We start from the raw sequence: 115343 nt of genomic DNA, 5'->3' as shown, positions 1-115343 counted from the left end.
CCCATCGGGAAGGTAAATGTCCCCATGTCGTAAACGCTCTGACGACGGAACAGGCGCCATACGCCGTCTCGTTTTTCGGCCAGGTCGTAGAAGCGGTTGTGGCATTCGCAGCCAATATTCAGCTTCACGTTCTCCGCGATGATGATGGCGTTAGTTTCGAGGATCGCTTTACTGCCGGTGGCATTGAAGGTCACTGCGGGCGTAGCGATAAGATGTTTGGTGCGTAAATCCGATGCTCCCATGCGCATGGAGCCCTCGACAAAATCGCTTCCCAGCCCTTCGAACCAGGTGATCTCAATGGTGCCATCAGGGTGGAACAGGTCGCGTAACTGGTCCCATTCGCCCAGATCCCGGTGCATCCAGCCATTCATCAGATCGTTGAGTTGTTGACGGTCGTTGTGTTGATCATTCATCGCTTTTACTCCTGTGAGTTGACGGGATGCAGTGTGGCGCGAAAAAACGATAAAATGAAATAGAGAGATATGACTAATCAATCAGTTTTAATTATCGATGGGGTAGGGCATGGAGTTACGTCATCTGCGGTATTTTTTGGCCGTCGCCGAAGAGGGCCACTTTGGCCGGGCTGCGGCGCGGCTCAACATCGTTCAGCCCGCCCTGAGCATGCAGATCAAGGCGCTGGAGGAGGAGCTGGGCGGGGCGCTCTTTATCCGCACCAGTCGCCGGGTGGAGCTGACGGAAGCCGGAATATTATTACAAGACGAAGCCCGGCGGACGCTGGAGCAGGCCGAGCACACCCGCTTAAGCGTGGAGCGCGCCCTACGCGGAGAGACGGGCCGGGTCCGGGTGGGCTTTGCCGGGAACGCCATTTTTAGCGGCAAGCTGATCGCCGACCTGCGCCGGTTTCACCAACGCTTTCCCGATGCTGAGCTGCTGATCCACGAAGCCGGCCCGCAGGAGCAGGTCGAGGCCATTCTTGCCGGGCAACTGGACATCGGTTACACCCCCGCGCACAGCAATATTGCAGCCCCGGACATTGCGGTCAGACGTATTGGTGACTGGGAAATACGCGTCGCGCTGCCTGACGATCATCCCCTCGCGCAGCATGCGGCCTTAACGGTCGACATGCTGGCCGGACAACCTCTGGTGCTCTATGAGGCGCACGACGTGCATGAGCATCTGTTTATCATGCTCACGCAAAAGCTGGGGGATAAATGTCATATCGCCTACCGCTCGGGCAGCACCCTGAGCACGCTGGCGATGGCGGCAACCGGGCTGGCTCTGGCCCTGGTGCCGGCACCCCTGCAGCAGGTGGCTATTCCGGGCCTGGTGTATCGCCCGCTGAATGAACCTGACTTAACCGCCAATCTGGTGTTAATCAGCCGACGCCAGCCGACCAGTGAAACGGTAAAAGCCTTCCTTACGCTGGCGACCGGCCAGGATGTCAGAACGGGCTGACATGGCGAAAGACGATCGGCTCCCCGCTGACGGGATGGGCAAAATGCAGCTCGCTGGCGTGCAGCATCAGCCGCGGCGTCCGTTCGGTGCCGGGCGGCAGGAGCCCGCCATACAGATCGCAGCCCAGGATCGGGTGGCCCAGCTGCTGGCAGTGAATGCGCAGCTGGTGGGTGCGCCCGGTCTCCGGGGTAAGCGCAACCCGCGTCACCGGCACCGTCCCTTCGTGATAAAAACGTTCCACCACCCGATAGCGGGAGCGGGCAGGTTTGCCGTTGATAGCGCAAATCGACATCAGCGGAAACAGCGCCGGATCTTTCGCAATGGGCGCATCTATCACCCCTTCGTCATCGGCCAGATGGCCGCAGAGCAGGGCGGTGTAGATTTTGGTCACGCTGCGCTGGCTGAACTGCTGGCACAGGGCGGCATTGATTGCCTTGTTACGGGCAATTACCATCAGCCCGGAGGTGCCGAAATCAAGGCGATGCACCAGAGTGCAGCCGGGGAAAGTCTGCACCAGCCGGAAGTGCACGGAATCGAGATTTTGCGGATTCTTCCCCGACAGGCTCAGTAGCCCGCTGGGTTTATTGATCAGCACCAGATGATCGTCCTGCCACAGCGTTTCTATCGGGTCGTGGCACGGCGGGGCAATAAAGGTATCGATAATTGCAGACATCAGGCTGACCGGAGGAAAAAAGAGAGGGTGATCATAACCAATTTGCGACGGGCTGGCGAATCGGGCTGTGGGCCTGATAACGTTACGCATCCGGATCATCAAGTTTTCACGCTGCGCTTCTCCGCGTCTTTAGTTATTCACTCCGTTTTTTTCATTTAGCCTGAATATCGATTTTATTCGCTCAACGCGGCTTCCTGATTGCCGATAAAGTCCCTAATTAATTTTTTGGTACTTAAGGAGTCAACGTGAAAAATTTAAAAATTAGCACCGGGCTAATGCTCGTGCTGGGCTTATTTACCCTGATGCTGGTGCTTTCCAGCGGGCTGGGGCTTTATTTCCTTAAGAGCAGCAATAGCTCGATAGAAAAGATGAATTACAATGCCAGTGAACAACGGGCTTTAAATGCCACCCGCGACAGCCTGTTAAATGCCCGCATCTTGATTGATGCAACTTTTCAGGCAAGACTGCATGATGAGCAGGTGGATATGCCCTCTAAGATAAATCAAATCAATGAATTACTTAAAGAGGCCGATCGGCAGTACAACCTGTTTGTTGAGATCCCCGGTTTGACGACGTCGCAGCCAGAGCTAGGCGAGATAATGAAACGTAGCTACGATCAGATAGTAGCGACAATTAAATTAAATGTAGACACATTAAATACATCGCCTTCTTCGCAGGAGGTAAAAACTTTCCTTGATAATAATCGCGACACCATTAATCAATCGCGTCAGCAGTGGGACAACCAATATAAATCCTACATTGGTAAAACCCAGGCGGAGTTTGATCGCGTTATCCTGTTCAGTAAGCACGCCTACTCATTATCATTAGTGTTGATGATGGCGATGTGCGCAATTGCGATGGTGATGTTCTTTATTATCAGGATCTGGATGCGTAACACGCTGGTGCGTCCGCTTCAGGAGGTTGCGCACCATTTTGATAATATCGGCAACGGCAATCTGACCGGCGATATTCAGGTCTCCAGCAGCAATGAGATCGGCCAACTGTGCGCCGCGCTGCAGACCATGCAGGCAGGGTTGAACGAAACCGTCAGATCGATTCGTAACGGCGTCCAGAGCATTACCATCGGAACCCACGAGATCGCCTCCGGCAATGGCGATCTCTCGCGACGGACGGAAGAGCAGGCGGCGGCAGTCGTTGAGACGGCGGCCAGCATGGAGCAGATCACCGCCACCGTGAAAATGAACACCGATAATGCGCTTAATGCCTCGCAGATGGCGCAGAATACGGCGGTGATCGCTGACGCAGGCGAAAAACAGATGCAGGACGTGACGAAAAAAATGGACGCCATCAGCCAGAGCGCGCAGAAGATGGTCGACATTATCAGCGTCATCGATGGCATCGCCTTCCAGACCAATATTCTGGCGCTTAACGCCGCGGTAGAGGCCGCGCGCGCCGGACAAACAGGCCGTGGTTTTGCGGTAGTGGCGGGTGAAGTGCGTAATCTGGCGAGACGTTGTGCGGACTCGGCAAAAGAGATTTCGGCGCTGATTAACGAATCCACGCTCTTTATTCAGGAAGGTGCCGATCTCGCCAACAAAACCAGCCAGACGATGGTGGATATCAGCCACTCGGTAGGCAAAGTGAACCAGGTGATGGAGAGCATCGCGCTCGCCTCCGAGGAGCAGCGCCGCGGGGTGGAGCAGATCCGCATTGCAATTACCCAGATGGATCACGTTACGCAGCAAAACGCAGCGCTGGTGGAAGAGGTGGCGACAACCGCCGCGGGCGTCAACGAGCAGGCGGATCTGCTGTCACAGTCGGTATCGGTATTCCGGGTGAAGCAGGGGTGATCTGGCCCCGATTTGCGCTGTGTTGGTGAATGCGATATTCTTTTGGCCGTCCGATACGCATCGGACAAAGTTAGTTTCTTGTCGGTTACTAATTTGGAAAGAAGGCCAGCTTGTCTGGCCTTTTTTTCGTCCGTAAAAAATGAAGGTATTCTACGGGGAAAAACCCCGCCGAAGCGGGGCATTCAGGCTTACCAGCCGTAGCTCACGCCAGCGCCAACCACGAAGTTGTGCTGGGTGTCGTTTGAGACGGACGTCTTAACAACCACATTTTCAGTAGCGCGCGCAGACATACCTACAGCCAGAGCGCTTTCGCTGTCGGTGTTACCCACGCCAGCACCGACAGAGAAGTTCTGCGTGTCGGTAACCTGTGGGATGTTGGCCATTGCCGCGACGCCAGCGATACCTGCGGACGCGCGCTTGCGGTTCTCTTCAACCTTGTTTTTCAGGCTGGAGAATTTGCTGGTGGTTTCGCTTTCCAGAGACTCAATCCGGTTCTCATGGTCGGCGATGGCCGCGCTGTTAGCCGATACGCGTTCATTGGTCTTAGCCTGTTCCGCTTTGGTTTCAGCGATACGCGCATCGGTATCCGCGGCGCGCGTCGCCAGGCTGGAGATGGCGCGACGGTTACCAGCGATATCGTAAGTCACAGAGTCGAGCTTCGCGGTGGTCTGCGCAACGCCCGCTTTGTTCGCTGCGACACCGGCTGTGTTAGTTGCGATATCCATAGTGTTATCAGCGATCGCTACCGCGTTGCCGTCAACATGCTGGATGGACGTGCGGTTAGCGTTGTCTGCTTTACGAGCAACCCCTTGCGCCACGTCGTAAGCCTGCGCGTCATGCGCGGCGACCACTTCAGCATTGGGATCAACCGCCATGCTGTTCAGACGGGTATCTGCCGCAGCCTGCTCAGGGATAACCTGCTGACTTGCAGTGCGGGCAACATTTGCCGCCACCTTCAGTTTGCCTGCCACGTTAGCCGCTTCGACGTCATGGGTAGCCACGACGACCGCGTTGTAGTCAGGTTTCATGCTCTCCAGACGGGATGCCGCTGCGTCAGCTTCGCTCCTGGCGATCAGCTTGTGCGCTTCGATCCTGTTCGCAACGATCTGCGCGTTGGCATCGTGCGCCTGCATTACCGCTTCGTTGATGTGATCGGTTTCTGCCTGGGCGCGAATCTGATCCTCGCGGGCTTTGATGATTTGTTTCTGAGCTTCGATAGCGTTGGCATCGTGAGTCGCGACAACCACGGCGTTGTAGTCAGGCTTCATGCTGTCCAGACGGGATGCGGCTGCGGTTTTCTCGTTGTCAGCACGGATGATGCGGGCCGCTTCGATCTTATTCGCAACGATCTGCGCGTTGGCATCGTGTGCTTTCACGACAGCATCATTAATATGATCGGTTTCTGCCTGATCCCGGGCTTGTTGAGCAGCCACTTTAATCGCTGCCTGTTGAGCTGCCACTTCTTCTGCATCCACATCAGCAATATCACGCTGCGAAGTCATACCACCAAAACGAGCGCCGTGATTAATGGCTTCGTTATGCTCCATATGGTTGATGATGGCGCGCTTAAGCGGGCTACCTTTGATGATTTCATCTGCTTCAACTTTTGTACTACTGGTCATCACGAAATGAGCCTGCTGGTTGCGGGCGTCGGCACGTTGAATTTGACCCATTATTTCGTCAGAGATACCGGCCATTGGAGCCACGTAATCCACCATCGATTTATCGCGTTGGTTCAGGTGGCTGTACACAGCTTTGGAGTTGGCAATGTTCGTGCCGCTCTGTGCCACTTTGATGAAATAGTTCACATCAACGTTAGACGCCTGTGCTGCACCAGAGATGGCGGTGGTGGCAACGAGTACTGCTAATACTGTTTTTTTCATGTTTGATGTCTTAGTTTCTTGTCGGTTTTGTCGGTTACTACTGTTTTGTCGGTTACTTATTGAAGCCGTTTTCGTTCATCCACTTCTCTACAGCCTGAGCAACAATCTCTTGCTGCTTCTGGCCGCATTCAGCGGCTGCAATCTTTAATTTCTTCTTTAACGCCTGGGGCAATTTCGCGGTAAACGCGACCCATTCACTTCTCGCATTTACCGATACTCCCGCCCGCACTCCACTTGTTGCTGCCATATGTCAGACTCCGTTTTGCCGGGGAGCTTGCTGGGTGTTCCAGCGGCGGAACGGAGACTACTCGTAATTTTGTAAGGCAGCAATATGCTTTATGAAGATTTTTTACTTTTGAAAATAAGTTTTAAATTAACTTTATAATTTATCAAAAGATTTTATTTTAATTGTATGACTTAAGTCCCAGGCTGCGCCATTGCTGGGATTGTCAGATCTTCGAATGAAATAATCATTATGTGTCACGTCGAGTTTTTAGGAGGGTGTCACACGGGGTATCTGTTATAGAAACATTTATTTCTTTAACATGTATTGTTAAATGAGTAATTTCAGGAACTCTTATTTAATCTTTTTTGATTAATTTTAATTTGTCATTTACGTATATATACAATGCAGGCAAGGGTGCTAAACCGCGTCCACAAAGGCATTATTTATAACGACTGCCGTCAGCAGGGGGGAGGATTTGGCAGCAGAACAGAGTTCAGGATGGTGCTGATAGCAGGGGGAGCGCGATGGACAGAACGGTGGCGCAAGGACCAGGTGCGTGGTTGCGCCCCTGGCAATGCGGGTGCTGTCAACATGGCCGGAGTTTAGGGGAATTTAGGGAGTGGCGAGGTTGATTAACCTTTCAGTAGAAGACGACTTTGTCTTCCAGATAGAGCGAAGCCTTTACCGACTGATCGAGGCGAAAGCCGATCACATCATCCAGCCCTGTCTCCTTCTGGTAATCCTCATAAGTGAGGTAATAGGGAACGACCTGGCGGCCTTCTCCTTTTTGACGGTGCTCGTCAGCTTCTTTCGTCATGCGTTCTTTCATAACCGCATGGTATTGCAGTAACTTTTCCATCTTCTCTGCAAGCGTGGCAGGAATTTGGGTACGGCCAGACTCGTAGTAGCGCCAGGTGCGCTGTGATACTTCGGCAATGTGGGTCGCCGCCTCCTCAACCTCAAGGAAAAGTATGCGTCTGCACGCGATAAGAGCGAGTCTGTTCATTTCTTAATCCATCTCTGATAATAAGCCGCAGCGATAGTCCGGCAAAAATGCGGCGCCCGACTATCACGCCTGATGATAAATGAGCGCTCTTATGGGTAGCAAACATTACAAGTAATTTTATAGATCGGGCGCAACCCGCGATACTCACTGAAACACGCCTGCGTCGTGCTTAATCTTGTGGCGCGTTTTTCAGGCGCGCACGGCTTTCCCGGCGTGATTCATTGCGCTTCAGGCGTTGCTCTTTTTCTCTTTCTCGTTCGAGTTCTTTTCGTTGGGCCTTAATGCGTTCCTGCTCCCGGGGCGGCAAATTTTTAAACGCATTTTCTTCTTCTTGTTTCACCTTTTCGATATCCAGCAGAGCCTGAAAAACTGAATCGAAAATGGAGATGGATTTCGGCACACGTTGATTCCACCGCTCTGGCGTTGTGCGACTGACGCCAGCGATACGGCATAGCTCGCTGACATTCGTCCCGGCTGCTTTGGCGCGCTCGCTGAGCGTCTTCACCCGACGGTTAAATTCATCTTCTAATGAGGATTCTTCCATTATACCAGCCCCTTTTTAGCCATTAACTCTTACCATTTTGGCATAAATGCACGCAGAGCCGGTATCGGGAATACGTCGGTAATTATGAGCGAGCATCGCTGGTGACAGGCGCCTTTTCCTCTTTTTCCGGCGTTCGGCTGCTGGAATAGATAAAGAACAGGGCGATCCCCAGACAGATGATGGCCCCCAGACGGCTCATCGAAAAGGGAATAGCCGCATTGCCCAGCCAGCCGAAATTGTCGATCAGCATACTCATGGTCAGCTGACCGAAAATCACCGCCACCGTGGCGACCGCCGTACCGATACGCTGTACGGCCAGCACCATGATCACGATGTAGGGCACGCCAAACATTGCGCCCAGCAGCTGCCATTTCGGCACATCCAGCAGGGTGACGGCCTGTTTCGGTTCAAAGAAGAAGATCAGCAGGGCGGTGATCAGCGCGCCGATGGAAAAGGTCAGGAATGCGCTTTTGAAGACGCCCACTTTGCTGCCCAGCTGGCCGTTGATGGCGGCCTGAATGCTCAGCGTCGCACCCCCAATAACTGCCAGAATAATCATGATAAATGTCATAGTGTTACCCCTGTGCAACCAGAACCAGCGCGGCGATGATGAACCCCAGCGCGATGATGCGTTTACTGTCAATTTTGCGGTGCGGCGTGCCCAGCAGGCCGTAGTGATCGATGATCAGGCTCTTAAAGACCTGGCCCGCCAGGATGCCAATCATGGTCATGGCGATGCCGATTGCCGGGGTCGCAATGGTCAGAATAATGACGTAGACCGGGCCGAGCACCCCGCCCAGCAGCTGCCATGAAGATTGGGCGAAAAACGACGGGCTGTTGCGCGGGCTGAAAAACAGCATCAGCAAAAACGTCAGGGCGGCACCGACGCCAAACACGCTGAACGTTGCCCACAGATCGCCTACCTCACCGCCGAGCGGCCCCAGCAGCCCTGCTTCAACGGACAGCCCCATGCCGCCCGCGATCACGAATAAAATCAATATCAGTTGCATACCACGCCGTCTCTCCGTTGTTGAGGCCGGGAAGCGTACGCCTGTTTATCCGTGAGAAAAATGCCATAATGCAATAAACACCTGTGCAGGAAATGCATCAATGTACGATGCTGCAAACATCACTCTTCGCTGGCTGCAGATCTTCGTTGCGGTCTATGAAACCCAGAACTTTTCGGTAGTGGCGCGTCGGGAGGGGATATCGGCATCTCAGGTTTCCCGCGTCATTCACCAGCTGGAGGACGCCCTCGGCCAGCAGCTGTTCTACCGCAACACGCGGGCGATTATCCCCACCGAGAGCGGGCATCTGTTTATCCGCTTTGCCCGCCTGATGCTCGGTAACCTTGACGAGGCGCGCCGGGAGCTGGACGAGCGCAAGCGGGAGCCTTCCGGCGTCATCCGCATCAATGCTCCGGTCTTTTTTGGCCAGCGGCATATCGCCCCCGGGCTTCCCGGCCTGACGGAACGCTATCCCCGGCTCAGCATCGAGCTGACGCTGACCGATGATTACATCGATCCCCATCGGGATGCCGCCGACGTGATCTTTCGCATCGGCGCGCTGACCGACTCCTCCTTTCACGCCCGGGTGCTGGGCCAGCAGTTTTATCACCTGGCTGCCTCGCCGGCCTGTCTGCGTAAATACGGCACGCCGGAAACGCCGGACGACATTATGCGTCACCAATGCCTGGTCTATCGCGGCTCGTCCGGCCCCAACCGCTGGCTGCTGCGCCGACCCGGCGAGGCGTGGATCCACTATCCCGTCACGCCGCTGATGTCTTCCAATAACGCCGAAACATTGCTGATCGCCGCGCTGGGCGGGATGGGGATCGTGCTGTTCCCGGACTGGCTGATTGGCGACCGGATCCAGAGCGGTGAGCTGGTAAAACTGCTGCCGGAATGGGAAACCTCCATCAATACCGAGCCCCTCAACATCGCGGCGATCTACCCCAACACGCGCCACCCGCCGCTGAACGTGCGGGCGGTGATTGATTACTACGTTGAGGCGTTTGGTTCGCCGCTTTACTGGCAATCGGCCGTGAATGGGTCATAAAAGGAATCAAACATGTCTGAAGAGAATTTATCCAGAATGGGTTCCGCGAAAGTCACGCTGAATCGCGATGAAGAGGGGCGTCGGGTTATCGAGAAGTACCCCGTCAGTGAGGTCGAGTTTGCGTTTTATCACTCCGCTGCGCCGCGACTGCGTCAGGCAGATATTATTTCTCCCGCGCTGCTATACGCCGATGCCTCCCGACGTAAGTTAAGGCTGGAATATATTCCCCATCCGGTGGATCAAGATGCTGTGGCAGGCGACGAGGTGCTGTCGATGCTGGCTCGTCTGCATGATTTTCCGCCGGATCCTTTATGGATTTATCATCCCCACGGCTGGTCAGCCGCGGCGCTTGAGGCATCGCTCGCGCTGTTGGCATTACCGGACCGCGCCGCACAGCAGATGCGTTGTTTTCATCAGCACAGCGAGGCGTTATTTCGTCATCGGGGCTTAATTTCCGGCGACAGTAATGCGGGTAACTGGGGAAGAAGAGACACCGGCGAGTGGGTGCTTTTTGACTGGGAGCGGTTTGGAACGGGAAGTCCGGCTATCGACCTCGCCCCCCTAATTCAGGGGATGGGCACCCTTCAGGCATTCAATGCCCTGGCGGATCGTTATAGTCTTATTGCCTGTTATCCCGGGATTCGTGATTTAGCCAAAGAGATTGCCATTGCGAAAGCCTGGATCGTGACGGAGGTGGTTTTACTGCTGCATACGCGGCAGAAAAGCGATTATCAAACCTATCTCAGCTGGTACAGAGCACATCTTCCTGGCTGGTTAGAGAGCACCGTCAACATACTCTGAATGTCTGCACAGGGAATAGTTATGCGCCAACTGTCTGTCCTGCTTTGTCTGTTATTACTCACCGGCTGCGTCGTCAGTGCGCCGCAGAAAGCGCAATTTAACGCGGAGTATCCTAACCGCCAGGATATTCGCAGTCACACGCTGTACCGCTTTATGACGAAACCGCTCAAGCCGGGCGGCGGAAAATACTACGGTGCAAACGATCTGGCCGAGACGTTGTATGTCAGAGCCGACAACGCGGCGATGGTGGAGTTACGCTTCAACTATCCTGCCAAATCGCTGCAGGTGAAATCGCTGGATGCGCAAAACAGAACGCTGCGGGAGGAGACTTACGCGCTGCTGGATGAGTCGGCGGCAAAACCGTCCGATGTCGAAAGCCGGTACTTCTTCCTGACCAAAGAGGGCGTGCTGTTAACAAAATTCAAAAATTGCACCCCGGATATGAGCGTCGGCTGTCGCTGGCAGGAGCGGACGCTGTTTATTACCCGCAACGGCGATATGGCGGTGCAGTTAGCCAGCGGTACGGCGGGCATGGCGTTTCTGGTGATCCCGTTTTATGGCTCGCAGAAGTATCTGGAGATTTTCCCGAAGGTTTCGGGTGCGTAGGTCAATGCAAGTTGCTCCCTCTCCTTGTGGGTTGAGGGATCCCCACAAAAAATATTTGCACGGACGATCCCCTCTCCCTTGAGGGAGAGGGTTAGGGTGAGGGGGGAGCATGCGACTCAGGAGGTAGTTCCGTTCACCTCACGTTCCTTGCTTCTCTGATACGCCTGAACCGGTGAACGTGCCAGGGTGGCTCAATCGCCACCACCCTGGCTACCCGGGCTCCCGGCAAGAAAATCGCCGCTTCGCGGATTGTTCGCCCCATCCCTGGGGCTCACCCCTTCGGGGTCAGCGCAAGCGCTGTCCAAAATTGCTCCCGGCAATTTTGTCCTCAGCTTATTCCTTCAGGCTTTCGGGGCCGGGCACCAGCCTGCATCCTTGCAGGCTATGCCCTCTCGGCGCGTCCATGCGCCTCGCCCCGGCCTTCCGGAAACGCTTCGGCGATTTTCAGCCAGACCAGGGAGCCGCTGTAAGCCCTTTATTATCATTTAGTAATTTCATTGCTTTAAAGGCAATAAAATTACTGGGGATCCCCTCAGCCCTGTGGGAGAGGGCGGGGTGCGGGCATCAGGCCGCACTGCATCGCCGGGTGGCGGCTACGCCTTACCCGGCCTACAAAACTCATGAATTTCTATTATTGAATTTAATTAGCCAGCTATAAGACTGTAACTACATTCATTATCTTCCAGGGTTGCGCACATGTTTCTCTCATGGTGGTTAATCGTTCCTGTCGTGATAGGGATCGCCATACTCTTTATCATGGTTTCCCGTCTCTCCAATGAGGTTGATAAGCTTGAAACGGCGCTGGAAGAGAGCCGGGGAAAGCTGAAGTTTCTTGGTCAAAACACAGAGGTGTTCAGACAGGCGAATCCACGCATGGATGAAAACTTAACGCGAGCGAAAGGTTAAACATGTTGCATCGTGCGGCCTGTACCCTCTCCCTCAAGGGAGAGGGTGAAAAACTACCTTTCCCTTAACGCCTCTTTCGCGCGGTTAAACGGCTTGATCATATAATCCATCACCGATTTCTCGCCGGTCTTGATATCCACCGTGGCAATCATTCCCGGGACGATGGAGAAGTGCCGGCCCGCTTTGTTGACCAGGTAATCCTGGCTGGTGCGGATGAATACCCGGTAATAGAACACTTCCGGTTTGGCCTCATCCTGGATGGTGTCCGGCGAGATGGTCTCCACCACGCCGTCGAGCCCGCCGTAGATGGCGTAATCGTAGGCGGTGATCTTCACCAGCGCCTTCTGGCCGGGGTGGATAAAGGCGATATCGCGCGGCGACAGGCGGGTTTCAATCAGCAAATGATCGTCCACCGGCACAATCTCCATCACCTCGCCGTTCGGCGGGATCACGCCGCCGATGGTGGTCACCTTGATGTTCTTCACGATGCCGCGCACCGGGGAGGTCATCGTCAGACGGGTGACCGAGTCCTCACGCCCTTTCAGCACCGCCGAGAGCATATCCACTTCGGCATTGGATTTGGACAACGCCTCACGCGCCTGGACGTAATACTGCGAGCGCAGGTCGGTGAGCTTCAGCTCCAGGTCGCTCTTCTGGCGCTGCAGGCGCAGGGCTTCGACGTGGCTGGCGGCGCCGGTTTTCACCAGCCGCTGGGTGATCCCCAGTTCGGTGTTGACCAGATCCAGCGCCTGACGCAGCTCGCGGCGCGAGTCTTCCAACTGCTCGCGGCGGGAGTTGTAGAGCCGGGTCTCGGCGGCGGTCAGGTCGGTCCATTTCGCCAGCTCGGGCGGGAAGGAGAGCGGCAGGTCGTTCACCTCCGCATGCAGACGGGCGCTGGAGGCCAGCGACGCGCGGTAGCGGGCGGCGCTTTCCCCGACGTTGGATTCAGAGCGGGTAGGGTCGAGACGCGCCAGCACCTGACCGGCCTGCACCTGATCCCCCTCGTGGACCTTCAGCTCGGCGAGGATCCCGCCGTCGAGCGACTGTAAAACCTGCTCGCGGGAGCTGGGGATCACCTTCCCGGTGCCGGTGGAGACCTCATCGAGAATGCTGAACCACGCCCACACCCCGGCGACGACAAACAGCAGCAGGCTGAAGATGACAATGCTTCTGGCCCCGGTATAGCCGCTCTCGGACCCGAGGGCGTTGTCCAGGTCGTCCATCGCGGCGGCATCATGCTGATTGATTTTCATTTTTCCACTCCCGGCCATTCGCCTGCTGTTGCTGCTGCATCCGACTGTTGCTCAACGCCTGGGCTTTCGGCGCATCCATCACCAGCATGCCCTCTTTCAGCACCACCACGCGCTCCACCAGCTCCAGCATCGGCACCCGGTGGGTGGCGACGATCAGGGTCCGGTTGCCGAGCCACTGGCTCAGGCGCTGAATAAATTCGCGTTCGGTGTGCTCATCCAGCGAGGCGGTCGGTTCGTCCAGCAGGACGACATTGGGATCGCGCAGGAACATACGCGCCAGCAAAATCGACTGACGCTGTCCGCCGGAGAGCCCGACGCCGTTCTCCATGATCGGATGGTCCAGCCCCTTCGCCAGCTTCTGCACAAAGGTGGCTGCACCGCACATCTCCAGCACGGCAAAAATCTCTTCGTCGGTGGCGCGCGGCATCCCGAGGGTGATGTTCTCGCGCAGGGTGCCGTAAAACAGCCGCGCGTTCTGGCTCATCAGGCCGACGTTGCGGCGTACGTCCGCCATGTCGAGATGGGGCAGGCTGAGGTTGTCGAGCCGCAGCTCGCCGCCCACCAGATCCATGCTGCCCACCATCGCCTGCAGCAGGGTCGATTTGCCCGCGCCGTTACGGCCGAGGATCGCCACGTGCTCGCCGGGTTTGATCTCCAGCCGGTTGATGCGCAGGGCCGGGTTCTGCACGTCGCCCGCGTAGGCAAACTGCGCCTGCTCGAACAGATAGTGACCGCGCAGCACGTCCTGGCGGATCGGCGTCTCTTCGCGCTGGTTCTCGGTCGGAAGCTGCATAATGTTGTCCAGCCCCTCTTTGGCCGCTTTCACCTGCTGCCAGCGTGCCAGCACGCCGCAGAGGGTCGCCATCGGGGCGATCATCCGCGAGGCCAGCATCGAGGCGGCCACCACCGCACCGGTGGTCATTTCGCCTTCGATCACCATCGGCGCACCCACCACAATCACCGCGGTGTAGACCAGGCTCTGAATGGTCATCCCCCAGCTAATGAGGCCCTGGGTCAGCTCGCGGGTCTTCAAGCCCGACTCGGCGGTGATCTGCACGTAGCTGTTCCACTGCTGCAGGAAGCGGTTCTCCGCCTGCATCAGCTTGATGTCCTCCAGCCCCTGCACGCTCTCCACCAGCACGGCGTTGCGCAGGGTCGACTCATGGGCCGCCTGCTTCGCCAGCGCCGCCAGCTTTTTCTGCAGCAGCAGGCCCGGCAATACCATCAGCACCGCCGCCACCGGGGCGATCCACGCCAGCGACGGGGCGATGATCGCCAGCACCCCAACAAAGAGGAAGAAGAAGGGCAGGTCGACAATGGTGGAGATGGTCGAGGAGGTGACCATTTCGCGGATCTGCTCCAGCTCGCGCAGCTGGGAGATAAAGCTGCCGGTGGAGCGGGGAACCGCGCTGTTGCGCAGGCGCAGGGCATGGCCGAACACCCGATCCGAGACGCGCAGGTCGGCCCGTTTCCCCAGCAGGTCCATAATGTGGCTGCGGGCGAGACGCAGGATAAAGCCGAACAGGGTGGCGATCAGCACCCCGATGGTCAGCACGTACAGGGTAGGGTAGGACTGAGCCGGGATCACCCGGTCATAGACCTGCATCGAAAACAAAATCCCGGCCAGCGACAGCAGGTTGATAAACAGCGCCGCCAGCATCACGTAGGTATAGGGGCGCAGGTCGCGCATCACCAGGCGGTAGAGCCAGTCCGGGCGATATTTTGAAATATAGGCATCCACGCGACTGTCTTTTAACGCCGCCAGCGGGCGCAGGGCCACCACCTGATGAATGGCCGGCAGCAGCCGGGCCAGCGACAGGCGGTTGGTCTGCGCCTTGCCGTCAAAGAAACAGACGTCGACCATATCCTCGCCGTCAAAGTGCTCAATCACCCCAATTTTGCCGTCATTCAGTTCCACCACCACCGGCAGCTGCCAGCTGTTGAGCGATTCCTGGCCGTTGTTCAACAGCCGAAAGGAGAGCCCCGCCTCGCGGGCCAGCCCGGTCAGGGCCGGAGTTTTGCTTTTCCCCTGTAGCCAGGGGGGCACCGGCCACCAGCGCGCCGGGGGAGCAGGCCACCCGGTAGCGGGTGGCGACATAGCCAAACGCCTGCGCCCAGTGCTCCAGCGCCTCCTGCGTCAGTGGCTCCTCGTGAAGGATATCGTCTCGCGTCATGGCTGGATCTCCACTGACTGAATGGTGTGGTTTTCGAGGTCGAAGGCGTTGCGCATCCGCCCGGTGTTATACAGGCAGTTGATCTGCAGCTGGTGCAGCTGTCCGGCGGTTTGCCACTGGGTAAAGCGGGCCTGGTAAACCTCCTGCTCGGCGTTCAGCACGTCCAGCAGCGGGCGGGAGCCGAGATCCAGATACTGCTGCTGATAGAGTTCGCGGGTGCGCTGGCTGAGGGTCTCCTGGCGGGACTGGATCTGCAGGGTGCTCATCAGGCTCATCACCTGGCTGCGCGACTCCTGCAGCTTCTGCCGCACGTCCAGCCGGGTGCGCTGCACGTTGGACTGCGCCGCCTCCACCGCGTGGCTGGCGGCGTTGCGCCGGGCGCTCAGGCCGCCGCCCTGGTAGATGGGCATTTCGACGTTGACCGACACGTTGTACTGGGTCTTATCCAGGGTGTCGTGGCCGGGGTAGCGATTGTTAATATAGTGGCGAACCTCGGGCTCCAGCGAGATGGTCGGGGTCATCTGGGCGTTGGCGTAGTCGAGATTGGCCTGGGCCACGTTAGCCTGCGCCCAGGAGGAGAGCACCGCGGGCACCAGCCGGTCATCCGGATCTTTGATGTCGCAGCTTTGGGCCAGTTTTGCCGGGAAGGCGTTGCTGACCTCATTGAGGTTGCTCCAGCCGAGATTGCTCATCAGCGTGGCGCGGGCGCTGTCGAGGTTGGCCTGATACTGCATCAGCTGCGAACGCGCCCCTTCGATACGGGCGTCGGTCTGCACCACGTCGGAGAGCGAGGTGGCCCCTTCGTCGTTACGCTGGCGCGTCAGCGTGCCGATGCTGCCCAGCGCCTCAAGCTGCTCTTTGGCGGTGTCCACCATCTGCTGCCACATCTGCACCTGCACCAGCGCGGTGGCGGTATCCCGGGCGATGGTATCAATGCTCAGCAGGACGTTGGCCTGCTGCTGCACCACGCCCGCGTCTTCGGCCCGCACCTGGCTGGCGACCTTGCCGAAGTCATAGAGCATCTGGGAGAGGGAGAGGACCACCGAGGGGGGTAAAGCCGGTGTCGCTGGAGTTGTTGCTGTAGCCGTTGTTGATGCCGGCGCTGATCTGCGGGTAGTACTTCGATTTGGCGACATCCACCTGCTGGATCTGTTCGTAAAGTTTGCCCACCGCTTCCTGAATGGTGGGGTGCCAGTTCACGGCGCGCGTCACCGCATCGCCCAGGGTTAAGGTGCCGGGCGCGGCCTGGCTTGTCGGCAGGGCGACCCGTCCATTGAGGGAGGGGAGCTCCTGGTTTTCACTTAATTGCCCAAAATTAATGACCGCAGGCGAATCGGCCGCCAGGACCTGCCCGGAAAACAGGCAGCACCCAAGCCACCAGCAAGGTACTTTGTTCATGGCATTATCCCTAAAAAACTGAACAACTTTATAATGTTAAGCCCGGGCGACGTGCGCCCGGGTCTTGTTATTAGCGCTATTGGGCGATGATGTGTTGTTGGTTAACCAGTTCCTCGTAGGTTGTCTGAACGTTATCCAATGTAACCAGTGTAGTATTGGTGTAAATATTTGCCGCTCCGTCCCGGTCGACGGAGATCACGGTATTGCCATTGCTGTTGGTGACGTGCAGATAGTTGCCCAGCGTGGCGTTGTCCCCGTTCCAGCCCACCAGCAGATCGCTGATATCGATCTTGTCTCCCTGCGCCAGGGAGAAGTTGGTCCAGTGGTCGTTACTGCCGTTGCCCGCCGTGCCGTTACCCGCCGTGTTGTTCAGCACTTCGTAGATCAGCGTGTCGCCATAGGCGCTACCGGTGAAGGTATCGCTATGCTCGGAGCTGACGAACTTCGGTGCCATGTTGATGGTCAGGGTGGCGGTATCGGTGGTGCCGTTGTCGCCGGTCAGTTTGTAGGTAAAGGTCTCCTTCGTGGTCATGGACGCCAGCGAGACGCCGCTGTTCAGGGTGTAGCTGTAGTGGCCATCCACGCCGATGGTCAGCACGCCGTAATGCCCCTGAATGTTGGCGGTGGCATTGGCGGTGGTGTACGGATCCAGGGTAGTGACGGTCCCGGTATAGCTGGTGATGCTCAGACGGCTGTCCACCGAATGAAGCTGATCCAGCACGCCGCCCGAATCCGTGCCGTCAAAGATATTGCCGGTGACGGTGTGGCCCGCGGTGGTGAGCTCATTGTTAAGGAACACGGTAGTACCGGTGACGTACGGCGTGATGGAGATCGCGCCTAACCCCAGAGGGCCCATCGCCCCGGTAAAGCTCAGAGTGTAGGTGCCAGCGTCCAGATCCAGACCCGTGACGTTGATGGTGGCTACCCCGCCCAACAGCAGACCGCCATTGAAGGAGCCCGTTCTGGTGACGCCTGGCCCGGTTATGGTCCAGTTCACGTTCAGGCCGCCCAGCGACAGCAGTGAGGCGACGTTGAAGTGGAGCACGACGTCATGCAGGGCCGTGTTGGCCCCCACCACAAATGTCCCGCTGCCTGAACCTGAGGTGTAGGCCAGCAGGGCGGCGTTCCAGGTGGCGTTACCCACCGTATCATCGCGATAGGCCGCCACAGGGTGCGTCGCATCCACGCTCAGCTCGCGGCTGACGTCATTGACCGCATCCAGTGCCACCGGCGTTGGGGTGATGTTCAGCGAGGCGGTGTCCTTATCGCCATTCGGTGCCGTGACGGTATAGACGAAGGTGTCCGGCGTGCTGATGTGGTCGGCCCCCACCCCGGCCCGCAGGGTGTAGGTGTACTTCCCGTCGGCGTCGATCAGCAGCGTGCCGTACTGCCCCTCAATGCGCGTGGTGCCGGTGGCGTTCACGTCGACCCCGTTCACCTGGGTGACGTGCGTGCCGGCCGGCACGATGTCACTCTGCAGCACATCGCCGGTGGTGGCGGCGGTGGTGCTGGTGACGGCATAGACATGATCTTCCAGAACGTTGATCTGGTAGCCGGTCAGGGCGGTGATCCCCGACACGGTGTTCATCAGGAAGATATAGTCCCCCGCCGGCAGGGTCAGGGTCAGCGGTGCCGAGGTGCCGCCCAGCAGCGGCGCGCGCAGCCAGCCAGCCTCGGTGCGCATCCGCTCATAGCTCTGGGTCGCCGGGTTGAACTTGTAGATATAGAGGTCAAACACCGACGCCAGGGCTACCCCGCCGACAGAACCCTGAATCGTCATGGTGCGGGTGGTGCCTTCCGCCACGCTGTACTTCATGGTCTCGCTGCGATCGTCCAGCAGGTTGAGGTTCAGCACGTTACCCAGATTGACGCCCACCACGGTATAGCCGCTCTGGCTCGATGGGCCGTAGTCGATGGCCTGCACCTGGGTGTTGAAGGTCAGCGAGGCGGTATCGTCCACTGCCGTCACGCTGTTTCTCACCGTGTTCTCACCGAGGGTGATGATCAGTCGGGCGTCGTCCGTGGCCCCTTTCCCGGCGATGTTATAGGTGAAGGTGTCGGTCCGGCCCAGCACCGAGGCGCTGGTGTTGGTCAGGGTGTAGGTGTAGCTCCCGTCGGCGTGCAGGGTCAGGGTGCCGTACAGCCCGTTGATGGTGGTGCCCGCCGCCCCCGACGCCACGTTAACGGTGAGGCCGCTGGCGTTGGTTACGCTGGTGACCACCGTGCCGTTCGGCGCGCTGTCGCTGCCGCTCACCGGATCGCTGTCGGTGATGACGTTGCCGTTTTGCACCAGCGTGCCCGTCAGGGTGCCCGCGGTGGTCTGGGTGACGTCCACATCAAGACTGGTGTACGACCCGGTGGCCAGCAGGTTGGAGTTGTAGCTCAGGACGCGATACTGCCCACCCGGCAGGCCGGTCAGGTTCAGGGTCACGCCGCTGGCCCCGAGGGTCAACAGGTTAGCGAACTGCGGCAGGCCGGTATCCACTTCGGTAGTCCAGGTGGTGCCGTTCCAGCGTTGAACAATGATCTCCAGAGTGTTGAGCAGGGAGAGCACGATACCGGTGGCGCTGGCGTTGATCTCCATATCCGCGCTGCCGCCGGTCGGTACGGTGAAGGTCACCTGGGCGGAGTTTTCCCCCAGCAGCGACAGCACGTTGCCGACGCCACCCACCAGCTGGACGCCGTAGTCGCTGTACTGGGCGGTGCTGACGGTGGCGTTGGTGGTCAGCGCCAGGCCGACCACGTTGTCACTGGCTGACAGCGGCAGGTTTGGCGCAATCACCGTCCCGGTGGCGGAGGTGTTACCCGCCGCATCGGTGGCCGAGAGGGTGATCCGCTCGCCTTCAGACTGCTTGTCGAGGAAGGTGTAGCTCCAGGTTCCCTGCGGCGTCGCAGTGGTGGTGACCACACTGTTATCGCTCAGCAGCAGGGTGATGGTGCTGCCCGCTTCGGCGGTGCCGCTCAGGACGCTGCCGTCGGCGTTGAAGGTTCCCTGCGGCGTGCCCGGGGCGACGGTATCCACCACAATCGAGCTCAGCGGCGTGACCGCGCTGGTGCCGACCGCATTGCCTGCGGTGGCGGTAAAGGCGTGCGGGCCATTCCCCAGCGGCACGGTTGGCGTGTATGTCCAGACCCCCGCGCTGTTGGTGGTCACCGTGGCTAACAGCACGTTGTTGTCATACAGGGTGATGGTGGAAGAAGGCTGCGCGGTCCCGGTCAGGGTCGGGGTGGTGTCGTCCGTGCTCTGCCCGTTCAGCAGGTTGCCGATGATGCTGCCCGCGTTGTCGTTGACGCTGGTGATGACCGGTGGGTTCGGCACCAGCGAGTACGGCATCCGCAGATCCACCGCCAGACCTGCGTTTCCGGCCCGGTCGGTGGCAAAGACGTGCAGCAGCTCGGCGTTAACCTGCGGCGTGGAGAGCGCAATGCTGAACTTCCCGGTGGCGTCAGCGACGCCGGTGCCCAGCACCGTCACGTTGTCGGTGCCGAGAATGGTCACGGTGCTGCCCGCCTCGGCGGTGCCATTGACCTGGCCGCCGCTGTTGAGGACGGTGAAGCCGCCCGGCGCCCCCGGTGCGACGGTATCCACGGTGATCGAGGTAATCGGTGATGCCGCGCTGAGGTTGCCCGCCGCATCGGTCGCGGTGGCGGTGAAGTTATGCACCCCGTCAGTCAGCGTGGTGGTGGTCTGCGTCAGAGTCCACTGACCCTGGGCGTTGGCCGTCACCTGGCCCACCAGGGTGGTGCCGTCGTAGATGCGCACCACGGCACCTGCTTCGGCGGTGCCGTTGAGGGTCGGACGGGTGTCGTTGGTCGGATTGCCGTTAAGCACCGGACCCTGGATCGAGCCGACGTCATCCACCACCGAGGTGATGACAGGCGCGCCCGGGGCGGTGGCATCGAGGTTCAGGGTAAAGCCCGCGGTCGGCAGGCTGTCGTTGCCCACCGCGTCGGTGGCGGTCACCGTCAGACTGTGCAGACCGTCGGCCAGCGGCGTGGTCGGGGTGAAGCTCCAGGCGCTGTTGGCGTCGGCCACCACGCTGCCCAGCAGCACATCGCCGTCGTAAACTTTCACCGTCGAGCCCGCTTCCGCCGTACCGTTAAGGGTCGGTCTGGCGTCGTTGGTCAGCTGGCCGCTGGTGAGCGACACCACCGTGCCAACGTCATCCACCACCGAGACCAGCACCGGCACCGCTGGCGGCAGGGTATCCACCGTCAGGCTGAAGGTGGCGGACGCATCGCTGCTGTTGCCAGCCGCATCCGTCGCTACCGCCGTGAAGTTGTGCTGGGCGTTGGTCAGCGGCGTGGTCAGCGCAATCGTCCAGTTGCCGCTGTCGTCGGCGGTGGCGGTGCCCAGCAGGGTGGTGCCTTCAAAGAGCTGCACCCGGGCATTCGGTTCGCTGGTGCCGGTGAGCACCGGCAGGGTGTCATCGGTGCGCTGACCGCTGGTCAGGGCACCCGTGACGCTGCCGACGTCGTCCTGGGCCAGGGTGATGACCGGGGCGAGCGGTTTGAGGGTATCGACCACCACCGTGAAGCCCGTCGAGACTTCGCTGAGGTTGCCTGCCGCGTCGGTGGCGCTGGCGGTAAAGGTGTGGCTGCCGTTGCCGAGCTCGGTGCCCGGGGTGAAGGTCCAGTCGCCTGCGGCGCTGGCCTGCACGGTGCCGAGGGAGACGCCGTTGTCATAGACGGTAACCGTGGCGTTAGCCGCAGCTCTGCCCGACAGGGTTGGGGTGGTGTCGTCGGTCACCTGGCCGGAGACGGTGAGCGGGGTCTGGATGGTACCCACGTTGTCGGCGGCGGAGACGATGGTCGGTGCCGCCGGTGCGAGGGTATCCACCGTCAGGGTAAAGGCCCCGCTGGCAGGACCGGTATTGCCGGCGAGATCGGTGGCGGTCAGGGTTACGCTGCGCAACCCGTCCTCAAGGAGGGTGTCAGGCGTAAAGCTCCAGCTGCCCGAGGCGTTGAACAGCGCGGAGCCGATCTCCTGTCCGTCGACGATGATGTGGATGGTGGCACCCACTTCGCCGGTGCCGTTAAAGGTTGGCCGGTTGTCGTTGGTCACACCGCCGTTGTTCACCGTGCCGGTAAGGGTCCCGACGTCATCCACCACGCTGCTGAGAACCGGTGCCAGCGGGGCGGTGGTGTCGACGTTCAGCGAGAAGGCCGGCGAAGTACCTGAGACGTTACCCGCTGCATCGGTGGCGCTGACGCGCAACTCGTGCGGACCCTGGGCCAGATCGCTGGTCGGGGTAAAGCTCCAGCCCCCCGGTGCCGTTGACCAGCGCGGTGCCGATCTCGATCCCGTTATCCAGGATATGCACGGTGCTGCCCGCCACGCCGGTGCCGGTCAGTTCCGGACGCGCGTCGTTGGTGAGCTGGCCGCTGACCAGCAGGCCGGTGTTGCCTGCCACGTCGTCGTTAACGCTGACCAGCACCGGGGTAGCCGGTGGCGTCATGTCGACGGTCAGGGTGTACGCCCCGGAGGCCGGGCTGACGTTGCCGGCGGTGTCGGTGGCGATGGCGGTAAAGCTGTGTTCGCCCTCTGCCAGTACCACCGTTGGGGTGAAGCTCCAGATCCCGCTGGCGTTGGCCACCACGGTGCCGAGCAGTTTCGTGCCTTCATAGATGGCGACGCTGCTGCCCGCTTCCGCGCTGCCTGACAGGGTCGGGGTGTTGTCGTTGGTGACGCCGCCGCTGACCACATTGCCGGTCACCGGGCCCACGTCATCGTTAGCCCCGGTAATCACCGGTGCCGCGGAGACGGTATCCACCACCAGCGAGAACGGTGCTGAAGGCAGGCTTTCGTTGCCGGCCGGATCGGTGGCGGTAAGGAGCAGGGTATAAGTACCGTCGCCCAGCGCCTGTGGCAGGGTAAAGGTCCAGGCTCCGGTGGCGCTGACCGGGACGCTGCCCAGCAGGGTATCGCCGGACCAGATGTTAATCACATCCCCCGGCGTCGCCGTGCCGTTGAGGGTTGGCTGGTTATCGTCGGTCGGCCTGCCGCTGACCACGGCCCCGGTGACGGTGCCGACATCATCCACCAGGGTGCCAAAGGCTGGCGCGGCCGGTGGGGTGAGATCGATATTGACCGTCGCCCCCGGCGACTGGCCGCTGGTCTGGCCGTTGACGGTGGCGGTGACGCTGAAGCTGTGGCTGCCTTCCCCGAGGGTGGTGACCGGGAACGACCAGGCCCCGGAGGTGGCGTCGGCGGTAACGGTGCCCAGCGCCGTGGTGCTGCCGTCCTGGTAAATGGTCACCAGGCTGCCCGGGATCGCCGTCCCGGTCAGGGTTGGGGTGGCGTCGTTGGAGCTTAGCCCTTTAACGTTGACGCTGCCGCCGGTGCCGTTGTCATCAAGAATGGCGTCGATAGTCGGGACGTCCGGCAGCGCAGGCGTGGCCGGAACGTTGTAGCTCGAAGGATCGCTGAGGTTGCCCGCCACGTCGCTGGCGGTCAGGCTGAGGGTCACCGCATCGCTTTGCGGCGGGGTCAGGGCTACGGAGAACTGCCCCTGGGCGTTGGTGACGCCGGTGCCCAGCACCACGTTGTCCGAGCCACGTACTGTCACGGTGGAGCCCGCCTCGGCGGTGCCGGTCAGCGGCGTACCGCCGGAGACAATGCCGGTCACCACTGGTGCCCCCGGTGCCTGGGTGTCAACGATCAGGTTCACCGGGCTCCCTTCGCTGATGTTGCCCGCCGCATCGCTCGCCACCAGGGTGAAGGTGTGCGGGCTATCGGACAGCGGCGTGCCGCTGGCGACGGGCAGCGTCCACTGCCCCTGGGCGTTGGTCTGCACCTGGCCGAGAGATTGACCATCCACAAAGACGGTAATGGTGCTCAGCGGCTCACCGGTACCGCTCAGGGTCGGCGTGCTGCTGTTGGCGTAAAGCGCGCCGTTGGCGAGGGTACTGTCAGAGATCGCCAGCAGCTGCGGGATTGCCGGCGGCACGATGTCGATGGTGAAGGCAAAAGCACTGCCCGCATTGCTGACGTTCCCGGCCGCATCCATCGCCGCCACGGTCAGGGTGGTCGCGCCATCCTTCAACACCGGCGTGGTGATGGTCCAGCTGCCGTCGCTGACCAGGCCGCGTCCCACCTCAATGCCATTGCTGTAGAGGATCACCGTGGTGCCGTTCTCCCCGGTGCCGGTGACGGTCGGGGTAGTATCGTTGCTGCTGCTGCCCGCCGTGATGGTGCCGGTGACCGGCCCGACGTTGTCCGCCACGCTGGTGATGACCGGGATGTCAGGCACAATGCTGTCGACGGTCACGGTCATGGTGTCCGACACCACCGAGACGTTGCCCGCCGGGTCGGTGGCGGTGAGGGTGAAGCTGTGATCCCCCTCGGCCAGCGGCGTGTCGGAACGCCACGTCCAGTTGCCGTTGATGTCGACCACCACTTCACCCACCTTGACGGAGCCGGTGCCGTTAGCGGTCTGGTCATAGATGCTGATGGTGTCATCCGGCGTACCGGTACCGCTCAGCACCGGACGGGTATCGTTGGTGGCACCGTTGTTGCCCACCGGGCCGGTAATGTCGCTGACGTTATCGGTGACCACCGGCAGCGCCGGTGCGTCCGGGGCCTCGGTATCGATGGTGATGGTCACCGGATTTGACGGCGCACTCTCGTTGCCCGCGCCGTCACTGCTGGTCACGGTCAGGCTGAGGTTATAAGTGCCGCTCGGCAGCGCCTCAGGCGGCGTCCAGGTCCAGATCCCACCCGCCGGGATGGTGGTTTCGCCGATTTTGGTGGTGCCGTCGTAGATGGAAACGATATCGCCTTCCGTGCCGGTGCCGCTCAGGGTTGGGGTGGTATCGCGGGTGCTGCCCCCGCCGGTGATGGCGGTCTCGCCACTGCCGTCAGGGTTGACGGTGATGTCCGGGATGTCCGGCGTGGCCGGCGCCACGGTATCCACCACCAGATTAAAGGTGCCGGAGGTGGCGGTGTTGCCCGCCGCATCGCTGACCGTTGCGGTCAGGGCGTGGTTGCCGTTACCCAGCGGAGTGGTCAGCTGCACGCTCCAGTCCCCCGCCGCATTGGTGGTGGCAGTGCCGAGCAGGGTGGTGCCTTCATAGAGGCTGATCTGCGCGTTGGCCGGGCCGGTCCCGCGGATCAACGGCAGGGTTTCGTCGGTTGGCTGGTCGCTGACCACGTCGCCCGTGACGTTGCCGGTGCTGTCCACCGCCAGGGTGATGGTCGGGGCGGCTGGCGGCACGGTGTCGATGGTGATGTTAAAGGGCTCAGACGGTTCGCCGGTGTTCCCGGCGGCATCGGTCGCCACCACGGTAATCACGCGTGGCCCCTCGTTGAGCGCGTCCTCCGGGGTGAAGGTCCATTCGCCCCCAGCGCCCACTTTGGTGGTTCCTACCTCCACGCCATCCACCCGAATGCTGAGGGTGGCCCCCGCTTCCCCGGTGCCGTTCAGGGTTGGGCGGGTGTCGTTGGTCGGGCTGTTGTTGGCAATCACTACCGCGCTGCCGGAGGTGTCGTTGACCGCCGAGGTGATCGCCGGGGCATCCGGGGCGGTGGCATCCACCACGATGCTCCAGCTGTTGGAGGCGGCGCTGTTGTTGCCCGCGGCGTCGACGGACTGCGCCGTCAGGACGTGGCCGCCGTCAGGCAGGGCGGCGGTGAGCTGGATCTCCCAGTTTCCGCCCGCGCTGGTCTGGGTGGTGCCGATAAGCGTCGTGCCGCTGTAGATCTCAATGGTGGTGTTGGCAGGCCCGGTGCCGCGGAGCAGCGGCGTGGAATCGTTGGTGGTCTGCCCGTCGGTGACGGTGCCGGTGATATCAGACACGTTATCCACCACGTCGGTAATGGCCGGAACGGCCGGTGGCGTGGTGTCCGGGGCGACGATCTGGCCTTCCGCGCCGGTGTTCCCGGCTCTGTCGGTGGCGGTCACCGTCAGCAGTTCGCCGTTTGCTTTCGCCGTGGTGAGGGTGATGGAGAAGCTGCCGTTGTTGTTGACCACCCCGGTGCCGATCACTGCGTTGCCATCGCGCACGGTGATGGTGCTGCCCGCTTCGCCACGCCCGGTAAGGGTATTACCGTTGTTCAGGATGGTGAAGCTGTCCGGTGCTCCCGGGGCGAGAGTGTCGACGGTAATGGAGGTCACCGGCGACGCCGCGCTGAGGTTGCCCGCCGCATCGGTGGCGGTGGCGGTGAAATTATGCACCCCGTCGTTAAGCGGGTTGATGGTCTGGGTCAGGGTCCACTGGCCCTGGGCGTTAGCGAGAGTCTCGCCCACCAGCGTGGTGCCGTCGTAAATACGCACGATGGCGTTGGCTTCGGCGGTGCCGTTCAGCGTTGGACGGGTGTCGTTGGTCGGGTTGCCGCTGAGCACCGGACCCTGCACCGATCCGACGTCATCCACCACCGAGGTGATGGTCGGGGCGACCGGGGCGGTGGCGTCGACGTTAATGACAAACCCGGCGGTCGGCGGGCTGACGTTGCCCGCCGCGTCGGTGGTGGTGACCGTCAGGGTATGTGCCCCGTCGGCCAGCGGGCTGAGCGGGGTGAAGCTCCAGGCGTTGTTCGCCCCGACGGTGGCAGTACCCAGCAGGGTGGTGCCGTCGTACACGTTCACCGTGGTGCCCGCTTCCGCCGTGCCGCTGAGGGTTGGTCTGGCGTCGTTGGTCAGTTGGCCGTTAGTGAGGGCCACCGTCTCGCCGACATCATCCGTGACCGAAGCCAGCACCGGCGCAACGGGCACCTGGGTATCTACCGTCAGGGTGAAGGTCGCGGACGGATCGCTGGCGTTGCCTGCGGCATCGATCGCCACCGCGGTGAAGCGGTGCTGGCTATCGCTGAGCTGCGTGTTTATCTCGATTGACCAGTTCCCGCTGCCATCCGCGACGCCTTCGCCGCGCAGGGTGGTGCCTTCAAAAATCTGTACCCGGGCGTTCGGTTCGCTGGTGCCGGTGAGCACCGGCTGCTGGTCGTTGGTGGTACGGCCGCTGGTGAGCGGGCCGGTGACCGGGCCGACGTCGTCAATCGCCAGGGCGATGGTTGGCGGGGTCGGTTTCAGGGTATCGACAATCAGCGTGAAGCCCGGCGAGGTTTCGCTGAGGTTGCCTGCCGCATCCCGGGCGCTGGTGGTGAAGGTGTGGCTGCCGTTGCCGAGCGCCGTGGTCGGGGTCCAGCTCCAGTCGCCGGTTTCGGTGGCCTGCACGGTGCCGACGAGAGCCCCGTTGTCATAAATAGTGACCGTAGCGTTGGCTTCGGCCCTGCCGGTTAACCCTGGCGTGGTGTCATCGGTGACCTGGCCGGAGGCGGTGATCGGATTCTGGATGGTGCCCACGTTATCGGCAGCCGCAACGATGGTTGGCGCCGCCGGTGCCAGGGTATCGACCGTCAGGATAAACGGATCGCTGGCAGGGCCGGTGTTCCCGGCGGTGTCGGTGGCGGTAAAGCGGATGCTGCGGGTACCTTCATCCAGCGCCGTCTCCGGGGTGAAGGTCCAGCTGCCCGCGGCGTTAACTACCGCGGTGCCGATCTCCAGCTCGTCGATAATGATGTGGATGGTGGCACCCACTTCGCCGCTGCCCGTAAAGGTTGGGCGGGCGTCGTTGGTGACATCGCCGCTGTCCAGCGTGCCGGTCACGGTGCCGACATCATCCACCGCGGTGAGCAGAACCGGTGCCAGCGGGGCGGTGATGTCGATGTTGAGTGAGAACGCGGGCGAGGTGCCGGAGACGTTGCCCGCGGCATCGGTGGCGCTGACGCGCAGCTCGTGTGGTCCGGAGGCCAGATCGCTGGTCGGGGTAAAGCTCCAGCTGCCGCTGGCGCCCACCAGCGCGGTGCCGATCTCGATTCCGTTATCCAGGATGTGGACGGTGCTGCCCGCCACGCCGGTGCCGGTCAGTTCCGGACGCACATCGTTGGTGACCTGCCCGTTGGTCAACAGGCCGGTATTGCCCGCCACGTCGTCGTTGACGCTGGCGATGGTCGGCGTGGCCGGTGGGGTCAAGTCGACCGTCAGGATATACGCCCCGGAGATCGGGGTGACGTTGCCCGCGCTGTCGGTGGCGACGGCGGTAAAGACGTGCTGACCTTCCGCCAGCACGCTGGTCGGGGTGAAGCTCCAGGCCCCGGTGTTGCTGGCGGTGACGGTGCCAATCAGCTTAATGCCGTCGTAGATGGCGACGCTGCTGTTGGCTTCTGCGGTACCCGTCAGGGTTGGGGCGTTGTCGTTGGTGCTGCCGCCGTTGGCGACGTTGCCGGTGACCGGCCCGACGTCATCGTTAGCCCCGGTGATGACCACTTCGCCCGCGGTGGTATCCACCACCAGAGAGAACGGTGCCGAGCGCGGGCTTTCGTTCCCGGCCGGATCGGTGGCGCTGAGGGTCAGGGCGTAAGTGCCGTCATCCAGCGGGTCGGTCAGGGTGATGCTCCAGGCTCCGGTGTTGCCCACCGTGGCGGTGCCGATCAGGGTATCGTCCGCGTACAGGCTGATCACATCCCCCGGCGTGGCCGTCCCGTTGAAGGTCGGCAGATCGTCGTTGGTCGCTCTGCCGCTCGTCACCGCGCCGGTCTGCGGGCCGACGTCGTCCACCACGCTGCCAAAGGCCGGGGCGGACGGCGGGGTGAGATCGATATTGACCGTGGCTTCAGGCGACTGGCCGCTGGCCACGCCGTCGACGGTGGCGGTGACGCTGAAGCTGTGGCTGCCTTCCCCGAGGGTGGCAACCGGGAACGTCCAGGCCCCGGTGGTGGCGTCGGCGGTGGCAGTGCCCAGCGCCGTGGTGCTGCCGTCCAGATAAATCGTGACCAGGCTGCCGGGGATCGCCGTGCCGGTGAGGGTTGGGGTGGCATCGTTGGAGCTGCTGCCTTTGACGTTGATGCTGCCGTCGGTGCCGTTATCATCCAGGATGGCGACGATGACCGGCACGTCCGGCAGCTGTGGCGTCGGCAGGACGTTAAAGCTGGCCGGATCGCTGACGTTGCCCGCCGGATCGCTCGCCACCACGCTCAGGGTGGCTTCGTTGTACTGCGGTGGGGTCAGGGCTACCGAGAACTGCCCCTCGGCGTTGGCGACCCCGGTGCCGAGCACCACGCCGCCCGTGCCGGTGACCGTAATGGTGGCACCCGCCTCGGCGGTGCCGGTCAGCGGCGTACCGCCGGAGACGACCTCTGTCACCACCGGAATAGCCGGTGCGTCAGTGTCGATCACCAGGGTGACCGGGCTGCCTTCGCTGATATTGCCCGCCGCGTCGCTCGCCACCAGGGTGATGGTGTGGGTGTCATCCTGCAGTTCGGTGCCAGCCGGCAGTGGGAAGGTCCACTGTCCCTGCTCGTTGACCTGCGCCTGGCCGAGCGGATTGCCGTCAACCGAGACGGTGATAGTGCTCAACGGCTCGCCGGTGCCGCTCAGGGTCGGGGTGCTGCTGTTGGCGTAGAGCGTGCCGTTGACGAAGGTGCTGTCAGAGATCTCCAGCAGCTGCGGGTTGCCCGGCGGCACGATGTCGATGGTGAAGGCAAAGTCGCTTCCCGCGCTGCTGGCGTTCCCGGCGGCATCCAGCGCCGCCACGGTCAGGGTGGTCGGGCCATCCTTCAGCGCGCTGGCGGTGATGGTCCAGCTGCCGTTGCTCACCAGACCGCGGCCCACCTCAACGCCGTTGCTGTAGAGGATCACCGTGGTGCCGTTTTCGCCGGTGCCGGTGACGGTTGGAGTGGTGTCGTTGGTGCTGCTGCCCGCCGCGAGGGTGTCATTGACGCTGGCGATCGTCGGGATCTCCGGCACGAGGCTGTCGACGGTCACTGTGATGGTGTCCGACACCGCCGAGGCGTTGCCCGCCGGGTCGGTGGCGATAACGGTAAAGCCGTGCGTCCCCTCTGCCAGCGGCTCATCGGCGCGCCATGTCCAGTTGCCGTTGATGTCGACCACCACTTCGCCCACCAGCACGTTGCCGGTCTCAGTCTGGTCGTAGATGCTAATTACGTCATCCGGCGTACCGGTGCCGCTCAGCACCGGACGGGTGTCGTTGGTGGCGCCGTTGTTGCCCACCGGGCCGGTAATTTCGCTGACGTTATCGGTGACCACCGGCGCGTCAGGTTGCGCCGGTGCTTCGGTATCAATGGTGATGGACACCGGCTGGCACGGGGCGCTCTCGTTGCCCGCGCCGTCTTTGTTGGTCACGGTCAGGCTGAGATCGTAGGTGCCATTGGGCAGCCCAGCAGGCGGGGTCCAGCTCCAGTTGCCCCCCTGCCGGAATAGTGGTTTCGCCGATTTTGGTGGTGCCGTCGTAGATGGTGACGATATCGCCTGCCGTACCGGTGCCGCTCAGGGTCGGGGTAGTGTCACGGGTGCTGCCACCGGAGGTCAGGGTCTCTTCACCGCCGCCCTCAGGATTGACGGTGATCGCCGGAATGTCCGGGGTGCCCGGGGCCAGGGTATCCACCACCAGGTTAAAGCTGCCGGAGGTGGCGGTGTTGCCTACCGCATCGCTGACTGACGCAGTGAGAACGTGGGTGCCGTTAACCAGCGGGGTGGCAAGCTGCAGGCTCCAGACGCCATCCCCATTGCTGGTGGTGGTGCCGAGCAGGGTGGTGACTTCATAGATGCTGATGAGCGAGTTTGCCGGGCCGTTGCCGTGGATCACCGGCCGGGTTTCATCGGTCGGCGTGTTGCTGGTCACATCCCCCTGAATACCGCCGGTATTGTCTTCGACGCGGGTAATAACCGGGACGGTGGGGGCCTGGGTATCGATGGTCAGGGTGAAGGTGCCGGAAGCGGGGCTGCTGTTACCGGCGGCATCTGTCGCCACCGTGGTGATGGCATGCTGCCCATCCAGCAGGGCGGTGGTGGGGGTAAAGCTCCACTCCCCGCCGCTGCCGACCTGGGCGGTGCCCACCTCGACGCCATCGACGCGGATGCTGATGGTCGAACCGACTTCGCCAGTGCCGTACAGGGTCGGACGGTTGTCGTTGGTGGTGCCGTTGTTGTCGATGGCCACGGCGGTCTCAGGCAGATCGTTGATCACCTGGGAAATCGCCGGAGTGGCCGGTGGCGTGGCATCGATGATGATGGTCCAGCTGCCGGAGGATTCGCTGCGGTTGTCGTAGCGGTCAACGGCCTGTGCGGTCAGAACATAGCCACCGTCGTCAATCAGCAGCAGCTCGGTAGACCAGTTGCCGTCCGCGTCCACTTCGGCAAAGCCAACCTGATCCGTGCCGCTGTAGATGTAGATGGTCGACCCCGGTTCACCGGTGCCGCTGATTACCGGCTGGGTGTCATTGGTGATCTGCCCGTCGCGGATCACGCCGGTGATGCCCTCCACGTCATCCACCACGCTGGTGATGACCGGGGCCTGCGGCGGCGTCACGTCCGGGGCGGTTACGCTGCCCTCCGGCCCGGTGTTACCCGCTGCGTCGGTGGCGGTGACCGCCAGATCCTGGCCGTTCAGGCGTGGGGTGGAGAGGATAATTTCGAAGCTGCCATCAGTGCCGGCAACGCCTCTCCCGATAACGTCTTCGCCATCGCGAATGGTGACGGTGCTGCCCGCTTCTGCCTTACCGGTGACGACGGAGCCTTCAGGATTGATCGCCAGATCGGTCGGCGCGTCAGGCGGGGTGACATAGCCCACCACGGCGCTGATTGGCTGGCTCTGGTTTCCGGCGGCATCGGAGGCCACCACGCTGATGGTATCCCCTTCGGTTTGCGCCTCGTTGAGGGGAACCCGGTAGTCGCCGTTGGCATCGGTCTGGCCGGTGCCAATCACCTTCCCGTTACTGTCGGTGATGGTAATCGTGCTGTTTGGCTCGGCGCTGCCGGTGACCTCGGTGCCGCCCGGGATCAGGCTGATGGTCGGCTGGTCCGGCGGCGTGCGGTCAATGGTGAACGCAAACGGGGCGGACGGATCGCTGGTGTTGCCCGTCAGGTCGGTCTCCGTCAGGGTGATGGAATGCGCGCCGTCGGCAAGCGGCGTGTCTGGCGTAAAGCTCCATTTGCCGTCCGTGCCCACCGTGGTCTGGCCCACGGCCTGACCGTTGTCGTAGATCGTGATGGTGCTGCCGGGTTCACCGGTGCCGTTCAGGGCAGGGCGGTTGGCATCGGTGGTCTGCCCGGCGACAAGTACGCCCTGCACCGTCCCGGTGGTGTCCGCGATCGTCACGCCGGAAGGGGCATTCGGGGCAAGGGTATCCACGGTAAAGCTGAATGCCGGTGAGGCCGGTCCGGTATTGCCCGCGGCGTCGGTGGCCCGGGTGGTGATCTGGTGTGCCCCTTCGCCCAGCGCGGTGGCCGGGGTGAAGGACCAGCTGCCGTTGCTGTTGACTTGCGCGGTGCCGATGGCGGTACCGTTGTCGTAAACCGTGATGGTGCTGCCCGGTTTGCCGCTGCCGCTAAAGGTCGGGCGGGCGTCATCGGTGGACTGGCCGCTGGTGAGCGATCCGGTCACGCTGCCCACATCATCGGTAACGCTGTTGAGGATCGGGGCCTGCGGCGGCGTGGTATCCGCGGCGGTCACCGTCGTGCCCGGTCCGGTGTTGCCTGCCCCGTCGGTCGGGGTCGCGGTCAGGGTCTCGCCGTTGGTGTAGGGCTTGCCGAGATCGACGGTGAATTCACCGTTGCCGTTGGTCTGGCCCCGGCCGATCACATTGCCGTTGGCATCGGTGACGGTGATGATGCTGTTGGCTTCGGCGCTCCCGCTAAGCTGGGTGCCATCGGCTGAAAATCTGAGGTTGGTCGCTGCGCCCGGAGGCGTGGTGTCGTTCGGATCGGTGCCCGGCAGCGTCGGGTTACTGCCATTGCCATTACCCCCGTCACTGCCACTTCCATTGCCACTGCCATTATCACTGTCACTCCCACCACCACCGCCGCCGCCGCCACCACCTGCGGCCAGATCGCCGCTTCACCTGCCGACGCGGTAGTGGTGCCCGCCAGCAGGGCATCAACGGAGGCGATCGACTGGTAGCTCTCTGCCGCCATCGGATCGGCAATCCACCACAGGGCACCGTTACTCTCTTCCAGCACCAGCTGGCTGATCCCCTGTTCACCGGCGACAAAGAAATTTTTGAGGGTCAGGGTTTCGCCGTCGGCCAGCTTAACGATCAGGTCGTTACCGCTGCGTTCATAGTCGAGAATGTCGGCACGTTGGGCGTTGATCTTAACGATTGAAGAGTCGGCCAGCGTCACCTGAGACCCGTCTGTTACCGTTTCCACGTGCGTCAGTTTGGAGATGACAGTGATTTTACTCATGTGTGTTACTCCCGGCAGAGTGCAATGAAATGGCGAGCGGTTTAAGCCATTTCTATTGAGCAGATTGAGCGCCACCCGTAGGGAAACTGTTAAATTAAAACAATGACCCAGGGTAATTATTTAAAAGTTATTAAGAGCTGCCGATAAAACGATGGTGGCAGCGGATTTTTGCCCTGGGTATTCAGGGGGGTAAGACGGCTGGGGATATATTTCTCGGCGGTAAAATCCTTGTCTTTAATATTGGTAACAATTTCGGATTGACTAAATTTGATATAGCCAGAAAGTACTAAAAGCGCAAATTAAGCACCGGTTAATAAAGGGTTAGCGGTATTGAAGACGTTATTTGTATGCGGGGTGCGCTAAGGAAGCCAGGCGCTATGCGGGTTGGTGCGGTGGGCGCAACGCAGGGTAAGGGCAGTTATTTTAACGTTAATTTAATGGGTTAGGAATAATCCGGATGTGGAAATTGAGCGGATTTATATTTTAGTGCGGCTGTGTAAATAATTAAGCGGGGATAAAAGAGATATTCAATATGATATATCCAGAGGTGTTTTTTAATATAAATATAGAGGTTTGCTTTATTAAAATGCTCTGCTATTTAGAGCATGGTTTAAGTTAAGGCAATAACGGTATTTGGTAGAAAAAATAATGTGGTGCCCAGGTCACAATATTAATGGCATTAAGTTTGGGGTTATTTACCTGAAGGTAATTTAAATTTCCAGGCCGGGTAAGGCGTAGCCGTCACCCGGCGATGTTGCAGGAGTGCGGTCTGGTTGCCCGGCGGCGCTACGCTTGCCGGGCCTACGAGGTTAAAGTCGATTGTTTTCGGTTTTGTAGGCCGGGTAAGGCGTAGCCGCCACCCGGCGGTGTTGCAGGCGTGCGGTTTGTTTGCCCGGCGGCGCTACGCTTGCCGGGCCTACGAGGTCAAAGTCGATTGTTTTCGGTTTTGTAGGCCGGGTAAGGCGTAGCCGCCACCCGGCGATGTTGCATGAGTGCGGTCTGGTTGCCCGGCGGCGCTACGCTTGCCGGGCCTACGAGGTTAAAGTCGATTGTTTTCGGTTTTGTAGGCCGGGTAAGGCGTAGCCGCCACCCGGCGGTGTTGCAGGCGTGCGGCCAGATGCCCTCACCCCGACCCTCTCCCACAGGGAGAGGGAAAAAATTTCTTTAACCGGTAATGATGTGATTCTGGTTTACCAGCTCCTCGTACGTGGTCTGGACGTCATCCAGCGTTACCAACGTCGCTGGCGCATAGCTGGTGTCCGCTCCGTCCCGGTCAATGCTGATCACCGTATTGCCCTCACTGTTGCTGACCTGGATATAATCCCCCAGCGTGGAGCGATCGCCGTTCCAGCCGACCAGCAGCTCGCTGATGTCGATTTTATCCCCCGCCGCCAGCGAGAAGTTGCTGACGTGGTCGCCTCCGGTGTCATTAAGCACGTTATAGATCAGCGTTTCGCCCGTGGAGCCGGCGCTCAGGGTGCTGACCACCGGCTCCTCACTCTGGGCGAAGGCCGCGGTGGCTACCGTCGCGGTTGGCGGGTTCGGGGCTGCCGGGTCGACGTTAATCGACCAGATCTCGGACATCACGCTGTGATTGCCGCGGCGATCCACGGCATCGGCGGTCAGGGAGTGAGCCCCATCCGTCAGACTGGCCGGAACCTGGAACGACCAGTGGCCCGTCGTATCGACCTCCGTCATACCGATCTGGATATTCTCGCTGTAGACGAAAATTTTGGTGCCAAGCTCACCCGTACCGGAGATCAGCGGGGTGCGGTCATCGGTTGTCGCCCCGCTCACGATGGTGCCGATAAGCGAAGGGACATCATCCACCACGTCGGTAATGATCGGCGTGGCCGGAGGGGTAATGTCCCTGGCTTCTATCGAACTGGCCTCGCTGGTATTGCCCGCGTGATCGGTAGCGGTAAGACTCAGGATCTCACCGTTCAGCCTGGCGGTCGCCATGGTGAAGGAGAAGCTGCCTGTTTCACCCACCACGACTTCACCAAGCTTCGTGGTGCCTTCCATAAGAACCACCGTACTGCCCACTTCTGCGGTGCCGGTGAGCGTCACATCATCGGCAGCGATCGCCAGCTGTGCCGGCGGTTCCGGTGGCGTCGAGTCGGTGGCGGTGGCCTGACCCGGAGGGCTCTGGTTCTGAGCGGTATCGAACGCGTAGACCGTCAGCACTTCACCGTTGAGCTGGTTAGGGGCGATGTTGACGGTGAACTTGCCGTCGAGGCCGACTTCACCGGAGCCAAGCTCCGTTCCCCCGGCGTCACGCACCGAAATACGCGCGCCGGCTTCGGCTTCACCGCTTACGCTGTCGCCCGTCGTTGCCACCACGAGGGCGGACGGTGCTGTCGGGGCGGTAACATCCCGGGCAACCAGGTCCGCTGCTGGCCCTTCGTTACCCGCCCTGTCGGTGGCCGCTGTGCTCAGCGTCTCGCCGTTGAGCTGAGCCGCGCTCAGGGTCACTGAAAACGCCCCGTTAGCATCCGCAGTTGCCGTGCCTAAGGTGACGCCCAGATCGTTGCTGACCGTGACCGTCGAGTTGGCTTCCGCCGTGCCGGTGAGGATAGTCCCTTCGGTATTGAGCACCAGTCCGGTCGGGGCGGCCGGCGGGGTGCGGTCAATGGTAAATTCGAACGGCGCGGAGGTAGGGCTCAGGTTACCCGCCAGATCGGTTTCCGTCAGGGTGATGCTGTGCAGCCCATCCGCCAGGGCCACCGGCGGGGTATAGCTCCAGGTGCCGTCGTCGGCGACGACGACCTCCGCCAGCAGCAGGCCATTGTCATAGATGGCGATGGTGCTGTCCGGATCGCCCTGGCCGCCCAGCTCCGGCTGGTTGTCATCGGTAAACCCACCGTTGGTGAGCAGACCCTGGATGGTGCCCTCGTCGTCCGTCACTTCCAGTACCGGTGCATTCGGGGCGAGGGTATCAATGGTGAGGTTAAACTCCGCAGAGTCCGGGCTGACGTTGCCCGCAGCATCGGTGGAGACGGCGGTAAACTGGTGGAAGCCGTCTGCGAGATTATTAGCAGGCGTGAAGCTCCAGCTGCCGTCGCTGTTCACCACGGTGCTGCCGATGGACTTACCGTTGTCGTAGATTGTGAGGGTGGTCCCGGCCTCGCCGCTGCCGCTGAAGACCGGGCGGGGATCATCGGTGGTCTGATCGCTGTCGAGCGCGCCGGTGAGGCTGCCGACAGCATCGTCCGCGAGGATAATCATCGGTGCTTCCGGTGGGGTGGTATCCGCGGCGGTAATGCTGGTTGGCGGGCTGACGTTACCGGAACCGTCGGTTGCGATAACTTCCAGGGTCTCGCCGTTGGTATAGGGCGTGCCCAGCTCGACGGTAAATTCGCCGTTGCCGTTAGTTTTCGCTTTGCCCACCACGTTGCCGTCGGCATCGGTCACGGTGACCGTGCTGTTGGCTTCGGCATTGCCGAGCAGCTGAGTGTTACCGTTGGCGAAATGCAGGTTAGTGGGCGCGTCAGGCGGCGTAGTATCGAGAGCCGCCGGGCCCGGATCGATAAGCTTGCTGCCACCACCACCGCCGCCACCGCCACCCCCGCCAGCCGCCAGCGCAATACCGCCTGCCGCCGCCACGCCACCCAGCACCCACGGCCAGATAGGGGTATCGCCGGATGAGTTATTGACGTTGCCAGCAATCAGGGCATCGGTGGAGGGGATCGACTGGTAACGCTCCACCGCCAGCGGATCGTCGATCCACCACAGGGCGCCGTTTTCATCCAGTACCAGCTGGTGGTTGTTGACGAAGTAGTTTTTCAGCGTCACGCTTTCGCCGTTGGTCATCCTGACGAGCAGATCGTTGTTGGTGCGGTAATAGCTGGCGATATCACCTCTGCCGGCCTGAAGCTTCACCACGGAATCTTCGCCCAGTATGATCTGGTTTCCTTCTGCTACCGTTTCCTTATGCGTCAGTCTGGAGATGACAGTGAATTTACTCATGTGTATGACTCCCAACAGAGTGAAAGAAATGCTGTGTGTTTAAATTCATTTATTCTCAGCAGAGTTTAAGCGTCCCGAAAGAGACACTATTTGTCAGAAATAGTGACCTGCTGTAATGTTTTTAAAGCGGCTCATGCCAGGCGTGATGTTTGCCATCCCTGTTATTAATATGGCGATCGTCTCATTAGTGCTTAAAAATGATATAGCCAGAAAGCACTAAAAGCGCAAATGACGAAGCGGTGAAATAAATTTCTGGCGATTGATAACGCCTGTTGTAGTCTCATAAATAGACGGTTGCAGGAGGTGGGTTTGCTGGAGCCTTTGTACTGTAAGGGTTTTATGGGTTTTCCTGACAAGGAATAAGGCCGTGGGGATTGAGGCCGATCACAATTTACCGCAATAAATGCGTTAATTTGATTAATTTAATGCGGGACATTAATAATAACCCAAAATATATTATTGCCGGGATGGCAATCTCTGCCGGTGCGGCTATTAGTCAGGTTGTAATAAAAGATAATAAGACAAAAGTATGATTTTTTGACTTTATACCTGCCGCATTCGTCAATAGCTCTACGACATTAGTATTATTTCACGGGTGAGTATTATTTTTAGTTGCGCAGTCTAGAACACAACCGCAGAAGTTTCCGGATCAATTATTAATAAATATTTTCGAATAAAGTCGGGGTGGTGCGCGTTTACAAGGTGGATGTTCCCAGTGCAGCTAACCGGAGTCACCACCATGCATAAACTTACTTCTGCCTGTTTCATGCTGTTCGTTCTCGTCCAGGCGCCTCTGGCGCTGGCGATGGGCGATAATAATACCGACAAGACCACCCCGGACTGTCCGAAAGGGCAGGTATATGACAGCGTGAGCAAAAAATGCGTGCCGGATAAGTCCGGCAGCCTCAGCGATCTGGATAAAACCCACTATGCGTATCACCTGGCGAAAAAAGGGGAGTATCAGGCGGCCCTGAATCTGCTCGACACTCTGAAGGACAGCAACACGGCCGAGGCCTGGAACTACCGCGGCTATGCCACCCGCAAGCTGGGGCGCACCGACGAGGGGATTGGCTACTATCAGCGTTCGCTGGCCCTGGCCCCGAACTACGCCAAAGCGCGGGAATACCTTGGCGAAGCCTGGATGGTGAAAGGCCGTCCCGATCTCGCCGGTGAGCAGCTGAAAGCGATCGCCGCCATCTGCGGCCAGACCTGTGAAGAGTACCGGGATCTGCAGGCGGCCATTAACGGCCATCCTGAATCCTGAAACCGGGCGCGAGGATCGAAAAATCACCACCAGCGACGTTCGCCAGCAGCTTACTGTACATCTGAATCGCCTCTGGCGCTACGGCCTGGTGCTGTCGCGCAGCCGGGATATGGCCGAGGAGCTGGTGCAGGCCACCTGCGTGCGTGCCCTGGAAAAGAGCGCGCAGTTTGTGCCGGGCACGCGCATCGACAGGTGGCTGTTTTCGATCCTCCATTCGATCTGGATCTCCGATCTGCGCGCGCGCCGCGTGCGGATGGGGCAGGGCTTTGTTGATACCGAGGATCTGCTGGCCCACGACACTCACGAACAGGACGAGGATCGTCAGCGTTACCAGCAGATCATGCGTCGGGTTAACGCTCTGCCGGAGGCGCAGCGCAATGCACTCTTTCTGGTCTACGTCGAAGGCTTTAGCTATCAGGAGGCGGCCGACACCTTATCGGTGCCGATTGGCACGATCATGAGCCGGCTGGCCACCGCCCGGGCGACGCTGGCCAACACGGCGTCTGTCCCGCCTGCTGCAAAGGAGAAACGCTGGTGAAAAGGATCCGCTTTACGCCCCCCTACGGCGATGAGGCCATCGTGGCCTGGCTGGATGGCGAGATGGAGGAGAGCGACGCTGAACAGTTTGCCCGCCTGCTGCGCAGCGACGACCAGCTCGCCGGACGTACCGCCGAACTGATGAAGAGTAACCAGGATTACCGCGCGGCCTTTTCCCCTCTGCTGGACGAGGCCCCCGCGGCGCGGATGCAGGCCCGTCTGGATGCCCATCTCAGCGAACAGGGTACGCCACGCCCGGGCGTCAGCCGACGGGCGCTGATTGCCGCCTCGGTCGGTTTTCTGCTGACCGGCACGGGCGTGGGCTATCTGGCGCGCACGTTAACAGGCGAAGGATCGGAAGAGCGCGATGAGAACGCCAGCATCCGCGATCTGGAGGCGCACTACATGTCGCTCTACAGCGCCGAAACGCTGCTTGATGCCGACAGCTCGCCGCCTGTGCTGCGCCGCGGCCTGGCCCGCATCGCCCAGGATGTGGGGTTGCAGCTGCACGAGCAGCAGCTGGTTCTGCCAGACAGCGAGCTGAAGATGGTGCGCATTCTGCGCTATGAACATACCGCTATCGCCCAGATTGCCTGGAATCAGGCCGATTATGGCCCGCTGGCGCTGTGCGTCTCGGCCCACGGTCAGGGGCATTCAACCGCGATGGCCACCGAACAGCGTTACGGGATGCATATCGCCTGGTGGCACGCCCGGGGATATCAGTTTGCCCTGATTGGCCGCACGCCCGTTGCGCAGTTAGAAGAAGCGGCCCGCCAGCTGCAGGCCGCGCTGTCATAGTTTGGTGGGCTTTGCCTGGATCTCGATGGCAATGGCGATCCGATCGTCCACCACCAGCGCAAAGCGATCCATTTTATAGGCCGATCGTGAGATGGCGGTGGTGGCATGCAGGGCGATCGTCTCTCCTGACAGGCGATCGAGCCGGGCATCGAGGATCACCGGGCGGCTGAGATCCCGGACGGTGAGGGAGCCAAAGGCGCGGTAGCGATCCGGGCCGAGCTTCACCACCCGGGTACTGGCAAAGGTGATGGTCGGGTAGCGGGCGGCATCAAAAAACATATTGCTTTTGAGCTGCCAGGTGAGAAGGTTGTTGGAGGCCTGAAGCGTTGCCACCGGAATGGTGACGTTGATGCGGTCGTCAAATTCATTGTCCGGGTTCAGCGTGACCGTCCCCATCACACCCTTCAGATTCGCCCACGACGGGATGCCGCCAAAGGCGCGCCACGACAGCCTGATGGCGGTTTTGTCCGTGTCGATGATGTGCGCGATCGGCGCAGCTAAAAGCGACGGGCAAACGAGCGTGACCATCAGCAGGAGAAGAAGGCGCAGCATAAGGTCTCCCTTTCATAGAGCGCAGGTTTATTCGAGGTCAGGCCCTGCGTGTGATAAGCGTAGAGAGGCGAAAGCGCATCGGCAAGGAGGCCGATCAAAACGTGCTACAGTGAACCATTAAAATTTGATCTGAAAGGATTTTGCGATGGATGTTATTGAGGGCTTAAAACTGAAATATCCGCGTGCCCGGGCATGGGCCTTCGGGGATAACCCTGAGATGGCTAACGAACTTGCGGACCTGGTCGTCAAAGGAATTAAGACCGCCTCCTGCGGCTCGCTGGCCTCCTTTAATGCCGATGACGCCGCTCCCGGGCCCGGAAGTTACCATATTATTCTTAACGGCCAGGGCGCGCCGGTCTGCGTTATCAGAATGCTGTCTCTGCGCCTGGTGCGCTTCTCTGAGGTGACGGAAGCCTTTGCCCGTAAAGAGGGGGAAGGGGATTTGAGCCTGGCATACTGGCGCGAGGAACATAAGGCATTTTTCACCCGGGAAGGGGTGTACGCGGAGGATATGGAGCTGGTGGCCGAAGAGTTTGCGGTGGTTGAGGTGGTGTGATGTGCACGTACTTCTCCCTCTCCCTTGAGGGAGAGGGTTGGGGTGAGGGGGAGCAGGCCGCACCGGTGCATCGCCGGGTGGCGGCTACGCCTTACCCGGCCTACGAACGACAAACGCCTCACATCAAATCTCTTTAAATGCCAGCTCCAGGCGGGCCTGCAGCGGTTTAAACAGGTAGCTGAGGAAGGTGCGCTCCCCGGTTTTAATGGTCACGTTGGCGGGCATTCCGGCTTTGATCTTGTGATCGCGCAGCAGACGCACGCCTTCCGGGGAGACCTGCACTTCGGCCAGGTAATAGGGCTGCTGGGTCACTTTGTCGGTCAGGCGGTCGGCCGAGACGGTCAGCACCCTGGCCGGGACCGACGGCAGCAGGGCGTGGTTCAGCGCCGGGAACATCACGTCGACGGTCAGCCCCGGGGCCATTTTATCGATGGCCTGCACCGGGATTTTGGCGTCGATTTGCAGCGGCTGTCCGGCGGCGACGATATCCATCAGATGTTCGCCAGGCTGGATCACCCCGCCCACGGTGCTGACTTTGACGTCCAGCACAATGCCGTCGATCGGCGAGCGGATCACGGTGTTATCCAGCTCGTGACGGGTCGATTGCAGTTCGTCCTCCAGCATCGCCACCTCTTTTTGCTTATCCGTTAACTCAGACTCCACCTCCCGCTGGTACTGGTGCTGTACCTGATACGCTTTGATCCGCAGCTCGTTCTGCTGCGACTTCAGTTTGGCGATGTTGAGGATATCTTCCGAGACGGTACTGGAGATTTCCGCCGCCTCGCGCTCCAGCACCATCAGCTGGGCCTTGGGGTAGTAGTTCTTCTCGCTCAGCGCCCGGATAGCCCCCAGCTCTCTGTTGATCAGCGTGAACTGATGCTCGCGGTAGCCCTTAATTTTATTGAGGTTCTCCGTCTGCCCGACCAGACCGTCAAGGGACTCCTCGATCATCGACAGCTCGTCCTGAATATTTTTCCGCCGGGTCTCAAAAAGTTTGGCCTGCAGCTGCTGACTCTCGGCGAGGCGCTTGTTACCAGCAAAGTTTTTTAGCAGCGTATCGCTGAAGGTGATGGTCTGTGCGCCGTTTCGTTCCGCCAGCAGCCGGTCCTCGCTGGTTTTGGCGGAGATATACTGGGCGCTTAACGCGCTGTAGCGCATATCCAGCTGCAGGGTGTCGAGGCGCATTAACACCTGGTTCTTTTTCACCGCTTCCCCTTCCTTCATATAGATATCGGTCACCCGGCCGCCGCTCAGGTGCTGGATGGTTTTTCGGTTGCTGGAGACCGTCACCGTGCCGTCGGCCACTACCCCGGCATCCAGCGGCGCTTTTACCGCCCAGAGTAAAAATCCCCCCGACGGCAATGAGGATCACCGCCAGGCCGCGGAGCAACGGCGGCCAGATATTGATATCGACGAGGTCGGCGTCTGGCATCTCTGGCCCTTTATTATTCTTGTTCATGATAATGCCTCACGTGGTGATGGTTGGGTTTCAACAGGTGCCGGGCTTTCGGCTGCGGGTGCGACGGGGACCGATTTGAGCATGTTGGCCTGGCGCAGGTTGGCAAACACCTGCTCGCGCGGGCCGAACGCCTGAACGGCACCTTCGTTAATCAGCAGCACTTTATTCACTACCCCCAGCAGGGTCGGGCGATGGGAGATCAGCACCACCGTCTGCCCCTGGGCGCGCAGGGCGTTGATGGCCTTGATCAAGGCCATCTCCCCGGCGTCGTCGAGGTTGGCGTTGGGCTCATCGAGAACGATAAAGGCAGGGTTGTTGTACACCGCCCGCGCCAGACCGATGCGCTGGCGCTGTCCGCCGGAGAGCTGATGGCCGCTGGCACCCAGCGGAGTGTCGTAGCCCTGCGGCAGAAGCAAAATCATCTCGTGAACCCCGGCCAGCTGCGCCGCGGCGACAATCAGCTCGCTGTTGGCCTGACCGAAGCGGGCGATGTTCTGGGCGATGCTGCCGTCAAACAGCTCCACGTCCTGTGGCAGGTAGCCCATCGACGGGCCGAGCAGGGTTTTATCCCACTGGCAGATGTCGGCACCGTCCAGCCGCACTTTCCCGGCCAGCGGCTGCCAGACCCCCACCAGCAGCTTCGCCAGCGAGCTCTTGCCGGAGGCGGAAGGGCCGATGATCCCCAGCACTTCGCCCTGTTCGAGCTGGAATGAGACGTTGCGCAGGGTGGCCGTTTTCTGTCCCGGAGGGGCAGCAAACACCCCTTCGACGCTGATGACGCCTTTCGGGGTTGGCAGGGTGAGGATCGCTTTCGGCGCCGGGTACTCCTCCAGCAGGCGAGTAAGCTGTTTCCAGGCGCTGCGGAACTGCACGAACTGCTTCCAGCTGCCGATGATCTGCTCCACCGGGCTCAGCACGCGCCCAAGGATGATCGACGCGGCAATCATCAGCCCGGGGGTGATTTCACCGGCGATCACCAGCAGGGCGCCGGCCCCCAGCGATACGGACTGCAGCAGGACGCGGACAAAGCGGCTCAGGCTGCTGTAGACCGCCGATTTATCGGCAATGTGGGTCTGGAGCACCATCACTTTGGTATGGCCTTCCAGCCAGTGCTTTTTCAGGGTGGCAAGCATCCCCATGGCTTCGATGGTGTCGGAGTTCTGGAGTTGCTTGTTAAGGATGATCGAGTTGCTGACGCTCAGCATCTGCGCCTGTTGAATCGGCCTTTTGGTGGAGAGCTCCGTGAGCAGCGTCAGGCAGAGTAAAATCAGGATCCCGCCGAGGGACAGATAACCCAGCAGGGGATGGACCAGGAACGCCACCAATAAATAGAAGGGCGTCCAGGGAATATCGAGCAGAGCGAACAGACTGTTGCCGGAGAGGATCTGGCGGATCTGCGCCAGCTCGTTCAGCGCCTGCGCCGGGTTATTATCCCCCGTCGCAATTTTGCGCTTAAAGGCAGCATTAAAGACCAGCTGATTTAACTTCACGTCGAGCCGGTTGCCCAGCCGGGTCATCACGCTGGAGCGGGCGAACTCAATCATTCCGATGACGGTATATAACCCGATGATGAGTAACGTGAGCATCAGCAGGGTGGTGGTGTTCTGGCTGGCCAGAACCCGGTCGTACACCTGTAGCATATAAATTGCCGGCGCCAGCATAAGCATATTTATCACGCTGCCAAAAAACAGCAGGGTAATAAATGCAGGCCTGGTCCCCTTGAGGGCGTTTTTCAGTTCTGTTGACTTATACTGGCGCGGCATAGGGTGCTCCTTATTAAATCAATGACGTCGTGTTATCGATGACCGTGGTGCTTAACCCAGCTGGAAATCCGTCAACTGAATAGAGCTGACTGCCGTATTCAGTAACGTGATTTTGTCGCCGTTGGCGAAGTTCAGGACCGTCGACGTCCCGCTGGTGGTCATCGTGATATTGCTGTTGAAGTTGGCGGCAGTAATGCCCCGCGCCTGCAGGTTGAGCAGATCCTGACCGCCGGTCGGGTTACTGTCGAAGTCGGTAATGGTGTCCTGCCCGAAGTTGGCCCCGAAGATAAAGAAGTCGTTGCCGCCTGCGCCGGTGAGGGTGTCATTCCCGCCCGCGCCGTTCAGTCGATCCACGCCCGTGCCGCCGGTGAGGGTGTTCGCCAGGGCGTTACCGGTCCCGGTGAAGCCGCCGTTGCCGGTAAAGGTCAGCACTTCGACATCCTGGGTCAACGTATACGTGTTGAGGCTCACCCGGACGGTATCGGTCCCGCCGTTAACCCCTTCAACCACCGTATCGCCCGCGTTATCCACGGTGTAGGTGTCGTTTCCGAGCCCGCCGGTCATGGCGTCGGCACCCAGGCCGCCGTCAAGGCCATCGTTACCGTTTCCGCCGATCAGGGTGTCGTTTCCGGCCAGACCGAACAGGGTATCGTCACCGTCCATCCCGTTGAGTGTGTCGTTGCCTCTGCCGCCGGTCATGGTGTTGGCCAGCGCGTTGCCGGTGCCGTTGAAGTTGCCCGTTCCGGTATAGGTCAGGTTTTCGAGGTTGTCGGCCATCACGTAGCTGGCGGCGGTAACCTCGACCAGATCGGTCCCGGCGTTGACGGCCTCGGTGATGACGTCGCCCGCATCATCCACGTGGTAGGTGTCGTTGCCGACCCCGCCGGCCATCTGGTCAGCCCCCGCGCCGCCGTCCAGGTCGTCATTGCCCGTCCCGCCGATCAGCACGTCATCGCCCGCCAGGCCGAGCAGGGTGTCGTTACCCGCGCCGCCGTCGATATAGTCGCTGCCGGCCGTGCCGAACAGGGTGTTGGCCCCGTTGTTGCCGGTCACGATATTGCCGACCAGCTGGGTCGGGGCGGAGGTCAGGGTCACCGACGGGTTGCCCTCATCGTCAGTGACGGTCACAACCACCCGCAGCTGCCGCTCCATCGTGGCCTGCGTCGGGACAAAGGTGGCCGCCGTAGCCCCGACAATGTTGATAAAGCCCAGACCCGAGCTCATCTGCCACTGGTAGCGGAAGTTGTTGCCGTTGGTCAGGCCGTCGCCATCGGTGATGCCCGAGACGTCAGCCGTTACCGCCAGGGTGCGGGTTGGCGTCAGGTCGCTGACCACCGGTACGCCCCGGGTCGGTTGATCCCGTGGACCTACCGCGCTGGTGACGGCCGACACCAGGGATTCCGCATCGCCCATCCGGTCGGTGAAGCTGGCGTTCACCCGCAGCTGCGTGCCGGCGAGGTTATCGCCTACCCGGAACTCGGTGCCGGTGGCCTGGTCGCGCCACTGGCCGCCAATCAGCGCCTGCCAGGTGTAGGTAATCGGCAGGTTGCCCGCCAGACCGTTGCCATCCGCCAGGTTAGCGGTGTTGACCCGCAGCAGATCGCCCACCCCCGGCGCACTGTTGCTGATGTTGACGTCGCCGGTGGCCTTTTGCGCCGTCACCCACAGCTGGGTATTGTCGCCAAATTCCAGCTTCTCCATGTTTAGCAGGCGGTCGGTGCCGTCCCCGAATGGCAGAGTAGCGGAGACGGTGGCATGGTTGACCGTCAGGCTACCGTCAGCGTTGCGGGTAAAGTTGTAATTGCCGTTAACGTCGCGGTAGAGCGCAATGTCGGTTTCGCCTTTGTTACCGTCATTGAGGATCTCACGCACGATGTGCAGCTGGCCCGGATTGAGGGTGCCATTCAGCATCTCGACCTTCAGCTCGTTCATGCTGTCGGCGCTCTTGATCACCGCACCGTTGGCGTCGCGTACTTCGATCCGCACGTTCAGCCAGGCATCGCCATCGATAATGTCATTGCCCGCTTTACCCATGATGCGGTCGCTGCCGCCGCCGCCGAGGAGAATGTCCGCGCCGTTGTCCGGGTTCAGCACCACGCCATTCACCGCGCCGTTGATCAGATTGCTGCCAACCACCTTATCCAGGCCGTTGATCCGTGCCACGCCTTCAAGGGTCAGGTTGTTGGAGAGCGGGGTTCCCTGAACCGGGGCAGTACCGAGTGGCTGATCGGTGCCGGTGAGCACATCGTTAAATTTCCAGCCCGACAGCCCTTCCACCAGGTCGAAACGATCGCGCAGGATAAACTCCTGCTGGTTCACGAAGATCGGAATTCCGAGGTCGGAGTTCGCGCCGACAACGTCGCCCTTGTGGATCGCCCAGTCGAAGCCCGCCATCCCGTTGTTACGCTGGATACCGGCCCCCTGAACCATGATGTCATCGCCCGCTTCGCCGTCGTAGTCGGTGTCGTTCCCCTGACCGTTCAGCACGTCGTGGCCGACAATGGTACTGTTGAAGAACAGCTCAGAGTTCTCACCCGTCAGGGAGTCAAAGCCATCGCCGCCTTCCAGCCAGTCGTCACCTTCGTTGCCCAGCAGCGCGTCAGCGCCGGAGCCGCCGAGGATAAAGTCATTATCCAGCCCGCCGAATACCTCCTGCGCATCCTCGCCCACGACAATGAAGTCCTGGCCGCTGCCACCGAAGCTCAGGTCGTTACCGTTGCCGGAGAAGATGACGTCGTTCCCGGCATCACCGTGCAGGAAGTCGGCCCCGCCGACCGGCGTACCGGTGTCGGTGATGATGTCGTCCCCGTCGCCGCCGTGCACGGTATCAGCTTCATCGCCGCCGTCGAGACGGTCGTTACCGCCGTCACCCCACAGGCTGTCGATGCCTTTGCCGCCGATTAAGGTGTCGTTCCCGGCAGAGCCGCCGAGCACCACGTGTCCGTCACCGGAGTATTTCAGGTACGCGCCGTCCGCCTTGCCGTCGCCGTTGACATCCGCCCCGGCCGCTTTACGAATCACCAGCGGGGTGAGCAGATCTTTCAGCGCGTTACCCCATTTTGGATCGGCCCCCATCTGTACGCCGGTGTTCACTTCCAGCACGTGATCCGGGGTCATGAACAGTTTGGCGTGGACGTGGGAGGAGCCCTCATCGCCCAGATCGCTGTTACGCATCACCAGCGCCGCAAAGGAGTTGGCCTCCAGCTGGTTGAGCATGTTCAGCCCCTGGGTACGGCTCAGGTAGTAGAAGCGGTCCCCGTCCTGCAGCATCTCCATTTGCGTCTCAAAGACGAAGTTAAAGGTAGAGCCGAGCATGCCGCCGAACTCCATTTTCCGTTCCGCCAGGCCACCAATCCAGAAGTCGACCATGTTCAGGCCGGACTCTTTGCTCGCCCAGGCCCCGGTGCTGTTGAAGAAATCAAAGGCATCGGCGCGGGTGGCATCGTCGGCCGGGCCAAACAGCAGGAATTCGACCGCCGCGCGTTTTTCGGCAATGGTGGTGGCGTTGAGGATCAGCTGATGCTGGCCGTAAGCGGCCATAAAGTTGAGGATCGAGGCGGTATTTTTCAGGTTCGCGGCGAAATCGGCCCAGCTCTCATAGGGTTTCAGCTCGCTGTTGCCCGTCAGCTCGAAGAACTGCGCACGGGCCTGGTTGAAGGTCGGCATAAAGGTGTCGCGGCCGCGGGCGATGTTGAGAGCACCAAGATCCAGCGGCAGGCCGACCAGGTTATTACGCAGCGCTCCGGTCAGGAACTCATCGATCTCATTCCCCACCTGACGGGTCATGCCGCGCACGATGGCGCCGATGGCTGCCTGGTTGTCCATTGAGCCGTTGTTATCGAAGGCCAGCGGGTTGAGGAAGGCCTGGATCAGACCCAGGTCATCGCTCTGCATATCAAAAGTGGTGCGATCCACGGTCTCGGTCAGCATCGAGTGGCCGAAGCGGTACACCACGTGGGCGAACTCCGCGAAGATCGCCGGGTTGATGTCGGCGGTGTTCGAGAAGACGAACGGGTCGACCGCCGGCTGCACGGAACGGGCAAACTCTTCAAACACCAGGTGCTGGTATTCCATCTCGGTGGTGAAGCGACCGGCCTGGAACAGGTATTCGCCGTTCCACACCAGGGTGCTGGTATCCGCCGGGATCTCGGTGATCTGGTGGTTTGGCATCAGCCACTGGTTAATTACGCTGATATCGCCGGAGCCCAGGATAGTGGCTTTGTACTGCTCCACCAGACGGTTATGTTCGTCGTGGAATACCGAGTGCACCGCGGTTAAGCCGATGTTCTCGTTGCCGCGACCGTCGCCAGTGATGAAGTGGCGGTCGAGCAGTTCGTTATCGTAGGTGCCGGCTTCCGGCGCACCGCCGATGGCATCATTGGTATCGGCCAGCAGGTTGCCGTTGGCGTCAAATTTCGGTACCGCAGTGTGTGCGATGTCATCGAGGAAGGCATGGCCGGTGCGCAGGGTGTCGGAAGGCAGTAAACCGCCGTTGGCCTCCACCAGCCCGTGAAGGGTGACAATCTGCACCTTGCCGTTGGCGCTCAACATCAGGTTGCCGTAGCGGTCGGTCGCCAGCAGCGGCACGTTGAAAATATCCGCATCGGTCAGCTGAATGCCAAGGAACTGCAGGGCATGAGCTTTGACCTCACCCCAGGTGGCGATCCCGTGTGCGCCATTCAGCAGATGACCGGTTGGCTCGGGCTTGCCATCGATGATGGTGAATTCGCGCAGGAAGATCTGGTGCGACGGATGGGAGGTGTAGGTCTGGTTCTGATCGATCCACGGGGTGGTGGTGTTGACGGTGTTGTGGGTGGCATCCACCTTGGCCCGGGTGAGGATCATGAAGTTGGTCGGGGAGCCCTCTTTGTACAGCGGATCGTCCGGCATCAGCGGGATAAAGACGATCCCGTTCCCCTCTTTGGGGATCAGATCCAGACCGTGGTCAAAGAACTGGCCGAAGAAGGTCATCCAGCCGTTGAAGGCGGGCGACAGACCAATATCCGGGGAGAGGTTCGGGATGGACAGGCTGCCGTTCTCGCTGGTGCCGCCCCCCGGGGGCGTCTTTGAGTCCGTCCGCTGCTTCCACTGCCGCCGGGTTGTTAGTGCTCTGGTCGGAAATAATATTACTGATGGTGCGCGGGTCAGAATCGGTCACCACGCCGTTAGGGCCGGAGATACTCAGATATTTGGCCAGCTCTGGGTTGTTCTGAATGGCTTGCAGATCCAGCGGCACCAGTCTTGGCATGGTCTGGTCGGCAGAGCCGTACAGCTCCTGGCCCGGTAACAGGTTGTTCCAGGAGCCGTCCACGGTACGTATGCCGTACGGGAGCAGCGGGTCACCTACCGCATCGCGTAGCGCATCGCCGTTGACGGTGCCATCGGCATTCGTGGCGGATTCGGAGATCTTGATCTGCTTGAGAATAAATTCGAGGTCATGCAGCGTGACAGTAAAATCATATTGTTCGGCCATAATTAATTACCTCAATCTTGAATCGCTATCATCATTCGTTTTCGCTGTTTAAAAGGTGAGCGAAAAGAACGTGCCGGGTCATACGGGATTACGCTATTACTGGTGATTGCATTAATGTGCTCCGTGTTAACTCGTTAATGACAATACCCTTTCGCCCACTATTTCCGGGGTGGCGGGAGTGAATTTTGGGTAAGTTTATTTATCCCTCCGGTGGAGAGATAAATAAAATCACTAACGGACTCGACGCTTCGAATGTATATGTACATTCAAAGGGTTAGGGCCAGGGGTGACAATGTTTTAGCGGGGCTTAACGAATGTTTAAAAGTGTTATCACATGTTACTGTCTCGCTATAAAGTTAACTATGAAGGGTCTTTATCTTCCCACAATCATACTTTTTTATGAGCACTGAGAGGCCCGGTTATTATTTTATCTACGCCATTTTTGCAGAGTTGTACAACTCTCATCGCGCTGTCTATATTTTCGAAATTATTTTGATCGGGTTTCTGTTGAGCTTTAAAATTATTTAGCAGGCGAATTTATTTTTTTAATTTCTGGGGTGGCAAGAATAATATTACCAGGCGAAGTAATATTTGAATGGCTGGTCAAATTTAATAATAGCGGGGGAGTATCAGAAAATATTTAATCGCTTTTGTAATTGATAATTATTCCGCCTGTATTGCGAACGTTCGGATAACGCCTGGCACAGAGGGCTGTGTTATGATAAAGAACTCCTTAACTCAACTTCTTACGATGTAACGTCTATGACAATATCCAGCGAAAAACAGGCAGATACCACCCCGGAAACCATTGGGCATGCATTACGCCGTCGCCCGCTTGCGCGCAAAAAATTGTCCGAGATGGTGGAAGAAGAGCTGGAGCAGATGATCCGTCGTCGTGAGTTCGCCGAAGGGGAACAGCTTCCGTCCGAGCGTGAGCTGATGGCCTTTTTTAACGTCGGTCGCCCCTCGGTCCGGGAAGCGCTGGCGGCGTTAAAACGCAAAGGGCTGGTGCAGATCCAGAACGGCGAGCGCGCCCGCATTTCGCGTCCGTCAGCGGATACCATCATCAGCGAGCTTTCCGGCATGGCGAAGGATTTTCTGGCCCATCCGGGCGGGATTGCCCACTTCGAGCAGCTGCGCCTGTTCTTTGAATCGAGCCTGGTGCGCCATGCCGCCCAGCATGCCAGCAAGGCGCAGATCGCCCTGCTGGAAAAAGCGCTGGAGCTGAACAGCCAGTCGCTGGATGACAACGCGCTCTTTATCCGCTCCGACGTTGAGTTTCATCGCGTGCTGGCGGAGATCCCCAACAACCCTATCTTTATGGCCATCCACGTGGCCCTGATCGACTGGCTGATTGCCGCCCGTCCTGCGGTACCCGAGCAGGCGCTGCGTGAGCACAATAACACCAGTTATCAACAGCATATCGCCATCTTCGAGGCGATCCGCAATCAGGATCCCGATGCGGCTGAACAGGCCCTGCAGGCGCACCTCACCAGCGTTTTCGCCACCTGGCACGCCTTCGAGCAGAGCAAAAAGCGTCGCAAGTAGTTCCCACGATCGTTTAGTGAACTGGATCGCGTTCTGCGCATTTCATTGATGTTTGTTTCGGTCTTGCTGGTATAACAGGTATAAAGGTCTACAGTCATAACATCATCACTACACTCGAGGTTTGTATGTCAGTTACGCTGAAAGGGGTTATGCCCGCACTTCTTACGCCGTTTAATGACCAGCAGCAGCTGGATACCCAAAGCCTGCGCCAGCTGGTGCGGTTCAATATCGCGCAGGGAATGGACGGCCTCTACGTCGGCGGATCCACCGGCGAAGCCTTTGTGCAGAGCATCGCGGAGCGTCAGGAAGTGCTTGAAATCGTAGCCGAAGAGGCAAAAGGGAAACTCACCCTGATTGCCCACGTCGGCACCGTCAGCACCCATGAGAGCCAGCAGCTCGCCCGGGCCGCCAGCCGTTTTGGCTATGACGCCGTCTCCGCCGTGACGCCGTTCTACTATCCGTTCAGCTTTGAAGAGCACTGCGATCACTACCGGGGGATCATTGATTCTGCGGAGGGTCTGCCGATGGTGGTGTACAACATTCCGGCCCTCAGTGGGGTGAAACTCTCTCTGGATCAGATCAACACCCTGGTGACCCTGCCGGGCGTGGGTGCCCTGAAGCAGACCTCCGGCGATCTCTTCCAGATGGAGCAGATCCGCCGGGCGCACCCGGATCTGGTGCTGTACAACGGCTACGATGAGATCTTCGCGTCCGGCTTGCTGGCGGGGGCAGATGGCGGGATCGGCAGCACCTATAACATCATGGGCTGGCGCTATCAGGGGATCGTGAAAGCCCTGAAAGAAGGGGATATCGCCACCGCTCAGGCGCTGCAGACAAAATGTAATGAGGTTATCGATCTGCTGATCAAGGTCGGCGTGTTCCGCGGCCTGAAAACGGTGCTGCACTACATGGGCGTGATTGAGGTTCCGCTGTGCCGCAAGCCGTTTGCGCCGGTGGATGAAAAATACCTGCCCGGGCTGCGGGCCCTGGCGCAACAACTCCAGCAAGAAAAAGAACAAGGTTAAGACAACGCCCGATGCCGGGCCTGCCCGGCATCACTGAAGCTGTACCCTACAAAAACAGCGTATGGGTTTACCCATTGCGGAGACTGACATGAATACAATGACACAAAATGTCCCGTGGTATCGTTGCCTCAACCGTCAACAGTGGCGTGCGTTTTCTGCCGCCTGGGTCGGTTACGTTCTTGATGGCTTTGATTTTGTTCTGATCGCCCTCGTTCTCACCGATATAAAAACCGAATTCGGCCTGACCACCCTGCACGCCGCGAGCCTGATCTCCGCCGCCTTTATCTCCCGCTGGTTCGGCGGCCTGATGCTGGGCGCGATGGGCGATCGCTACGGTCGCCGCCTGGCGATGGTGAGCAGTATTGTTCTCTTCTCCGTGGGCACCCTGGCGTGCGGCCTGGCCCAGGGGTACACCACCATGTTCATTGCCCGTCTGGTGATCGGCATGGGGATGGCCGGGGAGTACGGCTCCAGCGCCACCTACGTCATCGAAAGCTGGCCAAAGCAGCTGCGCAATAAAGCCAGCGGGTTCCTGATTTCCGGCTTCTCCGTCGGGGCGGTCGTGGCGGCTCAGGTCTACAGCCTGGTGGTGCCGGAGTGGGGCTGGCGGGCGCTATTCTTCATCGGCATTCTGCCGATTATCTTTGCCCTGTGGCTGCGTAAAAACATTCCGGAAGCGGAAGACTGGAAAGCGAAACAGCAGAGCAAAACCCCGGTTAAAACCATGGTGGAGATTCTTTATCGCGGTGAACATCGGGTCATCAATATCGCCATGACGCTGGTGGCGGCCGTATCCCTGTGGTTCTGCTTCGCAGGCCAGCTGAACAGCGCCGCGATTGTCGCCGTGCTTGGCCTGCTGTGCGCGGGGATCTTTATCAGCTTTATGGTGCAGAGCAACGGCAAACGCTGGCCGACCGGCGTCACCCTGATGGTGGTGGTGCTGTTCGCCTTCCTCTACTCCTGGCCTATCCAGGCGCTGTTACCCACGTATCTGAAAACCGATCTGGCTTACGATCCCGCCACCGTCGCCCAGGTGCTGTTCTTCAGCGGCTTTGGCTCTGCGGCGGGCTGTTGCGCCGGGGGCTTCCTCGGGGACTGGTTAGGCACGCGGAAAGCCTATGTTTATAGCCTGCTGGCCTCGCAGCTGCTGATTATCCCGGTGTTCACCATCGGCGGCAGCAGCGTCTGGGTGCTGGGCCTGCTGCTCTTCTTCCAGCAGATGTTCGGCCAGGGGATCTCCGGGATCCTGCCGAAACTGATCGGCGGCTACTTTGATACCGAGCAGCGCGCGGCCGGGCTCGGCTTTACCTACAACGTCGGCGCATTGGGTGGCGCACTGGCCCCGGTGCTGGGGGCCTTTATCGCCCAGCGTCTGGATCTGGGCACCGCGCTCTGTTCGCTCTCGTTTGGCCTGACCTTCGTCGTCATTCTGCTGATTGGCTTTGATATGCCGTCCCGCGTGCAGCGCTGGCTCCATCCGGAAGCACTGCGTACCCATGACGCCATCGACGGCAAACCCTTTAGCGGCGCCCTGATTGCGTCAGATGCATTACAGAGAGCGTCAAGATGATCGCGCTCGCCATTGATATCGGCGGGACCAAGCTCGCCGCGGCGCTGGTCGACAGCGCCTTACAGATTATCGCCCGAAGAGAGATCCCCACGCCCGCCAGCCAGACGCCGGATGCGCTGGAGGCCGCGCTGCGCGAGCTGGTGGCGCCGCTCTCTGCGCGGGCGCAGCACTTTGCCATCGCCTCGACCGGGATTATTCAGAACGGGGTATTAACCTCGATCAACCCGTCCAACCTCGGGGGGGCTTTCACACTTCCCGCTGGTGGACTACTTATCCAACCTCACCGGGCTCCCCGGCGTGGCCTTAAACGATGCCCAGGCCGCGGCGCTGGCCGAGTATCAGCAAGTGCCGCACGCCATCCGCGACATGGTGTTTATCACCGTCTCGACCGGAGTGGGGGGAGGGGTGATCCATAACGGGCAGCTGGTGACCGGCTCCGGCGGCCTGACCGGCCACTGCGGCCACACCCTGGCCGACCCGAACGGGCCGCGCTGCGGCTGCGGGCGAATCGGCTGCGTGGAGGCCATCGCCTCGGGACGGGGGATTGCCGCGGCGGCAGAAGGGGAACTGGCCGGGCTGGATGCGAAGGCTATATTCGCTTACGCCGCCCGGGGGCATGAACAGGCGGTGGCGCTGATTCAGCGTTCCGCCAGAACGCTGGCGCGGTTGATTGCGGATCTGAAAGCCCTGACCGACTGCCAGCGGGTGGTGGTTGGCGGCAGCATCGGCCTGGCCGACGGTTATCTCCCGCTGGTGCAGCACTACCTGGCGCAGGAACCCGCTGCGTACCAGACCGAACTCTGTCCAGCCAGCCATCAGAACAACGCCGGGCTGCTGGGCGCGGCATTATGGGCACAAGGAACTTTGCAATGATTGTAGGTGATATCAAGCAGCTTCAGGCGGCCGGGCTGCCGGCGGCCTTCTGTCAGGCGATCGACCAGGCGCTGAGCGTGGGGATTGCGAACCTCGAACCGGGCAGCTACCCGCTGCAGGGGGAGAGGGTATTTGTTAACGTGATGGCGTTTGCGACGCAACGCGCGGAAGAGAAACGCGCCGAGCTGCACCGCAGCTACATCGACATCCAGATCCTGCTGGAAGGGGAAGAGCAGATTTATTACGGCCTGGCGGGCAGCGCCCGGGAGTGTGATGCGTGGCACGAGGAGGAGGATTATCAGCTCTGCCAGCGTATTGAGAATGAACAGTCTCTGACGTTAACGCCGGGGATGTTTGCCGTCTTTATGCCGGGAGAGCCGCACAAACCCGGCTGCACTCTCACCCGGTCTGGCACGATCAAAAAAGCGGTGATTAAGGTGCATCGCAGCGTGGTGGTTTAAAGGCTAAAAAAAAGCCCGCGTATGCGGGCTTTCACGGCGTTAGTCGTCTTCGCGCTCTCTGATGGCGCGCTGGCGTTCGTAATATTCATCTTCTGCCGAAACGATCTCATCCAGCAGGGAATCCATATCCACAGCATGGGTCTCTTCGACAAACAGCCCGGTGAGCGGGGTTTCCGGGGTTAATTTACCGTCTTCATACAGCATCCAGATCTCTTTCCCGTAGCGCGTTTTCAGCAGCTGCGGGGCGAACTGACCGTAATACTCGGTGATGTTATTCACATCGCGTTCAAACATGGACTGCGCATGGTTGTTGGCGGCGGCATCCACCGCCTGCGGCAGGTCGATAATGACCGGCCCCTGGTCATCAAGCAGCACGTTAAACTCGGACAGGTCACCGTGGACGATACCGGCACACAGCATGCGCACGATATTGCGGATCATGGTGTCGAAATCTTTTACGGCCTCTGCTTCCGTTAAGGACACATCGCTCAGGCGTGGCGCAACGGCGCCTTCACCGTCGGTGACCAGCTCCATCAGCAGCACGCCATCCAGACACATATAGGGCTGCGGCACGCGTACTCCGGCATTAGCCAGGCGGAATAACGCATCGACCTCTGCGGTGTGCCAGACCTCTTCCTGCTGCTTACGGCCGAACCTGGAGCCTTTTTGCATGGCGCGCGCATCACGCGTATTGCGGACTTTGCGGCCTTCCTGATACTGCACGGCCTGCTTAAAGCTGCGCTGTGACGCTTCCTTGTACACTTTGGCACACTGAATCTGGTCCCCGCATAGCACGGTGTAAACGTCTGCCTCTTTGCCGCTTTTCAGGCGTTGAAGCACGTTGTCTATCAGGCCGTCATCGACCAGGGGCTGGAGTCTGTTTGGGATTTTCATGCGGCTTTTATAGCGCATTTTTGCCGCTTTTCGTACCAAAAAAGCAGGCAAATATCGTCTTCCAGAGGATTAACGTATTGCGTGACCCTCACAACAGGCTTTGACCGCCTCATACAGTAACCTGACGCCCGCGGAAAGCTGCTTGCGGTGCGGGCAGATCATGTTCAGCGGCACGCTTTCGCCCTCATAATCGTTCATTAAAACCTGCAGCCGGCCGGCGCGGACATCCTCCGCGACATCCAGCCAGGATTTGTACGCCACCCCCGCTCCGGAGACCGCCAGGCGGCGGATCACCTCGGCATCATCACTCATCATGCTGCCGCTGACGTTCACGCTGTGCATCTCGCCGTCACGGAAGAAGGTCCAGCGATCGTGCAGTCGCCCGCGCAGGACAAAGGTGAGGGCGTTGACCCGGCTTAATTCATCGGGATGGTTGAGGTTGCCGTGGCGGGCGACCCACTCGGGCGAGGCCACCAGCACGCGGCGGTTGTCGGGGGCGACGGGGAGGGCGATATAGGAGGCATCTTCCGGCATGCCGTAGCGAAAGGCGATATCCACCGGATCCTTAAAGACATCGGCCACCTGATCGGAGAAAAAGATGCGCAGCCGCAGTGCCGGATAACGTTCGTCGAAGGCCTGAAACATCGGCAGCAGCAGGTGGCGGCCTAAATCCGACGGGACGGCAATCTGCAGGGTGCCGGCGATCTCCTCTTCCGGGGCCTGGATTTTCTGCATCCCGGCGTACATCGCATCCAGCATTTGTCGCGCGTAGGGGAGCCAGGCCTCGCCTTCCGGGGTCAGGCGCAGGCTGCGGGTGGAGCGCGCAAACAGCCGGATGGCCAGCGAGGACTCCAGCCGTTTGATGGCGGCGCTGACCTGCGCCGGCTGGACGCCCGCCTCTCGTGCCGCATCGCTGAAGCTGCTCAGGGCAGCGACGCGAACGAACAGTATCAGATCCTCAAGCCGCACCATTTTCATCTCCCGAGTATAAGTCTTGTCTCCGCGAGGCTATTTTTCCCGTCACAGCTTCGCTTTACCATCAAATTATTGCGACACAGTGGATAAAACGCCGGAGACATTATGAAAGCCATTGCCATTACCCGTTCTGCACCACATAACATCGACGCCCTGCACGAGATTGAACTGCCCCAGCCGACGGCAACGGGGCACGACCTGCTGATTGAAGTGAAAGCCATCTCCGTTAACCCGGTGGATACCAAAGTCCGCGCCGGGTTTAGCGGGGATACCCCACGCGTTCTCGGCTGGGATGCAGTAGGCGTTGTTACCGCGGTGGGCGAGGCGGTGACCCTTTTCGCGCCGGGGGATGAAGTCTGGTATGCCGGGGCGCTGGGCCGGGCGGGCAGCAACAGCGAGTATCAGCTGGTAGACGAGCGCATTGTGGCCCTGAAGCCAAAAACCCTGGATAACGCCGCCGCCGCCGCAATGCCACTCACGGCCATCACCGCGTGGGAAATGCTCTTCGATCGGCTGGGCGTTCAGGAGCAGGGCAACGAAGGGGATACGGTGCTGATCGTCGGTGCCGCGGGCGGGGTGGGCTCGATCCTCGTTCAGCTGGCGCGCAAGCTGACGAAAATGACCATTATCGGCACGGCGTCGCGCCCGGAAAGCCAGCAGTGGGTGCGGGAGGCGGGAGCGCATCATGTTATCGATCACAGCAAGCCGCTGTCGGAAGAGCTGGCCGCACTGGGGATCAACGAGGTGACCCACGTCGCCAGCCTGAACCACACCGAGGCGCACTATGCGGAAATTATTAAGGCCCTGGCACCGCAGGGCAAACTGGCGCTGATAGACGATCCCGAGACGCTGGATGCCCGTCCGCTGAAGGCGAAGAGCATCTCCCTGCACTGGGAGTTTATGTTCACCCGCTCAATGTTTGAAACCCGGGATATGATCGCCCAGCATCAGCTTCTGACCCGCGTGGCTGGGCTGATTGATGAGCAGGTGATTACCACCACGCTGGGTGAGCACTACGGGGCGATCACGGCGGCGAACGTGCAGAAGGCCCACGCTCAACTGGAAACAGGGCGTGCGGTCGGGAAGATTGTGCTGGAAGGGTTCTGACGGGGGCTAATGGCTTTCGCTGGATGAATTGAAGAGACAAAAAAGCCCGCAGGCTTGCGCCGTGCGGGCTTTCAGGACTTCGTATCAGGCTCTGGTGACCATCAACAAAGAATTTTGGTGGAGCTGGCGGGAGTTGAACAGGAATATGTAGAGCTTTCAGTCACCGGTGAGAATAAACGCTCCCGCAGCCTGCGAAGGCTGCGAGATGTTATCAACGTGAAAAAATGAGAGATTAATCAGGCCGCCGGGCGCTATATTCGGTCGTATGAGGATGTCCAGCGCATCAGCATACGTAACCGCCTGAATGATTTTATGCAGGCACATGACGCGGAGCTAACGTCTGCGCTTGGCTATAACAGTCAGCATCCCGCCGTAAGACACTGTGTCATGCAGCACTCGGTCGAATATCTGCGTGTGGCACTGTCGGTCTGGCCGGCCGGCGGTAAAAAAATATTCCGCACAGGATAATGGCATTTTAACGGCAATCGGATTCAGGCTTGACGCATCTTCGAGAGATGTTAATCGTGAGGAATTCTCCTCTGCACAAAATTAGAATTACCTCCGGAAACGTGCAGATCTGATCACTCATTAGCCTTTTTAAAAATCCCCGTAAATTCCGCTATTTTTCATGACTTAAGCCATGCATCAGTAAGGTGCATGCTTTTTCATGTCCCTGCTTCCCATCCAGTGCCGGTACTGACGCGTCCCGAGGCCGGTCATGTACCTGCATTAAAAGCGACCCGTTAAGCGGGCAGGCAGGGCGGGGAAAGCCTTACGCACGGAGCCGTGGAATTGAATTAAAATTTATTTTACTGAGTGGGGATTTTTTGAAGTGTAATTTTGTTTGTCTAATTTGATAATAAAATATTAACAATTAATGCAGGGCTTGACCCCTGCATCAGATTATGAATTACAGCTCAAGATCACTTGAATAATATTTGTGAGGTCTATGAGCTTTGTTAATGTTTATTTTTCCAGATTTTTCAAGGACTCTGCTCCCCCAAATTGCAACCTTCTGCACCGTACAACCTACAGAATCTGCAATATCTCTTGCTGTCATAGCTTCATTTTCACTCAGTTGAGATATTAACCCTAAAATCTTAATCTCAACTTCAGCGAAATTACCCTCGGTCATCGGTGCATCTTGATGAATGATTTCGATTAGAACTGTATCATCTTCAAAGCAGCGCTTCACTTTTGACCTTATAACTTCATTCTCATCATAAATTTTATTACAAGTAGAACATCTGTAACTTTTTTTGCTTAGTTTTTAGGAAGTAGGCATCAAAGCCAGATAATACCGGGTCATAAATAAATCTTATAGGTGTGTAATCATCTTTTTTATTTGCATACTTAATGTTGTATTCATTGCAGATATCATAGTCTAGAGAATAAAGGTTATAACTCCCACCATGTTTCGACGATATGTTTTCGGAAATAAAATGTAGTAAAAAGTTCTCACATAAAATATTTAAGTACTCTTTTCTAGCTGGATCTATCATTAAGTGACTAGCAGCTCTGTTAGGGAATTTGTTTTTTTCCGCAATTGCTTTTTCTAATATTTTATTCCACAGGTCCATGTAGAATCCAGGTATGAGTTTTTGCCTAACACCGCCAATAAATTGTTTTTGATATGTTTTTCTGGCGCAGGTTATTCCATAGTTTATTTCTGCGAGACCAATTCGATAATCAGTTGAATTGGTTTGTGCTTGGGAAAAGGCGTTTTGTAAAATTATTCCAAGTGTCCTTGATACACCTATGGTTTCTCGTGTTAAACGAGTCATTATTTCGTTTGTGTCACCTTTAAATATTGAACCTATAGTCATTGAGGAACAGAATTTTTCAATTCTCTTTTGTATCAGTTCCGTAACGAATATTTGCATTTTACTCATGGCTGCTATAGCGCCATTAAATCGCTCTGAATATTCATTAAAATCAAGAGGAATAGGGAAAATATCCCTCCCTATGATAACTTTTTCTCCAAAGTTAAAACGGTCTGTAATTACACCAAGTTTAAAGAACATGCCTACTTTTGAACCAAGGAATAACTTCAAAAGTGCACTAAATTTCAATTGTGAATCTAAGCTTAGGTCAGAGTATTCATCTATAAATACATAAATAGCATCAATGCCAGCTTTTGTTTTAATTTCATTTATTTTACTAAGAAAGTCTTGGGCATTTAATCCATTTATAGTTGTATATTTAATGCTTTCATTATTTTCAGTAGTACCACCTACTTTTGCTGATATTTTTGCGCTGGTAGGGGCTAGTTCACCTGAAAGTTCATGTGAACCGGCTTTTTTCATGGCTAGGGAGCTGTCGATAACCTTTGATTTACTTAAGGTTACACCCTGAACAAGTACCTTCTCAATATAATCAAGTTCATCTAAAGTTTGATGTTGTTTTCTGAAATTACTCAGGAAACTATCATCAAACATTAAAGAAAGTTGATTTTTGAGAGCTGAAATAATTTGTCTGATGAAATGAATCTCGAGTAAAGATAGTTCATTCGCAGAGTCGAATATATCATTGCAAGTACTGAGATCTATGTATATAGGGAGGGTTTTTACGTTTCCAAGTAAAGATTTAGATTTAGGTTTGGGTATTATTGTTTTAAGACATTCGTAGTAACCACGTGACCTGCTCCCCGTTGATTAATACACCGCGATGTTAGTAATGTCTTCATAAGCCACATGAGGACATCCCCATGAAGAAGCGTTTTTCCGAAGAACAGATCATCAGTATTCTCCGAGAGGCCGAAGCCGGGGTTTCTGCCCGTGAGCTCTGCCGCAAGCACGCCATTTCCGACGCCACCTTTTACACCTGGCGTAAGAAGTATGGCGGTATGGAGGTGCCCGAGGTTAAGCGCCTGAAGTCGCTTGAGGAAGAGAACGCCCGCCTCAAGAAGCTGCTCGCTGAAGCCATGCTGGATAAGGAGGCGCTTCAGGTGGCTCTGGGGCGAAAGTACTGACGACAGACCAGAAGCGGGAAGCTGTGGTGTTGATGTGTGATGCGACCGGTCTGTCGCAACGTCGTGCCTGCAGGCTTACAGGTTTGTCCCTGTCGACCTGCCGCTATGAGGCTCAGCGACCGGCTGCTGATGCGCATTTATCAGGGCGTATCACTGAGCTGGCACTGGAGCGCAGGCGTTTTGGCTACCGACGCATCTGGCAGTTACTGCGCCGTGAAGGCCTTCATGTTAATCACAAGCGCGTGTACCGCCTTTACCACCTTAACGGGCTGGGCGTAAAACGCAGACGACGTCGTAAAGGGCTGGCAACAGAACGTCTGCCGCTGCTCCGCCCGGAGGCGCCCAACCTGACCTGGTCGATGGATTTTGTCATGGACGCGCTGGCCACCGGTCGCAGGATCAAGTGCCTGACCTGCGTGGACGACTTCACGAAGGAGTGTCTGACGATTACCGCCGCATTCGGGATTTCAGGCGTTCAGGTCACGCGAATTCTGGACAGCATTGCACTGTTTCGCGGCTATCCGGCGACGATAAGAACGGACCAGGGGCCGGAGTTTACCTGCAGAGCACTTGACCAGTGGGCTTATGAGCATGGGGTGGAGCTGCGGCTTATCCAGCCGGGCAAGCCAACACAGAACGGATTTATTGAAAGTTTTAACGGACGATTCAGGGATGAGTGCCTCAATGAGCACTGGTTCAGCGATATAGTTCACGCCAGGAAAACGATTAATGACTGGCGGCAGGATTATAACGAGTGTCGTCCACATTCATCGCTGAACTACCAGACTCCGGCTGAATTTGCAGCGGACTGGCGAAACGGGAAATATGAAGAAAAACCAACCGACATTACTAACTGAAGGTTGTATCTAATCCTGGGGGCAGGTCACAAGCCATATCTGATCTATAAAAAAACGAAGAATCTTCGAGTGATCCAGCTATTGTTAGGTCACAAAAAACTTGAAAGTACAGTCCTTTATCTCGGTATTGAAGTGGATGATGCCCTGGAGATATCTGAGTCTATTGAAGTTTAATTTGTGAGGGCTGCAACAGCAGCCCTTTGCCAGAAGCGGAATTTTATTACATCTCTATTGAATTTGTTAATGCTGAGCAGGTCAATACATGCAGGAAGTTCCGGCTGTTTCTTTGAAGTTAACGAACCAAGTAGAGTAAGCGTCGACGCGGAAATCGTCTTTGGAAAAAGCTAAGGCATTGACCAGAATTTTTTGATCAATACATAAAGTTAGGGCGGTTTCGAATGTGTGGTTGTATTCTTTACGAATTGCTCCTGCGGCAAGGTTTCTGGGCGGCGATGAACCAAATACGAACATTAGAAAAGAAAAGACGATATTTACCGTTGCTATTTCCCTTCATTTTCAAAGCACAGTAAATCAAAAATTAATTCCATATTGTTACTTTTTAGAATGTCAACATCTTTATATATTTTTTCAGACGCCCCTCCTTCATCTTCCCATTCGTTAATGGAATACTGCCATTCTTCTTGCATCAACCTGACGTCTGCAGTTGGGATCTCTAAATAAGTTAGCATAGTCTACTCCGGCATCCTATCTTTATGAGGTTTTAATAGTATAGGGTACCCTACACTGTAACGCCGATTAGGTTTGCATATACTCATTAAGTATATAAAAAAGCACTGTAAGAAAATAATAATCTAAGTCGTGTTATTTAGCTGCAACTTTTTATTTTCCTAAGGGTGTTGACTATACTTAAATAAATAATTTCAAACCGGAGAGTGCCATGTTTAACCATTCACCTGAAAAGTCTGAAAATGAATTTAAGGAAACAGTAAAAGAATACGCTACTAAAACCGATGATGCGTTACGTAGTGGGGCTAACAGCATGAAGAATAAAGTTGAGTCATATCCTGCGACAAGTATTCTCATAGCAGTCGGTATAGGCTTCGCTTTAGGTTTTATCTCAGGAAGAAGATGATTATCTTCGAGATGAAATTTAACTGTATCTCCTTACTTCATGAGTGCATTATTTAACAAAAATAAGATAAGTATTGAAAATATTATAGTCATTAAAGAAATCACCAATTTGTAAAAAGTGAAATCCTCCTTAAAAGAAGCACCGAACTCGGAAAGGAAGTAACTAACCATTATAGTTGCCAGACATATTGCTGGACTAAATATATAACAATCTTTCAATAATTCTTACAAAACAAGAAGCATAAAACATCCAGAGAAAAATCCTCTGCTGCATCGCTTGATGCTTATGAATATGATGCCGATGCCTCCCGGTAAGCCTTTGGGTATCCCTATGACCCGCTGCTTCGTTCGTGCATGATGAACATTCCATTAGAAAATTCATCAGGTTAATTTGCCCTGCCGCTCAGAAGGATTCATCATAAAAGGCAAAATAGCATGAAGGGAGGTAGAGGGCCATCTGTATTTTGTCAATGCACATAGTGTGACTTCCTGATTTGACAGCGATTTTTAAAAGAATGTGTTGAAAAAAAAGCCTGCGGTTAGCAGGCTATAAAGTTTTTTTACTTATTTTTTTTGTTTGTATCTTATAAATAGGGTAGGTACGCAATTAAACATGAAGCAGAGAAGGTAATGAAACTGCTATAAATATTTCCTGGCCGCATCAAATATCTCCTGTGACGTTAACTCCCTGTCAGTAGCCACGTAAACAATGCCATGATCGCCAGTTAAGGAAGGAAAACCTGCAGACATAATCCGAAGATGTGTTTATTCACCGTTTGGATATTCCTGCCTGATAGAGGATATACCTTCCAGAACGGTCATGACTTTACAGGATTCAGCATTAAAGAAAACAAGGACTTTAATCATATTCTATTATCCTGTTCTCTCGTGGGTGTTAGCTGGCAGATGCCATTAAGGTCAAAGCCATTACGTGGTTCTTTCGGAGATAGCCTCGCTCATTACGCACTTCTTATTTAACAAGCAGTTAGTTTGTGCTTTTAAAATTTTTATGCAGTAGTCCTGCACTTCATTACATCGGTCAGCACACTCATAATTGTGAAGAATATGCTGATCAGATATTAAGAATAAACGATTTTTCACTGATTTAAGTTATGGGGCTGTCTACTCAGGGATAATCCTTCATCGTTATCGCAGACCCACATTGATTTATTTATCGCAAAGTATTACGTTTGCAGCAGCAGGACCTTTGTCTCCGATCTGAATGGCGAATTCAACTTTCTGTCCTTCAAATAAAGTTTTAAAGTTGTCGCCATTAAGCGCAGAAAAATGGACAACGATATCTTTGCTGCCATCAAGAGGAGAGATGAAGCCAAAACCTTTGTCTTCGTTAAACCATTTTACCAGGCCTGTAATTCTAGAGGTCATACTGACTCCTGTTATACATCATTGTATTGATAGTAAATGTATGGACTCAAAAAGAGGGGATATCAACGATAGCGCCTGGTAATGAGAACTGCCCGGAAAATTTCTAACTTTCATTAGTACATCGAACTGATGGGATTCATTAAGGCACAGGGAATCAATATAAGCAAATTATCTTTTAGCCGTCCAGAGGTCCTGTAGGGAAAATAAAAGTGGCTGAATGCCATTTTCAATGTATAGTCTTTACGTGTTTTCAATAAGGAATTGACTTGTCCCATAAAATGACAGGAATTGTCAAAAGCTTTGATATTCTTAGTGGTAAAGGCCTCATCATCCCATCTGATGGACGAAAAGACGTTCTGCTTCACATTTCAGCCGTTAACTCCCGCGAATCAGAATTACTCATCCCTGGAAGCCGCATAGAGTTTTGCCGGATAAACGGTCTCAGGGGGCCTGTGGCTGCGAACATTTATCTTTCCTGATTTTCAGTGTGTCAAAATAGATAGATTAAAACTTAACCACATATGGTACGGTGAAGCTCATTCATTGAAAGGTTAATGGTTATGTCTGTTATCAATTACGCAATGAAATTCTTCAGCAGTGCGTCTACTGCCACAGCTGCCTGTCCTGTTTGTGGCTTAAAATCAGTACAACCGTTGTCAAAAATCCGGCTCAACCAGACCATGCTTTGCCCCGGATGTAAGGCTCTGTTTATCTCCCGACGCTAGCTCGACCAAAACCGCAGAACAGAGCTCATGTCCTATACTTATGTTAGATTCCGGCAGCTGTTAAATCCCTGATGCCTGACGCCCATCCTGAGAGAACGTTTCTGAACTGATTTCGCAACTGCTCCTGCGCGCTAACGTCGCATCAGAGCAATGCTATGAAAATGATCCCCAGAGCGTGGTTTAACCGCTCCCGTATACTGATGAATGCTGCCGAAAACATAACGTTTTCGGCGAACGATCCTGCCGGTGAAAGCTCGCCGCGGTCAGAACTCTTTTCGACCGTCCAGATGGAACGCTACGGCCAGAAGCTGGCGCGGACTCATAAAGTATCACCGGATAAGCATCCTTATTATCTTCTGAAACGGCTTGGCGACAATGAGGCCGTCATTACCCAAAACTGCTATGAGCTTAACGCGGGTAAAAAGACCAGTATCATGCCCGCCGGTGAATGGCTGCTGGACAATTATTATCTGATTGAGGAACAAATCCGCACTGTCCGCCAGCATCTGCCGAAAAGCTTTGGCAAAGGTCTTCCGTCGCTGGTATCGCCGCTGAATTGCCCACGAATTTATCATATTGCATCAGAGGCTATTGCTCACGGCGATGGCCGCTGGGATACCGCCAGCCTGACCAGCTATCTCACTGCCTATCAACAGGTGACGCCGCTGACGCTGGGTGAAGTCTGGGCGTTACCGGGAATGCTGCGCCTGGCGCTGATTGAAAATCTTCGTCGTATCAGTATGGAAGTGATAAAAGCGCAGCAAGACAGAAACCTTGCCGATACGTGGATAACAAGGATTGTCGAATGCGCAGAGAGTGCGCCTGGTGATTTAATCATGGTGGTTGCCGATATGGCGCGCTCCCGGCCTCCGTTAACCAGTGCGTTTGTCGCAGAGCTGGTGCGGCGCCTGCAGGGGCATGGCAACGCGCTGTCGTTACCTCTGACCTGGGTTGATCAGTGCCTTCGGGAACAGGGGATCACCACTGACGTTCTCATACATAGTTTCAATCAGCAGCTTGCCGCCAGCCAGCTGTCCGTAAGTAACAGCATTGCGGGCCTGCGATTATTGAGTGAAACGGACTGGGCTGATTTCGCCGAAACGATAAGCGTTGTCGAACAGACATTACGCAATGATCCTGCCGGCATCTATCCCCGGATGCACTTCAATACCCGGGATCATTACCGGCACGTAGTTGAGGTTCTGGCCAGAGACAGCGGTCTCAGCGAGCCTGAGGTTGCAGAGAAAGTGCTGGCGTTTTCAGAGGAAAAAGCGCCCGATACACCGGAACATCATGTTGGTTATTATCTTGCGGGCGAAGGTCGACAGGCGCTGGATATTCATCTCCTGGCATACGCCTCAAGGCTCCTACGCTTGCGTCACAGTTTCAACAGAATAACCCTGCTGTCATGGATTGGAAGCCTGACGCTGCTGACAACCGCAGCGACCGCAGCAATATTGCACGAAACCGCCATGCAGGGCACAGACTGGCTGTTGATCGCGGTGATATTGCCTCTGATTATCGCTTTGACTCAGTTAATGAGCGATTTACTCAGTGATGCAACCACCCGTTTTCGCGTTCCTCGACCCTTGCCGGGGATGGATTTTTCAGCCGGGATTCCCGCTGACAGTGCCACCATGTTAGTCATTCCCTGCATGTTGACCAGCCACGAAAGTTTCAGCCAGCTCCTCACCAGTCTTGAAGTCTGCTGGTTAGGGAATGAAAACGAAAATCTCAGGTTCGCGCTGCTCACTGATTTTGCTGATTCTGAAAATGAACCCTCGCCGGAAAGTCACGCGCTGCTCAGACAGGCTATCGCCGATACGCAGGCGCTTAATCGCCGCTACCCCTCCGGCCGACCACGTTTTTATCTGTTACATCGCCAGCCTGAATGGAACCCATTGGAAGGAGCGTGGATGGGCTATGAACGCAAGCGGGGAAAACTGGCGTTACTGAACAGCTGGTTGCGCCATCCCGGAACGCAATTCGTCAGCGTTGCAGAGATGCCTGCCCACCTTTTACCGGGTCACATAAAATACGTCATTACACTGGACAGCGATACGGTGCTCCCGCGCGATACGGCACACAAACTCGTCGCGACGATGGCGCATCCGCTGAATACGCCTGAGTATGATCCGGTACGCCAGAGGGTTGTCAAAGGATTCGGTATTTTACAGCCCGGTCTTGCGGAGGAGATACCACGCAACGGTCAGGGGCGTTACGCAGCCCTGCGCAGCAGCGTACCGGGCAATAACCCTTATTCGATGATGTCTTCGGATATTTATCAGGATCTCTTTGGGGAAGGCTCGTTTGTGGGCAAAGGGATTTACGATGTTGATATTTTTATGCAGGCCACTACCAACATCTGCCCGGAAAATCTGGTACTCAGCCATGACCTACTCGAAGGATGCTATGCCCGTTCGGGTCTGCTGAGTGAAGTGTTACTCTACGAACAATATCCCAATAATTATCTGTCGGATGTTGCACGACGTTCACGCTGGATCCGGGGTGACTGGCAACTGCTTAACTGGCTAAAACCACGCGTCAGAAAAGCCGATGGAACCCGGGTCAGGAATCCGCTGACCGCACTTTCTTACTGGAAATTACTCGATAATCTGCGTCGCAGTCTGGTCGCCCCCTCCTTACTGGTATTGCTGTTCTTCACCCTGCTTGGGGTACCCAATCCGGTTTACTGGCTGGGCGTACTTTCGCTGATATGGCTTTTGCCAGCCATCCTCTGCATCGCCCATGACCTTCTGCATAAACCTCTGCGTCGCCGCCTGAAGCCGCATCTGTTACTGGTGGGGGCGGGCGCGCTGAAGCGTCTGTCAGGTATCAGCCTTAATTTTGCGATACTGCCGCACGAAGCCGGATATTCGCTGAAAGCGATCGCCGTGACGCTATGGCGACTGGGGATAAGCAGGCGTCACCTCAGCCAGTGGGTCAGCCACAGCCAGGACAGCAGTCAGGCCAGACCCACTGTTGCACGTTTTTATCAGGCGATGTGGCTTAACGTTGCCGGTGGCGTGGCGCTGACAATACTGACCGGACAATTTGCCCCACAGCTGCTGGGGATTGCGTTACCGATCGGTTTGGTATGGTGTGTGGCACCGCTGCTGATGAGCTGGCTGAGTCGCCAGCCCGTGCGTAAGGTTTTTTCGCCTAATCAGGAACAAAAACAGCTGTTACGCCAGACAAGCCGTGAAATCTGGGCTTTTTTTGAAACATTTGCCACAGCAAAAGAGAACTGGCTTCCACCTGATAATTATCAGGAAATACCACAACCGACGGTGGCACACCGAACTTCTCCTACCAATATTGGTCTTTCACTTATGGCTAACCTGACGGCATGGGACTTTGGCTACCTGCCTGGCGGAGAGGTGCTCCGGCGCGTGTCGCTCACGCTCGACACGATGGATAAAATGGAGCACTACCGGGGCCATCTCTACAACTGGTATGACACCCGTACGCTGGTTCCCCTAAGTCCACGCTATATCTCCAGCGTCGACAGCGGCAATATGGCCGGGCATTTATTGACCCTGCGTGCAGGCCTGTCCGCCATGCGTCATCAGCCTGTTTTAAGCAACCAACAGATACTGGCAGGACTGAACGATACGCTGGATATTCTGGAAAAACAGTGGGGTAAGAACCCACCTGACAGCCTGAGACTGCTGCGCAAGCATTGCCTGAACGCGGTGTCGCTCTCTCCGCAGGCGCTTTTCAGCGAACTGAAAAGCATTCGCACCCAGTGCAACCATCTGACCAGCGCATGTCATCAGGGATCTCCTCTTCAGATGCGCTGGGCTGGACATCTGGAGCATCAACTGGTTCAGCTTTGCCATGAGTGGTCTCTGTTGCTTGGCTGGTTGCCTGCATCCTGGAATGAACAGAAGCTGCCGACGCTGAGCGAGCTTGCCCGTCCGACATTAACCGGTACAGGAACGCCTCCGGCGTCAGTGGCGGAGCAGGCCCGAATGCGACTCAATATTATCACCGAGCTGGAACAGCGGCTGGATGAGCATGCCCGGATGGATTTCGCCTTTCTGTACAGTGAAGCAACCAGTCTGCTCAGCGTCGGTTATAACTGTGACACCAATATGCCTGACAAGAGCCACTACGATCTCCTGCCGTCTGAAATCCGCCTGACCAGTTTTCTTGCCATTGCGACTAATCAGCTGCCTCTTAAAAGCTGGTACGCGCTGGGTCGATTGTTTACCACGATTGATAATGAAACTGCCCTGATGTCATGGAGCGGATCCATGTTTGAATATCTGATGCCGAATCTGGTGATGCCCACCTGGCCCGGCAGCCTGCTCGATGAAATGAGTCAGTCGGCGGTTATGCGCCAGATTCACTGGGGGAAAGAACGCGGGGTGCCATGGGGTGTTTCAGAGTCTGGTTATCATGCTTTTGATGTTCAGCATAATTATCAGTATCAGGCATTTGGCGTACCGGGGCTCGGTCTGCGCAGGGGACTTGCCGATGACATGGTTGTCGCTCCTTACGCCACGCTGCTGGCGCTGATGGTTTCCCCACAGAGAGCCTGTGAGAACCTGTTCAGGCTGCAAAAAAATGGTGCACGCGGAGAATACGGTTTTTATGAAGCGCTGGACTATACCCCCTCACGTCTTGCAACCGGTCAGCTCTATGCGGTGGTACAGTCCTGGATGGCGCATCACCAGGGTATGGCATTTCAGGCGCTGGCTCATGTGCTGCTTGATGCCCCCATGACTGAACGCTTTATGTCCAGTACGGTATTCCGGTCAGCGAGTCTGCTGTTACAGGAGCGCGTGCCGGATGCGGTCGATCTGTACAGTCCGCGCCGTCATTTTGAATCTCATGAGGGCATGGTCAAACCCGTTCGCTATGAACCCCGTATTTTCTATAGCGTGGATACCCCCGCCCCGGATATTCAACTCCTGTCCAACGGCCATTATCATCTGATGTTGACCGCGGGCGGCGGCGGTTACAGTCGCTGGAATGATATTGCACTAACGCGCTGGCGCAGTGATACCACCCGTGATAACTGGGGAGCATTCTGCTACATCCGCGATACCCAGACGGGAGATGTGTGGAGCAATACCTGGCAACCAACAGGCTACACCAGCGGACAAGACGAGGAAGTGTTGTTCACCGATGCGGGGGGCAGAATTCAGACGCAGCTTAGGGGGACTCAGCGTCAAAACTCAGGTGGTGATCTCTCCGGAGGATGATGTTGAATTGCGACGGCTCACACTGATTCATCGTGGTCGCAAGCCTCGCTCTCTGGAGCTGACAACCTATGCTGAAGTGGTACTGGCACCTGATGCCAGCGATCTGGCACACCCGGCATTCAGCAATTTGTTTATTCAGACTGAGCTGGCTCCTGAGCGTGACGCTATTCTTTGCCACCGGCGCCCGCGTTCACCGAATGAACCGGGCCCTTGCCTGTTTCACATGATGGTGGTGCACGGCGATAACCGACATAACGTGTCGTTTGAAACGGACAGGGCAAGGTTTATTGGACGTGGCAGAAACCCTGCGAATGCACAGGCAATAGAGACGGGAGGGATGCTAGGCAACACGTCGGGCTCGGTGCTGGATCCGATACTGGCAATTCGCAACGCCATTATTCTGCAGCCGGGGCAGCCGGTTACGATTGATATCATTTATGGCATCAGTGAGACCCGTCAGCAGAGCCTGGCGTTGCTGGAGAAATATCGCGATTACCCTATCGCCGATCGCGTCTTTGAACTGGCCTGGTCTCACAGTCTGGTGGTATTGCGCCAGATGAACGCCAGTGAAGATGATGCCACGTTGTTCAATAGTCTCGCCAGCGCTGTGCTTTACCCTGTCCAGGAGCTGCGCGCCGAAGGCCAGGCGATCGGCCGCAACCGGCGTGGCCAGTCCGGACTGTGGGGCTGGGCAATTTCAGGGGATCTGCCGATAGTGCTGCTGAGTATAACCAGCGAGGAAAGTATCACCTCAGTGACCACACTGATTCAGGCACACCGTTACTGGAGACAGAAAGGGCTGGATGTTGATTTAGTTATCCTGAATAACAGCCCCGGCGGCTACCAGCAGGGATTACAAAATCAGATTATGGAGTTAATTTATGCCGGGTCTGAAGCCAGTCTGCTGGATAAAAAAGGCGGGCTTTTTGTCCGCAACGGTGAGCATCTCTCCGCTGAGGATAAGTTGCTTTTGATGAGCGTGGCCTGTCTTTATCTTGATGACCGCGCAGGGGGTATTAATGAGCAGCTTAACCAGCGTATTCATACCCTGAAATCGCCGGCAAGGGCATTCATTCCGCGTGCTGTGCGCGAGCGTAATCAACATACGGACTGGAGCCCTGATACCAGTCAGTTATGCCATTTCAACGGATACGGTGGATTTTCTCAGGATGGGCGGGAGTATCAGATCGTCCTTCGGGAAAATGCGCTTACACCGGCTCCCTGGTCGAACATACTGGCAAATTCTCGTTTTGGCAGTGTGATCTCAGAGGCAGGGCAGGCCTATACCTGGTATGAGAATGCCCATGAATACCGGTTGACGCCGTGGGAGAACGATCCGGTGAGCGATCGCAGCGGCGAGGCATTTTACCTGCGCGATGAAGAGAGCGGGGAGTGCTGGTCGCCGACGGCTTTACCTGTTCGCGGACACGGTGATTACCTGACCCGCCATGGTTTTGGCTACAGCGTTTTTGCCCATCGTGAGAGTGGTATAGACAGCGAGTTGACGGTCCTGGTTGCTGAAGAAGATCCGGTTAAACTGGTGCTCCTGACGCTCAGTAACTCTTCGGGACGGACACGTCAACTTTCCGTCACAGGCTATGTAGAGTGGACGCTCGGAGAAACACGAACGCGCTCAGCCCCTCACATTGTGACACATGTGGCCAGAACGCCCGGCGGCTGCGGGATACTTGCGAATAACTTTTATGGTGATAATGGTGGCGGCCGAACTGCATTTTTTGCCGTCAGCGGTAATGACTGTTCTCTGACAGGGGACCGCCGGGAGTTTATTGGCCGTAATGGTTCCCTTCACGCCCCTTCGGCTATGAAACTGCAAAAGCTTTCTGGTAAGACGGGGGCCGGTCTGGATCCCTGCGGAGCGGTGCAATCGGCGGTTACATTAATTGACGGGGACCAGAGGACGTTTATTTTTATCCTCGGTGCAGAGGAGAATGATGTTTGTGCTCAGGAGACGCTGGCCCGCTACATGAACGAGGATACGGTCCGCCAGGAGCTGAACCGGATTCATAATCACTGGCACAATGTTCTCGATAAAATCGTAGTTAACACCCCCGACACGTCCGTAAATTTACTGGTTAATGGCTGGCTGTTGTATCAGACGGTCGCCTGCCGTCTTATGGCCCGGAGTGGCTACTATCAGTCTGGCGGTGCATTTGGTTTTCGCGATCAGCTGCAGGATACGCTGGCTCTGAGCCACGCTGCTCCGGACCGGATGCGTGAACAGATAATACTCTGTGCATCACGGCAGTTTATCGAGGGGGGATGTGCAGCACTGGTGGCACCCGCCTCACGGCAACGGTGTGCGTACCCGCTGTTCCGATGACTATCTTTGGCTGCCGCTTGCTGTTTGCCACTATGTTGAAACGACGGGGGATATGGATGCACTGGAAATACGCATTCCTTATCTGGAGGGACGCTCGCTTCAGCCTGGTGAAGAGTCTGTCTATGACACGCCGGTCATCAGCGGCACCGAAGAGACACTCTGGTTACACTGCGTCAAAGCTATTCACTATGGACTTCGCTTCGGGGAGCATGGCCTGCCGCTGATGGGGGCTGGTGACTGGAATGACGGGATGAACCGGGTGGGTATCGAAGGCAAAGGTGAAAGCGTCTGGCTGGGCTTCTTCCTGTACGACATTTTGCAGCGGTTTGCAGCGCTGGCGGAGCGCAGGCTGGATGAAAGCGTCGCCGCGATGTGCCGTTCACAGGCTCTGCGCCTGCAAAGTAATCTCGAAGCCCACGCCTGGGATGGGGAATGGTACCGGCGCGGGTATTTTGACGATGGTACTCCCCTGGGATCGAAAACCTCACAGGACTGCCGGATTGATGCGATTGCGCAGAGCTGGTCTGTATTGTCCGGCGCCGCGAGCCCGGGACGGTGCGCAAAGGCCATGCAGGCGCTGGATAAGCACCTTGTGGATAACGAAGGAGGGCTGATCAAACTGTTAACGCCTCCTTTCGACGGACACGGTCCAAATCCGGGCTACATACAGGGGTACCTGCCCGGCGTGCGGGAAAACGGAGGGCAGTATACGCATGGCGCCATCTGGGCAGTGATGGCCTTTGCCCGAATGGGGAATGCCGGACGAGCCTGGCAACTCTGGTCAATGCTCAACCCTATAAATCATACCCTGAATGCGGACTCTGTCGGGATTTATAAAGCTGAGCCTTATGTCATGAGTGCTGATGTCTACAGCGTCGCTCCCCATACCGGACGTGCAGGGTGGAGCTGGTATACCGGTTCCGCAGGCTGGGCCTGGCGTTTACTTACCGAGGAATTACTGGGGATAAAACGTTCCGGCACTGACTTTAGTGTTCATGCCAGGTTACCGGATGAGTGGTCGTCTTTTTCTATGGCATATCAATATGGTGAAAGCCATTATCAGATTAGTGTTTCACGCGGCGATGCAGAATATTGCGTGACGCTGGATGGTGTTCTCCTCCCTGATGACAGAATACCGCTGAAGGATGATGGACAAAACCATACGGTTGAGATCATTCAGAACTGACACTGATCCCGGAGGTGCATTAACGTCTGCCGTTAATGCGCTGATTATCCCTGAGAACATCAATCGCAGTCTGCATGGCGATTTTGTCATCCCGCCTTTTTTGTTTGTCCTGCATGACCTGAAGGTATTCCAGCAAGGTGCGGGTATTAATCGGTCGGCCCTGTTTACCCACAGCCAGCACGGCTTCGCCAAGAATAATTTTCACAGGCGGTAGTTGTGCCGGATACCAGTCAAGGGTGTCTTCTGATTTCATCTTAAATTTCTCACGGAAGGGTAGTGTATCATAAATAAGACGTTCAATTTTCAATATCTGATATCCTGATTCAGACACAACTTAACATAACTTATGCCAGTTATTTTTATATTAAAGCGTATAATAATTACTGTATTCCTCAGAGAATTATTTATGTCTTATACAAATGGGCTCAGGTATTTTAAAGAAAGACCGGTTCATGTTGCCTGCCCGGTATGTGCACACAGAGCCGATCAGAAAGCAGGTAAACTAAGAAAAGATGCGGTTCTTGAGTGCCCTGCCTGCGGACTGTTGTTCAGACATTCAGAATGCCGGTGTATCGGCGGCTGATCAGCTTCTGCCACTTAACGTCAGTGATGTCGGAAAATGACAACATTCCTCCTGTACTGCTGTTGTAGAGGGTATGATAATGAAATCTAAAAAATCTGTTTTTATTGAAGGGCATATCATGTCGAACAGCTGTCACGGACAGCCTGGCCAACCTTTCTGTATTCACCGGGTCAGGTTTAGTAATGGTAAATATGCGATTATTCGGGTGGCATCAGGGATATGTTTCAAACCAGGCGAAATTATTCAACGAAACGATTGTGAGTGGTTTTATAAACTTACCAAAATTCGGCTTCTTTCTTTTGAGTACCTTGATGATGATGAATCAGGAAGACAATTCCTTGAGTATCAATGATAAAACCATGGATTTATAACAGAATAAATTTGCTGGCTTACAATTCACCCTTGGCTCTTTAAATTATTCACCAGTCATTGAAAAATATTTTTTCCTGAATTTAGATGAATTTAAATTATCTAAAACAAAATGTATCGCTAAAGACGAATTGCCTCATTGTTTTCCTTTTGCGTTATAACCTTCATTAGCATTAAGGAAATTTATGGCACAGACTTTTACTCATAATTTACTTCATCCTCGCCACTGGCTTACCTGGTCTGGTTTGGGTCTGCTGTGGCTTCTCGTTCAACTTCCTTACCCGGTTTTACATACTCTGGGCTCTGGCCTTGGAACAATATCCAGACCCTTTCTGAAACGCCGGGAAGGGATTGCGATTAGAAATATCGAACTGTGCTTTCCCGAGATGACACCGTTTGCCCGGAGCCAGATGGTCAATAAAAACTTTGCTTCTCTCGGGCTGGGACTGATGGAAACAGGAATGGCCTGGTTCTGGAGCGATGCGAGAGTCAAAAAATGGTTTGATGTCGAAGGGCTTGAAAACCTGACCGGTGCGACAAGAGGAGTAATGGTTGTCGGGATTCATTTTATGTCCCTTGAGTTGTGTGGAAGAGTAATGGGGTTATGCCATCCTATGATGGCAACGTATCGCCCACACAATGATCCATTAATGGAATGGGTACAGACAAAAGGGCGTATGCGTTCAAATAAGGCTATGATTAATCGACGTAATTTATCAGGTTTTGTTCATGCGCTAAAAGCAGGTGAAGCCGTTTGGTTTGCACCAGACCAGGATTATGGGTCTAAAGGAAGCGTTTTTGCACCTTTTTTCTCGGTAAAAAAAGCAGCCACGACGAACGGAACGTATGCTCTGTCAAAACTCGCTGGTGCACACTTGATCACACTTAGCATGATTCGACGTAGCGATAAAAAAGGTTATCACATGTATATCAGCAATCCGTTGTCAGGCTATCCAGGGGAAGACAAGGTCGCCGCAGCGGCTTATATGAACAAGATCATCGAGCGTGAAATTCTCCGTGCTCCTGAGCAATACCTGTGGATGCATCGCAGGTTCAAAACGCGTCCTGAAGGCGAAGTCTCTTTATACAAATGAACAACTCTACTTGTCATGAGCCAGAATCTATCTTTCTTGCCACTGCGTATTTGTAAAAATGCGATAAGGAATTTTCGATCGGATTCATGTTAACGATGGCTTGACTGACAGCCAAAGTTAATCAATTGAACCGGTTTGGATTTGAAGGTCCGTTTTTCGCTCACAGCAGACCTTCAGCTCAGTTAGCTTGAACGCTCCGTGCCAAAGTCGACCTTTCTATAGTAATCTGTCACAAAACATTGGGCGCAGTTCAATGGATATGTGCTTACTGGGTCTGGCTGTTCTTTTCTAACCGAAGGGCTGAAAAGCAAGAGGAACTCGGAGAAGCAAGCGCAGCGGCTTCGTAGAGTTAGCCCTTGCTTCTCTTATAATTGGCATTATTCATTCAAGAACAAGAGGATCTTCGCTTGTACAAGCGAAGCTATAATAAAAACAATCAATTAATTATTTTAAAAGTATTAAACAAGAACCTATTGACATTCATAAAATACAAGTTATTTATAATGTATGCCATAAATAAAAAGTTTTATGTCATATGTATCCTGCACTATGTGCAGTTAATGTACTACTTGTCCCATATATGGGGATATTGGAAAGGTTACTTTGTTTTGAAGTAGCCTTTCGTCCTTCAATATTAACGATTACTTATTGCTATTACCAAGTCCAGTCGAATCGAAGAACATCTTTTATCTGAAACGACTCCTAATACCCGGTTAAAGCCACAATATCTCTCGCATACGTAGACCAAAGAAAAATTATGATATTAACTATGTGATTTTTTTAGTGTTAAGTTGAATAATTAAATACTGGAGAGTTTTCTGTGCACTACCAATTGCTGGTTCATCTGTTCTGCCGCTGATGTTTCTGACTAATCTCCTGGTGACACAGAACTGTCCCTCTCTACCAGCCTTTATTCGACTCAATGTCCGGCTGCTGATACGCAGTTATCCCTTCGTATCAATGACTGACACTTAAACGTAATGCTTTAGTTGCTGGCGTATCTGACAGCTTCTTCGGCGTGAAGGTCGTTGTGTAAGTATACTTCTTGGTTTATTTAGGCTATATAAAACCATGACTATGACTTGCTGTTTTCAATAAGAGTCTTATCGTCCAAAGAATTTATTCTAGAAATTCTTTTTAACTCATTAAGATAATCAACCTCGTTTTCTAAGAACCAATGAAGAACTTTAGAGTTGCCAAGTAATTTATTAATATATGACTGGATTATAACGAATTTCAACATATCTGAACCATACTCGGTTTGAAGCTTTTTCGTTTCTTCCGAAGTTGTTGCCATTTCTTGTTCCAGACGAAGTATGGTTTTTTTTATGTCCTTTTTATAGGGAGTGTTTTTCCCTTTATTTACTATCATCGATGCCGGTGTTGCATCCAAGATGCTCATTGCAAATTTTTTACTATAATTATCAAAATTAATCATTGTACCGACTGCTTCAATTTGGCGAATTGGCTTCATTTTCCTCAAAACGTCAAATGTAGCCTTAGGTATAGGTTTATCAGAAAGTTTCGCAATTACACTTGGATCTATGCCGTTCATCACATTAGCTTTATCTTTTATGGCATCAACAGATATGCCCAAAGCAGCACTAAGTTTTTCAATTGATACTTTTGCCAGAGACTTAATTATCATTCTATGTTCTTCTACTACATTTATATGATTCACTTGTTTGTTAGGAGTGAAAGCATCATCTATGCTCGAAAGTATACATGGAGCTTTTTCTATACCTAAGTCTTTTAAAGCCTCAACCCTCAAATGGCCATCAAGTATCTTAGTGACATCTTTATCTTTGTCATAGAACACTATTATTGGTTCAATAATACCTAAGCTTTCGATAGAGGTAACTATTTGATAATATTTATGGCTTCGCTTTACGTTTTCTAATAATTCCTTAGATGGAATTAACTTATTAGTTTCCAGGTAAATAAAATTATCGCCAAAACGTATCTGAATCATTTTGATACCTCTTTGTTTACTGGGTTTAATATCTGAGATGGTAGTTCTGAAAGATTCTCTTGTTCAAGTATATGTTGAAAGCTTTTATTCATCATTATGATGTTAAAAATCTCATTTACTATTAGTAGATTGGTTTTTATGAATTTTGAGTTTTTATAAACAGATTTATGTTCAGCGATACTATTTTCATAAAGCTCAATCAACTCCTCTGCAGTCATCCTTTTTGATGGTTTGTGATAATAAAATCCGGCTGCTTTTGCACCTTTATTCCCAACTGTTCTTTGATTTAGAATGTGTTTTATCTTTATAATGTCCCGACTTTTTATTAATTTTTTATCATATGCTTCGGTAAGAATATCTTGTGCTTCCTCAGTTTCACATCTTGCAAATTGCACTGCGAGATATAGAGGCAAATTACCCCGTTCGACTGCTGAGAGAAGTTTATGCTCTCCCTTATCAAGTAGCATATTAATACTGCTCACCCAGTTCGATGAATATCCAGTAATCTCACTTATTTCGGAGTCTAAAAGTCCTCTGATTTTCATGTCTTTAATCACCTGTAATAACTCATTAGAACGTGGTCTTCTCCTTGCAATGTTTTCAACTAAACTCATAACGTAAGCATCTTCTTCTGATACATCTCTTACAATTGCTGGAATAATAGTTTCACCTAATGCAACGAGAGCCTCTATTCTCCCTTGACCACAAATTAAAGCATATTTGAAATCGTCTTCATCAATAGCTCTTACGCTTATAGGTTTGCTTAATCCTCTTTTTTTTATGCTTTCCTTTATTTCTTCATGCACTACTTTATTTCTTGTTCGTGGGTTAAGAAATTTTATTTTTGCAATCTCAATTTGAATTATTGGGAATTCATTTTTTTCAGGCAGCATATAGTTCCCTCACTTTCATGCGAGTAATAATTTGTAGAAGTTTATCAAGATTATCAAATCTATAGAGATCTAATCGAATGTTGTTTGTTTCCGTCATGCACATTTTACTATATTCGTTTTCAATCTTTGGTATGATATAAAAATCAAGAGGTGAAATATTTTGTGAATTCATTCGTATAACAATTGTTATGTCTGCTTTCTGTGAGTTATCAAACCGGACTTTCCATCTAAGTTTACCTGATTTCATATGTATGCATTTAGTAACAAGGACGGAAATTAAAAACTCATCATTGATGTAAAGCATTGGGGCATATTTATACTCGTCTATATGACAGTTACTTTTTAAAATTTCACCTTTAAAATCCTCAATTATCTCTGAGTAAAATGATCTTAGTGCTTCATTTATTTTGAGATAGCTGTAATCATGTTCTGGCTTATAACCAATCAAAGTATATGCTCTTAAAAGACCACCAAATCGCGTTCTATAAACAGAAGATGAAGGGCCTGTATCATCTTCATCAATGATAAAGCCTGATAGTTTTCCATTAGATTCTAATTTTTGTTTTAGTTTTTCTAATAGATCTTCATTAGTCAAATGAATGGATCGGAGCTGAATTATTTCTTGAGCTTTATTATATTTTTTCTTTGAAATAATAGGTTTATATGCCTTGTCACATCTAACCCATTCATGTTTGGGGTTTTTTACAAGCCTACTTTTTAGTTTGGATGAGGTTTTGTTATATATGTTGTTTCCAATATATTTTTCATTTGTCAAAATTTGATGTATTTTTGCACGAGTCCATAATGTTCCATTTTCTGCAGGAATGTTCTGTTCATTTAATCTCTCAGCAATAATAAATTCTGGAACGTTATTATCTATAAAGAGATCATAGATTCTATTTACAATTTTTATTTCATTTTTTGGTCCCGGAATTAATATTACCCTATCTGTTTGAATGCTCTTTCTTTTGCGGAAACTCAATATTTCTTTAGCTATGCCATTTTCGTCTACTAAAAGACGTCTCAGTCCATAACCAGCCATACCGCCTTGATGATAACCAAGCTTTATTAAATTTACTTGCCCTATAAATACCTTTTCAGATAAATTTCTGCTGTGATATGCAGCACTAGATCTTTTTATATTGAGTATAACAGAGGACTCTAAAGGGAAATCTTTAGTGGGTATAGGTTCGGAACAATATATAAGATCTACACCATTTCTCTCAAATAGAAAGGAATAATATGCAGCTTCATCACTATTTTGAAAACGACCAAAACGGCTCACATCATAAAATAATACAGCCTGTATATCTATTTTCTTTTGTTCTACATCGTTAAGTAACTGCTGCAAAGAATGCCTGCCTACGATACTGACTCCGCTCTTACCTGCATCATCGTAGGTATAAGCGATTTCCATATTGTTCTTTTCAGCATAATCTTTGATATATTCGGACTGATTATGTAAAGAATATTGCTGATGGTCGGTAGACATCCTCAAGTACTGTGCGACCCTAACTCTATGATTTTTGTCATTTTCGCTAGCCATGCACGAAACCTCATGGATGATTCAATACAATGTAGAGGATAAAATTGATCAAATTTTAACCGAATTCAACTGTTTTATCATTGATTAGAGCGAATTTGGTAGATCTTCGAGGTGTATGATAATCGAGAAGAGATGTGAATTATTTAGCTGATATGACCGACAGCTTTCGTTATTTGGCCTCAAGGTACCCATTTGTAAATGGCTATGCTTAGTCCACATAGGTTAATGGTGTGATCATTAATTCTTCAAATAAATCAAGATAGTTAACCCATCATGGAAGAGTTATGCGGCAATAACTTTGTATTTTTGAGACGAAACATAGTCACTCCACCATTGCATGAGAACCACACGTTCTGTGAGATACTCTGCACGATTGTAGGCTGCAATTATTTCATCTTTTTTCGAGTGGGCAAGGGCGGCTTCTAAGACATCAGTTCTAAACTTGCCACACTCCTCAGCAGCCGTTCTGGCGATTGATCGCATACCATGAGCTACAAGCTCACCTCCGAAGCCCATACGGATTATAGCCGCATTAGCTGTTTGTTCATGCATGTGATTGAGTGGAGCTTTGATACTGGGAAAAACCCACTCTCTATGCCCGCTGATGGCTTTCATTGAATCCAAGACTCGCAAAGCTTCTTTGCTCAGTGGAACTTTGTGAGGTTTCTTCATTTTCATAAACTCCGCCGGGATGTTCCACATGCCGGTTTCTATATCAATATCTGACCATCTTGTGCGAACAGCTTCACCAGGGCGAACCCATGTGAGAAGTTGCCACTCAATCAGTAGCCTTGTTTCTAAACGGACAGAAGCATTGTTTAGAGCAACCAGGAAGCGGGGGAGTTCGGAAGGGGGTAATGCTGGCATATTCTGTTTTTTTGGCTTGCTGAACCGTTGCCCCAGGTTGTCAGCCGGATTGAATTCTATGAGTTCTTCTGTTGCTGCATAGCGGAAAATTTCATTCAGGCGGGATATGATGCGGCGAAGTGTTTCAAGGACACCTCGTTTTTCTATGGGTTCTAAATGCTGTTTAAGCATTTTAGGGCGAATCTCCTTAATGGGGGTATCACCCAACGTTGGAAAGATATTTCTCTCTAGGCTTCGCCAGATGTCGTTAGCATGATCTTGGGAGATGCCTGACGTTTTGACTTTCTCATCAAGCCACTTCCTGGCTACTGCTTGAAATGTATGTTCCGTGGCATCCTTAAGGGCATTGGCTTTGTGGGTGTTATGAACTTGTGGGTCTATACCATTTGCAAGCAACGACAAGTACTCATCACGTAAAGCTCGTGCCTTCGCAAGTGTAAGGTGAGGATAGGTTCCTAAGCTCACCTTAGTTCGCTTTTTGGTCACAGGCACTGCATATCTGAAATACCAATTTTTCTTTCCTCCCTTCGCCAAGGGGGGCGATTCGCAGGAGCAAACCATCGCCGTCAAAAAGGTTAACCTCTTTCTCGGCAGGTTTGGTGCTTTTGATTTCAGTGTCAGTGAGCTTCTTAGCGATTTTTGCCATGTTTGGGACCCTCATGTTTTGGACCCTTCGTGTTGGGTCCCAAAAAGGGTGCCATAACGAGTAGATTCTAGCAATTCTCGGTAGACTATTATAGACGTAAAAAAAGCCCGCAAGGCTGGTTCCATGCGGGCTTGATAGACTTCACTGAACTTCAATATATCAAAAATTGGTGGAGCTGGCGGGAGTTGAACCCGCGTCCGAAATTTCTACATCCTCGGTACTACATGCTTAGTCAGTCTTTACATTCGCACGCCAGCTGCGGACAGACACGCCACTAACGAACTAGCCTGATTAGTTTTAACGCTTCAACCCCAGGCAGGATTTCCACGCGATCTCTTTTGGGTTTGACCTCTCTTTGATCCCCGTCTTAAGAGCGGAAGCTAGGGAGAGAGGGCTCTTAGCAGGTTATTAAGCTGCTAAAGCGTAGTTTTCGTCGTTTGCGACTATTTTTTTGCGGCTTTTTACGAGGCAAACCGCCCCTCGGCATGCACCTTGGGTTTCGCAAATCCCGTCGAATCCAGAATCAGCCCCAATAGTGTTACAGCAAGTATACCAGAATTTGCAGCCCGGATACCAGTCCGGAACGCTAACTTATTGAATCGCTCAATAAGTATCCGGAAATTAACGGCCTGCGTGCTTCATGATGCGCGCTTTATCGACCTGCCACTCGCGATCTTTGGCGTCGTTACGTTTGTCGTGCTGCTTCTTACCTTTCGCCACGCCGATTTTCACTTTGCACCAGGCGTTCTTCCAGTACAGCGACAGGGCGAGCACGGTATAACCTTCGCGGTTGATACGCCCGAAGAGGGAGTCCAGCTCGCGTTTGTTCAGCAGCAGCTTACGGGTGCGGGTGGGATCGCAAACGTAGTGAGAAGAGGCGACCGTCAGCGGCTGGAAGTTCGCGCCAAACAGAAAGGCTTCGCCGTCTTTGAAGATCACGTAGCTATCACCGATGTTGGCTTTACCCGCACGCAGCGATTTAACTTCCCAGCCCTGCAGCGCAAGGCCAGCTTCGAATTCTTCTTCAATGAAATACTCGTGGCGGGCACGCTTGTTGAGCGCAATGGTTGCCGAGCCAGGTTTATGTGCTTTTTTCTTCGTCATAAGTGTCGTGAAGCCGTAGGTAATCTGATGTCAAAAAGTCACCTCGTTGCGTCCTGTGAGGTCTAACGCGCTATATTAGCACGAGATGAGGCTCAGCGTTTTTTTAACAGGTGATAAATGCTATTATTTGTCGGTTGTTTGATCAGGAAAAATGTTATGCCTCAGATTAGTCGTACTGCGCTTGTCCCCTACAGTGTGGAACAGATGTACCAGTTAGTGAATGACGTACAGTCATATCCGCAGTTTATCCCGGGATGTACCGGGAGCCGCGTGCTGGACTCAGGCCCGACGCAAATGACGGCGGCGGTGGATGTCTCCAAAGCCGGGATCAGCAAAACCTTCACCACCCGCAACACGCTGACCGATAACCAGAGCATTCTGATGCATCTGGTGGATGGCCCGTTCAAGAAATTGATGGGCGGATGGAAGTTTGTTCCGCTCAGCGCCGATGCCTGCCGGATCGAGTTTCATCTCGACTTTGAATTTACCAACGCCCTGATTGAGCTGGCGTTTGGTCGCGTGTTTAAAGAGCTGGCGGCGAATATGGTTCAGGCCTTTACGGTGCGCGCCAAAGAGGTTTACAGTGCCGGCTAACATCGTGGTGGAAGTGGCCTACGCGCTGCCGGAAAAGCAGTATCTGCAGCGCGTGACGCTGGAAGAGGGCGCCACCGTTGAAGAGGCGATCCGCGCTTCTGGCCTGCTGACGCTGCGCAGCGATATCGATCTGACAAAAAACAAAGTCGGGATTTACAGCCGTCCGGTCAAACTGGCGGATAGCGTAAAGGACGGCGACCGGGTTGAGATCTATCGCCCGCTGATTGCCGACCCGAAAGAGCTGCGTCGCCAGCGTGCGGAGAAGTCCGCTAAGTAACCCGCGATAAAACAAAAAAAGGTGCTCATTGAGCACCTTTTTGTATTTCTGAAACCTTACTCTTTGGTGAGCGCAGGTTTGTTGTCGATGTTGGTCAGCACGCCGCTGCTGTTGAAGGTCAGCGTCAGGGTCTGCTGGGACACGTCTTCATGGCCTGGCTTCTGGCGGAACACGTAGAACCAGGTGTTGGTGCCGAACGGGTCGGACATCATCGGCGTGCCCAGGGCATAGGCAACCTGCTGCTGCGTCATACCGACACGAATTTTAGACACATCGTTAGGAGCGAGATAGTTCCCCTGGTTGATGTCAGGGCGGTAAACCACTTTTTCCAGAGTGGAGCAGCCTGCGGTCATCATCAGAAGAACCGCTGCGGCAGCGGTCAGCGTTTTACAGCGCATAGTGATTTGATTCCTTTTCGGGCCCGGGCAATACGCGACGGCTCATATGTAATATGCCGATGATAATAGACCTTTCACCACATTAAAACCTCTGGCGTCCGGTCTGTCGGCGTTTTTATTGTTCTGTATGACCCTGAGATACCGAAAAAGTTTAGGCAGCCAGCAGTTCTTTCGCATTCGCCAGCGTGTTGCGGGTAACTTCGCTGCCGCCCAGCAGACGGGCCAGCTCCTGCAGACGGGCGCGTTTGTCCAGCGGCTGCATGTGCGTTTCGGTCATCTCGCCGTCGGTTTCTTTGCTGACAAAGAAGTGATGGTGGCCGCAGCCGGCAACCTGCGGCAGGTGGGTTACACACATTACCTGGGTGGACTCGCCCAGCTGACGCAGCAGTTTACCCACTACCGCCGCGGTCGGGCCGCTGATACCGACATCCACTTCATCGAAGATCAGCGCCGGGGTTTCCATTTTCTTCGCCGTGATCACCTGAATCGCCAGGGCGATACGCGACAGCTCACCGCCGGATGCGACCCGGGAGATAGCCTGCAGCGGCTGGCCCGGGTTAGTGGTGACGCGGAATTCAATGCGGTCTGCCCCTTCGGCCGTCAGGTGATTGTCTTCAAACTTCACATCGATGGTGAAAACGCCGTGCGGCATCGACAGCAGATGCATGCTCTCCGTGATGTGCTGGCTCAGCTCCTGAGCGTAACGCTGACGGACATTGTGCAGCTGCGTGGCGGTTTGCATCGCCTGCTGATGGTGCACGCTGACGGCCAGAGAGAGGGTCTCCAGCGAGTCGGCCTGATCGTCAAGCTGATGCTGCTCATCGAGCAGGGACTGGTGGAACGCAGGTAGCTCTTCCGGTGAAACGTGGTGCTTACGCGCCAGGGAAATTTGGCGCGAAATGCGCTGTTCCAGCTCAAACAGGCGGTTAGGATCGAGATCCAGCCGCTCGCAGTAGTGGCGCAGCTCGTCACTGGCTTCGGAGATCTGAATCGCTGCCTCTTCCAGCATATCCAGCATGCCGGACACTTTGCTGTCCATGCCTGCCAGCTCGGTGACTAACTGGCGCACGGTATAGAGCTGACTTTGCAGATTCACATCCTCGCCGTCGGCCATGAGGTTCAGCGCCTGCTGGCTGGTGGAAAGCAGCTGGCCGCTGTTGGCGAGGCGTTTGTACTCTTCGTCAATCTGCTCAAACTCGCCCGGCTGCGGGCTGAACTCGTTTAGCTCTTTCAGCTGATACGCCAGCAGTTCGGCGCGGGCCGCGCGTTCCTGGCTCTGCTGCTGATGCAGCGCCAGCTCACGGCAGCTTTGATGCCACTGACGATAGTGCGCCGCCATAAGCTGCATAAGGTCGGATTCACCGGCATAGCCGTCGAGTAAGGACTTCTGCTGTTCAGGCTTGATAAGCTGTTGATGGGCGTGCTGCCCGTGGATTTGGATCAACAGCTGGCCCAGTTCGCGCAGCTGGGACAACGGTACCGCGGTACCGTTGATAAAGCCACGGGAGCGGCCGTCGCTATTGAGGACGCGGCGAAGTAAGCACTCACGCCCATCTTCGAGTTGGTTCTCCTCAAGCCAGCGCAGGGCGGCAGGGGTATCTTTCAGGGAGAAACGGGCACAGAGATCGGCGCGGCTGGCGCCAGCGCGAACCATGTCGCCGTCGGCACGACCGCCAAGGCACAGCCCGAGCGCATCAATCGCAATAGATTTACCGGCACCGGTTTCCCCGGTGATAGCTGTCATTCCGCTGTTGAAATCAATTTCGAGCTCACGAACGATGGCGAAGTTGCTGATGGTCAGTTGTGCCAGCATAAACGTTTTCCTGTATGAAAAACCATAACTGTGTTTGTGTACAGTATAAACTGGTTTTTTATACAGTAAAGTGCTGGATGCTATTTCAGAACAATTTTTTCGACCAGCCGAGCTTGGAGCTTAATGTGTTGAAATAGCTGTAGTCTTTCGGGTGGATCAGATTGAGGTGATAATCGCAGCGGCGGATTAGCACATCCTCACCTTCCTGGATCGGCAGCGCGATTTGGCTGTCGCAGCTGATCTCCAGGTCGTTACGGCGGTGCGAGAAGCGCAGACGGATGGTGCTGCTGCTGTTGATGACCAGCGGGCGGGCCGAGAGGGTATGCGGGAACATCGGCACCAGCGTGATGGCATCCAGCGACGGAGTCAGGATCGGGCCGCCCGCAGAAAGCGAGTAGGCCGTGGATCCGGTAGGGGTAGAAATAATCAGCCCATCGGAGCGCTGCGAGAAGGCAAAGATTTCGTCGATATAGACTTCGAACTCAATCATGTGCGCCACTTTTCCCGGGTGCAGCACCACTTCGTTAATGGCGGTGCTGATCCGTTTCTGGCAATCCTGCTGGCACACCTGCGCTTCCAGTAAAAAGCGTTTTTCACTGATGTAGTGGCCTTCCAGCACGTCGGCGAGCTGCTGCTGGGCGTTATCCGGGTCGAGGTCGGTTAAAAAGCCCAGGTTGCCACGGTTGATGCCAATGACTTTAATATCGTAACGGGCAAGGGTACGCGCGGCGCCGAGCATGTTGCCGTCGCCCCCGACCACCACCGCCAGGTCGGCCTGCTGACCGATTTCCGCCAGCGTGCCGGTCTTTACATTGGTAAGCTGCAGTTCCTGAGCAATCTGTTGTTCAACAATCACATCGTAATTTTTCGCACACAGCCAGCGATACAGCATTTCATGTGTCGTCAACGCAGTAGGGTGACGTGGATGACCGACAATCCCAATACACTTGAAATGGTTGCTCATTTTCTGAAGGTCCTTGTGCGAATGAATGATGACAATGTGGCTTGTTCCCTTGAATCCCGGAAACTGATCCCCATAATAAGCGAAGTTAGCGAGTTGAATGCAGAAAAACGCGGAGAAATTCATGAGTAGTAAAGAACAGAAAACGCCTGAGGGGCAAGCCCCGGAAGAAATTATCACGGAGCAGCACGAAGAGGTTGAGGCTGCAGAGCCTGAGGCCGGTGCTGAGCAGGTGGATCCGCGCGATGAAAAAATTGCGAATCTGGAAGCTCAGGTCACTGAAGCCCAGAACCGCGAGCGCGATGGCATCCTGCGTATCAAAGCGGAAATGGAAAACCTGCGTCGCCGTACCGAGCTGGACGTTGAAAAGGCGCATAAATTTGCGCTGGAGAAGTTCGTCAACGAACTGCTGCCGGTTATCGACAGCCTGGATCGCGCGCTGGAAGTGGCGGATAAAGCGAACCCGGACATGGCCCCGATGGTTGAAGGTATCGAGCTGACGCTAAAATCCATGCTGGACGTGGTGAAGAAGTTTGGCGTCGAAGTGGTTGCCGACACCAACGTGCCGATGGATCCGAACGTGCATCAGGCCATTGCGATGGTGGAGTCTGAGGACGTTGCTGCTGGTAACGTGCTGATGGTGATGCAGAAAGGCTATACCCTGAACGGTCGTACCATTCGCGCGGCGATGGTCTCCGTGGCGAAAGCTAAGGCTTAACTGGCCTCCCGTAGTGCCGGGCGGCGGCTTCGCCTGACCCGGCCTACAACGACTTACTCCGCGACGCTCTCCCTGAGCGGTTTCACCGGCAATACTTTCACCTGCTTAATCATATTGTCCTGCACGTCAAGGATATCAATATCGTACTGGCCGATACGCACCCGCGTACCCGACGCCGGGATCTCCTCCAGCGCTTCCAGAATCATACCGTTAATGGTACGGGCTTCCGCTTCCGGCATTTGCCAGTTAAAGGCTTTGTTGAGTTCACGGACGTTCGCGCTGCCGTCAATCAGCACCGAGCCGTCGTTTTGCGGCGTGACCTCTTCGGCGAGGGAAGGGGACATGGAGGTGGTAAAGTCGCCTACAATCTCCTCCAGAATATCCTCCACCGTCACCAGCCCCTGGATATCACCATACTCATCGACCACCAGACCCACTTTCTTTTTATTGCGCTGGAATTTGACCAGTTGGGTACTGAGCGGGGTGCCTTCCGGAATGTAGTAAATCTCATCCGCTGCCCGCAGCATCACCTCTTTGGTGAACTCTTTTTTCTCGGTCATCAGACGATAGGCTTCACGCACGCGCAGCATGCTGATGGTGTCGTCCAGCGAATCACGGTACAACACGATGCGGCCATGCGGGGAGTGGGTCAGCTGGCGGACAATGGCTTTCCAGTCGTCGTTGATGTCGATACCGACGATCTCGTTGCGCGGCACCATAATGTCGTCAACGCTGACCTTTTCCAGATCCAGCACCGACAGCAGCATATCCTGATTGCGGCGGGAGATTTGCGAGCGCGATTCATGCACGATGGTGCGCAGTTCATCTTTGCTCAGCGCGCTGCTGATCGTCACATCCGCCTTAATGCCCACCATGCGCATCAGCACGCGCGTCACGCCGTTTAACAGCCACACCAGCGGCATCATCAGAATGAGTAACGGCGCCAGCAGGAAGCTGCTGGGATAGGCGACCTTCTCGGGATAGAGCGCAGCGACGGTCTTTGGCAATACTTCGGCAAAGACCAGCACCACAAAGGTCAGCACCCCGGTGGCGATAGCGACCCCGGCGTTGCCATACAGGCGCATGCCGACAATGGTACCCAGCGCGGAGGCGAGAATGTTGACCAGGTTGTTGCCGATAAGCACCAGGCTTATCAGGCGATCCGGTTTACGCAGCAGTTTTTCCACACGACGTGCGGCCCGGTTACCCTGTTTGGCGCGATGACGTAACCGGTAGCGGTTCAGCGTCATCATGCCGGTCTCCGAGCCGGAGAAATAGGCGGAGATAACCACCATCACGATCAGGGTGATGATCAGCGTGGTAGTAGAGATGTGTTCCAGGGGGAACTCCTTGGTTACTTAGCTGGCGATCTGCTGGATGACGCGGCTACCGAAATAAGCCAGTGTCAGGAGGCCTGCTCCCGCAACGTTGAACCAGACCACGCGGCGACCGCGCCAGCCTTCATGATAATGGCCCCATAACAGGACAATATAGACAAACCACGCGATGATGGAGAGCACGGCCTTATCGATATTCTCCATGCTGAAGAGATTGTGCATATAAAACAGGCCGGTAATCAGCGTGAGGGTCAGCAGCACTACCCCGACCTGGGTAATGTGAAACATCTTACGCTCAATGGTCATCAGCGGCGGCATTTCGTTACTGAAGGCCAGCTTTTTGTTTTTGAGCTGATAGTCAATCCAGGCCAGCTGGAGCGCGTACAGCGCGGCGATGATAAGCGTCGCATACGAGAACAGCGACAGGCCAATATGCACCATCATTCCCGGCGTGGTTTCAAGGTGGGTGATGAATTCATTCGGCACGAAGGTGGCAAAGGCGAGGTTGATCAGCGCAAAGGCGTAGACAATCGGCAGCAGCAGCCAGCCGCGGTTTTTCGAAGCCACGATGGTCATGACCGTACAGATCATCAGGCTGACCAGCGACCCGACGTTGAGCAGGCTCAGGTTTTGCCCGCTGCCATCGCCCGGCAGAATGCGCGCTTCGAGCGCAAAGGCGTGACTTATCAACGCGATGACAGCCGACAAAATAGCCATTCGCCGCCAGCCGCTGTTTTTTTGTAGCAGGCCAGGGATGATCAGCGCGAGGCTGACAGAGTACGCCACAAGAGCGATCAGTGCGAAAACAGGCATATAGGTGTCGACAGTTGTCCTGATGAGAAAGAGAGGCAGTATAACGTTACGTGAGGCGTGCTCCAACCGTTGCATAACAACAAAGGCGCCTTCATGTTATACTGCGGCAAAATTCTGTGTATGTGTCGCTTATGGCGGCCCAACGTTTCTACTCAGGCGAGAGACAATGTTTGATAATTTAACCGATCGTTTGTCGCGCACGCTGCGCAACATCAGCGGCCGTGGACGCCTTACCGAAGACAACATCAAAGAGACGCTGCGTGAAGTGCGCATGGCGCTGCTTGAAGCAGACGTCGCGCTGCCGGTCGTGCGTGATTTCATCAACCGCGTAAAAGAGAAAGCGGTTGGTCATGAAGTGAACAAGAGCCTGACCCCGGGTCAGGAGTTCGTCAAAATCGTCCGTAATGAACTGGTTTCGGCGATGGGCGAAGAGAACCAGAGCCTGAACCTGGCGGCGCAACCGCCGGCAGTGGTGCTGATGGCCGGTCTGCAGGGTGCGGGTAAAACCACCAGCGTCGGTAAGCTGGGTAAATTCCTGCGCGAGAAGCACAAGAAGAAGGTGCTGGTCGTCTCTGCCGACGTTTATCGCCCCGCGGCGATCAAACAGCTGGAAACCCTGGCTGAACAGGTTGGCGTAGAGTTCTTCCCTTCCGACGTGGCGCAAAAGCCAATCGACATCGTTAACGCGGCGCTGAAAGAAGCGAAGCTGAAGTTCTTTGACGTGCTGCTGGTGGATACCGCCGGTCGTCTGCACGTTGACGAAGCGATGATGGACGAAATCAAACAGGTGCATGCCGCGATCAATCCGGTAGAAACCCTGTTTGTGGTCGATGCCATGACCGGTCAGGATGCGGCAAACACCGCGAAAGCCTTCAACGAAGCGCTGCCGTTAACCGGTGTGGTCCTGACCAAAGTGGACGGCGACGCCCGCGGCGGTGCGGCGCTCTCTATCCGTCATATCACCGGTAAGCCAATCAAGTTCCTCGGCGTCGGCGAGAAGACCGAAGCGCTGGAGCCGTTCCACCCGGACCGTATCGCTTCCCGTATCCTCGGCATGGGCGACGTGCTGTCGCTGATCGAAGATATCGAGAGCAAGGTCGACCGTGCCCAGGCTGAGAAGCTGGCCTCCAAGCTGAAAAAAGGCGACGGCTTCGATCTGACCGACTTCCTGGAGCAGCTGCGCCAGATGAAAAATATGGGCGGTATGGCAAGCCTGATGGGCAAGCTGCCGGGCATGGGCCAGATCCCGGATAACGTAAAAGCGCAGATGGACGACAAGGTTCTGGTACGCATGGAGGCGATTATCAACTCCATGACCCTGAAAGAGCGCGCCAAGCCGGAAATTATTAAAGGCTCTCGTAAACGCCGTATCGCGGCGGGTTGTGGGATGCAGGTGCAGGACGTTAATCGCCTTCTGAAACAGTTCGACGACATGCAGCGCATGATGAAGAAGATGAAGAAGGGCGGAATGGCGAAGATGATGCGCGGGATGAAAGGGATGATGCCACCAGGCTTCCCTGGTCGTTGATCGGCCTGGCTTGTTTGCCATTTTGACGCCGGGGGAGTGCTCGAAATGCTCACGTACTACGTGTACGCTCCGCTTTCTGCGCGCTCGCCGACGTCAAACTGGCTGCACCGCCAACGGCCTTTTACAGCAGACTTATCAACTGCTGATTGCATTTTCCCCAGAAATCAGTAAAATTTTCGGGCTTTTAATATGACACCGGGCTCCTTCCCTCGATGGGGCCCGGTGTTTTATTCACACAAGAGGATGTTATGGTAACTATTCGTTTAGCACGTCACGGCGCGAAAAAGCGTCCGTTCTACCAGGTTGTTGTTACTGACAGCCGTAATGCACGCAACGGTCGCTTCATCGAGCGCGTTGGTTTCTTCAACCCACTGGCCTCTGGCGCAGAAGAAGAAACCCGTCTGGATCTGGATCGTATCGCTCACTGGGTTGGCCAGGGCGCTACCGTTTCCGATCGCGTTGCTACGCTGATCAAAGCAGCAAACAAAGCAGCTTAATCTGTCACGGTGGTCATGATGAGCAAAAAAGCACCTGTTGAACCGATCGTATTGGGAAAAATGGGTTCTTGCTACGGTATCCGTGGTTGGCTCAGAGTGTTTTCCTCCACCGAAGACGCCGAAAGCATTTTTGACTATCAGCCCTGGTTTATCCAGAAGGCGGGTCAGTGGCAAGAGGTCGAGCTGGAAAGCTGGCGTCACCACAATCAGGACATCGTTATCAAGCTGAAAGGCGTTGACGATCGCGATGCCGCGAATGCGCTGACTAATTGTGAAATTGTCGTGGATTCGTCGCAGTTGCCTGAACTGGAAGAGGGTTACTACTGGAAAGACCTTATCGGTTGTCAGGTAGTCACTACCGAAGGTTACGGTCTGGGTAAAGTCATCGATATGATGGAAACCGGATCCAATGACGTTCTCGTCATTAAGGCAAACCTGAAAGATGCGTTCGGTATCAAGGAGCGGTTGGTTCCGTTCCTCGATGGGCAGGTTATCAAGAAAGTCGATCTCGCTACTCGAACTATCGAAGTAGATTGGGATCCTGGTTTTTAAATTCTCCTGAAAACGGTAAAAGACGGCGCTATGTGGATTGGCATTATTAGCCTGTTTCCTGAAATGTTCCGCGCGATTACTGATTACGGGGTAACTGGCCGGGCAGTAAAAAATGGCCTGCTGAGCATCGAAAGCTGGAGTCCACGTGACTTCACCCATGACCGGCACCGTACCGTGGACGAACGTCCTTACGGCGGCGGACCGGGGATGCTCATGATGGTTCAACCCTTACGGGATGCCATCGCAGCAGCAAAAGCCGCGGCAGGTGAAGGCGCAAAGGTGATTTATCTGTCACCTCAGGGACGCAAGCTTGATCAAGCGGGCGTCAGCGAACTGGCAGCGAATCAGAAACTGATTCTGGTGTGCGGTCGCTATGAAGGGATAGATGAGCGCGTAATTCAAACCGAGATTGACGAAGAATGGTCTATCGGCGATTACGTTCTCAGCGGTGGTGAGTTACCGGCAATGACGCTGATTGACTCCGTTTCCCGGTTCATTCCGGGGGTACTGGGCCATGAAGCATCAGCAACAGAAGACTCTTTTGCTGACGGATTGCTGGACTGTCCACACTATACCCGTCCTGAAGTGTTAGAAGGGATGGAGGTACCGCCGGTATTACTGTCGGGAAACCATGCCGAGATTCGTCGCTGGCGTCTGAAGCAGTCGCTGGGCCGTACCTGGCTTAGAAGACCTGAACTTCTGGAAAACCTGGCTCTGACTGAAGAGCAAGCAAAGTTGCTGGCCGAGTTCAAAAGAGAACACGCGCACCAGCAGCAGAAACATGATGGGATGGCCTGAGGCCCCCGAATATCAGTTTACCCAGGATAAGAGATTAAATTATGAGCAACATTATTAAGCAACTTGAACAAGAGCAGATGAAGCAGGACGTACCTTCCTTCCGTCCGGGTGATACCGTGGAAGTGAAAGTATGGGTTGTTGAAGGTTCCAAAAAACGTCTGCAGGCATTCGAGGGCGTGGTTATCGCTATTCGTAACCGCGGTCTGCACTCTGCATTCACTGTTCGTAAAATTTCCAACGGCGAAGGCGTTGAGCGTGTCTTCCAGACTCACTCTCCGGTAGTTGACAGCATTGCTGTTAAACGTCGTGGTGCTGTACGTAAAGCTAAACTGTACTACCTGCGTGAGCGTACTGGTAAGTCTGCTCGTATTAAAGAGCGTCTGAACTAAGATTCGCTTAAGCGACATCCTGTAAAAAGGGCTGGCCGAAAGGCTGGCCCTTTTTTTATCTATGTGTGCCCTGAACGTTAACCTGGCCGTCATAAATCGTTTACAATGCCCCGCTCTGACGGAGGGGAAGTGACGACTAAACAGCATCAGGCACAGTGGCAACGTATCGCGGCAGGTCTCGCGTTATTTGCGATCCTGATGATCGTCTTCGCGCCGCTGGTCTCTGTCTCGCTGCAGAAAGATCCCATGAGCGCTATGCCCGGCATGCATCACGACATGAGCATGATGGCGGAGCACCATCATGCACCGCCTGAAAGTACGCCTGTCGACCACGCCGAAGCCTGCGGTTACTGCGTGCTGCTGGCCCACGTGCCGGGCGTCATTCTGGCGCTTGTACTGCTGTTATGCGCAGTCTTACTCCGACAGCGCCTCACGCCGCTGCGACCCGCCGTATACCACTGGCATTTCTTCCCCTGGCTCCGTCCCGATACTCGCGCGCCGCCGCATCTGTCTGCTTAATCTACGTAAAAAAACGTACACCCCGGTGTATCGATAACTTTTTGCCTTAAAAAGGGAAAGCATGACTACCTGCACTCCGCGCGCAGCATGGGGCAACCTGCTGCGTCGTCTTCACTTCTATATTGGTCTGTTTGTCGGGCCGTTTATCTTTATCGCCGCGCTCTCCGGAACGCTGTATGTCGCTACGCCACAGCTGGAAAACGCGCTTTATCATCATGCGCTGTTCAGCGAGACCGAGGGTGCATTGCGTCCCCTTGCCGAGCAAATCGCGGTGGCGGAAAAGGTCACCGGCGGGGAGCTGCGGCTACAGGCGGTGCGCCCGGGTCTGGCATCAGGGGAAACCACCCGGGTGATGTACCTTGACCCGGCGCTGAAAGCCTCAGAGAACCGGGCCATCTTTATCGATCCGGTCAGCCTCGAAGTGCGTGGGGATATGACCGTCTACGGCACCAGCGGTATTCTGCCGTTGCGTCAGAAAATCGATTACCTGCATCAGTCTTTGCTCCTGGGGGATGCAGGACGTCTTTACAGCGAGCTGGCCGCGTCCTGGATGTGGATTGCCGCACTGGGAGGGATTGCCCTGTGGTTCTATACCCGGCCAAAACGGCGCATCAACAACCGTTTTCAGAACCGCCGACGTCTGCACGTTTCCCTCGGCTGGAGCCTGCTGGTGGGCATGCTGCTCTTCTCGGCGACCGGCCTGACCTGGTCCCAGTGGGCGGGCGGTAATGTGGATAAACTGCGGGCAGAGATGAACTGGCTCACGCCGCAGGTGAACACGCAGCTGCACGGCCCGGCGGAAGTCGCCGATCCGCATGCTGAGCACCGCAGCCATCACATGACCATGTCCATGCCGGAAATGAAACCTGATCTCTCCCTGTACGACGGCGTGCTGCAGGCGGCCAATGCGGCGGGAATTGATGCCACGAAGCTGGAGATACGCCCGGCGAAGCGTGACGCAATGGCGTGGACGGTGACGGAGATCGATCGCAGCTGGCCGACGCAGGTTGATGCGGTTGCCGTAGATCCCGCGACCCTGACCGTTATCGATCGCGCCCGCTTTGCGGATTACCCGCTGATGGCCAAACTGACCCGCTGGGGGGTGGATTTCCATATGGGCGTGCTGTTTGGCTTGCCAAACCAGCTGGTACTGATCGCCTTTGGTCTCGGGCTGTGCGTCATGATTGTGTGGGGCTACCGGATGTGGTGGATGCGTCGCCCCCGGCAGACGGCATCGGATCCGGCGCAGACGCTGTGTCAGAGCTGGATGGCGTTGCCGCTGGCGGGGCGCGTGGTCTCTTTAGTCGTCAGCGTAGCGCTGGGACTCATGATGCCGGTGATGGGCTGTAGCCTGGCGCTGTTTATCGTTATTGACTGGCTGCGCTGGCGTACGGCAGCGCGAGTATCCCTGGCCGAATCGCGGGAATGATGCCTCAGGGCGTGCTGATCACCACCGCCACGCGGCGGTTTTCGGCACGTCCCTGGCCGGTTTTATTGTCCGCAACAGGATATTGCTGACCCAAACCCTGGGTTGTCAGATTGCTGCGTGGAATGCTGGCGCCCTGCGCCCAGGCATCGGCCACCACATTTGCCCGCTTCAGGGATAATGCTTTGTTGTAGCTCTCTTCGCCGTAGTTATCGGTATGGCCGTCCATTCGTGCGTGCTTCAGGCCCGTTGCGGCAAGTCGCGCAGCCATGCTTTTAATCTGCTGTTCGCTCTCGGGCTGCAGCTTATACTCGTTTTTACCAAACAGGATTTTCGCGGAGAGGCCAAGCGACCAGTCACCGTTCATCTCATTAAAGCCGTAAGACTTCATGGCGGCGACCTGCTCAGCGGTAAATTTGCCCTGCGGCGTCTGGCATCCGGCCAGCAGCATTGATGCCATAAACAGCGGTGCGACGTATCGCCTTAACATAATGTGTTCCTTTCTACGGTGTGATTTTCGAACGCTGGTGCTTCACCAGATACATATTCCGGTCGGCTTGCTCCAGTAACGCTTCAACGGAGTGGTGCTGCCAGCTCAGCGCGTAGCCAATACTGAGTGACATCCGGGAGGAGAACCCGTTGTGCAGTTCATAGGACGGGCTGAATTGTTGCCTCAGCGCGGCGCAGAGGCGCAGCACTTCTTGTTCTGAATGGACGTCATACAGAATGATGGCAAACTCATCCCCACCCAGACGGTAAGATTGATGCTGTGCACCGCCAAACTCGACCATTCTGCGGGCCACTTCTATCAATACACAATCGCCCGCGGTATGACCCCAGGTATCGTTAATACGCTTAAAGTCATCCCCATCCAGATAGAGCAGGGCGGCGTTGGTCCGCGCGGAGGCGTCATTCATCAGCGCCGCAATGTGGGTGCGAAAGGCGGCCCGGTTAGCCAGACCGGTGAGCGGGTCATGCATAGCGGTGCGCATCAGCTGGGCGTTTTTGGCCTGTAGTTTTAGCTGCCACTCCTCCATCTCATCCAGCAGGCTGTTAAAGTCCTGACCGAAGCGATGAAATTCATCAATCCTCTCCTGGGATACCCGACGGGAGAAGTTGCGGTTTGTACGTACGTCATGCACCACATCGGTAATGTTTTGCAGGGCGGCTACCACGCCATTATGCAGGGAGCGGGTGATGGTTAACGCCACCAGAGAGGCAAACAGAAGGCAGCCGGTTAACACCGCCAGCGATGTCCAGAGGAAGTGGCCGATCAGGCTATCCCGCGCGGTGAGGTGTAACTCACCGATCGGCAAATTATTGTGCCAGACGCGCTGTCTGATGGGGTGCGGGAACAACCACTGGCTGACCAGCTGGCTGAGCGGATCCGCTTCGTCGTTCGGTCCCATCGACCAGGCGGCAAAGCGATTATCGTAACGATCCAGCAGTTCCGCTGCCGAGAACTGCCCTTGCTTGCCGAGCGAGGCCAGCGCTTCGTTGGCGGCAGTGGCATCATTAAAGACCAACGCCGCCTCCAGGCTGCGGCTCATGGTAGCGCTGGTTAATTCAAGGTTGCGTTGCGCATACTGTTTCAGCGTCACCACGGAAGCAATACACAATAATAACCAGACAAGCGTCATTGTAATGAGGACGCTAATTATACTGATACGCCGCAGGGTTCTTTTGAACGTAAGACGCGGCGCTGAGAACATTTCCTTATTCATGCTTTTTATTCCGTGCGAGCATTAACACATCAGGATTGACTCTGACTCCGCTGCGCGACAGTACGTCCAGATTGACGGAAAACCTTACTCTGGCACTGTCTATTATCAGGCAGAAAGCACTACCTATAAGGCATTGCGGATTATGCTCCGCAATTAATAGTAACGGTCTGGCATGCAGCGCCTGACTTAATTCAAGCTGGTGGGTCGGAGTTTCATCACCAAAATAGAACGCGTGACATTCTGCACCCAATGCTTCCCCATCGTCATGAATAATGACGGGGGTATAGGGCAGCGCGTCCGGTCCCTCGCTACTGAGCGCCTCAACATAGTGGGAGGAGGCAAAGATGCACAAATTCGGCTTGCCGGAGAGCGCAGGCCAGCGGGTGTAACTGACGATCCCGGAGACAATAGAGCGTACTGCTTTATCCGTTTCGGATAACGTTCCGCCAATAGCGAGCCCATAGGGCATAGATAACATCAGTACCAATGCCACACGGTACCAGGAGATAAGAAAAAAGTTACACACCAGAATCCGCCATACCACTCTGGAAATAGTAGTCCTTGAGTTTCGCCGGAAGAATACCATTTTTTACCCGTACAGTCATTATGCCAAAAGCATATTCAGGGACTTAAGTAAAATCTCACTCTTTTAATTAGCAGCGCTGACGTTAACAAGATTAATTTAAACGGCTGGCTTTTGTTCCTTCATTCATTCCCTGTTGCCAGGCGGTACGAAGGGTAGTGGCGTTTTCTGCTGTGTCACAGCTGGCGGGGAATATTCGGCCGGCTAACCCCCAGGCGTAAACAAAGTTTTCCTGACATATTTTTTGCTGGCCATCTTTATATCCGCTGAGATAGTCGGAACGATCCACCTTGGGGTCGTTAAAATTAGCGGCAAGGCTTTCATTGGATTTTACCGCCACGCCATTCATGGCGTCTTCTTTACCGGCATCATACCAGTCGGTTCCCGTCCAGTGGGGTTGATGGGTGTAAGGATCGATCTGACAGGCAGTTAATAACAGGCACAACAGCGGGGTAACAATCAGGCGCATAAGACATTCTCCCTTTTCCATTGAGCATAGCCTGGCGGTAAGAATGCAGACTGTAATTTTTACGTTACACAATAATCGAATGTTTTTTGCTTTAAATTGGGTGATGTAAAGTATTATTTACGTATTTTGGATTGAAATCTTTACTCGGTGTGGTATCGTTGGGCTTCCTCATCGAGGAAACAACTATCGCAAACGAGCTTCCAGGATCGCAATCATGCAAAAAGACGCGCTGAATAACGTACATATTAGTGATGAACATGTTCTGATCACTCCGGATCAACTGAAAGCGGAATTCCCGCTGAGCGTTGAGCAAGAGGCGCAAATCGCGCACTCCCGCCAGACCATCTCCGACATTATTGTCGGGCGCGATCCGCGTCTGCTGGTGGTATGCGGTCCGTGCTCCATTCATGATCCAGAAACCGCCATCGAATATGCGCACCGTTTTAAAGCCCTGGCCGAGGAGGTCAGCGATAGCCTCTACCTGGTCATGCGCGTCTATTTTGAAAAACCCCGCACCACCGTCGGCTGGAAAGGGTTAATTAACGATCCGCACATGGATGGCTCGTTTGATGTGGAAGCTGGCCTGAAGATTGCGCGTAATCTTCTGGTGGAGCTGGTGAATATGGGGCTGCCGCTGGCAACGGAAGCGCTGGATCCGAACAGCCCGCAATACCTGGGCGATCTGTTCAGCTGGTCCGCCATTGGCGCGCGCACCACTGAATCGCAGACGCACCGTGAGATGGCCTCCGGCCTCTCCATGCCGGTTGGCTTCAAAAACGGTACCGACGGTAGCCTGGCAACAGCCATCAACGCCATGCGTGCCGCAGCCATGCCGCACCGTTTTGTCGGCATCAACCAGGCCGGCCAGGTCTGCCTGTTGCAGACCCAGGGCAACCCGGATGGCCACGTCATCCTGCGCGGCGGCAAAGCGCCTAACTACAGCCCGGCAGATGTAGCCCAGTGTGAAAAAGAGATGGAACAGGCAGGACTGCGCCCGGCACTGATGGTAGATTGCAGTCATGGTAATTCGAATAAAGATTACCGTCGTCAGCCTGCGGTGGCGGAATCCGTCGTCGCGCAGATTAAAGATGGCAACCGTTCGATTATTGGCCTGATGATTGAGAGCAACATCCATGAGGGCAATCAGTCATCAGAACAGCCGCGCAGCGCCATGAAGCATGGGGTTTCCGTCACCGATGCCTGCATTAGCTGGGAAACCACCGACGCGCTGCTGCGTGAGATCCACAAAGATTTGAACGGCCAGCTGGCGACGCGTCTGGCTTAAGAGGTTTGTTATGGTTGCTGAATTGACCGCCTTGCGCGATCAAATTGACGAGGTGGATAAGGCGCTGCTGGATTTGCTGGCGCGCCGTATGGCGCTGGTCGCGGAAGTTGGCGAAGTAAAAAGTAAATACGGTTTGCCAATTTACGTGCCGGAGCGCGAAGCCTCCATGCTGGCATCCCGGCGTAAAGAGGCCGAGGCGCTGGGCGTCTCACCGGATCTGATTGAAGATGTGCTGCGCCGCGTGATGCGTGAGTCTTACTCCAGCGAAAACGACAAAGGCTTCAAAACCCTCTGTCCGACGCTGCGCCCGGTGGTGATTGTCGGTGGCGGCGGGCAGATGGGGCGTCTGTTTGAGAAGATGCTGACGCTCTCTGGCTATCAGGTGCGCATCCTCGAAAAAGAGGACTGGGCGCGGGCGCAGACGATGGTTGCCGATGCGGGCATGGTCATCGTCAGCGTGCCTATTCATGTTACTGAAGAGATCATTGCTAAACTGCCACCGCTGCCGGAAGACTGCATTCTGGTCGATCTGGCCTCGGTAAAAAATGGCCCGCTGCAGGCGATGCTGGCCGCGCATAACGGCCCGGTGCTGGGGCTGCACCCGATGTTCGGTCCGGACAGCGGCAGCCTGGCGAAGCAGGTGGTCGTCTACTGCGATGGCCGTCAGCCTGAAGCCTATCAGTGGTTCCTGGAGCAGATTCAGGTGTGGGGCGCTCGACTGCACCGAATTAGCGCCGTCGAGCATGACCAGAACATGGCCTTTATCCAGGCGCTGCGCCACTTCGCGACCTTCGCCTATGGCCTGCACCTGGCGGAAGAGAATGTTCAGCTTGAGCAGTTGCTGTCGCTATCGTCACCTATCTATCGCCTCGAACTGGCGATGGTCGGTCGACTGTTTGCCCAGGATCCGCAGCTGTATGCAGATATCATTATGTCCTCGGGCAATAACCTGGCGCTGATCAAGCGTTACTACCAGCGTTTTGGTGAGGCGATCACCCTTCTGGAGCACGGTGATAAACAGGCGTTTATCGACAGCTTCCGTAAGGTGGAGCACTGGTTTGGCGATTATGCCCAGCGCTTCCAGAGCGAGAGTCGCATTCTGCTGCGGCAGGCGAATGACAGTCGCCAGTAATCTGATGATGTATATACTGAAAGCCAGCACTGCTGGCTTTTTTTATTTTGGGGATCTGTCATGGCTGAACCACGCGTCTTGTTTGACTATACGGGGCACTTACCTGAGTGCCCGACCTGGAGCGAAGCGGAAAGCGCCCTCTACTGGGCGGATATTCTGGAGGGTGAGATCCACCGCTACCATCTGCCCACAGGTGAACACAGGGTTTTATCCTTCCATGAAGAGGTGGGCTGCTTCGCGCTGCGCGAGGGCGGGGGCTTTATTGTCGCCATGCGCACGGGCATCTGGCTGGCGGACAAGCACGGCCTGCTGCAACGTAAGGTCTGTGATAACCCGTCGAACCCGCAGCTGGCGCGTTTTAATGACGGAGGAACCGACCATTTTGGCCGCTTCTATGCAGGCACGTTCTGGGCGCCGGGCGACTACAACGGCGCTCTGCTGATGCGGATCGATAACGACCTGACGCCGGAGGTGATCCAGTGTGATATCCACGGCCATAACGGTCTGGCATTCAGCGACGACCGGCGCTGGATGTACACCTCTGACACCCCTAATGCAGTAATCTACCGCACGCCGCTGGATGAGCAGGGCGAACCGGGTAAACGGGAGGTCTTTCGCCGGTTCCAGCCGGGGGGAGGGGATACCGGATGGTGCGGCAGTGGATGTGGAAGGCTGTTACTGGAGCGCGCTGTTTGACGGCTGGAGGATCGCCCGTTTTTCACCGCAGGGCGAACAGCTGGAAGAGTACCGGCTGCCGGTGCGCTGCCCGACGATGGTCTGTTTCGGTGGCGATGATATGCAGACGCTGTTTATCACCACCACCCGCGAGAACATGGAGCCGGAGGAAGTGGCGGCATATCCTCTTTCGGGCGCCATTTTCACCCTGCCCGTTAGCGTGGCAGGCGTGAAAAAGGGCCCGTTTATCGCACGTTAAACCGGATCAACCGGGACCACGTTTTCGCTCGGATAGCAGCCCAGCACCTTCATCGAACGGGTGATCTCACCCAGTTCACGCAGGGCTTTCTGCAGGGAAGCAGACTCGAGGTTAGCCTGGATATCGAGATAGAACATCTCTTCCCACGGGTTGCCGTGGATCGGGCGCGATTCCAGTTTGGTCATAATCAGATTGTGGTTGCGCAGCACCAGCAGGGCTTCTACCAGCGCACCGGCCTGCTGACCGGTCGCCATCAGCAGCGTGGTTTTGGCCGGAACCTGATCGGAAACGTTGATCGCCTTACGCGCCAGCACGATGAAACGGGTGATGTTTTGCGTCTGGTTTGCCAGGTTACGTTCCAGCACCTGTAAGCCATACAGCGCGCCGCCCGCTTCACTGCCCAGCGCGGCCACGGTTGGGGAATTAGCCTGTGCGACCTTTTCCATGGCTGCCGAGGTGCTCTCGGTATATTCAATTTTCCAGCCCGGATAGCGGTTCAGGAACTGGCTGCACTGCTGGAAGGGCTGTGGGTGGCTGTAGACCGTCTCGATTTTATCGAGGTCGGTGGTGCCGGATACCAGCACGCAGTGGTCGATAGGGATCGTCATCTCGCCTACCAGCGACAGGGTGGTGTGCTGGAGCAAATCGTACACGTCGTTGATGGCGCCGGAACTGGTGTTCTCAATCGGCACGACGGCGTAATCCGCCTGCCCGGTCTCCACCTGATTAAAGATATCCGCGAACTTCGCGCAGCCGCTCTCAATAAACTCTTCGAAGTGACGGGCAGCGTACTGACGCGCGGCGAGGTGGGAGTAGGAACCTTTCGGTCCAAGGAAGGCAATACGCGCCGAGTGCGGGTTGGTTTTGTTCAGATGCTGCTGCAGCAATGCCTGCTGCGTCAGGACGGAATCTTCAATAATCAGCTGGAACAGGCGGGTGATGTAGTGTGCATCCAGATGATGCGTTTTGCCGAGGTTAATCAGGCGTTCCAGCAGGTCGCGCTCCCGATCGATATCGCGTACCGGACGATGCGACGCCAGCTTTGCTTTTCCTACCTCAACGGCCAGCGCACGGCGCTCGGCCAGCAGCGAAAGCAATTTTTCATCCAGAGCGCTGATCTTGTCGCGCAGAGCCAGTAACGGGTTTTCCGGTGTCATAGCGTTGCCTTAATCATATTATCGTTATCAATAAAAAAGGCCCCCCCGGTGTGGGAGGCCTTGTTGTTCGTCTTCGCATTCTTTATCACACGACGAAACGCCTCCCAATCAGGGGAAGGTAAAAAAGAATGCGAAGAAAAACGGTTTAACGGTCATGGATGATTCCTTCAGAAGACAGACTTAAAGTACCTGTACTGTTTTCACCCTGTCAATAAAAAACAAAAAACGCGCCCGAAGGCGCGTTGGCGATAGACTCAATGTAAAGGATTATTCATCTTCAGCTTCAACTTCTTCTGCGAAGCTGGCGTCTTTCACCGATGTTGTGGCGCGACGGGCTTCACCTTTGTGTTGCACTTTATTGAGCTGCCGTTCCAGCTTGTTAATCAAATCGTTGATGGCGGTGTACATATCCTCATGTTTCGCGCTGGCGACCAGATGGCCGTTTGGAGTATTGATAGTTGCGTCAGCGATGAAACCCTGTGGCTCCTTAGAGAGAATGATATGCGGGTTGATCAAGTGTGTTTGCCATTTATCCAGTTTGGCGAGACGGTCTGCGACGTGCTGGCGGATTGCCGGAGTAATTTCCATTTGTTTACTGGTAATGTTCATTGTCATAAATTTTACCTCTTGTCTTTCCCGTCTTGGTGATTCCAGCATACCGTTCTTAATGTCAATTTGTGTGATCTAAATCACATTTTAATGTCCATTTTTGTCAACGGATTCTTTTTGTGAGGCAGGACAGGAAGAAGTAACTTTTACCTTGTCGCCGGAAGAAATTGCGGCCATAGTTGATAGGATTGGTGCGGGCTAAACCGCTTCAGCTTAGTCTGAAAACGCATAAAAAAACGGCAGCCCTGGGGCTGCCGTTTTGCATCTTACTGAAGGATCAGGAGCTACTGCTGTTAGCGGCAATGATCTTCGCGACTTTGTCAGCCTGGGATGTCATCTGCAGCTCGCGATAGGCATTTTCCATCAGCTTCAGGCCATCGCGTGTTGCCTGGGTATCAGGATAATCACGCAGCATGCCTTCAACACGGTTCACAACGGCAACGTATGCACCGCGGCGGGTATAGTATTCCGCAACAGAGTATTCGTATTTCGCCAGACGGTCTTTCAGGAACACCAGACGTTTGCTGGCATCCGTCACGTACTGGCTGTTCGGATAGCCGCGTACCAGTTTGGAGAAGTCATTGAACGCATCGCGGGCGTGCTGAGGGTCACGGTCTGAACGGTCAACACCAAAGAAACCCTGCAGCGCACTGTCATCCAGCGCCATGTTGGTCAGGCCGCGCATATACATGACGTAATCAATATTAGGGTGAGTTGGATTCAGACGCATGAAGCGATCAATCGTCGCCTGGGCCAGTGGCAGATCGGCATTTTTATAGTAGGCGTAGATCAGATCCAACTGTACCTGCTGGGAATACGGGCCAAATGGATAACGATTATCCAGCGCTTCCAGTTGCGTTATCGCCTGTTTCCAGTTACCGTCCTGGAGCTTTTGCTGAGCAGTCGCATAGATTTCATTCGGCGGATTGTCAGGGACCTGTTCATTCGAACCGGAGCAGCCCACCAAAGCCAGGCTCAACGTGGCCGCTGCCACCAGATATTTCATGCGCGTCATGACGTTTTGACTTTCCTCAAATGTTTGTCCGGGAGAATCTCTTTCCTGCTCCCGATTAAGACCAGCTACAATAGCACACTATATTAAACGGCAAAGCCGTAAAACCCAACGTTAAACGAAGAAGCAGTCTATGGCACAACGAGTAGAACTCACCGCAACAGTCTCCGAAAAACAGCTCGGACAACGCTTAGATCAGGCTTTGGCCGAAATGTTCCCTGATTATTCGCGTTCACGCATAAAAGAATGGATTCTTGACCAGCGCGTGCTGGTAAACGGCAAGATCTGGGACAAGCCAAAAGAGAAAGTGTTGGGTGGGGAAGTGGTCGCCATCAATGCTGACATCGAAGAAGAAGTCCGTTTCGAACCTCAGGATATCCCGCTGAATATCGTCTACGAAGATGACGACATTCTGGTGATCAACAAGCCACGTGACTTTGTTGTCCACCCTGGTGCAGGTAACCCTGATGGCACAGTGCTGAATGCACTGCTGCACTACTATCCGCCGATCGCTGACGTACCGCGTGCGGGGATCGTTCACCGTCTGGATAAAGACACTACCGGCCTGATGGTCGTCGCGAAGACCATTCCGGCGCAAACGCGTCTGGTTGAGTCACTGCAGCTGCGTGAAATCACCCGTGAGTACGAAGCGGTAGCGATTGGCCACATGACTTCCGGTGGTACGGTAGAACAGCCTATCAGCCGCCATCCGACCAAGCGTACCCATATGTCCGTTCATCCTATGGGCAAACCGGCGGTCACGCACTATCGCATCATGGAACATTTCCGCATCCATACGCGTCTGCGTCTGCGTCTGGAAACCGGCCGTACTCACCAGATCCGTGTGCATATGTCGCATATCACGCATCCGCTGGTGGGCGATCAGCTGTACGGTGGCCGTCCGCGTCCGCCTAAAGGGGCCTCCGAGGAATTTATCGCCATGCTGCGTAAATTCGATCGTCAGGCTCTGCATGCGACCATGCTGCGTCTCTATCATCCGATCACCGGCATCGAGATGGAGTGGCATGCGCCAATCCCTCAGGATATGGTGGATCTAATCGACGCCATGCGCGCCGACTTCGAAGAGCATAAGGACGACGTGGACTGGTTATGACCAAACTGATTGTCCCGGAGTGGCCAGCGCCAGAAGGCGTGGCGGCCTGCAGTTCCACCCGTAAAGGTGGCGTGAGTGAGGGGGCCTGGGAGTCGTTAAACCTGGGTGCGCATTGTGGCGACGATCTCAACCATGTTGAAGAGAATCGTAAGCGGTTGTTTGCCGCCGGCCAGCTACCGTCGAAACCGGTCTGGCTTGAGCAGGTTCATGGTACGGCTGTTCTCAGTCTTACCGGGGAATCCTATGCCTCGAAACGTGCCGATGCCTCTTACAGCAATACTCCGGGCACAGTCTGCGCCGTTATGACCGCCGACTGCCTGCCGGTACTTTTCTGCAACCGTGCGGGCACCGAAGTGGCCGCCGCACATGCTGGCTGGCGCGGATTATGTGCCGGCGTGCTGGAAGAGACCGTTGCCTGCTTTGCGGATAGCGCGGATAACATTCTCGCATGGCTCGGCCCGGCGATAGGTCCGCAGGCCTTTGAAGTGGGGCCTGAAGTGCGTGAGGCCTTTATGGCGCACGATCCGCAGGCAGAGACTGCATTTCGCCCGGCGGGCGAGAAGTATATGGCGGATATCTATCAGCTTGCCCGTCAACGCCTGGCCCATCTCGGCATCAGCCAGATCTATGGCGGCGATCGCTGTACCTTCACCGAGAAGGATGATTTCTTTTCTTATCGCCGCGACAAGACCACCGGGCGTATGGCAAGTTTCATCTGGCTGATATAACCTATAGAATCAAGACGATCCGGCACGCGCCGTTTTCTTTTCGCATAATTCAGGTCATTCACCTTGAATAATTGAGGGATGACCTCATTTAATCTCCAGTAGCAATTTTGACCTGTTATGGGAGGAGTTATGCGTCTGGATCGTCTTACTAATAAATTCCAGCTTGCTCTCGCTGATGCCCAGTCACTCGCACTGGGGCACGACAACCAATTTATCGAACCTCTTCATCTCATGAGCGCCTTACTGAATCAGGAAGGGGGATCGGTTCGTCCTTTACTTACGTCTGCCGGCATTAATGCGGGCCAGTTACGTACCGCCATCGATCAGGCCTTGAGCCGTCTGCCTCAGGTAGAGGGCACGGGCGGGGATGTACAGCCGTCCCAGGATCTGGTTCGCGTATTAAACCTTTGCGACAAACTGGCGCAGAAACGCGGCGACAACTTTATTTCATCAGAGCTTTTTGTTCTGGCGGCGCTTGAATCACGCGGCACATTGACCGACCTGCTGAAAACGGCCGGTGCAACCACCGCCAACGTGACGCAGGCGATTGCACAGATGCGCGGAGGGGAAAGCGTGAACGATCAGGGTGCCGAAGACCAGCGTCAGGCATTGAAAAAATATACGGTCGACCTGACCGAGCGTGCCGAGCAGGGCAAACTTGACCCGGTCATTGGCCGTGACGAAGAGATCCGCCGTACGATTCAGGTTCTGCAGCGGCGGACCAAAAATAACCCGGTACTGATCGGGGAGCCGGGCGTCGGTAAAACCGCCATTGTCGAAGGCTTAGCGCAGCGCATCGTTAATGGCGAAGTCCCGGAAGGTTTGAAAGGCCGTCGCGTACTCGCGCTGGATATGGGCGCGCTGGTGGCGGGGGCAAAATACCGCGGTGAATTCGAAGAGCGCTTAAAAGGCGTGCTCAACGATCTGGCGAAACAGGAAGGCAACGTCATCCTGTTTATTGATGAGCTGCACACCATGGTGGGTGCCGGTAAAGCGGATGGCGCCATGGATGCCGGCAACATGCTGAAACCAGCGCTGGCACGTGGTGAGCTGCACTGCGTGGGTGCCACCACGCTTGATGAGTATCGTCAGTACATTGAAAAAGATGCCGCACTGGAACGCCGCTTCCAGAAAGTATTTGTGGCTGAACCGACCGTGGAAGATACCATCGCCATTCTGCGTGGTCTGAAAGAACGTTATGAGCTGCACCACCACGTGCAGATCACCGACCCGGCTATCGTGGCGGCAGCGACACTGTCGCATCGTTATATTGCCGATCGGCAGTTGCCGGACAAAGCGATCGATCTTATCGACGAAGCGGCTTCCAGCATTCGTATGCAGATTGACTCAAAACCGGAAGAGCTCGACAGGCTCGATCGCCGAATCATTCAGCTCAAGCTTGAACAGCAGGCGCTGAAAAAAGAGTCGGATGAAGCGAGTAAGAAGCGGCTGGATATGCTTAATGAAGAACTTGCTGATAAAGAACGGCAATATTCCGGCCTGGAAGAGGAGTGGAAAGCGGAGAAAGCCTCCCTTTCCGGCACCCAGACTATTAAAGCCGAGCTGGAGCAGGCGAAGATTGCCATTGAGCAGGCGCGTCGCGTGGGCGATCTGGCGCAAATGTCTGAGCTGCAGTACGGCAAAATTCCGGAACTGGAAAAACAGCTGGCGGCGGCAACTCAGGCTGAAGGCAAAACCATGCGTCTGTTACGTAATAAAGTGACGGAAGCAGAGATTGCTGAGGTACTGGCGCGCTGGACCGGGATCCCGGTCGCCAGAATGATGGAGAGTGAGCGCGACAAATTGCTGCGTATGGAGGATGACCTCCATCATCGCGTGATTGGCCAGGATGAAGCGGTGGAAGCAGTATCAAACGCCATTCGTCGTAGCCGTGCGGGTTTGTCCGATCCTAACCGCCCGATTGGCTCCTTCCTGTTCCTGGGACCGACCGGTGTCGGGAAAACGGAGCTGTGTAAGGCGCTGGCAAACTTCATGTTCGACAGTGATGATGCGATGGTGCGCATCGACATGTCCGAGTTTATGGAAAAACATTCCGTGTCGCGTCTCGTGGGGGCACCTCCGGGCTATGTCGGCTATGAAGAGGGCGGGTATCTGACAGAAGCGGTTCGCCGTCGTCCGTATTCCGTCATTCTGCTGGATGAAGTGGAGAAGGCGCATCCGGATGTGTTCAACATCTTGCTGCAGGTGCTGGATGATGGCCGCCTGACTGACGGGCAGGGGAGAACGGTCGATTTCCGTAATACGGTCGTCATTATGACCTCGAACCTTGGTTCCGATCTGATTCAGGAACGCTTTGGCGAACTGGATTACGGTCATATGAAGGATCTGGTGCTGGGCGTGGTTAGCCACAGCTTCCGTCCTGAATTCATCAACCGTATTGATGAAGTGGTGGTCTTCCATCCGCTGGGTGAAAAACACATTGCGTCTATTGCCCGTATTCAGCTGCAGCGTCTGTATAAACGTCTGGAAGAGCGCGGCTATGAAATGCAGATTGCAGATGACGCGCTGCAGCTGCTGAGTGCAAATGGGTACGATCCGGTATACGGCGCTCGTCCTCTTAAACGCGCGATTCAGCAACAGATCGAAAACCCGCTGGCTCAGCAAATCCTTTCCGGGAAGCTGATCCCGGGCAAAACGATACAGCTGGTGAAAAAAGACGACCAGATTGTGGCAGTGCAGTAAGTCACAAAAAGGCAAAAACGAGCCCCCCTGGGGCTCGTTTTTTGTTTAAAAACCAGGCAAAAATAGAGGTCTGGATGCGGAATTGCCTGGAAAGTGAGCGGTCAGTAAATAATTTTCACTTTATACTTGCCAGCCCAGAAGAACTGCCTATAATGCGCCTCCACTGACACGGAACAACGGCAAACAGGCCGCCGGGTCAGCAGAGAAAAGTGTGAAATATTCGCTTGACTCTGAAGCGGGAAAGCGTAGTATGCACAACCCGCGCCGCAGCGAAAACGAAGCGGCACTGCTCTTTAACAATTTATCAGACAATCTGTGTGGGCACTCAAAGTGACATGGATTCTTAATGTCTTCGGACAATAAATGAATACCAAGTCTCTGAGTGAACATACGTAATTCATTACGAAGTTTAATTCACGAGCATCAAACTTAAATTGAAGAGTTTGATCATGGCTCAGATTGAACGCTGGCGGCAGGCCTAACACATGCAAGTCGAGCGGCAGCGGAAAGTAGCTTGCTACTTTGCCGGCGAGTGGCGGACGGGTGAGTAATGTCTGGGAAACTGCCTGATGGAGGGGGATAACTACTGGAAACGGTAGCTAATACCGCATAACGTCGCAAGACCAAAGAGGGGGACCTTCGGGCCTCTTGCCATCAGATGTGCCCAGATGGGATTAGCTAGTAGGTGGGGTAACGGCTCACCTAGGCGACGATCCCTAGCTGGTCTGAGAGGATGACCAGCCACACTGGAACTGAGACACGGTCCAGACTCCTACGGGAGGCAGCAGTGGGGAATATTGCACAATGGGCGCAAGCCTGATGCAGCCATGCCGCGTGTATGAAGAAGGCCTTCGGGTTGTAAAGTACTTTCAGCGGGGAGGAAGGTGTTGAGGTTAATAACCTCAGCAATTGACGTTACCCGCAGAAGAAGCACCGGCTAACTCCGTGCCAGCAGCCGCGGTAATACGGAGGGTGCAAGCGTTAATCGGAATTACTGGGCGTAAAGCGCACGCAGGCGGTCTGTCAAGTCGGATGTGAAATCCCCGGGCTCAACCTGGGAACTGCATTCGAAACTGGCAGGCTAGAGTCTTGTAGAGGGGGGTAGAATTCCAGGTGTAGCGGTGAAATGCGTAGAGATCTGGAGGAATACCGGTGGCGAAGGCGGCCCCCTGGACAAAGACTGACGCTCAGGTGCGAAAGCGTGGGGAGCAAACAGGATTAGATACCCTGGTAGTCCACGCCGTAAACGATGTCGACTTGGAGGTTGTTCCCTTGAGGAGTGGCTTCCGGAGCTAACGCGTTAAGTCGACCGCCTGGGGAGTACGGCCGCAAGGTTAAAACTCAAATGAATTGACGGGGGCCCGCACAAGCGGTGGAGCATGTGGTTTAATTCGATGCAACGCGAAGAACCTTACCTACTCTTGACATCCAGAGAACTTAGCAGAGATGCTTTGGTGCCTTCGGGAACTCTGAGACAGGTGCTGCATGGCTGTCGTCAGCTCGTGTTGTGAAATGTTGGGTTAAGTCCCGCAACGAGCGCAACCCTTATCCTTTGTTGCCAGCGGTCCGGCCGGGAACTCAAAGGAGACTGCCAGTGATAAACTGGAGGAAGGTGGGGATGACGTCAAGTCATCATGGCCCTTACGAGTAGGGCTACACACGTGCTACAATGGCGCATACAAAGAGAAGCGACCTCGCGAGAGCAAGCGGACCTCATAAAGTGCGTCGTAGTCCGGATTGGAGTCTGCAACTCGACTCCATGAAGTCGGAATCGCTAGTAATCGTAGATCAGAATGCTACGGTGAATACGTTCCCGGGCCTTGTACACACCGCCCGTCACACCATGGGAGTGGGTTGCAAAAGAAGTAGGTAGCTTAACCTTCGGGAGGGCGCTTACCACTTTGTGATTCATGACTGGGGTGAAGTCGTAACAAGGTAACCGTAGGGGAACCTGCGGTTGGATCACCTCCTTACCTTAAAGAACCTGCCTTTGTAGTGCTCACACAGATTGTCTGATGAAAAGTAACGAGCAAGACGGCTGCGAAGTCGTGACACATCGTGTCCCCTTCGTCTAGCGGTTAGGACTCCGCCCTTTCACGGCGGCAACAGGGGTTCGAATCCCCTAGGGGACGCCACTTGCTGGGTGTGAGTGAAAGGCACAACCAATCAGTATCTCAAAACTCATCTTCGGGTGATGTTTGAGATATTTGCTCTTTAAAAATCTGGATCAAGCTGAAAATTGAAACGACACGCCGTGTCTGTTCTCCGTAATAAGAGCAGATAAGCGGTGTGTTGGAGTCTCTCAAATTTTCGCAATCAGAAGTGAAACATCTTCGGGTTGTGAGGTTAAGCGACCAAGCGTACACGGTGGATGCCTAGGCAGTCAGAGGCGATGAAGGACGTGCTAATCTGCGATAAGCGTCGGTAAGGTGATATGAACCGTTATAACCGACGATTTCCGAATGGGGAAACCCAGTGCAATCCGTTGCACTATCGTTAAGTGAATACATAGCTTAACGAAGCGAACCAGGGGAACTGAAACATCTAAGTACCCTGAGGAAAAGAAATCAACCGAGATTCCCCCAGTAGCGGCGAGCGAACGGGGAACAGCCCAGAGTCTGAATCAGCATGTGTGTCAGTGGAAGCGTCTGGAAAGTCGCAGGGTACAGGGTGATACTCCCGTACACGAAGATACACCTGCTGTGAACTCGAAGAGTAGGGCGGGACACGTGGTATCCTGTCTGAATATGGGGGGACCATCCTCCAAGGCTAAATACTCCTGACTGACCGATAGTGAACCAGTACCGTGAGGGAAAGGCGAAAAGAACCCCGGCGAGGGGAGTGAAAAAGAACCTGAAACCGTGTACGTACAAGCAGTGGGAGCACCTTCGTGGTGTGACTGCGTACCTTTTGTATAATGGGTCAGCGACTTATATTCTGTAGCAAGGTTAACCGTATAGGGGGAGCCGAAGGGAAACCGAGTCTTAACTGGGCGTTAAGTTGCAGGGTATAGACCCGAAACCCGGTGATCTAGCCATGGGCAGGTTGAAGGTTGGGTAACACTAACTGGAGGACCGAACCGACTAATGTTGAAAAATTAGCGGATGACTTGTGGCTGGGGGTGAAAGGCCAATCAAACCGGGAGATAGCTGGTTCTCCCCGAAAGCTATTTAGGTAGCGCCTCGTGAATTCATCTCCGGGGGTAGAGCACTGTTTCGGCTAGGGGGCCATCCCGGCTTACCAACCCGATGCAAACTGCGAATACCGGAGAATGTTATCACGGGAGACACACGGCGGGTGCTAACGTCCGTCGTGAAGAGGGAAACAACCCAGACCGCCAGCTAAGGTCCCAAAGTCATGGTTAAGTGGGAAACGATGTGGGAAGGCACAGACAGCCAGGATGTTGGCTTAGAAGCAGCCATCATTTAAAGAAAGCGTAATAGCTCACTGGTCGAGTCGGCCTGCGCGGAAGATGTAACGGGGCTAAACCATGCACCGAAGCTGCGGCAGCGACACTATGTGTTGTTGGGTAGGGGAGCGTTCTGTAAGCCGTCGAAGGTGGACTGTGAGGTCTGCTGGAGGTATCAGAAGTGCGAATGCTGACATAAGTAACGATAAAGCGGGTGAAAAGCCCGCTCGCCGGAAGACCAAGGGTTCCTGTCCAACGTTAATCGGGGCAGGGTGAGTCGACCCCTAAGGCGAGGCCGAAAGGCGTAGTCGATGGGAAACAGGTTAATATTCCTGTACTCGGTGTTACTGCGAAGGGGGGGACGGAGAAGGCTATGTTGGCCGGGCGACGGTTGTCCCGGTTTAAGCATGTAGGCGGAGGTTCCAGGTAAATCCGGTACCTTTTCAACGCTGAGGTGTGATGACGAGGCACTACGGTGCTGAAGCAACAAATGCCCTGCTTCCAGGAAAAGCCTCTAAGCATCAGGTAACATCAAATCGTACCCCAAACCGACACAGGTGGTCAGGTAGAGAATACCAAGGCGCTTGAGAGAACTCGGGTGAAGGAACTAGGCAAAATGGTGCCGTAACTTCGGGAGAAGGCACGCTGATATGTAGGTGAAGCCCCTGCGGGTGGAGCTGAAATCAGTCGAAGATACCAGCTGGCTGCAACTGTTTATTAAAAACACAGCACTGTGCAAACACGAAAGTGGACGTATACGGTGTGACGCCTGCCCGGTGCCGGAAGGTTAATTGATGGGGTTAGCGGCAACGCGAAGCTCTTGATCGAAGCCCCGGTAAACGGCGGCCGTAACTATAACGGTCCTAAGGTAGCGAAATTCCTTGTCGGGTAAGTTCCGACCTGCACGAATGGCGTAATGATGGCCAGGCTGTCTCCACCCGAGACTCAGTGAAATTGAAATCGCTGTGAAGATGCAGTGTACCCGCGGCAAGACGGAAAGACCCCGTGAACCTTTACTATAGCTTGACACTGAACACTGGTCCTTGATGTGTAGGATAGGTGGGAGGCTTTGAAGCGTGGACGCCAGTCTGCGTGGAGCCAACCTTGAAATACCACCCTTTAATGGCTGGTGTTCTAACGTGGACCCGTTACCCGGGTTGCGGACAGTGTCTGGTGGGTAGTTTGACTGGGGCGGTCTCCTCCTAAAGAGTAACGGAGGAGCACGAAGGTTAGCTAATCCTGGTCGGACATCAGGAGGTTAGTGCAATGGCATAAGCTAGCTTGACTGCGAGAGTGACGGCTCGAGCAGGTGCGAAAGCAGGTCATAGTGATCCGGTGGTTCTGTATGGAAGGGCCATCGCTCAACGGATAAAAGGTACTCCGGGGATAACAGGCTGATACCGCCCAAGAGTTCATATCGACGGCGGTGTTTGGCACCTCGATGTCGGCTCATCACATCCTGGGGCTGAAGTAGGTCCCAAGGGTACGGCTGTTCGCCGTTTAAAGTGGTACGCGAGCTGGGTTTAGAACGTCGTGAGACAGTTCGGTCCCTATCTGCCGTGGGCGCTGGAGAATTGAGGGGGGGCTGCTCCTAGTACGAGAGGACCGGAGTGGACGCATCACTGGTGTTCGGGTTGTCATGCCAATGGCACTGCCCGGTAGCTAAATGCGGAAGAGATAAGTGCTGAAAGCATCTAAGCACGAAACTTGCCCCGAGATGAGTTCTCCCTGAGCCTTTAAGGCTCCTGAAGGAACGTTGAAGACGACGACGTTGATAGGTCGGGTGTGTAAGCGCAGCGATGCGTTGAGCTAACCGATACTAATGAACCGTGAGGCTTAACCTTACAACGCCGAAGCTGTTTCGGCGGATTTGAGACGATTTTCAGCTGAACCAGATTAATCACTGCGCCCGAGGGCGGGGTGAACAACAGAATTTGCCTGGCGGCTGTAGCGCGGTGGTCCCACCTGACCCCATGCCGAACTCAGAAGTGAAACGCCGTAGCGCCGATGGTAGTGTGGGGTCTCCCCATGCGAGAGTAGGGAACTGCCAGGCATCAATTAAGGAAACCCCGTACCGCAAGGTACGGGGTTTTTTTGCTTTGCTCCCGAACCGGCAAACTCCACAATCTCTGGCTAAAATAACAAGATACGCATCGTCAGCGAGGTTATTTTGCCAAACCCACCTTTTAACTATGAACAGGATTTCGCCAACACCAACTTTCGTGACCATCCTGAGCTTTACCAGGTAGGGCGGGGAGAGCAAGGCGTTCTGCTGGTTGAACCTTACAAAAGCGAAATCCTCCCCCACTGGCGATACAAAAATGCTGAGGTTGCGATCAAATCTGCGCAGGAGATCTACGCGCTGTTTGAGCAATACCGTCAACAGAACGATTTCGTTGGTATGGATATGGCCAGAAAATTTATTCAGATGGGATATACCCGCGCCAGACGCTACGCCAACCACAAAGGCGGAAAAAAGTACGATGATGAACGCAATGTTCGCCCGTTAGATCACGATCCTGTTAAAGCCGAAGCGGCAAAAATCTTCAAAGAATGGTGGGATAAAATTCGCGCTGACGAAGATTATTTGCAAAGAAAACAAGCGCATCAGAAAAAGTGGGGATAATAATGTCATCCGCAGAAGCGCTCATTTTATGATGAGCATCACAAAACCAAATGAAACATAATAGAAACAATTTTTTTACCTAACGTTAAATTTTAAATCTGGTTTTACTGGAATGGGTGCAATGGCCCGCAATGTAAGACAGGGGATTTAAAATGACAGAAACCGTAGCAAATACAGATACGGAGAATAAAAAAGCAACAGACGGCGATACCCGCCGCAGAATCTGGGCGATCGTCGGCGCATCATCGGGCAATCTGGTTGAATGGTTCGACTTTTACGTTTACTCATTTTGCTCGCTCTATTTTGCCCATATCTTCTTCCCATCCGGCAACACCACTACCCAACTGCTGCAAACGGCCGGTGTCTTTGCCGCTGGTTTTTTAATGCGTCCGATAGGTGGTTGGCTATTTGGCCGTATAGCCGACAGAAAAGGGCGAAAAACCTCCATGCTGATCTCCGTCTGCATGATGTGTTTCGGCTCTCTGGTGATTGCCTGTCTGCCCGGCTATGACGCGATCGGCACATGGGCGCCGGCCTTACTGTTACTGGCGCGTTTGTTCCAGGGGCTCTCCGTCGGGGGAGAATATGGCACAAGCGCCACCTATATGAGTGAAG

The 115343-nt window shown here is 55.4% G+C and carries 81 protein-coding genes, 1 tRNA gene, 3 rRNA genes, 1 other RNA gene, 10 pseudogenes and 1 other annotated feature (2 of these 97 cut by a window edge); of the genes and pseudogenes, 47 read left to right on the top strand and 49 right to left on the bottom strand.

Annotated features, from left to right (window positions below; genetic code table 11):
- Window positions 1-413, bottom strand: the 5' portion of a protein-coding gene (locus AAHB66_RS17795) for a nuclear transport factor 2 family protein (RefSeq protein ID WP_347113859.1). It extends 169 nt beyond the left edge of the window; the window shows 413 of its 582 coding nt (coding positions 1-413); it begins with the start codon at window positions 411-413; the stop codon falls past the left edge of the window.
- Window positions 414-522: 109 nt separating this feature from the next.
- Between AAHB66_RS17795 and AAHB66_RS17790 the strand changes: the two genes are divergently transcribed.
- The gene (locus AAHB66_RS17790; RefSeq protein WP_347113857.1) at window positions 523-1416 is read left to right on the top strand and encodes a LysR substrate-binding domain-containing protein; all 894 of its coding nucleotides are present in this window, start codon (window positions 523-525) and stop codon (window positions 1414-1416) included.
- On the opposite strand, the gene AAHB66_RS17785 is transcribed toward AAHB66_RS17790, so the two are convergent.
- Complete coding sequence (locus AAHB66_RS17785) at window positions 1403-2089, bottom strand: RluA family pseudouridine synthase (RefSeq protein ID WP_347113856.1); 687 nt, start codon at window positions 2087-2089, stop codon at window positions 1403-1405. The two genes, AAHB66_RS17790 and AAHB66_RS17785, sit on opposite strands and share 14 nt — an antisense overlap.
- A 245-nt stretch (window positions 2090-2334) precedes the next feature.
- On the opposite strand from AAHB66_RS17785, the gene AAHB66_RS17780 reads away from it, so the two are divergent.
- Window positions 2335-3900 carry a methyl-accepting chemotaxis protein gene (locus tag AAHB66_RS17780; RefSeq protein WP_347113854.1) on the top strand — a complete coding sequence of 522 codons (1566 nt, stop codon included), beginning with the start codon at window positions 2335-2337 and terminating at the stop codon, window positions 3898-3900.
- A 188-nt stretch (window positions 3901-4088) separates the two neighbouring features.
- Here AAHB66_RS17780 and AAHB66_RS17775 read toward each other — a convergent pair whose 3' ends face one another.
- From AAHB66_RS17775 to AAHB66_RS17750, 6 genes are all read right to left on the bottom strand, one after another.
- Window positions 4089-5783 (bottom strand): YadA-like family protein, encoded by a 1695-nt coding sequence (locus AAHB66_RS17775; protein WP_347113853.1) that lies wholly within the window; start codon window positions 5781-5783, stop codon window positions 4089-4091.
- Between the two features lie 52 nt (window positions 5784-5835).
- Entirely contained in the window at window positions 5836-6030 is a 195-nt protein-coding gene (locus AAHB66_RS17770) for a hypothetical protein (RefSeq protein WP_347113852.1), read from the bottom strand.
- A 619-nt stretch (window positions 6031-6649) separates the two neighbouring features.
- Window positions 6650-7015 carry a DUF1870 family protein gene (locus AAHB66_RS17765; protein WP_347113851.1) on the bottom strand — a complete coding sequence of 122 codons (366 nt, stop codon included), beginning with the start codon at window positions 7013-7015 and terminating at the stop codon, window positions 6650-6652.
- A 169-nt stretch (window positions 7016-7184) separates the two neighbouring features.
- On the bottom strand, window positions 7185-7559 hold the full coding sequence (locus tag AAHB66_RS17760; protein ID WP_347113849.1) for a hypothetical protein: 375 nt from the start codon (window positions 7557-7559) through the stop codon (window positions 7185-7187).
- 82 nt (window positions 7560-7641) lie between these two features.
- Window positions 7642-8130, bottom strand: a complete 489-nt coding sequence (locus AAHB66_RS17755; RefSeq protein ID WP_347113847.1) for a DMT family transporter — start codon at window positions 8128-8130, stop codon at window positions 7642-7644.
- Window positions 8131-8134: 4 nt separating this feature from the next.
- Window positions 8135-8569, bottom strand: coding sequence for a DMT family transporter (locus tag AAHB66_RS17750; protein WP_347113846.1), 435 nt, complete (start codon window positions 8567-8569; stop codon window positions 8135-8137).
- Window positions 8570-8669: 100 nt separating this feature from the next.
- Here AAHB66_RS17750 and AAHB66_RS17745 point away from each other — a divergent pair, with 100 nt between their 5' ends.
- The 4 genes from AAHB66_RS17745 to AAHB66_RS17730 all read left to right on the top strand — a co-directional run bounded on the left by AAHB66_RS17745 (window position 8670) and on the right by AAHB66_RS17730 (window position 11930).
- Window positions 8670-9617: a LysR family transcriptional regulator gene (locus AAHB66_RS17745; protein ID WP_347113844.1), complete on the top strand. Its 948-nt coding sequence runs from the start codon at window positions 8670-8672 to the stop codon at window positions 9615-9617.
- Between the two features lie 12 nt (window positions 9618-9629).
- On the top strand, window positions 9630-10418 hold the full coding sequence (locus AAHB66_RS17740) for a phosphotransferase (RefSeq protein WP_347113843.1): 789 nt from the start codon (window positions 9630-9632) through the stop codon (window positions 10416-10418).
- 21 nt (window positions 10419-10439) lie between these two features.
- Window positions 10440-11024, top strand: a complete 585-nt coding sequence (locus AAHB66_RS17735) for a hypothetical protein (protein ID WP_347113841.1) — start codon at window positions 10440-10442, stop codon at window positions 11022-11024.
- 696 nt (window positions 11025-11720) lie between these two features.
- Complete coding sequence (locus tag AAHB66_RS17730; protein ID WP_347113840.1) at window positions 11721-11930, top strand: hypothetical protein; 210 nt, start codon at window positions 11721-11723, stop codon at window positions 11928-11930.
- Between the two features lie 53 nt (window positions 11931-11983).
- Here AAHB66_RS17730 and AAHB66_RS17725 read toward each other — a convergent pair whose 3' ends face one another.
- From AAHB66_RS17725 to AAHB66_RS17685, 9 genes and pseudogenes are all read right to left on the bottom strand, one after another.
- Entirely contained in the window at window positions 11984-13153 is a 1170-nt protein-coding gene (locus AAHB66_RS17725) for an HlyD family efflux transporter periplasmic adaptor subunit (protein ID WP_347116517.1), read from the bottom strand.
- Window positions 13154-13163: 10 nt separating this feature from the next.
- Window positions 13164-15357, bottom strand: a pseudogene (locus tag AAHB66_RS17720) (type I secretion system permease/ATPase).
- A pseudogene (locus AAHB66_RS17715) lies at window positions 15354-16755 on the bottom strand (TolC family outer membrane protein). The pseudogenes AAHB66_RS17720 and AAHB66_RS17715 overlap by 4 nt, the downstream one beginning before the upstream one ends.
- A gap of 76 nt (window positions 16756-16831) precedes the next feature.
- The gene (locus tag AAHB66_RS17710; protein WP_347113838.1) at window positions 16832-21973 is read right to left on the bottom strand and encodes a BapA/Bap/LapF family large adhesin; all 5142 of its coding nucleotides are present in this window, start codon (window positions 21971-21973) and stop codon (window positions 16832-16834) included.
- On the bottom strand, window positions 21942-29894 hold the full coding sequence (locus AAHB66_RS17705) for an Ig-like domain-containing protein (protein WP_347113837.1): 7953 nt from the start codon (window positions 29892-29894) through the stop codon (window positions 21942-21944). The genes AAHB66_RS17710 and AAHB66_RS17705 overlap by 32 nt, the downstream gene beginning before the upstream one ends.
- Window positions 29830-31842 carry an Ig-like domain-containing protein gene (locus AAHB66_RS17700; protein ID WP_347116516.1) on the bottom strand — a complete coding sequence of 671 codons (2013 nt, stop codon included), beginning with the start codon at window positions 31840-31842 and terminating at the stop codon, window positions 29830-29832. The genes AAHB66_RS17705 and AAHB66_RS17700 overlap by 65 nt, the downstream gene beginning before the upstream one ends.
- 13 nt (window positions 31843-31855) lie before the next feature.
- Window positions 31856-32394 (bottom strand): annotated as a pseudogene (locus tag AAHB66_RS17695) (Ig-like domain-containing protein); the annotation flags it as partial.
- Window positions 32349-32954: a BapA prefix-like domain-containing protein gene (locus AAHB66_RS17690; RefSeq protein ID WP_347113836.1), complete on the bottom strand. Its 606-nt coding sequence runs from the start codon at window positions 32952-32954 to the stop codon at window positions 32349-32351. The pseudogene AAHB66_RS17695 and the gene AAHB66_RS17690, both read right to left, overlap by 46 nt.
- Window positions 32955-34118: 1164 nt before the next feature.
- A complete protein-coding gene (locus AAHB66_RS17685) occupies window positions 34119-36923 on the bottom strand; it encodes an Ig-like domain-containing protein (RefSeq protein WP_347113835.1) in 2805 nt (934 codons plus the stop codon).
- 739 nt (window positions 36924-37662) lie between these two features.
- Between AAHB66_RS17685 and AAHB66_RS17680 the strand changes: the two genes are divergently transcribed.
- The 3 genes from AAHB66_RS17680 to AAHB66_RS17670 are packed head-to-tail and all read left to right on the top strand — an operon-like array spanning window position 37663 to window position 39522.
- Window positions 37663-38187, top strand: coding sequence for a tetratricopeptide repeat protein (locus tag AAHB66_RS17680; protein WP_347113834.1), 525 nt, complete (start codon window positions 37663-37665; stop codon window positions 38185-38187).
- Window positions 38174-38725 (top strand): sigma-70 family RNA polymerase sigma factor, encoded by a 552-nt coding sequence (locus AAHB66_RS17675; RefSeq protein WP_347116515.1) that lies wholly within the window; start codon window positions 38174-38176, stop codon window positions 38723-38725. The genes AAHB66_RS17680 and AAHB66_RS17675 overlap by 14 nt, the downstream gene beginning before the upstream one ends.
- Window positions 38722-39522, top strand: a complete 801-nt coding sequence (locus AAHB66_RS17670; RefSeq protein WP_347113833.1) for a hypothetical protein — start codon at window positions 38722-38724, stop codon at window positions 39520-39522. The genes AAHB66_RS17675 and AAHB66_RS17670 overlap by 4 nt, the downstream gene beginning before the upstream one ends.
- On the opposite strand, the gene AAHB66_RS17665 is transcribed toward AAHB66_RS17670, so the two are convergent.
- Window positions 39517-40074, bottom strand: a complete 558-nt coding sequence (locus tag AAHB66_RS17665; RefSeq protein WP_347113832.1) for a YceI family protein — start codon at window positions 40072-40074, stop codon at window positions 39517-39519. The genes AAHB66_RS17670 and AAHB66_RS17665 overlap by 6 nt on opposite strands.
- 145 nt (window positions 40075-40219) lie before the next feature.
- Between AAHB66_RS17665 and AAHB66_RS17660 the strand changes: the two genes are divergently transcribed.
- A complete protein-coding gene (locus tag AAHB66_RS17660; RefSeq protein WP_347113831.1) occupies window positions 40220-40630 on the top strand; it encodes an ASCH domain-containing protein in 411 nt (136 codons plus the stop codon).
- A gap of 123 nt (window positions 40631-40753) precedes the next feature.
- On the opposite strand, the gene AAHB66_RS17655 is transcribed toward AAHB66_RS17660, so the two are convergent.
- From AAHB66_RS17655 to AAHB66_RS17640, 4 genes are all read right to left on the bottom strand, one after another.
- Window positions 40754-41992, bottom strand: coding sequence for an HlyD family type I secretion periplasmic adaptor subunit (locus AAHB66_RS17655; RefSeq protein WP_347113830.1), 1239 nt, complete (start codon window positions 41990-41992; stop codon window positions 40754-40756).
- A gap of 93 nt (window positions 41993-42085) precedes the next feature.
- Complete coding sequence (locus AAHB66_RS17650) at window positions 42086-43852, bottom strand: type I secretion system permease/ATPase (protein ID WP_347113829.1); 1767 nt, start codon at window positions 43850-43852, stop codon at window positions 42086-42088.
- A gap of 51 nt (window positions 43853-43903) precedes the next feature.
- Window positions 43904-48823, bottom strand: a complete 4920-nt coding sequence (locus AAHB66_RS17645; protein ID WP_347113828.1) for a peroxidase family protein — start codon at window positions 48821-48823, stop codon at window positions 43904-43906.
- Window positions 48798-49325: a hypothetical protein gene (locus AAHB66_RS17640; RefSeq protein ID WP_347113827.1), complete on the bottom strand. Its 528-nt coding sequence runs from the start codon at window positions 49323-49325 to the stop codon at window positions 48798-48800. Before AAHB66_RS17640 ends, AAHB66_RS17645 begins: the two co-directional genes overlap by 26 nt.
- 762 nt (window positions 49326-50087) lie before the next feature.
- On the opposite strand from AAHB66_RS17640, the gene nanR reads away from it, so the two are divergent.
- The 5 genes and pseudogenes from nanR (at window position 50088) to nanQ (ending at window position 54802) form a co-directional block, all read left to right on the top strand.
- Window positions 50088-50873, top strand: a complete 786-nt coding sequence (gene nanR, locus AAHB66_RS17635) for a transcriptional regulator NanR (RefSeq protein ID WP_347113825.1) — start codon at window positions 50088-50090, stop codon at window positions 50871-50873.
- A 125-nt stretch (window positions 50874-50998) separates the two neighbouring features.
- A complete protein-coding gene (nanA, locus tag AAHB66_RS17630; protein ID WP_347113824.1) occupies window positions 50999-51898 on the top strand; it encodes an N-acetylneuraminate lyase in 900 nt (299 codons plus the stop codon).
- Window positions 51899-51986: 88 nt separating this feature from the next.
- Window positions 51987-53468 carry an MFS transporter gene (locus AAHB66_RS17625; RefSeq protein WP_347113822.1) on the top strand — a complete coding sequence of 494 codons (1482 nt, stop codon included), beginning with the start codon at window positions 51987-51989 and terminating at the stop codon, window positions 53466-53468.
- Window positions 53465-54341, top strand: a pseudogene (locus tag AAHB66_RS17620) (N-acetylmannosamine kinase). The gene AAHB66_RS17625 and the pseudogene AAHB66_RS17620 overlap by 4 nt, the downstream one beginning before the upstream one ends.
- Window positions 54338-54802 carry an N-acetylneuraminate anomerase gene (gene nanQ, locus AAHB66_RS17615; protein WP_347113820.1) on the top strand — a complete coding sequence of 155 codons (465 nt, stop codon included), beginning with the start codon at window positions 54338-54340 and terminating at the stop codon, window positions 54800-54802. The pseudogene AAHB66_RS17620 and the gene nanQ overlap by 4 nt, the downstream one beginning before the upstream one ends.
- A 39-nt stretch (window positions 54803-54841) precedes the next feature.
- On the opposite strand, the gene AAHB66_RS17610 is transcribed toward nanQ, so the two are convergent.
- Complete coding sequence (locus AAHB66_RS17610; protein ID WP_347113818.1) at window positions 54842-55696, bottom strand: PA4780 family RIO1-like protein kinase; 855 nt, start codon at window positions 55694-55696, stop codon at window positions 54842-54844.
- Between the two features lie 69 nt (window positions 55697-55765).
- Entirely contained in the window at window positions 55766-56668 is a 903-nt protein-coding gene (locus AAHB66_RS17605; protein ID WP_347113816.1) for a LysR family transcriptional regulator, read from the bottom strand.
- 108 nt (window positions 56669-56776) lie between these two features.
- Here AAHB66_RS17605 and AAHB66_RS17600 point away from each other — a divergent pair, with 108 nt between their 5' ends.
- Both AAHB66_RS17600 and AAHB66_RS17595 read left to right on the top strand, forming a co-directional pair.
- Entirely contained in the window at window positions 56777-57778 is a 1002-nt protein-coding gene (locus AAHB66_RS17600; protein WP_347113815.1) for a zinc-binding alcohol dehydrogenase family protein, read from the top strand.
- 111 nt (window positions 57779-57889) lie between these two features.
- Window positions 57890-58331: pseudogene (locus tag AAHB66_RS17595) on the top strand (phage polarity suppression protein).
- Window positions 58332-58688: 357 nt separating this feature from the next.
- Here AAHB66_RS17595 and AAHB66_RS17590 read toward each other — a convergent pair.
- Complete coding sequence (locus tag AAHB66_RS17590; RefSeq protein ID WP_347113813.1) at window positions 58689-58973, bottom strand: hypothetical protein; 285 nt, start codon at window positions 58971-58973, stop codon at window positions 58689-58691.
- Between the two features lie 37 nt (window positions 58974-59010).
- The gene (locus tag AAHB66_RS17585; protein ID WP_347113811.1) at window positions 59011-60216 is read right to left on the bottom strand and encodes a hypothetical protein; all 1206 of its coding nucleotides are present in this window, start codon (window positions 60214-60216) and stop codon (window positions 59011-59013) included.
- 269 nt (window positions 60217-60485) lie between these two features.
- Between AAHB66_RS17585 and AAHB66_RS17580 the strand changes: the two genes are divergently transcribed.
- Window positions 60486-61606, top strand: a protein-coding gene (locus tag AAHB66_RS17580; RefSeq protein WP_105580531.1) for an IS3 family transposase whose coding sequence is annotated in 2 segments (ribosomal slippage) — window positions 60486-60744 and window positions 60744-61606 — 1122 coding nt in all. Because the reading frame shifts where the segments join, the coding sequence is not laid out codon by codon here.
- Between the two features lie 500 nt (window positions 61607-62106).
- On the opposite strand, the gene AAHB66_RS17575 is transcribed toward AAHB66_RS17580, so the two are convergent.
- On the bottom strand, window positions 62107-62295 hold the full coding sequence (locus AAHB66_RS17575; protein WP_023479866.1) for a hypothetical protein: 189 nt from the start codon (window positions 62293-62295) through the stop codon (window positions 62107-62109).
- Between the two features lie 209 nt (window positions 62296-62504).
- On the opposite strand from AAHB66_RS17575, the gene AAHB66_RS17570 reads away from it, so the two are divergent.
- Window positions 62505-62699: a hypothetical protein gene (locus AAHB66_RS17570; RefSeq protein ID WP_023479757.1), complete on the top strand. Its 195-nt coding sequence runs from the start codon at window positions 62505-62507 to the stop codon at window positions 62697-62699.
- Window positions 62700-63337: 638 nt separating this feature from the next.
- Here the strand turns inward: AAHB66_RS17570 and AAHB66_RS17565 are convergent.
- Together AAHB66_RS17565 and AAHB66_RS17560 are read right to left on the bottom strand one after the other, a co-directional pair.
- Window positions 63338-63565 (bottom strand): annotated as a pseudogene (locus tag AAHB66_RS17565) (hypothetical protein).
- 300 nt (window positions 63566-63865) lie between these two features.
- Window positions 63866-64084 (bottom strand): cold shock domain-containing protein, encoded by a 219-nt coding sequence (locus AAHB66_RS17560; protein WP_016239707.1) that lies wholly within the window; start codon window positions 64082-64084, stop codon window positions 63866-63868.
- A gap of 266 nt (window positions 64085-64350) precedes the next feature.
- On the opposite strand from AAHB66_RS17560, the gene cspF reads away from it, so the two are divergent.
- The 3 genes and pseudogenes from cspF (at window position 64351) to AAHB66_RS17545 (ending at window position 73549) form a co-directional block, all read left to right on the top strand.
- On the top strand, window positions 64351-64563 hold the full coding sequence (gene cspF, locus AAHB66_RS17555; RefSeq protein ID WP_001446195.1) for a cold shock-like protein CspF: 213 nt from the start codon (window positions 64351-64353) through the stop codon (window positions 64561-64563).
- A gap of 75 nt (window positions 64564-64638) precedes the next feature.
- The gene (locus tag AAHB66_RS17550) at window positions 64639-64809 is read left to right on the top strand and encodes a YnfU family zinc-binding protein (RefSeq protein WP_305955329.1); all 171 of its coding nucleotides are present in this window, start codon (window positions 64639-64641) and stop codon (window positions 64807-64809) included.
- A 155-nt stretch (window positions 64810-64964) separates the two neighbouring features.
- Window positions 64965-73549 (top strand): annotated as a pseudogene (locus tag AAHB66_RS17545) (glucoamylase family protein).
- A gap of 19 nt (window positions 73550-73568) precedes the next feature.
- Here the strand turns inward: AAHB66_RS17545 and AAHB66_RS17540 are convergent.
- The gene (locus AAHB66_RS17540; RefSeq protein ID WP_004132711.1) at window positions 73569-73802 is read right to left on the bottom strand and encodes a hypothetical protein; all 234 of its coding nucleotides are present in this window, start codon (window positions 73800-73802) and stop codon (window positions 73569-73571) included.
- 409 nt (window positions 73803-74211) lie between these two features.
- Here AAHB66_RS17540 and AAHB66_RS17535 point away from each other — a divergent pair, with 409 nt between their 5' ends.
- From AAHB66_RS17535 to AAHB66_RS17525, 3 genes and pseudogenes are all read left to right on the top strand, one after another.
- Window positions 74212-74484 carry a hypothetical protein gene (locus AAHB66_RS17535; RefSeq protein ID WP_176691153.1) on the top strand — a complete coding sequence of 91 codons (273 nt, stop codon included), beginning with the start codon at window positions 74212-74214 and terminating at the stop codon, window positions 74482-74484.
- A 202-nt stretch (window positions 74485-74686) separates the two neighbouring features.
- Window positions 74687-75595, top strand: coding sequence for a kdo(2)-lipid IV(A) palmitoleoyltransferase (lpxP, locus tag AAHB66_RS17530; protein ID WP_023479857.1), 909 nt, complete (start codon window positions 74687-74689; stop codon window positions 75593-75595).
- A gap of 890 nt (window positions 75596-76485) precedes the next feature.
- Window positions 76486-76597, top strand: a pseudogene (locus tag AAHB66_RS17525) (IS3 family transposase); the annotation flags it as partial.
- Window positions 76598-76670: 73 nt separating this feature from the next.
- Here AAHB66_RS17525 and AAHB66_RS17520 read toward each other — a convergent pair.
- From AAHB66_RS17520 to smpB, 6 genes and pseudogenes are all read right to left on the bottom strand, one after another.
- Window positions 76671-77567 (bottom strand): plasmid partitioning protein RepB C-terminal domain-containing protein, encoded by an 897-nt coding sequence (locus AAHB66_RS17520; RefSeq protein ID WP_159514722.1) that lies wholly within the window; start codon window positions 77565-77567, stop codon window positions 76671-76673.
- On the bottom strand, window positions 77564-78460 hold the full coding sequence (locus AAHB66_RS17515) for a ParB/RepB/Spo0J family partition protein (protein ID WP_159514721.1): 897 nt from the start codon (window positions 78458-78460) through the stop codon (window positions 77564-77566). Before AAHB66_RS17515 ends, AAHB66_RS17520 begins: the two co-directional genes overlap by 4 nt.
- Window positions 78450-80006 (bottom strand): recombinase family protein, encoded by a 1557-nt coding sequence (locus tag AAHB66_RS17510; protein ID WP_159514720.1) that lies wholly within the window; start codon window positions 80004-80006, stop codon window positions 78450-78452. Before AAHB66_RS17510 ends, AAHB66_RS17515 begins: the two co-directional genes overlap by 11 nt.
- 282 nt (window positions 80007-80288) lie before the next feature.
- Window positions 80289-81519 (bottom strand): annotated as a pseudogene (locus AAHB66_RS17505) (integrase domain-containing protein).
- Window positions 81520-81686: 167 nt separating this feature from the next.
- Window positions 81687-82050: a transfer-messenger RNA gene (gene ssrA, locus AAHB66_RS17500) on the bottom strand.
- A 90-nt stretch (window positions 82051-82140) separates the two neighbouring features.
- Entirely contained in the window at window positions 82141-82623 is a 483-nt protein-coding gene (gene smpB, locus AAHB66_RS17495; RefSeq protein ID WP_039030084.1) for an SsrA-binding protein SmpB, read from the bottom strand.
- 156 nt (window positions 82624-82779) lie between these two features.
- On the opposite strand from smpB, the gene AAHB66_RS17490 reads away from it, so the two are divergent.
- Window positions 82780-83217, top strand: a complete 438-nt coding sequence (locus AAHB66_RS17490; RefSeq protein ID WP_197090537.1) for a type II toxin-antitoxin system RatA family toxin — start codon at window positions 82780-82782, stop codon at window positions 83215-83217.
- Window positions 83207-83494 (top strand): RnfH family protein, encoded by a 288-nt coding sequence (locus AAHB66_RS17485; RefSeq protein ID WP_347113809.1) that lies wholly within the window; start codon window positions 83207-83209, stop codon window positions 83492-83494. Before AAHB66_RS17490 ends, AAHB66_RS17485 begins: the two co-directional genes overlap by 11 nt.
- 56 nt (window positions 83495-83550) lie before the next feature.
- Here the strand turns inward: AAHB66_RS17485 and bamE are convergent, their stop codons facing one another.
- The 3 genes from bamE to nadK all read right to left on the bottom strand — a co-directional run bounded on the left by bamE (window position 83551) and on the right by nadK (window position 86669).
- Window positions 83551-83892, bottom strand: coding sequence for an outer membrane protein assembly factor BamE (gene bamE, locus AAHB66_RS17480; protein WP_039030087.1), 342 nt, complete (start codon window positions 83890-83892; stop codon window positions 83551-83553).
- Between the two features lie 151 nt (window positions 83893-84043).
- Window positions 84044-85705 carry a DNA repair protein RecN gene (gene recN / locus AAHB66_RS17475; protein WP_347113808.1) on the bottom strand — a complete coding sequence of 554 codons (1662 nt, stop codon included), beginning with the start codon at window positions 85703-85705 and terminating at the stop codon, window positions 84044-84046.
- 85 nt (window positions 85706-85790) lie between these two features.
- Window positions 85791-86669: an NAD(+) kinase gene (gene nadK, locus AAHB66_RS17470; RefSeq protein WP_077227861.1), complete on the bottom strand. Its 879-nt coding sequence runs from the start codon at window positions 86667-86669 to the stop codon at window positions 85791-85793.
- Between the two features lie 121 nt (window positions 86670-86790).
- Here nadK and grpE point away from each other — a divergent pair, with 121 nt between their 5' ends.
- On the top strand, window positions 86791-87384 hold the full coding sequence (gene grpE, locus AAHB66_RS17465; RefSeq protein ID WP_156264382.1) for a nucleotide exchange factor GrpE: 594 nt from the start codon (window positions 86791-86793) through the stop codon (window positions 87382-87384).
- Between the two features lie 53 nt (window positions 87385-87437).
- Here grpE and AAHB66_RS17460 read toward each other — a convergent pair whose 3' ends face one another.
- Window positions 87438-88724, bottom strand: coding sequence for an HlyC/CorC family transporter (locus tag AAHB66_RS17460; RefSeq protein WP_347116514.1), 1287 nt, complete (start codon window positions 88722-88724; stop codon window positions 87438-87440).
- An 18-nt stretch (window positions 88725-88742) separates the two neighbouring features.
- Complete coding sequence (locus AAHB66_RS17455; protein WP_347113807.1) at window positions 88743-89534, bottom strand: inner membrane protein YpjD; 792 nt, start codon at window positions 89532-89534, stop codon at window positions 88743-88745.
- A 166-nt stretch (window positions 89535-89700) separates the two neighbouring features.
- Between AAHB66_RS17455 and ffh the strand changes: the two genes are divergently transcribed.
- The 7 genes from ffh to AAHB66_RS17420 all read left to right on the top strand — a co-directional run bounded on the left by ffh (window position 89701) and on the right by AAHB66_RS17420 (window position 95246).
- Entirely contained in the window at window positions 89701-91062 is a 1362-nt protein-coding gene (gene ffh / locus AAHB66_RS17450) for a signal recognition particle protein (RefSeq protein ID WP_347113805.1), read from the top strand.
- A gap of 248 nt (window positions 91063-91310) precedes the next feature.
- Window positions 91311-91559 carry a 30S ribosomal protein S16 gene (rpsP, locus tag AAHB66_RS17445; RefSeq protein WP_022649067.1) on the top strand — a complete coding sequence of 83 codons (249 nt, stop codon included), beginning with the start codon at window positions 91311-91313 and terminating at the stop codon, window positions 91557-91559.
- An 18-nt stretch (window positions 91560-91577) separates the two neighbouring features.
- Window positions 91578-92111, top strand: coding sequence for a ribosome maturation factor RimM (gene rimM, locus AAHB66_RS17440; RefSeq protein ID WP_333855438.1), 534 nt, complete (start codon window positions 91578-91580; stop codon window positions 92109-92111).
- Window positions 92112-92141: 30 nt separating this feature from the next.
- Window positions 92142-92909, top strand: coding sequence for a tRNA (guanosine(37)-N1)-methyltransferase TrmD (trmD, locus tag AAHB66_RS17435; RefSeq protein ID WP_337019278.1), 768 nt, complete (start codon window positions 92142-92144; stop codon window positions 92907-92909).
- A 41-nt stretch (window positions 92910-92950) separates the two neighbouring features.
- A complete protein-coding gene (gene rplS, locus AAHB66_RS17430) occupies window positions 92951-93298 on the top strand; it encodes a 50S ribosomal protein L19 (RefSeq protein ID WP_002914145.1) in 348 nt (115 codons plus the stop codon).
- 105 nt (window positions 93299-93403) lie between these two features.
- A complete protein-coding gene (locus AAHB66_RS17425) occupies window positions 93404-93817 on the top strand; it encodes a DUF2946 domain-containing protein (RefSeq protein ID WP_347113798.1) in 414 nt (137 codons plus the stop codon).
- A gap of 61 nt (window positions 93818-93878) precedes the next feature.
- Window positions 93879-95246: a PepSY-associated TM helix domain-containing protein gene (locus tag AAHB66_RS17420; RefSeq protein WP_347113796.1), complete on the top strand. Its 1368-nt coding sequence runs from the start codon at window positions 93879-93881 to the stop codon at window positions 95244-95246.
- Between the two features lie 4 nt (window positions 95247-95250).
- Here the strand turns inward: AAHB66_RS17420 and AAHB66_RS17415 are convergent, their stop codons facing one another.
- From AAHB66_RS17415 to AAHB66_RS17400, 4 genes are all read right to left on the bottom strand, one after another.
- Window positions 95251-95733 carry an OmpA family protein gene (locus tag AAHB66_RS17415; RefSeq protein ID WP_347113795.1) on the bottom strand — a complete coding sequence of 161 codons (483 nt, stop codon included), beginning with the start codon at window positions 95731-95733 and terminating at the stop codon, window positions 95251-95253.
- Between the two features lie 13 nt (window positions 95734-95746).
- Entirely contained in the window at window positions 95747-96967 is a 1221-nt protein-coding gene (gene dgcN / locus AAHB66_RS17410) for a diguanylate cyclase DgcN (RefSeq protein WP_347113793.1), read from the bottom strand.
- On the bottom strand, window positions 96960-97445 hold the full coding sequence (locus AAHB66_RS17405) for a YfiR family protein (RefSeq protein ID WP_347116513.1): 486 nt from the start codon (window positions 97443-97445) through the stop codon (window positions 96960-96962). Before AAHB66_RS17405 ends, dgcN begins: the two co-directional genes overlap by 8 nt.
- 199 nt (window positions 97446-97644) lie before the next feature.
- Complete coding sequence (locus AAHB66_RS17400) at window positions 97645-98019, bottom strand: DUF2799 domain-containing protein (RefSeq protein WP_347113792.1); 375 nt, start codon at window positions 98017-98019, stop codon at window positions 97645-97647.
- Between the two features lie 214 nt (window positions 98020-98233).
- Between AAHB66_RS17400 and aroF the strand changes: the two genes are divergently transcribed.
- From aroF to AAHB66_RS17385, 3 genes and pseudogenes are all read left to right on the top strand, one after another.
- Window positions 98234-99304, top strand: coding sequence for a 3-deoxy-7-phosphoheptulonate synthase AroF (gene aroF / locus AAHB66_RS17395; RefSeq protein ID WP_347113791.1), 1071 nt, complete (start codon window positions 98234-98236; stop codon window positions 99302-99304).
- A gap of 10 nt (window positions 99305-99314) precedes the next feature.
- Window positions 99315-100436 carry a bifunctional chorismate mutase/prephenate dehydrogenase gene (gene tyrA, locus AAHB66_RS17390; protein WP_347113789.1) on the top strand — a complete coding sequence of 374 codons (1122 nt, stop codon included), beginning with the start codon at window positions 99315-99317 and terminating at the stop codon, window positions 100434-100436.
- 60 nt (window positions 100437-100496) lie between these two features.
- Window positions 100497-101370 (top strand): annotated as a pseudogene (locus AAHB66_RS17385) (SMP-30/gluconolactonase/LRE family protein).
- Here AAHB66_RS17385 and pheA read toward each other — a convergent pair.
- The 4 genes from pheA to bamD form a co-directional block, all read right to left on the bottom strand.
- Window positions 101367-102527: a bifunctional chorismate mutase/prephenate dehydratase gene (gene pheA / locus AAHB66_RS17380; RefSeq protein WP_347113787.1), complete on the bottom strand. Its 1161-nt coding sequence runs from the start codon at window positions 102525-102527 to the stop codon at window positions 101367-101369. The pseudogene AAHB66_RS17385 and the gene pheA sit on opposite strands and share 4 nt — an antisense overlap.
- A gap of 30 nt (window positions 102528-102557) precedes the next feature.
- Window positions 102558-102684 (bottom strand) — a sequence feature (Phe leader region).
- Complete coding sequence (locus AAHB66_RS17375; protein WP_193767862.1) at window positions 102636-102683, bottom strand: hypothetical protein; 48 nt, start codon at window positions 102681-102683, stop codon at window positions 102636-102638. It overlaps the preceding feature by 48 nt.
- 110 nt (window positions 102685-102794) lie before the next feature.
- Window positions 102795-103142 (bottom strand): ribosome-associated translation inhibitor RaiA, encoded by a 348-nt coding sequence (gene raiA / locus AAHB66_RS17370; protein WP_142486756.1) that lies wholly within the window; start codon window positions 103140-103142, stop codon window positions 102795-102797.
- A gap of 271 nt (window positions 103143-103413) precedes the next feature.
- Complete coding sequence (gene bamD, locus AAHB66_RS17365; RefSeq protein WP_333855412.1) at window positions 103414-104151, bottom strand: outer membrane protein assembly factor BamD; 738 nt, start codon at window positions 104149-104151, stop codon at window positions 103414-103416.
- 130 nt (window positions 104152-104281) lie between these two features.
- Between bamD and rluD the strand changes: the two genes are divergently transcribed.
- The 9 genes from rluD to AAHB66_RS17320 all read left to right on the top strand — a co-directional run.
- The gene (gene rluD / locus AAHB66_RS17360) at window positions 104282-105262 is read left to right on the top strand and encodes a 23S rRNA pseudouridine(1911/1915/1917) synthase RluD (RefSeq protein ID WP_231313846.1); all 981 of its coding nucleotides are present in this window, start codon (window positions 104282-104284) and stop codon (window positions 105260-105262) included.
- Window positions 105259-105990, top strand: coding sequence for a purine nucleoside phosphorylase YfiH (gene yfiH / locus AAHB66_RS17355; RefSeq protein WP_347113785.1), 732 nt, complete (start codon window positions 105259-105261; stop codon window positions 105988-105990). Before rluD ends, yfiH begins: the two co-directional genes overlap by 4 nt.
- 129 nt (window positions 105991-106119) lie before the next feature.
- Window positions 106120-108693 carry an ATP-dependent chaperone ClpB gene (gene clpB, locus AAHB66_RS17350; RefSeq protein ID WP_347113783.1) on the top strand — a complete coding sequence of 858 codons (2574 nt, stop codon included), beginning with the start codon at window positions 106120-106122 and terminating at the stop codon, window positions 108691-108693.
- A gap of 431 nt (window positions 108694-109124) precedes the next feature.
- Window positions 109125-110666 (top strand): 16S ribosomal RNA (locus AAHB66_RS17345).
- 87 nt (window positions 110667-110753) lie between these two features.
- Window positions 110754-110828 (top strand) — tRNA-Glu (locus AAHB66_RS17340).
- Window positions 110829-111037: 209 nt separating this feature from the next.
- A 23S ribosomal RNA gene (locus tag AAHB66_RS17335) occupies window positions 111038-113946 on the top strand.
- Window positions 113947-114039: 93 nt separating this feature from the next.
- Window positions 114040-114155 (top strand): 5S ribosomal RNA (rrf, locus tag AAHB66_RS17330).
- Together the 16S, 23S and 5S rRNA genes with 1 tRNA gene alongside form the textbook arrangement of a ribosomal RNA operon.
- Before the next feature lie 117 nt (window positions 114156-114272).
- A complete protein-coding gene (locus AAHB66_RS17325) occupies window positions 114273-114728 on the top strand; it encodes a DUF4385 domain-containing protein (protein ID WP_347113781.1) in 456 nt (151 codons plus the stop codon).
- A 152-nt stretch (window positions 114729-114880) separates the two neighbouring features.
- Window positions 114881-115343 carry the 5' portion of an MFS transporter gene (locus AAHB66_RS17320; RefSeq protein ID WP_347113780.1) on the top strand. Its footprint extends 845 nt past the window's final position, so 463 of the gene's 1308 nt are visible here — the first part of the coding sequence; the start codon lies at window positions 114881-114883; the stop codon falls past the right edge of the window.

The sequence above is a fragment of the Leclercia sp. S52 genome (assembly GCF_039727615.1).
Lineage (GTDB): Bacteria > Pseudomonadota > Gammaproteobacteria > Enterobacterales > Enterobacteriaceae > Enterobacter > Enterobacter adecarboxylatus_B.
Note: the sequence above shows the minus strand (reverse complement) of the source record. Positions and strands in the feature narration are given on the sequence as shown.

What these genes read in the sequence shown, in the direction of transcription:
- AAHB66_RS17790 (WP_347113857.1), top strand. Translation starts at nt 523, where the DNA reads ATGGAGTTACGTCATCTGCGGTATTTTTTGGCCGTCGCCGAAGAGGGC.
- AAHB66_RS17785 (WP_347113856.1), bottom strand. Translation starts at nt 2,089, where the DNA reads ATGTCTGCAATTATCGATACCTTTATTGCCCCGCCGTGCCACGACCCG.
- AAHB66_RS17775 (WP_347113853.1), bottom strand. Translation starts at nt 5,783, where the DNA reads ATGAAAAAAACAGTATTAGCAGTACTCGTTGCCACCACCGCCATCTCT.
- AAHB66_RS17770 (WP_347113852.1), bottom strand. Translation starts at nt 6,030, where the DNA reads ATGGCAGCAACAAGTGGAGTGCGGGCGGGAGTATCGGTAAATGCGAGA.
- AAHB66_RS17765 (WP_347113851.1), bottom strand. Translation starts at nt 7,015, where the DNA reads ATGAACAGACTCGCTCTTATCGCGTGCAGACGCATACTTTTCCTTGAG.
- AAHB66_RS17760 (WP_347113849.1), bottom strand. Translation starts at nt 7,559, where the DNA reads ATGGAAGAATCCTCATTAGAAGATGAATTTAACCGTCGGGTGAAGACG.
- AAHB66_RS17755 (WP_347113847.1), bottom strand. Translation starts at nt 8,130, where the DNA reads ATGACATTTATCATGATTATTCTGGCAGTTATTGGGGGTGCGACGCTG.
- AAHB66_RS17750 (WP_347113846.1), bottom strand. Translation starts at nt 8,569, where the DNA reads ATGCAACTGATATTGATTTTATTCGTGATCGCGGGCGGCATGGGGCTG.
- AAHB66_RS17745 (WP_347113844.1), top strand. Translation starts at nt 8,670, where the DNA reads ATGTACGATGCTGCAAACATCACTCTTCGCTGGCTGCAGATCTTCGTT.
- AAHB66_RS17740 (WP_347113843.1), top strand. Translation starts at nt 9,630, where the DNA reads ATGTCTGAAGAGAATTTATCCAGAATGGGTTCCGCGAAAGTCACGCTG.
- AAHB66_RS17735 (WP_347113841.1), top strand. Translation starts at nt 10,440, where the DNA reads ATGCGCCAACTGTCTGTCCTGCTTTGTCTGTTATTACTCACCGGCTGC.
- AAHB66_RS17730 (WP_347113840.1), top strand. Translation starts at nt 11,721, where the DNA reads ATGTTTCTCTCATGGTGGTTAATCGTTCCTGTCGTGATAGGGATCGCC.
- AAHB66_RS17725 (WP_347116517.1), bottom strand. Translation starts at nt 13,153, where the DNA reads ATGGACGACCTGGACAACGCCCTCGGGTCCGAGAGCGGCTATACCGGG.
- AAHB66_RS17690 (WP_347113836.1), bottom strand. Translation starts at nt 32,954, where the DNA reads ATGAGTAAAATCACTGTCATCTCCAAACTGACGCACGTGGAAACGGTA.
- AAHB66_RS17685 (WP_347113835.1), bottom strand. Translation starts at nt 36,923, where the DNA reads ATGAGTAAATTCACTGTCATCTCCAGACTGACGCATAAGGAAACGGTA.
- AAHB66_RS17680 (WP_347113834.1), top strand. Translation starts at nt 37,663, where the DNA reads ATGCATAAACTTACTTCTGCCTGTTTCATGCTGTTCGTTCTCGTCCAG.
- AAHB66_RS17665 (WP_347113832.1), bottom strand. Translation starts at nt 40,074, where the DNA reads ATGCTGCGCCTTCTTCTCCTGCTGATGGTCACGCTCGTTTGCCCGTCG.
- AAHB66_RS17660 (WP_347113831.1), top strand. Translation starts at nt 40,220, where the DNA reads ATGGATGTTATTGAGGGCTTAAAACTGAAATATCCGCGTGCCCGGGCA.
- AAHB66_RS17650 (WP_347113829.1), bottom strand. Translation starts at nt 43,852, where the DNA reads ATGCCGCGCCAGTATAAGTCAACAGAACTGAAAAACGCCCTCAAGGGG.
- AAHB66_RS17645 (WP_347113828.1), bottom strand. Translation starts at nt 48,823, where the DNA reads ATGACCTTCTTCGGCCAGTTCTTTGACCACGGTCTGGATCTGATCCCC.
- AAHB66_RS17640 (WP_347113827.1), bottom strand. Translation starts at nt 49,325, where the DNA reads ATGGCCGAACAATATGATTTTACTGTCACGCTGCATGACCTCGAATTT.
- nanR (WP_347113825.1), top strand. Translation starts at nt 50,088, where the DNA reads ATGACAATATCCAGCGAAAAACAGGCAGATACCACCCCGGAAACCATT.
- nanA (WP_347113824.1), top strand. Translation starts at nt 50,999, where the DNA reads ATGTCAGTTACGCTGAAAGGGGTTATGCCCGCACTTCTTACGCCGTTT.
- AAHB66_RS17625 (WP_347113822.1), top strand. Translation starts at nt 51,987, where the DNA reads ATGAATACAATGACACAAAATGTCCCGTGGTATCGTTGCCTCAACCGT.
- nanQ (WP_347113820.1), top strand. Translation starts at nt 54,338, where the DNA reads ATGATTGTAGGTGATATCAAGCAGCTTCAGGCGGCCGGGCTGCCGGCG.
- AAHB66_RS17610 (WP_347113818.1), bottom strand. Translation starts at nt 55,696, where the DNA reads ATGAAAATCCCAAACAGACTCCAGCCCCTGGTCGATGACGGCCTGATA.
- AAHB66_RS17605 (WP_347113816.1), bottom strand. Translation starts at nt 56,668, where the DNA reads ATGGTGCGGCTTGAGGATCTGATACTGTTCGTTCGCGTCGCTGCCCTG.
- AAHB66_RS17600 (WP_347113815.1), top strand. Translation starts at nt 56,777, where the DNA reads ATGAAAGCCATTGCCATTACCCGTTCTGCACCACATAACATCGACGCC.
- AAHB66_RS17585 (WP_347113811.1), bottom strand. Translation starts at nt 60,216, where the DNA reads ATGTTTGATGATAGTTTCCTGAGTAATTTCAGAAAACAACATCAAACT.
- AAHB66_RS17575 (WP_023479866.1), bottom strand. Translation starts at nt 62,295, where the DNA reads ATGCTAACTTATTTAGAGATCCCAACTGCAGACGTCAGGTTGATGCAA.
- AAHB66_RS17570 (WP_023479757.1), top strand. Translation starts at nt 62,505, where the DNA reads ATGTTTAACCATTCACCTGAAAAGTCTGAAAATGAATTTAAGGAAACA.
- AAHB66_RS17560 (WP_016239707.1), bottom strand. Translation starts at nt 64,084, where the DNA reads ATGACCTCTAGAATTACAGGCCTGGTAAAATGGTTTAACGAAGACAAA.
- AAHB66_RS17550 (WP_305955329.1), top strand. Translation starts at nt 64,639, where the DNA reads ATGGTTATGTCTGTTATCAATTACGCAATGAAATTCTTCAGCAGTGCG.
- AAHB66_RS17540 (WP_004132711.1), bottom strand. Translation starts at nt 73,802, where the DNA reads ATGAAATCAGAAGACACCCTTGACTGGTATCCGGCACAACTACCGCCT.
- AAHB66_RS17535 (WP_176691153.1), top strand. Translation starts at nt 74,212, where the DNA reads ATGAAATCTAAAAAATCTGTTTTTATTGAAGGGCATATCATGTCGAAC.
- lpxP (WP_023479857.1), top strand. Translation starts at nt 74,687, where the DNA reads ATGGCACAGACTTTTACTCATAATTTACTTCATCCTCGCCACTGGCTT.
- AAHB66_RS17520 (WP_159514722.1), bottom strand. Translation starts at nt 77,567, where the DNA reads ATGATTCAGATACGTTTTGGCGATAATTTTATTTACCTGGAAACTAAT.
- AAHB66_RS17515 (WP_159514721.1), bottom strand. Translation starts at nt 78,460, where the DNA reads ATGCTGCCTGAAAAAAATGAATTCCCAATAATTCAAATTGAGATTGCA.
- AAHB66_RS17510 (WP_159514720.1), bottom strand. Translation starts at nt 80,006, where the DNA reads ATGGCTAGCGAAAATGACAAAAATCATAGAGTTAGGGTCGCACAGTAC.
- smpB (WP_039030084.1), bottom strand. Translation starts at nt 82,623, where the DNA reads ATGACGAAGAAAAAAGCACATAAACCTGGCTCGGCAACCATTGCGCTC.
- AAHB66_RS17490 (WP_197090537.1), top strand. Translation starts at nt 82,780, where the DNA reads ATGCCTCAGATTAGTCGTACTGCGCTTGTCCCCTACAGTGTGGAACAG.
- bamE (WP_039030087.1), bottom strand. Translation starts at nt 83,892, where the DNA reads ATGCGCTGTAAAACGCTGACCGCTGCCGCAGCGGTTCTTCTGATGATG.
- recN (WP_347113808.1), bottom strand. Translation starts at nt 85,705, where the DNA reads ATGCTGGCACAACTGACCATCAGCAACTTCGCCATCGTTCGTGAGCTC.
- nadK (WP_077227861.1), bottom strand. Translation starts at nt 86,669, where the DNA reads ATGAGCAACCATTTCAAGTGTATTGGGATTGTCGGTCATCCACGTCAC.
- grpE (WP_156264382.1), top strand. Translation starts at nt 86,791, where the DNA reads ATGAGTAGTAAAGAACAGAAAACGCCTGAGGGGCAAGCCCCGGAAGAA.
- AAHB66_RS17455 (WP_347113807.1), bottom strand. Translation starts at nt 89,534, where the DNA reads ATGCCTGTTTTCGCACTGATCGCTCTTGTGGCGTACTCTGTCAGCCTC.
- ffh (WP_347113805.1), top strand. Translation starts at nt 89,701, where the DNA reads ATGTTTGATAATTTAACCGATCGTTTGTCGCGCACGCTGCGCAACATC.
- rpsP (WP_022649067.1), top strand. Translation starts at nt 91,311, where the DNA reads ATGGTAACTATTCGTTTAGCACGTCACGGCGCGAAAAAGCGTCCGTTC.
- rimM (WP_333855438.1), top strand. Translation starts at nt 91,578, where the DNA reads ATGAGCAAAAAAGCACCTGTTGAACCGATCGTATTGGGAAAAATGGGT.
- trmD (WP_337019278.1), top strand. Translation starts at nt 92,142, where the DNA reads ATGTGGATTGGCATTATTAGCCTGTTTCCTGAAATGTTCCGCGCGATT.
- rplS (WP_002914145.1), top strand. Translation starts at nt 92,951, where the DNA reads ATGAGCAACATTATTAAGCAACTTGAACAAGAGCAGATGAAGCAGGAC.
- AAHB66_RS17425 (WP_347113798.1), top strand. Translation starts at nt 93,404, where the DNA reads ATGCCCCGCTCTGACGGAGGGGAAGTGACGACTAAACAGCATCAGGCA.
- AAHB66_RS17420 (WP_347113796.1), top strand. Translation starts at nt 93,879, where the DNA reads ATGACTACCTGCACTCCGCGCGCAGCATGGGGCAACCTGCTGCGTCGT.
- AAHB66_RS17415 (WP_347113795.1), bottom strand. Translation starts at nt 95,733, where the DNA reads ATGTTAAGGCGATACGTCGCACCGCTGTTTATGGCATCAATGCTGCTG.
- dgcN (WP_347113793.1), bottom strand. Translation starts at nt 96,967, where the DNA reads ATGAATAAGGAAATGTTCTCAGCGCCGCGTCTTACGTTCAAAAGAACC.
- AAHB66_RS17405 (WP_347116513.1), bottom strand. Translation starts at nt 97,445, where the DNA reads ATGTTATCTATGCCCTATGGGCTCGCTATTGGCGGAACGTTATCCGAA.
- AAHB66_RS17400 (WP_347113792.1), bottom strand. Translation starts at nt 98,019, where the DNA reads ATGCGCCTGATTGTTACCCCGCTGTTGTGCCTGTTATTAACTGCCTGT.
- aroF (WP_347113791.1), top strand. Translation starts at nt 98,234, where the DNA reads ATGCAAAAAGACGCGCTGAATAACGTACATATTAGTGATGAACATGTT.
- tyrA (WP_347113789.1), top strand. Translation starts at nt 99,315, where the DNA reads ATGGTTGCTGAATTGACCGCCTTGCGCGATCAAATTGACGAGGTGGAT.
- pheA (WP_347113787.1), bottom strand. Translation starts at nt 102,527, where the DNA reads ATGACACCGGAAAACCCGTTACTGGCTCTGCGCGACAAGATCAGCGCT.
- raiA (WP_142486756.1), bottom strand. Translation starts at nt 103,142, where the DNA reads ATGACAATGAACATTACCAGTAAACAAATGGAAATTACTCCGGCAATC.
- bamD (WP_333855412.1), bottom strand. Translation starts at nt 104,151, where the DNA reads ATGACGCGCATGAAATATCTGGTGGCAGCGGCCACGTTGAGCCTGGCT.
- rluD (WP_231313846.1), top strand. Translation starts at nt 104,282, where the DNA reads ATGGCACAACGAGTAGAACTCACCGCAACAGTCTCCGAAAAACAGCTC.
- yfiH (WP_347113785.1), top strand. Translation starts at nt 105,259, where the DNA reads ATGACCAAACTGATTGTCCCGGAGTGGCCAGCGCCAGAAGGCGTGGCG.
- clpB (WP_347113783.1), top strand. Translation starts at nt 106,120, where the DNA reads ATGCGTCTGGATCGTCTTACTAATAAATTCCAGCTTGCTCTCGCTGAT.